The sequence below is a fragment of the Luteimonas mephitis DSM 12574 genome (assembly GCF_000422305.1).
Taxonomy (GTDB): domain Bacteria; phylum Pseudomonadota; class Gammaproteobacteria; order Xanthomonadales; family Xanthomonadaceae; genus Luteimonas; species Luteimonas mephitis.
Genome location: NZ_AULN01000014.1, coordinates 227,462 through 342,804, shown reverse-complemented (window position 1 = coordinate 342,804; position 115,343 = coordinate 227,462). Strand labels below are relative to the sequence as shown.

General features: G+C 68.5%; 97 protein-coding genes, 1 other RNA gene and 2 pseudogenes (2 of these 100 running past the window's edge). 50 read left to right on the top strand and 50 right to left on the bottom strand.

The features are described 5' to 3' along the window. The 8 genes from carB to hrcA form a co-directional block, all read right to left on the bottom strand. A protein-coding gene (carB, locus tag H570_RS0106415) for a carbamoyl-phosphate synthase large subunit (RefSeq protein ID WP_027080024.1) crosses the window boundary here: on the bottom strand, positions 1 to 122 show its 5' end (the start). It extends 3,124 nt beyond the left edge of the window; the window shows 122 of its 3,246 coding nt (coding positions 1-122); the start codon lies at positions 120 to 122; its stop codon lies off the left edge, out of view. A gap of 28 nt (positions 123 to 150) precedes the next feature. Beyond that, positions 151 to 2,052, bottom strand: a complete 1,902-nt coding sequence (locus H570_RS0106410) for an alpha/beta hydrolase family protein (protein ID WP_027080023.1) — start codon at positions 2,050 to 2,052, stop codon at positions 151 to 153. 62 nt (positions 2,053 to 2,114) lie between these two features. Further along, entirely contained in the window at positions 2,115 to 3,257 is a 1,143-nt protein-coding gene (carA, locus tag H570_RS0106405) for a glutamine-hydrolyzing carbamoyl-phosphate synthase small subunit (protein ID WP_027080022.1), read from the bottom strand. A 158-nt stretch (positions 3,258 to 3,415) separates the two neighbouring features. Continuing rightward, positions 3,416 to 4,126: a 4-hydroxy-tetrahydrodipicolinate reductase gene (gene dapB, locus H570_RS0106400; protein WP_027080021.1), complete on the bottom strand. Its 711-nt coding sequence runs from the start codon at positions 4,124 to 4,126 to the stop codon at positions 3,416 to 3,418. Between the two features lie 202 nt (positions 4,127 to 4,328). After that, complete coding sequence (dnaJ, locus tag H570_RS0106395; RefSeq protein ID WP_027080020.1) at positions 4,329 to 5,462, bottom strand: molecular chaperone DnaJ; 1,134 nt, start codon at positions 5,460 to 5,462, stop codon at positions 4,329 to 4,331. 74 nt (positions 5,463 to 5,536) lie between these two features. Next, positions 5,537 to 7,735: a molecular chaperone DnaK gene (gene dnaK / locus H570_RS0106390; RefSeq protein WP_281167556.1), complete on the bottom strand. Its 2,199-nt coding sequence runs from the start codon at positions 7,733 to 7,735 to the stop codon at positions 5,537 to 5,539. After that, a complete protein-coding gene (gene grpE, locus H570_RS0106385) occupies positions 7,629 to 8,144 on the bottom strand; it encodes a nucleotide exchange factor GrpE (RefSeq protein ID WP_027080018.1) in 516 nt (171 codons plus the stop codon). Before grpE ends, dnaK begins: the two co-directional genes overlap by 107 nt. 388 nt (positions 8,145 to 8,532) lie before the next feature. Next, the gene (hrcA, locus tag H570_RS0106380; RefSeq protein ID WP_027080017.1) at positions 8,533 to 9,591 is read right to left on the bottom strand and encodes a heat-inducible transcriptional repressor HrcA; all 1,059 of its coding nucleotides are present in this window, start codon (positions 9,589 to 9,591) and stop codon (positions 8,533 to 8,535) included. A 180-nt stretch (positions 9,592 to 9,771) separates the two neighbouring features. Between hrcA and recN the strand changes: the two genes are divergently transcribed. Then, the gene (gene recN / locus H570_RS0106375) at positions 9,772 to 11,454 is read left to right on the top strand and encodes a DNA repair protein RecN (protein ID WP_027080016.1); all 1,683 of its coding nucleotides are present in this window, start codon (positions 9,772 to 9,774) and stop codon (positions 11,452 to 11,454) included. A 175-nt stretch (positions 11,455 to 11,629) separates the two neighbouring features. Here recN and fur read toward each other — a convergent pair whose 3' ends face one another. Continuing rightward, the gene (gene fur, locus H570_RS0106370) at positions 11,630 to 12,034 is read right to left on the bottom strand and encodes a ferric iron uptake transcriptional regulator (RefSeq protein ID WP_027080015.1); all 405 of its coding nucleotides are present in this window, start codon (positions 12,032 to 12,034) and stop codon (positions 11,630 to 11,632) included. A 227-nt stretch (positions 12,035 to 12,261) separates the two neighbouring features. Between fur and H570_RS0106365 the strand changes: the two genes are divergently transcribed. Beyond that, positions 12,262 to 12,651, top strand: coding sequence for an outer membrane protein assembly factor BamE (locus H570_RS0106365; RefSeq protein ID WP_027080014.1), 390 nt, complete (start codon positions 12,262 to 12,264; stop codon positions 12,649 to 12,651). A gap of 63 nt (positions 12,652 to 12,714) precedes the next feature. On the opposite strand, the gene H570_RS0106360 is transcribed toward H570_RS0106365, so the two are convergent. Beyond that, complete coding sequence (locus H570_RS0106360) at positions 12,715 to 12,987, bottom strand: RnfH family protein (RefSeq protein ID WP_027080013.1); 273 nt, start codon at positions 12,985 to 12,987, stop codon at positions 12,715 to 12,717. After that, positions 12,987 to 13,418: a type II toxin-antitoxin system RatA family toxin gene (locus H570_RS0106355; RefSeq protein ID WP_027080012.1), complete on the bottom strand. Its 432-nt coding sequence runs from the start codon at positions 13,416 to 13,418 to the stop codon at positions 12,987 to 12,989. Before H570_RS0106355 ends, H570_RS0106360 begins: the two co-directional genes overlap by 1 nt. Before the next feature lie 83 nt (positions 13,419 to 13,501). Here H570_RS0106355 and smpB point away from each other — a divergent pair, with 83 nt between their 5' ends. Beyond that, a complete protein-coding gene (smpB, locus tag H570_RS0106350; protein ID WP_027080011.1) occupies positions 13,502 to 13,999 on the top strand; it encodes an SsrA-binding protein SmpB in 498 nt (165 codons plus the stop codon). A gap of 778 nt (positions 14,000 to 14,777) precedes the next feature. Here smpB and H570_RS18135 read toward each other — a convergent pair. Continuing rightward, a complete protein-coding gene (locus tag H570_RS18135; protein ID WP_051176176.1) occupies positions 14,778 to 16,991 on the bottom strand; it encodes a CHASE domain-containing protein in 2,214 nt (737 codons plus the stop codon). Between the two features lie 126 nt (positions 16,992 to 17,117). Between H570_RS18135 and ssrA the strand changes: the two genes are divergently transcribed. Continuing rightward, positions 17,118 to 17,471: a transfer-messenger RNA gene (ssrA, locus tag H570_RS18505) on the top strand. Positions 17,472 to 17,573: 102 nt separating this feature from the next. Here the strand turns inward: ssrA and H570_RS0106340 are convergent. The 10 genes from H570_RS0106340 to H570_RS0106300 form a co-directional block, all read right to left on the bottom strand. Then, a complete protein-coding gene (locus tag H570_RS0106340) occupies positions 17,574 to 18,251 on the bottom strand; it encodes a YiaD family glycine zipper/OmpA-like lipoprotein (protein ID WP_027080010.1) in 678 nt (225 codons plus the stop codon). Between the two features lie 111 nt (positions 18,252 to 18,362). Continuing rightward, the gene (locus H570_RS0106335) at positions 18,363 to 19,862 is read right to left on the bottom strand and encodes a WS/DGAT/MGAT family O-acyltransferase (RefSeq protein WP_027080009.1); all 1,500 of its coding nucleotides are present in this window, start codon (positions 19,860 to 19,862) and stop codon (positions 18,363 to 18,365) included. Positions 19,863 to 19,933: 71 nt separating this feature from the next. Then, complete coding sequence (locus H570_RS19085) at positions 19,934 to 20,122, bottom strand: hypothetical protein (RefSeq protein ID WP_245559551.1); 189 nt, start codon at positions 20,120 to 20,122, stop codon at positions 19,934 to 19,936. A 43-nt stretch (positions 20,123 to 20,165) separates the two neighbouring features. Next, positions 20,166 to 20,333: a hypothetical protein gene (locus H570_RS19080; RefSeq protein WP_169447735.1), complete on the bottom strand. Its 168-nt coding sequence runs from the start codon at positions 20,331 to 20,333 to the stop codon at positions 20,166 to 20,168. Positions 20,334 to 20,427: 94 nt separating this feature from the next. Continuing rightward, a complete protein-coding gene (locus H570_RS0106325; protein WP_027080008.1) occupies positions 20,428 to 21,828 on the bottom strand; it encodes a replicative DNA helicase in 1,401 nt (466 codons plus the stop codon). A 261-nt stretch (positions 21,829 to 22,089) separates the two neighbouring features. Continuing rightward, positions 22,090 to 22,542 (bottom strand): 50S ribosomal protein L9, encoded by a 453-nt coding sequence (rplI, locus tag H570_RS0106320; protein ID WP_027080007.1) that lies wholly within the window; start codon positions 22,540 to 22,542, stop codon positions 22,090 to 22,092. 266 nt (positions 22,543 to 22,808) lie between these two features. Continuing rightward, entirely contained in the window at positions 22,809 to 23,039 is a 231-nt protein-coding gene (gene rpsR, locus H570_RS0106315) for a 30S ribosomal protein S18 (RefSeq protein WP_027080006.1), read from the bottom strand. A gap of 11 nt (positions 23,040 to 23,050) precedes the next feature. After that, on the bottom strand, positions 23,051 to 23,485 hold the full coding sequence (rpsF, locus tag H570_RS0106310) for a 30S ribosomal protein S6 (RefSeq protein ID WP_027080005.1): 435 nt from the start codon (positions 23,483 to 23,485) through the stop codon (positions 23,051 to 23,053). 224 nt (positions 23,486 to 23,709) lie between these two features. Next, on the bottom strand, positions 23,710 to 25,485 hold the full coding sequence (locus H570_RS0106305; RefSeq protein WP_027080004.1) for a DUF885 domain-containing protein: 1,776 nt from the start codon (positions 25,483 to 25,485) through the stop codon (positions 23,710 to 23,712). Between the two features lie 41 nt (positions 25,486 to 25,526). After that, entirely contained in the window at positions 25,527 to 25,868 is a 342-nt protein-coding gene (locus H570_RS0106300; protein ID WP_027080003.1) for a HesB/IscA family protein, read from the bottom strand. A 75-nt stretch (positions 25,869 to 25,943) separates the two neighbouring features. Between H570_RS0106300 and asnS the strand changes: the two genes are divergently transcribed. The 17 genes from asnS to H570_RS0106210 all read left to right on the top strand — a co-directional run bounded on the left by asnS (position 25,944) and on the right by H570_RS0106210 (position 42,915). Next, on the top strand, positions 25,944 to 27,344 hold the full coding sequence (gene asnS, locus H570_RS0106295) for an asparagine--tRNA ligase (RefSeq protein WP_027080002.1): 1,401 nt from the start codon (positions 25,944 to 25,946) through the stop codon (positions 27,342 to 27,344). A gap of 4 nt (positions 27,345 to 27,348) precedes the next feature. Continuing rightward, on the top strand, positions 27,349 to 27,657 hold the full coding sequence (locus tag H570_RS0106290) for a hypothetical protein (protein WP_027080001.1): 309 nt from the start codon (positions 27,349 to 27,351) through the stop codon (positions 27,655 to 27,657). Continuing rightward, positions 27,654 to 27,974 carry a hypothetical protein gene (locus H570_RS0106285; RefSeq protein ID WP_027080000.1) on the top strand — a complete coding sequence of 107 codons (321 nt, stop codon included), beginning with the start codon at positions 27,654 to 27,656 and terminating at the stop codon, positions 27,972 to 27,974. The genes H570_RS0106290 and H570_RS0106285 overlap by 4 nt, the downstream gene beginning before the upstream one ends. 6 nt (positions 27,975 to 27,980) lie before the next feature. Then, the gene (locus tag H570_RS0106280; protein ID WP_027079999.1) at positions 27,981 to 28,601 is read left to right on the top strand and encodes an FMN-binding negative transcriptional regulator; all 621 of its coding nucleotides are present in this window, start codon (positions 27,981 to 27,983) and stop codon (positions 28,599 to 28,601) included. Positions 28,602 to 28,617: 16 nt separating this feature from the next. Then, entirely contained in the window at positions 28,618 to 29,403 is a 786-nt protein-coding gene (locus H570_RS0106275; protein WP_027079998.1) for an SDR family oxidoreductase, read from the top strand. Positions 29,404 to 29,529: 126 nt separating this feature from the next. Beyond that, positions 29,530 to 30,342, top strand: coding sequence for an endonuclease VIII (nei, locus tag H570_RS0106270; protein WP_027079997.1), 813 nt, complete (start codon positions 29,530 to 29,532; stop codon positions 30,340 to 30,342). A gap of 154 nt (positions 30,343 to 30,496) precedes the next feature. Beyond that, on the top strand, positions 30,497 to 31,924 hold the full coding sequence (locus H570_RS0106265; RefSeq protein ID WP_027079996.1) for an aldehyde dehydrogenase: 1,428 nt from the start codon (positions 30,497 to 30,499) through the stop codon (positions 31,922 to 31,924). Continuing rightward, a complete protein-coding gene (gene can, locus H570_RS0106260; protein ID WP_027079995.1) occupies positions 31,921 to 32,589 on the top strand; it encodes a carbonate dehydratase in 669 nt (222 codons plus the stop codon). The genes H570_RS0106265 and can overlap by 4 nt, the downstream gene beginning before the upstream one ends. Next, positions 32,586 to 33,011, top strand: a complete 426-nt coding sequence (locus H570_RS0106255) for a RidA family protein (RefSeq protein ID WP_027079994.1) — start codon at positions 32,586 to 32,588, stop codon at positions 33,009 to 33,011. The genes can and H570_RS0106255 overlap by 4 nt, the downstream gene beginning before the upstream one ends. Positions 33,012 to 33,014: 3 nt before the next feature. Continuing rightward, positions 33,015 to 33,545: a 3-hydroxyanthranilate 3,4-dioxygenase gene (locus H570_RS0106250; protein ID WP_027079993.1), complete on the top strand. Its 531-nt coding sequence runs from the start codon at positions 33,015 to 33,017 to the stop codon at positions 33,543 to 33,545. A 328-nt stretch (positions 33,546 to 33,873) separates the two neighbouring features. Beyond that, positions 33,874 to 35,988 carry an FUSC family protein gene (locus H570_RS0106245; RefSeq protein WP_027079992.1) on the top strand — a complete coding sequence of 705 codons (2,115 nt, stop codon included), beginning with the start codon at positions 33,874 to 33,876 and terminating at the stop codon, positions 35,986 to 35,988. A 10-nt stretch (positions 35,989 to 35,998) separates the two neighbouring features. Continuing rightward, entirely contained in the window at positions 35,999 to 37,024 is a 1,026-nt protein-coding gene (locus H570_RS0106240; protein ID WP_027079991.1) for an amidohydrolase family protein, read from the top strand. 77 nt (positions 37,025 to 37,101) lie between these two features. Then, positions 37,102 to 38,388, top strand: a complete 1,287-nt coding sequence (kynU, locus tag H570_RS0106235; RefSeq protein ID WP_027079990.1) for a kynureninase — start codon at positions 37,102 to 37,104, stop codon at positions 38,386 to 38,388. Positions 38,389 to 38,470: 82 nt separating this feature from the next. Beyond that, positions 38,471 to 39,847 (top strand): FAD-dependent oxidoreductase, encoded by a 1,377-nt coding sequence (locus H570_RS0106225; RefSeq protein WP_027079989.1) that lies wholly within the window; start codon positions 38,471 to 38,473, stop codon positions 39,845 to 39,847. 168 nt (positions 39,848 to 40,015) lie between these two features. After that, complete coding sequence (sbcB, locus tag H570_RS0106220; protein ID WP_027079988.1) at positions 40,016 to 41,458, top strand: exodeoxyribonuclease I; 1,443 nt, start codon at positions 40,016 to 40,018, stop codon at positions 41,456 to 41,458. A gap of 99 nt (positions 41,459 to 41,557) precedes the next feature. Next, positions 41,558 to 42,244 (top strand): DUF2461 domain-containing protein, encoded by a 687-nt coding sequence (locus H570_RS0106215; RefSeq protein ID WP_027079987.1) that lies wholly within the window; start codon positions 41,558 to 41,560, stop codon positions 42,242 to 42,244. Between the two features lie 131 nt (positions 42,245 to 42,375). Further along, complete coding sequence (locus tag H570_RS0106210; protein WP_027079986.1) at positions 42,376 to 42,915, top strand: DUF2939 domain-containing protein; 540 nt, start codon at positions 42,376 to 42,378, stop codon at positions 42,913 to 42,915. 65 nt (positions 42,916 to 42,980) lie between these two features. Here H570_RS0106210 and H570_RS0106205 read toward each other — a convergent pair whose 3' ends face one another. Further along, positions 42,981 to 43,901 (bottom strand): 5'-nucleotidase, encoded by a 921-nt coding sequence (locus H570_RS0106205; RefSeq protein WP_027079985.1) that lies wholly within the window; start codon positions 43,899 to 43,901, stop codon positions 42,981 to 42,983. A 235-nt stretch (positions 43,902 to 44,136) separates the two neighbouring features. On the opposite strand from H570_RS0106205, the gene H570_RS0106200 reads away from it, so the two are divergent. Together H570_RS0106200 and pilH are read left to right on the top strand one after the other, a co-directional pair. After that, entirely contained in the window at positions 44,137 to 45,150 is a 1,014-nt protein-coding gene (locus tag H570_RS0106200) for a YhdH/YhfP family quinone oxidoreductase (RefSeq protein WP_027079984.1), read from the top strand. Between the two features lie 62 nt (positions 45,151 to 45,212). Then, the gene (gene pilH, locus H570_RS0106195; protein WP_027079983.1) at positions 45,213 to 45,620 is read left to right on the top strand and encodes a twitching motility response regulator PilH; all 408 of its coding nucleotides are present in this window, start codon (positions 45,213 to 45,215) and stop codon (positions 45,618 to 45,620) included. A 163-nt stretch (positions 45,621 to 45,783) separates the two neighbouring features. Here the strand turns inward: pilH and H570_RS0106190 are convergent, their stop codons facing one another. Further along, entirely contained in the window at positions 45,784 to 46,701 is a 918-nt protein-coding gene (locus H570_RS0106190) for a DnaJ C-terminal domain-containing protein (RefSeq protein WP_027079982.1), read from the bottom strand. Between the two features lie 89 nt (positions 46,702 to 46,790). Further along, positions 46,791 to 47,198 carry an Hsp20/alpha crystallin family protein gene (locus H570_RS0106185; RefSeq protein ID WP_036135339.1) on the bottom strand — a complete coding sequence of 136 codons (408 nt, stop codon included), beginning with the start codon at positions 47,196 to 47,198 and terminating at the stop codon, positions 46,791 to 46,793. A gap of 144 nt (positions 47,199 to 47,342) precedes the next feature. On the opposite strand from H570_RS0106185, the gene H570_RS0106180 reads away from it, so the two are divergent. After that, a complete protein-coding gene (locus tag H570_RS0106180; protein ID WP_027079980.1) occupies positions 47,343 to 47,822 on the top strand; it encodes a peroxiredoxin in 480 nt (159 codons plus the stop codon). Positions 47,823 to 47,838: 16 nt separating this feature from the next. Then, positions 47,839 to 48,408, top strand: coding sequence for a ferritin-like domain-containing protein (locus H570_RS0106175; protein WP_027079979.1), 570 nt, complete (start codon positions 47,839 to 47,841; stop codon positions 48,406 to 48,408). 453 nt (positions 48,409 to 48,861) lie between these two features. On the opposite strand, the gene pbpC is transcribed toward H570_RS0106175, so the two are convergent. The 13 genes from pbpC to H570_RS0106110 form a co-directional block, all read right to left on the bottom strand. After that, complete coding sequence (pbpC, locus tag H570_RS0106170) at positions 48,862 to 51,285, bottom strand: penicillin-binding protein 1C (RefSeq protein ID WP_051176175.1); 2,424 nt, start codon at positions 51,283 to 51,285, stop codon at positions 48,862 to 48,864. A 111-nt stretch (positions 51,286 to 51,396) separates the two neighbouring features. Further along, on the bottom strand, positions 51,397 to 56,337 hold the full coding sequence (locus H570_RS0106165) for an alpha-2-macroglobulin family protein (protein WP_036135337.1): 4,941 nt from the start codon (positions 56,335 to 56,337) through the stop codon (positions 51,397 to 51,399). A gap of 223 nt (positions 56,338 to 56,560) precedes the next feature. Beyond that, positions 56,561 to 59,161, bottom strand: coding sequence for a DNA gyrase subunit A (gyrA, locus tag H570_RS0106160; protein WP_027079976.1), 2,601 nt, complete (start codon positions 59,159 to 59,161; stop codon positions 56,561 to 56,563). Between the two features lie 343 nt (positions 59,162 to 59,504). Next, positions 59,505 to 60,578: an S-methyl-5-thioribose-1-phosphate isomerase gene (gene mtnA / locus H570_RS0106155; protein WP_027079975.1), complete on the bottom strand. Its 1,074-nt coding sequence runs from the start codon at positions 60,576 to 60,578 to the stop codon at positions 59,505 to 59,507. Positions 60,579 to 60,622: 44 nt separating this feature from the next. Continuing rightward, a complete protein-coding gene (locus H570_RS16635) occupies positions 60,623 to 61,216 on the bottom strand; it encodes a DUF3011 domain-containing protein (protein ID WP_245559550.1) in 594 nt (197 codons plus the stop codon). Between the two features lie 97 nt (positions 61,217 to 61,313). Further along, positions 61,314 to 62,348 carry an EF-P lysine aminoacylase EpmA gene (gene epmA, locus H570_RS0106145; RefSeq protein WP_051176173.1) on the bottom strand — a complete coding sequence of 345 codons (1,035 nt, stop codon included), beginning with the start codon at positions 62,346 to 62,348 and terminating at the stop codon, positions 61,314 to 61,316. Between the two features lie 16 nt (positions 62,349 to 62,364). Further along, on the bottom strand, positions 62,365 to 64,713 hold the full coding sequence (gene ligA / locus H570_RS0106140; RefSeq protein WP_027079973.1) for an NAD-dependent DNA ligase LigA: 2,349 nt from the start codon (positions 64,711 to 64,713) through the stop codon (positions 62,365 to 62,367). A gap of 167 nt (positions 64,714 to 64,880) precedes the next feature. Further along, positions 64,881 to 65,627, bottom strand: a complete 747-nt coding sequence (gene zipA / locus H570_RS0106135; protein WP_027079972.1) for a cell division protein ZipA — start codon at positions 65,625 to 65,627, stop codon at positions 64,881 to 64,883. Between the two features lie 13 nt (positions 65,628 to 65,640). Continuing rightward, entirely contained in the window at positions 65,641 to 69,159 is a 3,519-nt protein-coding gene (gene smc / locus H570_RS0106130) for a chromosome segregation protein SMC (RefSeq protein ID WP_027079971.1), read from the bottom strand. A gap of 256 nt (positions 69,160 to 69,415) precedes the next feature. Continuing rightward, a complete protein-coding gene (gene otsA / locus H570_RS0106125) occupies positions 69,416 to 70,783 on the bottom strand; it encodes an alpha,alpha-trehalose-phosphate synthase (UDP-forming) (protein ID WP_027079970.1) in 1,368 nt (455 codons plus the stop codon). Further along, complete coding sequence (locus H570_RS0106120; protein WP_027079969.1) at positions 70,780 to 72,582, bottom strand: glycoside hydrolase family 15 protein; 1,803 nt, start codon at positions 72,580 to 72,582, stop codon at positions 70,780 to 70,782. Before H570_RS0106120 ends, otsA begins: the two co-directional genes overlap by 4 nt. A gap of 4 nt (positions 72,583 to 72,586) precedes the next feature. Beyond that, positions 72,587 to 73,384, bottom strand: coding sequence for a trehalose-phosphatase (otsB, locus tag H570_RS0106115; protein WP_084499861.1), 798 nt, complete (start codon positions 73,382 to 73,384; stop codon positions 72,587 to 72,589). A 157-nt stretch (positions 73,385 to 73,541) separates the two neighbouring features. Then, positions 73,542 to 74,654 (bottom strand): ABC transporter ATP-binding protein, encoded by a 1,113-nt coding sequence (locus H570_RS0106110; protein WP_027079967.1) that lies wholly within the window; start codon positions 74,652 to 74,654, stop codon positions 73,542 to 73,544. Between the two features lie 197 nt (positions 74,655 to 74,851). Between H570_RS0106110 and H570_RS0106105 the strand changes: the two genes are divergently transcribed. The 4 genes from H570_RS0106105 to pgl all read left to right on the top strand — a co-directional run bounded on the left by H570_RS0106105 (position 74,852) and on the right by pgl (position 79,609). Then, complete coding sequence (locus tag H570_RS0106105) at positions 74,852 to 76,237, top strand: GH1 family beta-glucosidase (protein ID WP_027079966.1); 1,386 nt, start codon at positions 74,852 to 74,854, stop codon at positions 76,235 to 76,237. Between the two features lie 158 nt (positions 76,238 to 76,395). Beyond that, positions 76,396 to 77,850: a glucose-6-phosphate dehydrogenase gene (zwf, locus tag H570_RS16630; protein ID WP_051176172.1), complete on the top strand. Its 1,455-nt coding sequence runs from the start codon at positions 76,396 to 76,398 to the stop codon at positions 77,848 to 77,850. After that, a complete protein-coding gene (glk, locus tag H570_RS0106095; protein WP_027079965.1) occupies positions 77,847 to 78,869 on the top strand; it encodes a glucokinase in 1,023 nt (340 codons plus the stop codon). The genes zwf and glk overlap by 4 nt, the downstream gene beginning before the upstream one ends. Next, a complete protein-coding gene (gene pgl / locus H570_RS0106090; RefSeq protein WP_417473376.1) occupies positions 78,866 to 79,609 on the top strand; it encodes a 6-phosphogluconolactonase in 744 nt (247 codons plus the stop codon). Before glk ends, pgl begins: the two co-directional genes overlap by 4 nt. 24 nt (positions 79,610 to 79,633) lie before the next feature. Here the strand turns inward: pgl and H570_RS0106085 are convergent, their stop codons facing one another. The 9 genes and pseudogenes from H570_RS0106085 to H570_RS0106045 all read right to left on the bottom strand — a co-directional run bounded on the left by H570_RS0106085 (position 79,634) and on the right by H570_RS0106045 (position 92,786). Continuing rightward, positions 79,634 to 82,798 carry a discoidin domain-containing protein gene (locus H570_RS0106085; protein WP_027079963.1) on the bottom strand — a complete coding sequence of 1,055 codons (3,165 nt, stop codon included), beginning with the start codon at positions 82,796 to 82,798 and terminating at the stop codon, positions 79,634 to 79,636. Positions 82,799 to 83,063: 265 nt separating this feature from the next. Further along, positions 83,064 to 83,885, bottom strand: a complete 822-nt coding sequence (locus tag H570_RS0106080; RefSeq protein ID WP_027079962.1) for a carbohydrate ABC transporter permease — start codon at positions 83,883 to 83,885, stop codon at positions 83,064 to 83,066. Further along, on the bottom strand, positions 83,882 to 84,808 hold the full coding sequence (locus H570_RS0106075) for a carbohydrate ABC transporter permease (protein ID WP_051176171.1): 927 nt from the start codon (positions 84,806 to 84,808) through the stop codon (positions 83,882 to 83,884). Before H570_RS0106075 ends, H570_RS0106080 begins: the two co-directional genes overlap by 4 nt. Further along, positions 84,757 to 86,049 carry a sugar ABC transporter substrate-binding protein gene (locus tag H570_RS0106070; protein WP_036135332.1) on the bottom strand — a complete coding sequence of 431 codons (1,293 nt, stop codon included), beginning with the start codon at positions 86,047 to 86,049 and terminating at the stop codon, positions 84,757 to 84,759. Before H570_RS0106070 ends, H570_RS0106075 begins: the two co-directional genes overlap by 52 nt. A gap of 216 nt (positions 86,050 to 86,265) precedes the next feature. Beyond that, positions 86,266 to 87,721 (bottom strand): annotated as a pseudogene (locus tag H570_RS16625) (glucoamylase family protein); the annotation flags it as partial. Positions 87,722 to 87,837: 116 nt separating this feature from the next. Beyond that, positions 87,838 to 90,879 carry a TonB-dependent receptor gene (locus tag H570_RS0106060; RefSeq protein ID WP_027079959.1) on the bottom strand — a complete coding sequence of 1,014 codons (3,042 nt, stop codon included), beginning with the start codon at positions 90,877 to 90,879 and terminating at the stop codon, positions 87,838 to 87,840. A gap of 98 nt (positions 90,880 to 90,977) precedes the next feature. After that, the gene (locus H570_RS16620) at positions 90,978 to 92,036 is read right to left on the bottom strand and encodes a LacI family DNA-binding transcriptional regulator (protein WP_051176170.1); all 1,059 of its coding nucleotides are present in this window, start codon (positions 92,034 to 92,036) and stop codon (positions 90,978 to 90,980) included. A gap of 160 nt (positions 92,037 to 92,196) precedes the next feature. Beyond that, positions 92,197 to 92,490: a BolA family protein gene (locus H570_RS0106050; protein ID WP_245559548.1), complete on the bottom strand. Its 294-nt coding sequence runs from the start codon at positions 92,488 to 92,490 to the stop codon at positions 92,197 to 92,199. Then, on the bottom strand, positions 92,487 to 92,786 hold the full coding sequence (locus tag H570_RS0106045) for a YciI family protein (protein ID WP_027079957.1): 300 nt from the start codon (positions 92,784 to 92,786) through the stop codon (positions 92,487 to 92,489). The genes H570_RS0106050 and H570_RS0106045 overlap by 4 nt, the downstream gene beginning before the upstream one ends. 342 nt (positions 92,787 to 93,128) lie before the next feature. On the opposite strand from H570_RS0106045, the gene H570_RS0106040 reads away from it, so the two are divergent. From H570_RS0106040 to H570_RS0106025, 4 genes and pseudogenes are all read left to right on the top strand, one after another. Further along, positions 93,129 to 94,049, top strand: coding sequence for a segregation and condensation protein A (locus H570_RS0106040; RefSeq protein WP_027079956.1), 921 nt, complete (start codon positions 93,129 to 93,131; stop codon positions 94,047 to 94,049). 198 nt (positions 94,050 to 94,247) lie between these two features. Beyond that, positions 94,248 to 95,203, top strand: a pseudogene (scpB, locus tag H570_RS16615) (SMC-Scp complex subunit ScpB); the annotation flags it as partial. Then, entirely contained in the window at positions 95,183 to 96,742 is a 1,560-nt protein-coding gene (locus tag H570_RS0106030) for a pseudouridine synthase (protein WP_027079955.1), read from the top strand. The pseudogene scpB and the gene H570_RS0106030, both read left to right, overlap by 21 nt. Before the next feature lie 14 nt (positions 96,743 to 96,756). After that, the gene (locus H570_RS0106025) at positions 96,757 to 97,158 is read left to right on the top strand and encodes a hypothetical protein (protein ID WP_245559547.1); all 402 of its coding nucleotides are present in this window, start codon (positions 96,757 to 96,759) and stop codon (positions 97,156 to 97,158) included. A 36-nt stretch (positions 97,159 to 97,194) separates the two neighbouring features. Here H570_RS0106025 and H570_RS19075 read toward each other — a convergent pair whose 3' ends face one another. Further along, positions 97,195 to 97,482, bottom strand: coding sequence for a DUF3247 family protein (locus tag H570_RS19075; RefSeq protein WP_027079953.1), 288 nt, complete (start codon positions 97,480 to 97,482; stop codon positions 97,195 to 97,197). Positions 97,483 to 97,657: 175 nt separating this feature from the next. On the opposite strand from H570_RS19075, the gene H570_RS0106015 reads away from it, so the two are divergent. Continuing rightward, entirely contained in the window at positions 97,658 to 98,764 is a 1,107-nt protein-coding gene (locus H570_RS0106015) for an NAD(P)/FAD-dependent oxidoreductase (RefSeq protein ID WP_027079952.1), read from the top strand. A gap of 91 nt (positions 98,765 to 98,855) precedes the next feature. Here H570_RS0106015 and H570_RS0106010 read toward each other — a convergent pair whose 3' ends face one another. After that, positions 98,856 to 99,665, bottom strand: a complete 810-nt coding sequence (locus H570_RS0106010; protein ID WP_027079951.1) for an amidohydrolase — start codon at positions 99,663 to 99,665, stop codon at positions 98,856 to 98,858. Between the two features lie 157 nt (positions 99,666 to 99,822). Next, on the bottom strand, positions 99,823 to 100,977 hold the full coding sequence (locus tag H570_RS0106005) for a pyridoxal phosphate-dependent aminotransferase (RefSeq protein ID WP_051176167.1): 1,155 nt from the start codon (positions 100,975 to 100,977) through the stop codon (positions 99,823 to 99,825). A gap of 75 nt (positions 100,978 to 101,052) precedes the next feature. Between H570_RS0106005 and H570_RS0106000 the strand changes: the two genes are divergently transcribed. The 16 genes from H570_RS0106000 to H570_RS0105925 all read left to right on the top strand — a co-directional run. Next, positions 101,053 to 101,550, top strand: coding sequence for a DUF3293 domain-containing protein (locus H570_RS0106000; RefSeq protein ID WP_027079949.1), 498 nt, complete (start codon positions 101,053 to 101,055; stop codon positions 101,548 to 101,550). 150 nt (positions 101,551 to 101,700) lie between these two features. Beyond that, positions 101,701 to 102,333, top strand: a complete 633-nt coding sequence (gene ccmA, locus H570_RS0105995; RefSeq protein ID WP_027079948.1) for a heme ABC exporter ATP-binding protein CcmA — start codon at positions 101,701 to 101,703, stop codon at positions 102,331 to 102,333. A 493-nt stretch (positions 102,334 to 102,826) separates the two neighbouring features. Next, complete coding sequence (gene ccmB, locus H570_RS0105990; RefSeq protein WP_027079947.1) at positions 102,827 to 103,498, top strand: heme exporter protein CcmB; 672 nt, start codon at positions 102,827 to 102,829, stop codon at positions 103,496 to 103,498. A gap of 240 nt (positions 103,499 to 103,738) precedes the next feature. Next, the gene (gene azu / locus H570_RS0105985) at positions 103,739 to 104,182 is read left to right on the top strand and encodes an azurin (RefSeq protein WP_027079946.1); all 444 of its coding nucleotides are present in this window, start codon (positions 103,739 to 103,741) and stop codon (positions 104,180 to 104,182) included. A 282-nt stretch (positions 104,183 to 104,464) separates the two neighbouring features. Continuing rightward, positions 104,465 to 105,214 carry a heme ABC transporter permease CcmC gene (ccmC, locus tag H570_RS0105980; protein WP_027079945.1) on the top strand — a complete coding sequence of 250 codons (750 nt, stop codon included), beginning with the start codon at positions 104,465 to 104,467 and terminating at the stop codon, positions 105,212 to 105,214. After that, on the top strand, positions 105,211 to 105,387 hold the full coding sequence (gene ccmD, locus H570_RS19585; RefSeq protein WP_027079944.1) for a heme exporter protein CcmD: 177 nt from the start codon (positions 105,211 to 105,213) through the stop codon (positions 105,385 to 105,387). The genes ccmC and ccmD overlap by 4 nt, the downstream gene beginning before the upstream one ends. Beyond that, positions 105,384 to 105,869: a cytochrome c maturation protein CcmE gene (ccmE, locus tag H570_RS0105970; protein WP_027079943.1), complete on the top strand. Its 486-nt coding sequence runs from the start codon at positions 105,384 to 105,386 to the stop codon at positions 105,867 to 105,869. The genes ccmD and ccmE overlap by 4 nt, the downstream gene beginning before the upstream one ends. A 14-nt stretch (positions 105,870 to 105,883) precedes the next feature. Beyond that, positions 105,884 to 107,845, top strand: coding sequence for a heme lyase CcmF/NrfE family subunit (locus tag H570_RS0105965; protein ID WP_027079942.1), 1,962 nt, complete (start codon positions 105,884 to 105,886; stop codon positions 107,843 to 107,845). After that, positions 107,842 to 108,414: a DsbE family thiol:disulfide interchange protein gene (locus H570_RS0105960; RefSeq protein WP_027079941.1), complete on the top strand. Its 573-nt coding sequence runs from the start codon at positions 107,842 to 107,844 to the stop codon at positions 108,412 to 108,414. Before H570_RS0105965 ends, H570_RS0105960 begins: the two co-directional genes overlap by 4 nt. A gap of 56 nt (positions 108,415 to 108,470) precedes the next feature. After that, on the top strand, positions 108,471 to 108,878 hold the full coding sequence (locus H570_RS0105955) for a cytochrome c-type biogenesis protein (RefSeq protein ID WP_027079940.1): 408 nt from the start codon (positions 108,471 to 108,473) through the stop codon (positions 108,876 to 108,878). Continuing rightward, positions 108,878 to 109,891: a tetratricopeptide repeat protein gene (locus tag H570_RS0105950; RefSeq protein ID WP_027079939.1), complete on the top strand. Its 1,014-nt coding sequence runs from the start codon at positions 108,878 to 108,880 to the stop codon at positions 109,889 to 109,891. The genes H570_RS0105955 and H570_RS0105950 overlap by 1 nt, the downstream gene beginning before the upstream one ends. 154 nt (positions 109,892 to 110,045) lie before the next feature. Then, on the top strand, positions 110,046 to 111,161 hold the full coding sequence (gene metX, locus H570_RS0105945; protein ID WP_027079938.1) for a homoserine O-acetyltransferase MetX: 1,116 nt from the start codon (positions 110,046 to 110,048) through the stop codon (positions 111,159 to 111,161). Positions 111,162 to 111,308: 147 nt separating this feature from the next. Further along, positions 111,309 to 111,905 carry a cysteine dioxygenase family protein gene (locus H570_RS16610; RefSeq protein WP_036135329.1) on the top strand — a complete coding sequence of 199 codons (597 nt, stop codon included), beginning with the start codon at positions 111,309 to 111,311 and terminating at the stop codon, positions 111,903 to 111,905. Positions 111,906 to 112,029: 124 nt separating this feature from the next. Beyond that, complete coding sequence (locus H570_RS16605) at positions 112,030 to 112,689, top strand: TetR/AcrR family transcriptional regulator (protein ID WP_051176166.1); 660 nt, start codon at positions 112,030 to 112,032, stop codon at positions 112,687 to 112,689. A 128-nt stretch (positions 112,690 to 112,817) separates the two neighbouring features. Beyond that, positions 112,818 to 113,873, top strand: coding sequence for a DmsE family decaheme c-type cytochrome (locus tag H570_RS0105930; RefSeq protein ID WP_036135327.1), 1,056 nt, complete (start codon positions 112,818 to 112,820; stop codon positions 113,871 to 113,873). Positions 113,874 to 113,884: 11 nt separating this feature from the next. Then, a protein-coding gene (locus H570_RS0105925) for an MtrB/PioB family outer membrane beta-barrel protein (protein ID WP_027079936.1) crosses the window boundary here: on the top strand, positions 113,885 to 115,343 show its 5' portion. Its footprint extends 1,067 nt past the window's final position; the window shows 1,459 of its 2,526 coding nt (coding positions 1-1,459); it begins with the start codon at positions 113,885 to 113,887; the stop codon falls past the right edge of the window.

The window sequence follows — 115,343 nt, the reverse complement described above, 5'->3', positions numbered from 1 at the left end:
CCCTCGTCGCGCAGCGCCTTGCAGGCCTGCGCGCCCGAATAATCGAACTCGCAGGCCTGGCCGATGACGATCGGGCCGGCGCCGATGATGAGGATGGTCTTGAGGTCGCTGCGCTTGGGCATTGCTCGGTGTTCCGGGGGAAATGGAGAATCAGGGGGTCTGTGCAGTCGCCTGCTTGCTGCCGATGTGCCTGTCGAAGAAGGCCAGCATCTGCGTGTAGAGGTTGACGTTGTTGTCGATGTCGCGGAAGCCGTGGGCCTCCTTCTTTTCGACGACGATCTGCTCCGGCTTCTTGCCCACCGCCGCCATGCGGTCGACCAGTTCGTGCATGTTCTTGATCGGCACGCGCTCGTCCTTGGCGCCGTGCACCAGCATGATCGCGGCCTTGATCCGGTCGACGCCGTAGATCGGCGACTGCGCGTGGCGTTCGGCAGCCGATTCCGGGAACACCATGTTGAGGTAGGAACGACCATACTCGGACTGCGAGGTGTCGCTGTTGTGCCGCTGTACGTCCATGTCGTAGACGCCTACGTAGCCCACGGAGCACTGGTACAGGTCGGGCTCGCGCACCACGCTCATCAGCGCCGCGTAACCGCCGTAGGAAGCACCGTAGATGCACACGCGCGACGGATCGGCAATGCCCTGCGAGACCGCCCAGCGCACCGAATCGGTGAGGTCGTCCTGCATCGTCGTGCCCCACTTGCGGTAGCCGGCGGAGACATAGGCATCGCCGTAGCCACCGGAGCCGCGGTAGTTCATCTGCAGCACTGCATAGCCACGATTGGCCAGCAGCTGGACCTCCGGGTTGAAGCCCCATTCGTCGCGCGGGCCGTGCGGGCCGCCATGCGGGTTGACGACGAGCGGGAGGTTCTTGCCATTGCTGCCGGCGGGGATCGTGAGGTAGCCGTGGATGACCATGCCGTCCCGGGTCTTCACATCGACAGGCTTCATCACCGACATCTGCTCGGGCTTGATCCACTGCATCGATGAAAGAAGGAACCGCGCCTGCCCAGCCTTGCGGTCGAACAGGTAGACCTGTCCCGGATCGCGGTCGCTGTAGACGTGCATCAGCACGCGGTTGCCGTCCTCGGAGATGCCGCTGAACGCCACCACCTTGCCCGGGAACGCCTTGACCAGCCCGGCGAACAGCGCCGTCTCGGGATGATCGGGTGCGATGAAGTCCCAATACGGGATGCCATCGTCGTAGCGCACGGCAAGCAGGGTCTTGTGGTCACTGCTCCACAGCAGGTCGCTGGGATCGACGGTACCGTTGTTGGACACTTCCTTGCCGTTGCCGGTCACCGGATCGATACGCCAGAGCGACTTGGCCGCACCGCCCGGGCTCTTGAACACGAACGCCTGCTCGTCATCGGCGGTGAAGCCGACAGGCACGATGCCGTAGCCGGCGAACGGTGCGCCCTTGTCGACGAGCGTCCAGCGCTCGCCGTCGCGGCGGTACGTCGCGCTCGACCCGTCGTCCATCTCTCCGAAGGCGTAACGCACCCTGCCCTGGTGGTCCACCTCGAAACTGCCGAAGTCCAGCGGGCTGGACGCGACCCGCGTGATCTTGCCGTTGTAGACATTGAGCTTGAACAGGAAGGCGTTCTCGATCGAGCGCGTGACCAGCACCGATTCGCGCTCACCGGGCAGCGTGTCGACCAGCCCGTAGAAGTTGCCGTGCGGGATCGCAATCCGGCGGGTGCCGTCGATGTTGGAGGCATACATGTCGCGCAGGCCGACCTGGAAATCGAAGCGTCCGGTCTTGAAGCTCGTCGCGTACAGGAGGCGTTCGCTGTTGGCCCAGGTGACTCGCTGGAAATAGTAGTCCTTGCCGTAGTCCCAGCTGCCGACGACGCTCTTGTCGTCGACCTTGAGCACCACCATCACGCTGCGATCGCTGCGCGGCATCACCACCGCGATGTGCTCGCCGTCGGGCGAAAGCAGGACGCTTTCGAACTCGGCATCCTTGAAGAAGTCCTTGATCGGCACGTCGGCCGCGACCGCGATTCCCGGCAGGGTCATCAGCAGCAGTATTGCAAGCAGGTGTCGCATTGCTTCTCTCCCCCTCATGGTGGTGCGTGAATTCCGTTTACGGGCTTTTTACAGGCGTGGCGTCAGCGCGAAGCCGTTTGCATCGACTCGATGAAGCGGTCGAACAGCAACGCGATGTCGTGCGGCCCGGAGCTAGCTTCCGGATGCCCCTGGAAACTGAACGCCGGCGCATCGGTCAACTCGATGCCCTGGTTGCTGCCGTCGAACAGCGAGCGGTGGGTGACGCGTGCATTGGACGGCAGCGTGGCCTCGTCGACCGCAAAACCGTGGTTCTGCGAGGTGATCATCACCCGGCCGCCGCCCCCATCCGCGCCGCCGAGGTCGATCACCGGGTGGTTGGCACCGTGGTGGCCGAACTTCATCTTCAGCGTGGTCGCACCGATGGCCAGGCCGAGCAACTGGTGGCCAAGACAGATGCCGTACAGCGGGATCTTCTTCGCCAGGAACTCGCGGATCGCGGCGATGGCGTAATCGCAGGGCTGCGGATCGCCGGGACCGTTGGACAGGAAGATGCCGTCGGGCTTGAACGCCAGCGCTTCGGCGGCGCTGGTCTGCGCCGGCACGACTGTCACATCGCAGCCGCGTTCGGCCAGCATGCGCAGGATGTTGCGCTTCACGCCGAAGTCGTAGGCGACCACGCGATATTTCGGCTCGGCGCGCGCAAAAGTGCCGCTGTCGAGGTCTAGCTGGCCGTCGCGCCACGGATACGCGGTGCGCGTGCTGACTTCCCTCGCCAGGTCCATTCCCTCCAGCCCCGGGAACTTGCGCGCCGCCTCGAGCGCCTTGTCGACGTCGATCTCGCCCGCCATCAGCGCGCCGTTCTGGGCGCCGCGGTCGCGCAGCAGGCGGGTCAGCTTGCGGGTGTCGATGTCGGCGATGGCGACGATGCCACGCGTGCGCAGCCATTCGGGCAACGAGCCTTCGCTGCGCCAGCTGCTTGGCCGCCGCGGCACGTCGCGCACCACCAGACCCGCTGCCCAGGCCTGTGCGGACTCGTCGTCGAGCGTGGTGCAGCCGGTGTTGCCGATGTGCGGGTAAGTCAGGGTGACGATCTGCCGCGCATAGGACGGATCGGTGAGGATTTCCTGGTAGCCGGTCATGGCGGTGTTGAACACCACTTCGCCGACCGAAAGTCCGGGAGCGCCCACGGAAATGCCCTCGAACACGGTGCCGTCTTCGAGCGCGAGGATTGCGGATTCTGTCACGGGGTTTCGCCTACGTCGGGTTGCAGAAAACCGCCGACACGGTGCGCAACCGGCCGGAGGCGAGAGGAATCAGGCGAGCGGGAATGATACCGGGGCGGGCCGGGCTGCGCCAGAGTTCCGGTGATGTGCCGGCCATCCGCGGATGGGGAATCCGGCGCTTACAGCAGGTCCCGCAGGCGCCGGAGGCCCGCCGGGCGCCCGGCGAGCGCCAGCGCGGCATGCAGGGCACCGCGGGCGAAGATGTCGCGGCTGCCGGCGTGGTGGACCAGTTCGATGCGCTCGCCCGCGGTGGCGAACTGGACCGTGTGCTCGCCGACGATGTCGCCGGCGCGGATGCTGGCATAGCGCGGCTGCGCGCCGGCCTTCTGCACGGCGGCGCCGAGTGCAAGCGCGGTGCCGGACGGTGCGTCGAGCTTGCGGGTGTGGTGCATCTCGACGATGTCGCAGTCCCACCCGGGCAGCGCGCTGGCGGCGCGTTCGACCAGCTCTTCCAGCAGCGCCACGCCGAGGCTGAAGTTGGCCGACCACACCACGCCGATGCGCGCTCCGGCCTCGTTCAGGGCCGCGTGCTGCGCCTCGGACAGGCCGGTGGTGCCCGACAAGAGGCCGGCACCGCGCGCCAGGCAGGCGGCAAGGATCGCGTCGAAGCCCGCGGGCAGGCTGAAATCGATGGCAACGTCGAAATCAGGCGCGCCCGCAAGCTCGGCAGCGGCGAAGTACGGCACGCCGTCGATCACCCGCTGCGCCGGCGCGCGCGCCGATACCGCCGCGACTACGCGGCAATCCTCGCGGTGCGCGCACAGCCGCAGCAGGGCCTGGCCCATGCGGCCGCCGGCGCCGTGGATCAACAGTCGGGTGGGTGCGTCCATGCGGGCAGGCTAATCGCGCGCGGGTAGCGCGACAAGCCCGGTGCCGCGGGCCGCGTCATGCCTCGCATGCTCGCAGCCGCGTTCATGGAACGGCTGCAGTCGCGCGTTTTCTGCGCGCGACCCCGGGTCCAGGCGCCAGGAAAAGAAGGGGCTCGCGGCCGCGGTCGCTCCCGCGCAATCGCCCGTCCGCGGAACCGGCGGCCTACGAGACCATCCGGTCCCAGAAACCCTTCACGCCGTCGAAGAACGTGCTCGATTTCGGCGAATGCCGGCGCGCGCCGTCACCGACGAACGTGGCTTCGAATTTCTCCAGCAACTCGCGCTGCTCGGTGGTCAGGTTGACCGGGGTCTCCACGACCGCCTTGCAGTACAGGTCGCCTGGGCTGCGGCTGCGCACGGACTTGACGCCCTTGTCGCGCAGGCGGAACACCTTGCCGGTCTGGGTTTCGGCGGGGATGCGGATCTCGGCTTCGCCGTTGAGCGTGGGCACGCGGACCGTGTCGCCAAGCGCTGCCTGCGAGATTCGGATCGGCACCTCGCAATGGAGATCGTCACCGTCGCGCACGAAGATCTCGTGCGGGCGCACGCGCACCTCGACGTACAGGTCGCCCGGGGGCGAACCCGGCGGACCGGCCTCGCCTTCGCCAGACAGGCGGATGCGGTCGCCGTTGTCGACGCCCGGCGGGATCTTCACCGACAGGACCTTTTCTTCCTCGACGCGGCCGGCGCCGCGGCAGTCCGGGCACGGGTTCTGGAACGTCTGGCCGCGACCATGGCACTGCGGGCACGGCTGCTGCATCGAGAAGATGCCGCGCTGGAAACGCACCTGGCCGCGGCCGTGGCAGGTATCGCAGGTGTGCAGCTTGCCGTCCTCGGAGCCAGTGCCCTTGCACGGCTCGCATTCGGCCAGGGTAGGGATCTCGATCCTGCGTTCGATGCCGGCAACGGCTTCTTCGAGGTCGAGCTCCATCACGTAGCCTACGTCGGCGCCGCGCCGCGGCCCGCGCGAACCGCCGCCACCGAAGATGTTGCCGAAGATGTCGCCGAAGATGTCGCCCATGTCGGCGCCGCCGAATCCCCCAGGGCCTGCGTTGCCGCCGCCCATGCCGTGTTCGAACGCGGCGTGGCCGTGCTGGTCGTACATGCGGCGCTTGCCGCTGTCCGACAGCACTTCGTAGGCCTCCTTGCACTCCTTGAACGATTCGATCGCGCTGGCGTCGCCCGGGTTGCGGTCCGGGTGGTACTTCATCGCACAGCGGCGGTACGCCTTCTTCAGCTCGTCATCGCCGGCATCACGGGCCACGCCCAGGATTTCGTAGTAATCGCGCTTGCTCATGGACGCTGCTTTCCTTCCCCATTACGACAACGGGCAGGCACATTGCCCGCCCGTCGCCGGTGCCTTTCGGCCGATCAGGCCTGCTTGTTGTCGTCGTCCTTGACCTCGGTGAACTCGGCGTCGACCACGTCGTCGCCCTTCGGCGCCTCGCCGGCCGCGCCCGGACCACCTTCGCCGGCCGGCTGCTGGGCAGCGGCGACCGCCGCGAACAGCGCCTGCGCCGCTTCCTCCAGGCCCTTCGACTTGGCCTCGATCTGCGCCTTGTCGTCGCCCTTCATCGCGGTCTCGACTTCGGCGATCGCACCCTCGACGCGGCCGATCAGGTCGCCCGGCACCTTGTCGCCGTTGTCCTTGATGGCGCTGCGTGCGCCGTGGATCAGCGCGTCGGCCTGGTTGCGGGCAGTGACGAGGTCGTGGAACTTCTGGTCTTCCTCGCGATGCGCCTCGGCATCGCTGACCATCCGCTGGATCTCCTCGTCCGACAGGCCGGAACCTGCCTTGATCTCGACCTTCTGCTCCTTGCCGGTCTTCTTGTCCTTGGCGGTCACGTGGACGATGCCGTTGGCGTCGATGTCGAACGACACCTCCACCTGCGGCATGCCGCGCGGCGCGGCGTCGATGCCGGTGAGGTCGAACTTGGCCAGCGACTTGTTGTAACGGGCCTGCTCGCGCTCGCCCTGCAGCACATGCACCGTCACCGCGGACTGGTTGTCCTCGGCCGTGGAGAAGGTCTGCGAGGCCTTGGTCGGCACCGTGGTGTTCTTCTCGATGATCTTGGTGAACACCCCGCCCAGGGTCTCGATGCCGAGGCTCAGCGGGGTCACGTCGAGCAGCAGCACGTCCTTGACGTCACCGGCCAGCACGCCGCCCTGCACCGCCGCGCCGATCGCCACTGCCTCGTCGGGGTTGACGTCCTTGCGTGGTTCCTTGCCGAAGAACTCGGCCACCGCCTGCTGCACCTTGGGCATGCGGGTCTGGCCGCCGACCAGGATCACCTCGTTGATGTCGCTGGCACGCAGGCCGGCGTCATTCAGTGCGGTGCGGCACGGTTCGATGGTCTTCTTGACCAGGTCCTCCACCAGCGCTTCGAGCTTGGCCCGGGTCAGCTTGATGTTGAGGTGCTTCGGGCCCGAGGCGTCGGCCGTCACGTACGGCAGGTTGACTTCGGTCTGCTGCGCGCTGGACAGCTCGATCTTGGCGCGCTCGGCCGCGTCCTTCAGGCGCTGCAGGGCCAGCGGATCCTTGCGCAGGTCCAGCCCGGAATCCTTCTGGAACTCCTCGACCAGGTAGTCGATGACGCGCTTGTCGAAGTCCTCGCCGCCGAGGAAGGTGTCGCCGTTGGTCGACAGCACCTCGAACTGCTTCTCGCCGTCGACGTTGGCGATCTCGATGATCGACATGTCGAAGGTGCCGCCACCCAGGTCGTACACGGCGATCTTGCGGTCGCCGCCTTCCTTGTCCAGCCCGTAGGCCAGCGCGGCCGCGGTCGGCTCGTTGATGATGCGCTTGACGTCGAGACCGGCGATCCGGCCGGCGTCCTTGGTCGCCTGGCGCTGCGAATCGTTGAAGTACGCGGGCACCGTGATCACGGCTTCGGTGACCTTCTCGCCCAGGTAATCCTCGGCGGTCTTCTTCATCTTTTCGAGGATGCGCGCGGAGACTTCCTGCGCGGACAGCTTCTTGCCGTCGCTGGTCGCGACCCAGGCATCACCGTTGTCGTGCTCGATGACCGAGTACGGCACCAGGCCCAGGTCCTTCTGGACCTCGGCGTCCTTGAACTTGCGGCCGATCAGTCGCTTGACCGCGTAGAAGGTGTTCTTCGCATTGGTGACGGCCTGGCGCTTGGCGGATGCGCCGACGAGTACTTCCCCATCCTTGGTGTAGGCCACGATCGACGGCGTGGTGCGATCGCCCTCGCTGTTCTCGATGACCTTGGCCTTGCCGCCGTCCATGATCGCCACGCACGAGTTGGTCGTGCCGAGGTCGATGCCGATGATCTTTGCCATTGTGTGGTTCCTCTCGGAATTGCCTGGTTGCTTGTTCGGAGTGTCTGGGGGCGGCCGGACCGCCCATGGACGCTTATCTGGGGTCGCGCGCAGGCGGTTCAAGCGTTCTTCTTGAATCCCGGCGAACGCCGGGGGACGCCCGTGCCCGTGCAGCCGCGCGTCAGTCGTCGCCCTTGGCCACGGCCACCAGCGCCGGGCGCAGCAGCTGCTCGTGGAGCATGAAGCCCTTCTGGAAGACCTGGGCGACCGCGTGCGGCTCGATGCCATGGGCCTCGACCACGCTCATCGCCTGGTGGTGCGCCGGGTCGAAGGCATCGCCGGCCACGGGCGCGATCTCGACCAGGCCATTGTTCCCGGCCACCCGCGACAGTTCGCGCAGGATCAGGACCACGCCGTCACGCAGCGGATCGGCGTCCGGGGCACTGGCCAGCGCGGCTTCGAGGCTGTCGAACACCGGCAGCAGGTCGCCCAGCAGCTGCTTGTTGGCAAAGCGGCAGGCGTTGCGGACATCGCGTTCCATGCGCTTGCGCTGGTTCTCGAGGTCCGCGCGCTCGACCAGGGACTGGGCGCGGAGCTGTTCGAGCTCGGCCTGGAGCTGTTCGATCTGCTCGTCCTGCGCGAGGGCGGCGTCGTTGCCGGTGTCCGGCGTGGTGATGTCGTCGTGTTCTGGTTGCATGGTCATCGGGTCGGAGGAAAGTCTCGGGAATGTCTCGGGAATATCTCAAAACGGGAGTGGCCTGCGCCCTTCCACCAGCATGGTCGACGGGCCGGTTCGACGTGCGTGCTGATCTGTGGGCCTCGCCGCGGGAATCCAAGCCCCCGGGGGCTCCTTGAGCCAGCCGTGCGCGATGGACGCGGTTGTGGAATCTCCCCGCGCGGGCGGACCCACGGGTCCATCCGTGGCGCAACCCGCGGGCTTCGGGTCGCCCCGCCCCGCCAGTCCGGCCCTGCGCACCGCGCAGTGCGTTCAGTCAAGGCGCCAAGCAATGCCTCGCAAGCGCCTTCCCTTCACCCATGCCGAACGTTCACCGAGGCGCGCGGCAGTGCCGCGCAAGCCCCCCGGCTCACCCGACGCGTTCGGCCATCGTCCGCGACAGCGCCTGGGCGGTGGCCTGGACGGTGGTGATGACGCGGTCGTAGTCCATCCGGGTCGGGCCGATGACGCCGAGCACGCCCAGCACCCGGCCGCCGCTCGCGTAGGGCGCGGCGATCAGGGTGCACTGCTCCATCGACGTGACCCCGGACTCTTCGCCGATGAACAGGCGCACGCCATCGGCGCGCAGGCAGCCTTCCAGCACCTGCAGCAGCTCGCTCTTGCGCTGGAACGCCTCGAACAGTTCCCGCAGCCGCTCGACGTCGGCCAGCCCCTGCGCGCCGCCCATCAGCTTGGTCTGGCCGCTGACCAGCATGTCCTCGTCGTCGGCCGGCTGCAGCGTGGCCTGGGCCAGCGCGACGGTGGCGGCCATGCGGCGGTCGACCTCGCGGCGCTCTCCGTCGAGTTCGGCCACCAGCCGCTCGCGAATCTCGGCCAGGCCCAGGCCGGCATAGTTCTGGTTGAGGTAGTTGGCAATCCACTCCAGCTCGCCGGCCGACAGCGGCCGCGGCACTTCCACGGCCCGGTTCTGGACCTCGCCGTCGGTGAATACCAGGATCGCCAGCACCCGGCGCTCGTCCAGGCGCACGAAATCGATGTGGCGGAAGGCGAAGCGGTCGCGCCGGGGCACGGTGACCAAGCCGACGAAGTGGGAAATGTCGGAGAGGCGCGAAGACGCCTCGCGCAGGACTTCCTGGGTGGACGCCTGCGCGGCCAGACCCTCGTGGATCAGCTGGATCTGGCGCTCGCCTGGGGGACGCCACTCGATCAGGCTGTCGACGAACACGCGCAGCCCGCGCGCGGTCGGAATGCGCCCGGCCGAGGTATGCGGCGCGGCCAGCAGCCCGATCTCCTCGAGGTCGGCGAGGATGTTGCGGATGGTCGCCGGGCTGACATCGAGCCCGGCATGGCGCGCCAGGGTCTGTGAGCCCACCGGTTCGCCGTCGCGGATGTAGCGGCCAATCAACGCGCGCAGCAACTGCCGCGTGCGTGGGTCGAGGGCGTCCTGGCTGGCGATCTTGCGGCTCATGCCTCCGGATATAAGCCCGGCAAGGGGCTGGCGCAAGCGCCCGCGCCTGACGAGCCCCACCGTTGGCGCTGTCGGCGGCCCGCAAGCCGCGCGTCTCACCCCGTGCAACGCAGGCACCGTATCCAGCCTCCGTCGCACGCCCCTTGGTCATTCCCTCGCCCACCTGCACAATTCGCACGCATGCTCACCCATCTCGCCATCCGTGATTTCGCCGTGGTCACGGCGGCCGAACTCGAATTCGGTGCCGGGTTGACCGTCATTTCCGGTGAAACCGGCGCCGGCAAGTCGCTGCTGGTGGACGCGCTGGGCTTCCTGTCCGGGCAGCGCGCCGACAGCGGCATGGTCCGCCACGGCGCCGACCGCGCGGAGCTGCACGCCGAATTCGACCTGGCCGCCGCCGCCGACGCCCGCCGGTGGCTGCGCGAGGAGGAATTCGACGATGGCGAGGCCTGCCAGCTGCGCCGCACCCTGCGCGCGGACGGCGGCTCGCGCGCCTGGATCAACGGTCGTCCGGCCACCCTCTCGCAGCTCGCTGCGCTGGCGGAGCGGCTGGTCGAGATCCACGGGCAGCACGAGCACCAGGCGCTGTTGTCCAGGCCCAGCCAGCTGGCGCTGCTCGACGCCTGCGGCGGCCATGGCGCACTGCAGGCTGCCGTCGCCGCCGCCGCCCACCGCTGGAGCACCCTGCTGCGCGAGCGCGAAACCCTTTCCCGGGCCCGCGAAGGCCGGCCCGGCGATGTCGCCGAGCGCGACGAGTGGCTGCAGCACCAGCTTTCCGAACTCGACCGCGAACCCATCGATCCGGCCTCGATTGCCGAACTCGACGCCGCGCATCGCCGCCAGGCCCATTCGACCGGCTTGATCACGGCCTGCGACGCCGCCCTCGCCCACCTCGACGGCGATGGCGCGACCGCGCTGCCGCGACAGCTGCAACAGCTGCGCGGCGAGCTGGCGCGCGTGCAGGAGCACGAGCCACGACTGGCCGACGTGGACGCGATGCTTGACGCCGCCGCGATCCAGGTCGACGAGGCCGGGCTGCTGCTGGAACGCATCCGCGCCGACCTCGACGTCGACCCGGCGCAGTTCGACGAACTCGAACGCCGGCTCACCCGCCTGCACGAGCTGTCACGCAAGCATCGCGTCGCCCCCGATGGGCTGGCGGCGCAGCGCGACGCGCTGGCGGCCGAACTCGACGCGCTGCGCAACGCCGCCGTGCGCCTGGAGGTGCTCGATGGCGAGATCGCGTCCGCCGCTGCCGACTGGGGCAAGGCCGCCGACGCGCTCGGCAAGGCGCGTGCCAAGGCCGGCAAAGCGCTGTCGAAAGCCACCACCGCGCTGATCGCCGAGCTCGGCATGGGCGGCGGGCGTTTCGAAGTCGCGCTGGAACCCGTCGAAGGCGAGCGTCCCGATCCACAGGGCGGCGAACGCGTGGAATTCCTCGTCTCGGCCAACGCCGGGCAGCCGCCGCGGCCGCTGCGCAAGGTGGCTTCGGGCGGCGAGCTGTCGCGCATCTCGCTGGCGATCGAGGTCGCCGCGCTCGGCCACGACGCGGTCCCGACGATGGTGTTCGACGAGGTCGACTCCGGCATCGGCGGTGCCACCGCGGAAATCGTCGGCCAGAAGCTGCGCGCGCTCGGCGGCACGCGCCAGGTGCTGTGCGTCACCCACCTGCCGCAAGTCGCCGCGCAGGGACACCGGCACTACCGCGTCAGCAAGGCCGAGAGCGCAGGCGTGACCCAGAGCGCGGTGCGGTTGCTCGACGCCGGCCAGCGCCAGGAAGAGCTGGCGCGCATGCTCGGTGGGGTGGAAGTCAGCACCGAAGCCCGCGCCGCCGCCAAACGGCTGCTGCGCAACGCATCGTAGGTCGGGGTTACGCCACCGATGCTCTTCGCCCAGCATGGGCGATGCCAGCGCCGCGGACTTCCGGCGAACCACATCGTGTGTCGAGGAACTCGCCCCGGCCTGCGCCGCTCCCCCGCATGATGGGCGGAGGCTCGGCGTCGGGGCGCAACCCCGACCTGTGGTCGATGGCGCCCGATCAGCGTTTCTTGCGCACGTACAGCACCAGCGAGTGTTCCTCGAGGTGGTAGCCGTACTTTTCGGCGATCTCGTGCTGCAGCTTTTCGATCTCGGGGCTCTCGAACTCGATGATCTTTCCGCTGTCCACGTCCACCATGTGGTCGTGGTGGCCGCCGCGGTCGATTTCGTAAACCGCGGTCCCGCCTTCGAAGTTGTGCTTCAGCACCAATCCGGCCGCCTCGAACTGGGTCAGCACGCGATATACGGTGGCCAGCCCGATCTCGTCACCGTTGTCGAGCAGGTGGCGGTAGATGTCTTCGGCCGACATGTGGTGCTGCGTGCTTTTCTGTTCCAGCAGCTCGAGGATGCGTATCCGCGGATGCGTCACCTTCAGCCCGGCCCTGCGCAGCTCTTGGGATTCCATGGCGCCTCCATTCACTGGCGGTTTATGGCGTGGTCGTTCCGTGCACCGCGCCCTGCCAGGGCGACAGCGTCCGGTCGAAGCGGCACCCGGTATGCCGGATGCACGCCAGAATGCCTCGAATCCCCTCGTTCGCTTGCGCCGCGGGTGACGCCTGGACAGCCGCCAGCGGGCGCCGCGACGGGGAGCGGGAGTGTATCATCGGCGCGGTCTCCAGCCTGCGGTTCCCCATGCGCAAACTCCTGATCCTCGTCGTCGCGGCCCTCATGGTTTCCGGGTGCGGCATCGTCTACCGGCAACCGATCTACCAGGGCAACCTGCTCGAGAAATCGGCGATCGACCAGCTGCAGCCCGGCATGAGCAAGCAGCAGGTCCTCGGGTTGCTGGGCTCGCCGTCCATCGCGGACCCGTTCCACAACCAGCGCTGGGATTACACCAGCACGCAGCGCACCGGGCGTACCGGCCACGTCGAGCGCAAGAACCTGGTGCTGCATTTCGAGAACGACACGCTCGTCCGCTGGGACGGCGACTACTTCCCCGAGCAGGACGAGCAGCTGTCGAAGGACCTGCGCAAGTCGTTCGGCCCGAACCTGGCCAAGGACAAGAGAAAGGGTCGCTGAGGCCGCGCGCCCTGGCGTTTTCTTTCTCCACCCGCGCGCCGTGGCGGCGAGTTGCGCCGCGACTCAGCGCGGCTTGCCGGCGGCAGCCCGTCGCCGCCGCGCCTCTTTCGGATCCACCTGCAGTGGCCGCAGCAGTTCGACGCGGTCGCCGTCGCGCAGCGGCGTCGCGCCGGTCGCGCGCTCGCCGTGGATCGCGTAGCCGCTGATTCCTTCGGTTCCGAAACCGCTCGCGCCAATCGCATCTTCCACGGTGGCGCCAGCGGGCAGCCCGAGCGTCACAGCCTCGGCGCGTCGCGGCCAGCCACGAATGACCTGGACATGCAGCGGCGCCGACATCATTCCGTCCCGCGGTCGGCCACGCGCACGAAGTCGTCCACCATGCGGTCGGCCAGGCCCTGGAAGCCCAGCGTCATCGCCGGCGCCAACAGACGGCTCTGCGGCTCGAAATCCAGCGTCAGCGTCACCTTGCAGGCGCATTCATCCAGCGCATGGAACTCCCAGCGCCCGTCCAGGCGCTTGAACGGGCCGGCGCGCAGTGCCATCGCGATGTGGTGCGGCGGCGACAGCGTGTTTTCGGTGGTGAACCAGGTGCGTAGCGCGCCAAAGCCCAGGTCGAGTCGCGCGACCACGTGGGCGTCGTCGGCCTCCAGCACCTGCGCCGACTCGCACCAGTCGAAGCGGCGCGGATAGGCCGCGATGTCATTGACCAGGGCGAACATGCGCGCTGCGGAGTGTTCGACGAGGGCGCTGCGCTGGATGGTCGGCATTCGGGTCTGGAACCGGATTCGGGCGTCGGGATCGTGGCGGGCCGGCCGCGCAAAATCTCGCGGCAAACTGCGACAATGCCGGCATGGGCAAGAAGAAAGGCGACAAGGATAAGGCAAACGGCGGCGGCACCGTGGCGCTGAACAAGCGCGCGCGCCACGACTACCACCTCGAGCAACGCTTCGAGGCCGGGCTGGCGCTGCAGGGCTGGGAGTTAAAGTCGATCCGGGCAGGTCGCGCCAACATCACCGAGAGCTACGCGGTGATCCGCGGCGGCGAGCTGTTCCTGTTCGGCGCGCAGATCTCGCCGCTGATCCAGGCCTCCACCCACGTCGTTGCGGACGAACGCCGCACCCGCAAGCTGCTCCTGCACCGGCGCGAGATCGACGAACTGGTCGGCCGCGTCGAGCGCGAGGGCTACACCCTCGTGCCCACCGCGCTGTACTGGAAGGGCAACAAGGTCAAGGCGGAGCTTGCCTTGGCCAAGGGCAAGCAGTCGCATGACAAGCGCGAGGCGAGCAAGGAACGGGATTGGGCCCGCGAAAAACAGCGCGTGATGCGGCGACACAATCGCGACGCGTAGAACGTCGTTCCAGCGGCAGGATCGTCGCGCGCTGCGGCGCGTTCCATGCCGCGGCGCCTCATCTGGATCGGGGCGCGGGCCCGCGAGAAACAGCGCGTGATGCGGCGACACAACCGCGACGCCTAGAACGTCGTTCCAGCGACAGGATCGTCGCGCGCTTCGGCGCATACTGCGCCAGCACGACAAGAACGCTTGACCCGCGCGTCCAGTAACCGCATGCAAAGCCATGCCCGCCAATGCACTAGCCCCCACTCTGCCCCTGCTTTGCTTTTGCTTTCGCGCTTGCCCCTGCCTTTGCGGTGCCTTTGCCCTGCCGGGCCCCTCCGAAGCGGCGGAGACGGCGGGTAAAACCCGCAGGGCGCCGCACATGGATGTGCGGCGTTTTCGGCTGGGGCAGGATGCCGCATCCGAAAATTCCCGCCGGCTCCGCGAACCCGGTGCGCAGCACCGGGCGCGCAGGCGGGGGTGTGTTTCTTTGGGTCACGTTTCTTTGCACAGGCAAAGAAAGGTGACTCGCGCCGTCACGGCGCGAAACGCTTTTGAACTTCGAAGCAAAGGCAGTTCACAGCCCTTGCGCCCTCATCCGGCACCTCGCGTCACGCCCCCGCAAGTGGGAGAAGGGTTTGATCCGGCCACGCCCGGGAAACCTCTGAACAACCTCGTTGTGTCATCCCGGGCGCGGCGACGAATCCTGGGAACCCGACAGCAGGGATTGGCCAGCTCCGCTGTTGCGAAGCGTCTTTCGCCAAGCACGAAACGACAGTTGTTCAGAGGTTCCCTAGCCCGCCGCCGCCACCTCCCGCGGCAACGTGAAGCGGAACGTCGCTCCCTCTCCGGGCCTGCCCTCCGCACCGACGGTCCCGCCGTGGCGCTCGACGATCCGCTTGACCGACGCCAGGCCGATGCCGTGTCCCTCGAACTGCTCCGGGTTGTGCAGTCGCTGGAACGGACGGAACAGCTTGCCGGCGTACTCCGGCGAGAAGCCGGCGCCGTTGTCGGTGACATGGAACGCCGCCTGCTCGCCGGGCGCGTCCTCGCCACCCACGACGATGCGGGCGTTGTCTGCGCCGGCAGTGAACTTCCAGGCGTTGCCGATCAGGTTCTGCAGCAGGTTGTGCACCAGCGCCGCATCGCCAACCGCGCGCAGCCCCGGTTCGACCTCGACCTCGACGTGCCGCTGCGGCTGCGCGATGCGCAGCTCGGCAACCACCTCGCGGGCGATCCGGCTGATGTCCAGCGGCGCCAGCGTCAGGGGGCTGCGGCTGACCCGTGACATCTTCAGCAATGCGTCGATCAGGTCGTCCATGCGGCCGGCGGCCTTGCGTACCCGCGCCAGGTAGTCGCGCCCGACTTCGTCGATCTTGTCCGCGTAGCGCTCGCCGAGCAGGCGGCTGAAACCCTCAATCGTCCGCAGCGGCGCACGCAGGTCGTGCGAGACGCTGTAGGCGAACGACTCCAGCTCGTGGTTGGCGTGGGTCAGTTCGCGCGTGCGCAGCGCGACCCGGGCCTCCAAGGTCCGGTGCAGCGCCTGTTCGCGCGCATGCGCCAGCACGCGTTCGGTGATGTCCTCGACCTGCACAAGGCTCGCCACGTCCTGCCCGATCTCGCCCGGCACCGGCGCGTAGGTCAGTTGGGCGTGGCGCAGTTCGCCGCCCGCCGTCCGCCATTGCCGGGTCGTGCGGAACACGCCTTCTGCCACCGCCGCGAACTCGCGACTGCGCCGGGCCTCGTCCCCGGCGTCGCTGAAATGGGCACCGAACATCGAACCAACCAGTGCATCGGTGCTTGTATCGAAGATCGCCGCAAGCGCCGGGTTGGCATCCACGATCGCACCCCTGCGATCCAGCAGCGCCTTGCCGATCGCCGAGAACCGCATCGCATTGCGGAAGCGCAGTTCGCTGCGCTGGTAGGATTCGGCAAGCAGCGCCGCCTTGCGTTCGGCCAGCGATTCGGTGCGCGCCAGCACCAGCGCGACGCCGAAAAGCAGCAGCGAGGCGATGATGCCCGCGCCCAGCGTCATCCGCAGCTCCGGCGTTCGCGCCGCCAGCGCCGTCCCGGCGTCGGCACTGAAATCCAGTTCCCAGCGGCGGCCGTAAAGTTCCAGCGGCACGGTCCGCCGGAAGTCACTTTCACTGCCCCGCCCCGCCAGCTCGGCATGATCGGCGTACAGCACCGTGCCCTCGCCCTGCCCCGAACCGCCGTCGCGGACGCTCAGCGCCGCATGGCGACGCGTACTGTGCAGGGCGGAGGCGACGAACTCGGACATGTCCAGTGGCGCGTAGATCCAGCCCTGCAGGGCCGCACGCCGCGCCGACAGCGTCGCCGGGGTGCCAAACCGGTAAACCGGAGCGAACATCACCACGCCGGTGACCGGGCGGCCGGAGTCCTCGCCCAGTTGGAGTGGCGCAGTGATGCGCACGGCGTCGTCGTCGCGCGCGCTGGCCATCGCGGCATGCCGCAACGGATCGGCGAACAGGTCGTTGCCGATCACCGCGCGATTGGCCTCGGTGCGAGGCTCGAAATACAGGACCGGGCCATAGTTGGCGCGCACACCGCTGGGCCGGACAACGTAGAACCCCTGCCCCGCGTCGCGCATGTCCAGCTGCAGCGCCTGCAGTTCGGAACGATCCAGGTATGGCGCGTACCCCAGCCCGAGCATGTCCGGATAGCTGGCCGCGATGTTGAGCGCGTCGACGTAGCCCTGCCACTGTCCCGCGCTCGGGCGGTCCACCGATGCGAACAGGGACACGCCCCCGCGCGCCACCAGTTCGTAACTGGCGAGCCTTTGTCGCAGGAGCTCGGCGATGGCATCGGTTTCCGCGGCGAACTCCGCTTGCACCGCATTGAGTTCACGCTGCCGTGCGTTGCTCCAGTACAGCCACACCAGCAGCAGCGATGCCACCAGCGCAAGCAACGAGAGCGTATACCCGTGCAGCGGCGCCCGGAGCCGCGCGCCAATGGAGTCCAGGTCGATGCCGCGCAGGAGTCTCATCGGGTTCAGGATAGCCCGGACGTGCGCCGTTGCGCGCGTGAACGGCTCCCACTTGCGACGGGCGCCGCATGCTTGCGTCGGTCCCCGCCGCCCCTATACTGGCCCGGTCAGCGTGATCGACATCCCGGGGGTGCACTGGCTTCGACGGGGGTCGCGAAATCGCCTGGCGCATGCCGAGGGGGTAGCTTTCCTCGTAAATCCAGCTGCAAAACTCTAGTTGCCAACGACGACAACTACGCTCTCGCCGCTTAAGGCGTAAGCCCCGAACCCACTTGTGTCCGTGCTCGTGGATGTAGGGTCATCATCACGGAACCGGCTGTGATGGCTGCCTGTCAGTCACGGCTCAACCCAAACAGGCTGGTGTCCCGATGCGCTTTGCGCGCCGTGCTGTCGGGGGACGAGACCTAACGGAGCGCTAAGCATGTAGTGCCGGGGATGGAGTGCCTTCGGACGCGGGTTCGATTCCCGCCACCTCCACCATTCAAACCCCTGATTTTTCAGGGGTTTTTCTTTCCATAGGATCAAGCAAAAGGGCCATCCTCGCGAATGGCCCTTCTGTTGCCTGCAACTCGCGGGTCCGCGTTACGAACGCACCGGCACTAGGGTGATCTCGACCCGGCGGTTCTGGGCACGGCCTGCGTCGGTGTCGTTGCTGGCGACCGGGCGGGTCTCGCCGGCGCCGACGGTGATCATGCGGTCGCGCATGATGCCGCGCGAGCCGAGGTAGTTGGCCACCGCTTCCGCGCGCTTCTGCGACAGCTGCTGGTTGTAGGCGTCGCTGCCGACGCTGTCGGTATGGCCGGCCACCTCGATGATGGTCTGGTTGTACTGCTGCAGCGTGCTGGCGACGTTGTCGAGCACGGGGTAGAACTGCGGCTGCACTTCGGCCTTGTCGAAGGCGAACGTCACGCCACCGGGCATGCTGAGGGTGATGTTGTCGCCGTTGCGCACCACGTCGACGCCGGTGCCCTGCATCTGGCTGCGCAGCTGCGCTTCCTGGCGATCCTGGTAGGCGCCGATGGCACCGCCAGCGAGGCCGCCGACGCCCGCCCCGACCAGTGCGCGCTGGCGTCGTTCGGTGGCGTCACCGCCGCTGAGCAGGCCGGCGACCACGCCGATGCCGGCGCCGATCAACGCGTTGTTGCGGGTGCGGTTGGGATCATCCGGCGCGCTGGTCTGGCCGGTATACGTGGCGCAGCTGCCCAGCAGCAGACTGCCGGCAAGTGCGGTGACGATGGCGGCGGTGGCAGACGGTCGCATGGAGTTCTCCTGGTCGTTCGGATGAACGTGAATGGGGGACCCAAGCTAACCACGCAACCGTCGCCGCAGGGTGATGGCAGGCGTCGGTGCGCCGCTGGTGATCAGGTGCGGTTAACGATGCCCGCTCCCCGACACTTGCAGCAGCGCCTCGGCGTTGGTCGCGTCCAGCGCCTGGTCCCAGCTGCCCATCAGCGCAAGGTAGAGGAGCTTGTCGAACTCGGCGCCGAACCGTCGGGCCACGGCATCGGGGTCGGGAATCAGCTTGGCATCTGCGATCAGGCCGAAATGGACGCGTCCGTTGTAGCTCAGGATCGACACGCCGACGCCGATCGATCCGGTCTGCGGCACCCAGAACATCATCTCGCTCAGCCGGCACCCGGCCAGGTACAGCGGCTGTTGCGGCCCCGGGACATTGGTGGCCACCGAGGTGGCCTTGCGGCTGAACAGTTCCAGCGCCAGTTCCTGCAGCGGCTGCGGTGCCATGCCAAGAGCGGCAAGAAGTCCATACGCAACAATGGCTTGTCGTGAATTCTTCAACTGATTCATGCAGCTGGCCACGCGCATCAGCCGGCGCACCGGGTTGGCCTCGCCCACCGGAAGGTCGAGGAATACCAGGCCGAAATGGTTGCCCAGCTTCTTCGCGTGCTCCAGCGGCCGCAGGTTCACCGGCACGGTCGCGCGCAGGGTCACGCCGTCGACGTCGTCGCCGCGCTCGATCATGTAGTCGCGCAGTGCACCGGCGGCGGCGGCCATCAGCACATCGTTGACGGTGCAGTCGCAGGCGCGACCCACCGCCTTCACTTCTTCCAGGTCGATCGGCTCGGCCCAGGCGACGCGCTTGCTGACGCCCAGGCGACCGCGCAGCATCGAAGGCGGATCGTCGGGCAGCGCGAGCGCGTGCACCAGTTCGCGCGCGATCTCGCCGCCCTCCTTCGCCAGCATCGCGGCCAGGGTCGGGTCCTGCATCATCTCCATGCCCTTGCCGAACATCCTGCCGCCGAGCCTGGCGTAACGCTCCATCGCGCCGACCCGCCGCGCGACGTCCGCGCCGTCCTGCTTGAGCCAGGCCTTTGCCAGGCCCTTGTCCTTGCCGGCGTTGCGCTCGGTGTCGGTCAGCGACAGCAACACCTGCACCAGCGCGATCCCGTCGGCATAACTGTGGTGCAGGCGCGCGACCAGCGCCGAGCCACCAGCGTAGCGTTCGACCAGGTGGAACTGCCAGAGCGGCCGGTGCTTGTCGAGCGGGCTGGACGCGAGCTGGCTGACGAAGCGTTCGAGCGCGCGCTTCTCCGCGCCATCCCGTGCCGGCCGGCGACCATCGCCACGTCCCGGCAGCGCGGCGAGCTGCACGTGCCAGTCGAGATCGAAGTTCGCATCCTCCTGCCACGCCGCACCCGACGGGGTGTCGACCGCCTTCTGGCGGAAACGCGCGTAGGCGAGGAAGCGTTTGGCAATGACGCGTTTGAGGCGCTCGAGCGACATCGGTTCGGCGAACATCAGCACGCCGGTGATCATCATCGGGTTGGTCGGCCGCTCCATGCGCAGCCAGGCGGTGTCGACCCGCGACATCGGTTCGCGGCGCAGCGCCTTGCGCGGCTTTTTGGTGGCCATCCGTATCTCCCGGCAATTGCAGCGAGTGAATCACGCGGCCATCGGCAGCGTCAATTTCGTGTTCGCATCCGTCATCGCACCGCATTCGGGCGCGAAGACCAGGCTTCGACGAAGCGCATGCACCGGGTGATCGAGCAGGTCTGTTCGCACGCGATAGCGCCCGACGCATCGGCGACTGTTTCGATAGGCCACCCTTTGTCCCGCAGCACAACGGGACTGCCGGCGCGCGCATCCGGATGGCCCCGCAGGTAGATCGCCATCAGGTCCATCGACACGCGTCCGCCGACCTGCGCCGGCGCGCCTTTACACCGGTACCGGTGTAAAGGCGGGTGCAAGCCGCGCGCAGCCATCGCCGCAGCATTCGGCCCTGACCATCGCCATGACCGGGCTCGCCGGCGCATGGGGACGGACCACGGCCAGGTCGCGGCGCATGGAGTCGGCGTGGAGGATGGCGGTGATCGGTCGCGACATCCGGCGTATTCCGTGGCCCGCCGGGCGCCGGGCATCTCCGTTCCGTTCAATGCGACGGGCCCGGCCGGGCCCGCGCCAACTCCAGAAAGCCCGGCTACTCGAAGCTGCCCACCGAATCGTGCGCGAGATTGTCGAAGCGCGTGTACTCGCCGAAGAACTTCAGCTTGATCGCCCCGGTCGGGCCGTTTCGCTGCTTGCCGATGATGATCTCGGCCAGCCCCTTGTCCGGCGAGTTTTCCTTGTTGTAGTACTCGTCGCGGTAAATGAAGACGATCACGTCGGCGTCCTGCTCGATCGCGCCCGACTCGCGCAGGTCGGCCATCACCGGGCGCTTGTCGGTGCGGGTTTCCAGCGATCGGTTGAGCTGCGAGAGCGCGATCACCGGCACGTTGAGCTCCTTGGCCAGGCCCTTGAGCGAGCGCGAGATCTCGGAGATTTCGGTGGCGCGGTTCTCGCTGTTGCCGGGCACGGCCATCAGCTGCAGGTAGTCGATGACGATCAGCCCCAGGTCGTGCTCGCGCTTGAGCCGGCGGGACTTGGCCCGCAGCACCTCGGGCGACAGTGCCGGGGTATCGTCGATGAAGATCTTCGACTCCTTGAGCATCCGGATCGCGCTGCTGACGCGACTCCAGTCCTCGTCCTCGAGCTGGCCGGTGCGCAGGCGGGTGGCGTTGACCCGGCCGTTGGAGGAAATCAGGCGCAGCGCGAGCTGGCTGGCCGACATTTCCATTGAGAACACCGCTACCGCCTTCTTCGTCTTGATCGCGGCGTACTCGGCGATGTTGAGCGCGAAGGTGGTCTTGCCCATCGCCGGGCGCGCCGCGAGGATCAGCAGGTCGGTGGGCTGCAGGCCCGCGGTCATCTCGTCGAACTCGGTGTAGCCGGTGGGCATGCCGGTAATCCCGCCACCGTTGGCGTAGCGGGTCTGGAGGACGTCGAACGCCTCGCCCATCGCCTTGTTGATCGGCACGAAGTCGCTGCGTCCGCGCGCCCCGGCCTCGGCGATCGCGAACACCTGCTGCTCGGCGCTGGCGAGGATCTCGCTGCTGTCGCGCCCCTCGGGCTGGAAGCCGTCGTTGACGATGCCGGTGCCCACTTCGATCAGCTGCCGCAGCACCGCCTTGTCGCGCACGATCTCGGCGTAGGCGACGATGTTGGCCGCCGAAGGCGTGGTGCTGGCCAGTTCGACCAGGTAGGCGCCGCCAGCCACCTGTTCTGCCAGGCCCTGGGACTCAAACCATTCGCCGAGGGTGACCGCATCGTAGGGACGGTTCTTCTCGGCGAGCTCGCGGATCGCCCGATAGATCAGCTGGTGGTCGCGGCGGTAGAAATCGCCGTCGACCAGGTGGTCGGCGATGCGGTCGTAGGCGTCCGGTGCCAGCATCAATCCGCCGAGGACGGCCTGTTCGGCCTCCACCGACTGCGGGGGCACGCGCAGCTGCTCGATCCGGCTGTCGCTGCGTGATTCATTCCCAAACCGGGGTCGTGCGGACATCGTGTTGTCGTGCTCCTGCGAAGCGAAAGCCGTGAAGGGGAAGAAGGGGACCGGTTGTCGAGGCTGGCCAGGCATCGTAGGCGCTCGGCTTGTGGGTTCGCGACGGAACAACCTGTGGATAAGACGAGTTTCTTAGCCGGTCGTCGTCTCGCCGGTTGCGACGGCACTTGGTCGCGCCGCGCCCGCGGAGCGATCCTCAAGCAATGCTGCAACAAAAAGGGCGCCCGGAAGGCGCCCTCTTCGTCGAACCGGATGCAGCGATCAGGCCGCTTCGGGCGCCACGATCACCTTGACCGTGGTCTCGACGTCTGCGTGCAGGTGCACGACGACTTCGAACTCGCCGGTGGTGCGGAACGCACCTTCGCCCAGCACCACTTCCGACTTCTCGACCGGGGTACCGGCTTTGGTCAGCGCCTCGGCGATGTCGCGCGGCCCGACGGAGCCGTACAGCTTGCCTTCGGTGGAAGCGTTGGCGTAGACGGTGACGCTCGCGCCTTCGAGCTTGGCAAGGCGCTCGGTGGCTTCGCCGTGGACCGCGGCGGCCTTGGCTTCGTAGTCGGCGCGCTTGGCCTCGAACTCGGCCACGTTGGCGGCCGTTGCCGGCACTGCCTTGCCCTGCGGGACGAGGTAGTTGCGGCCATAACCCGGCTTGACGTTGACCTTGTCGCCCAGGTTGCCGAGGTTGGTGACTTTCTGCAGCAGGATCAGTTCCATGGTGATGCTCCGTATTCGTTAGCGGCGCGTGGCACCGCAACTTTCAGCTGTCCGAACGGACGGGATTCTTGAAGCCTTTCGCCATCAATCAGGGCAAGGCCGGGTTCTGAAGTCCTCCCCTTCAAGGGGAGGGTTGGGTGGGGATGGTTCCCCGTCAGTCGCAATGCTGTCGAGCAGCACCGCGGCGTCACGGACGCCCATCCCCATCCTTGCCCTCCCCTTGAAGGGGAGGGAAATCCGTAGCCTTCCCTGCGGGAAGGCGCTCCTTACACGTTGTGGTTGTCCGTGTACGGGATCAGGGCCAGGAAGCGCGCGCGCTTGACCGCGGTGGCGAGCTGGCGCTGGTAGCGCGACTTGGTACCGGTGATCCGGCTCGGCACGATCTTGCCGTTCTCGGTCAGGTTCTGGCGCAGGGTGTTGAGATCCTTGTAGTCGATCTCCTTGACACCCTCGGCGGTGAACTTGCAGTACTTGCGGCGGCGGAAGAACTTGGACATGTCAGGATTCCTCAGGCGGCTTCGGCGGTATCGTCGTCGGCGGATTCGGCGGACTTGCCACCGTTGTCGCCTTCGTCGTCGTCTCGGCGGCGGCGCTCGCCACGTTCGGGCTTGTCGCCCTTCTCGTCCTTGTTCTTCATGATCAGCGACTGCTCGGTGTCGGCCTCGTCGCGGCGCATCCCAAGGTGGCGCAGCACCGCATCGTTGAAGCGGAAGCCTTCGACGAGTTCGTCGAGCACGGCCTGTTCGACTTCGATGTTGAGCAGGACGTAATGGGCCTTGACCAGGTTGTCGATCGGATAGGCCAGCTGGCGGCGACCCCAGTCTTCGAGACGGTGGATCTTGCCGTTGCCGCCCTCGATCAGCGCCTTGTAGCGCTCGATCATGGCGGGCACCTGCTCGCTCTGGTCCGGATGGACCAGGAACACGACTTCATAGTGACGCATGGTGTTTCCTCGTGGATATTCGGCCGCCGCCCGGAAAGGCTGCGGCCCGGATAGCCCCCCGACGATCCGGTACGGATGCGGTGGGGCAAGGTCTCCCGGCGCGCGGGAGCCGGACATTGTCGCAGTTCGACGGGCGCCGGGCAACGGTCGTGGTGGCGAAAGCCGGGAGAGGCGCCATGCAGGCCTCTCCGCCCCGACCCGCCCCAGGTTCCCGGGTTCGGCGCCTATTGCTGCGCCGCGATCCAGGCGTCGATGTGCTTTTCCAGCACGTCCAGCGGCACCGAACCAGTTTCCAGCACCGCGTCGTTGTAGGCGCGCAGGTCGAACTTCGTTCCCAGCGTGCGCGCGGCTTTCTCACGGAGCTCCGAGATCCTCATCTGGCCGATCTTGTAGGCCAGCGCCTGCCCCGGGGTGCCGATGTAGCGGTCGATCTCGTTGACTACGTCCTGGCGGGTCTTGGGCGAGTTGTCCATGAAGTACTCGATCGCCCTGTCGCGGCTCCAGCCCTGGCTGTGCATGCCGGTGTCGACCACCAGCCGCACCGCGCGCCACATGTCGTAGGCCAGCTGGCCCATGCGATCGAATGGGTCGTCGTACAGGCCCATGTCGTAGCCCAGCCGCTCGGCGTACAGGCCCCAGCCTTCCCCGTAGGCAACGAAGTAGGCGGTGCGGCGGAACATCGGCGCACCCGGCAGCTCGAGTGCGCGGGCGAACTGGAAATGGTGGCCCGGCACCGCTTCGTGCAGGCTCAGCGGGATCATTTCCCAGGTCGGCCGGGTCTCCGGCTTGTACAGGTTGACGTAGTAGTAGCCGGGCCGGGAACCGTCCGTGGCGCCGGGCATGTAGTAAGCGGTGGTCGTGTCCGGCGCGATGTTGTCCGGGATCGGGCGCACGCCGTACGGCAGCCGCGGGATGGTATGGAAGACCTTCACCAGCTCCGGATCGATGCGCTTGGCGACCGACCGGTAGCGCTCGAGCAGCGCTTCGGGGGTCTTCACGAAGAACTTCGGGTCCGTGCGCAGGTAGGCGAAGAACTCGGCCAGCGTGCCCTTGAAGCCGGTTTCGGCCTTGACCTTCTCCATTTCCGCGCGGATGCGGGCGACCTCCTTCAGCCCGATCTCGTGGATCTGTCGGGGCTTGAGGTCGGTGGTGGTGTAGTAGCCGGCAAGATAGGCGTAGTAGTCGGCGCCGTCCGGCTGGTCGGTGACCGCGATGCCTTCGCGGGTCCGGGGCAGGTACTCGTCGTTGAAGTACGCCTGCAGCGTGCGATAGGCGGGCACGATCCTTTCGCGGATCGTGCGCCGGGCTTCCGCGGCCAGCGCCGTGCGATCGGATGGCGGCACGGCATCCGGAAACTTCGTGAACGGCCGGTAGAACGGGCTCTTCGTCGGGTCATCGACGATCTGCGCGGCGATCTGCGCCGGCACGCGCTCCATCAGCACCTTCGGCGGCACGTTGCCCGTCTTCACGCCTTCGCCCATCAACGCGATGGCTTGGTCGACCTGCTCCGGCATCGCTGCCATGCGCGCCAGCCAGTCGCGGTAGTCCCGGGTCGAAGCGAACGGCAGGAGCTCGGCAATGCCGTCCGCGGTCTGGATGCCGCCCTGGTGGCTGATCGGCTGCAGGTAGCCGCGGAAGCGCTGGGCGGCGATGGCGTGTTCGATCTGCCACTCGAAGGTGTCGTAGTCGAGGCGTTCGGCGGCCGCCAGCTTGTCGCGATCGATCGCGTGCAGTTCCTGCAGCGCGGCGCGGTCCTCGGCTTCGCGCTTCGCGATCGCGGCCAGGCTGTTGTCGCTCCAGCGGTCGTTGAAGCGCTTGTCACCGTTGTAGGTGGCGTTCTCGGGGCTCTCGCGAAGGCCGCGCTCCCACTGCGCAGCGAAGAATGCTTCCAGGGCCTGTTTGGTGGCGCTGTCGGACACGGCCGGCGGGGTTTCCGCGGCGCGCAGGGTCGAAACCGGAACGGCCGCGAGCAACCCGGCCAGCAACAGATGCTTGAACATGGGGACTCCCCGGGACACGAGCCGGAGAGTCTAGCGCGTGGCTACGCGGCCTTGTCGGCGTCGGTGGTGAAGCTCTCGCCGCAGCCGCATTCGGCCGAGACGTTGGGATTCTCGAACACGAACTGTTCGTTCAGGCCCTGCTTGAGGAAGTCGATGCGGGTGCCGTCGACCAGCGCCAGGCTGTCGGCGTCGACGAGGATGCGCACGCCTTCGTGTTCGAAGGCGGTGTCGCCGTCGCGCTGCTCGCGGGCCAGTTCGATCAGGTAGCCCCAGCCCGAGCAGCCGGTGCGCCGGACGCCGAAGCGCAGGCCGATGGCCGATGCGTCGGCGGACAGGAAACCCCGGATGCGCTCCAGGGCGGCGGGTTCGAGATGGATCGACATGGCAGGCATTCTAGCCCTTGCGGCTCCGGTAAACTGTACCGCTCATATCGGCATGATCGAACAGGGATTCAAGGCATGACCACGGTGAGTGTTGCGCAGGCGCTGGCTGGCAAGGTACCCGAGGGCGGCGAAGTCACGGTTCGCGGCTGGGTGCGCACGCGGCGCGACTCCAAGGCCGGGCTGTCGTTCGTCAACGTCAGCGACGGCTCGTGCTTCGCCCCGATCCAGGTCGTGGCGCCCAGCACCCTTGCCAACTACGAAACCGAAGTGAAGCGGCTCAGCGCCGGCTGCTCGGTGATCGCCACCGGCACGCTGGTGCCGTCGCAGGGCCAGGGCCAGAGTTTCGAGATCCAGGCCGAATCGATCGAAGTGGCCGGCTGGGTCGACGACCCGGAAACCTACCCGATCCAGCCCAAGGCGCACTCGCTGGAATTCCTGCGCGAGGTCGCGCACCTGCGCCCGCGGACCAACCTGTTCGGTGCGGTGACCCGCATTCGCGACTGCCTGGCCAAGGCCGTGCACCGCTACTTCCACGAGAACGGCTACTACTGGATCAGCACCCCGATCATCACCACCTCCGACGCCGAGGGCGCCGGGCAGATGTTCCGTGTCTCGACCCTGGACACCGCCAACCTGCCGCGCAATGCCAAGGGCGAGGTGGATTTCTCGCGCGACTTCTTCGGCAAGGAGACCTTCCTCACGGTGTCCGGCCAGCTCAACGTCGAGGCCTACTGCCTGGCGCTGAGCAAGGTCTACACCTTCGGCCCGACCTTCCGCGCCGAGAACAGCAACACCACCCGCCACCTGGCCGAATTCTGGATGGTCGAGCCGGAGATCGCCTTCGCCGACCTGGCCGAGGACGCGCGCGTGGCCGAGGAGTTCCTCAAGTATCTGTTCCGCGCCGTGCTGCACGAGCGCGGCGACGACATGGCGTTCATCGCCGAGCGCGTGCAGAAGGATGCGATCACGCGGCTCGAAGGGTTCGTCAACGCGCCGTTCGAGCGCATCGACTACGGCGACGCGGTGGCGCTGCTGCAGAAGTCGGGGCAGAAGTTCGACTTCCCGGTCGAATGGGGCCTGGACCTGCAGACCGAACACGAGCGCTGGCTGACCGAAGTCCACGTCGGCCGCCCGGTGGTGGTGACCAACTATCCGGAGCACATCAAGGCGTTCTACATGCGCCTGAACGACGACGGCAAGACGGTGGCGGCGATGGACGTGCTGGCGCCGGGCATCGGCGAGATCATCGGCGGTTCGCAGCGCGAGGAGCGGCTGGACGTGCTGGACGCGCGCATGGCGCAGTTCGGCCTGGACCAGTCGCACTACGGCTGGTACCGCGATTTCCGCCGCTACGGCACGGTGCCGCACGCGGGCTTCGGCCTGGGCTTCGAGCGGCTGGTGGTGTACGTCTGCGGGCTGTCCAACATCCGCGACGCCATCCCCTACCCGCGCGCGCCCGGCAGCGCGGAGTTCTGAAATGGTGATCATGTTCTTCGCGCTGCTGTTCGTCGCCGCCGCCATCGCCGGTGCCACCGCGTTCGTGATCTTCTGGCCGCTGGCGCTGGTCCACCTGCGCGACCGCCATCCCGAGGTCAAAGCGCAGCTCGGCGAGGGCGCGTTCATCAAGCCCGAGGCGCTGTGGTGGCTGTTCAGCGGCCGCTACCGGCAGATCCGCGATCCGCAGTTCACCGGCCTGGCCACGCCGGCGCGCGTGGCGCTCATCGTGATCGCGTCCTCGCTGGTCCTGGCCGGCCTGTTGTGGCTGATCTCGAAGGCGACATCGCCGTGAGTGGCGACGCCGTACAGCACGTGTCCGAACAGTGGTGGCTGGCCACCCTTGGCCGCACCGTTGTCTGGGCTCGCCTGCGCGTGCGCGAGGCCGGCACCGCCGAGGTGTTCGACAGCGACGGCAACACACTGGTCTACGACAGCGAGGACACCGCCCGGTCGATGCTGATGGACGCCGAGTTCGTCTCGTTCGACGGCCTCGACGAAGCCGACGCGCTGCAGCGCGGCTTCTCGCTGGAGGAACTCTCGCCACCATCGGGCGACGGCGAAGACGCCCTGCACGCACGGATGGTGCACAAGCTTGGTGGCCGCGCCTAGGTCGCGATGTACACGCCGCGCGCCTTCGTCGACACCAACCTCGCACAGCTCGATGCACTGGTCGCGGGCGATCCGCTCGTCACGCTGCTGACGGTGTCCGGCGACGGCATTCCGCAGGTCACGCACCTGCCCGTGCTGTATCACCGCGACGGTGACAAGGTGCTGGTCGAAGGCCACTGGGCCAGGCCCAATCCGCAGGCCCGGCATGACGGCGCGGCGCTGGTGATCGTGCACGGCCCGCACGCCTATGTCTCCCCTGCCTGGTATCCCGACAAGGAAGAACAGGCGCGCGTGCCGACGTGGAACTACGTCGTCGCCCACCTGCATGGCGTGCTTGAACGCTACGAGGACGAAGCGTCCCTCGCCGACCTCGTCATGCGGATGAGCGACCGCTTCGAGAACGCGATCGGCAGCGACTGGACATTCGAGCCGGGTCGCGAAGACCACCGGGTCCAGCTGCGCGGCATTACCGGCTTCCGCTTCGCCCCCCGGCGGATCGAGATCAAGTCCAAGCTGAGCCAGAACCACCCCGAAGCCAATCGGCGCGCGGTCGCGGACGCCCTGCATGCGCAGGACGATTCGCGCGCCAACGCGATCGCCGCACTGATGCGGGCGCGTGAAACCTGACCACACCGGAGTTCCCATGGACCTGAATCTCAACGGCAAGCACGCCCTCGTCTGCGGCGCCTCCGAAGGCATCGGCCGCGCCACCGCGCACGAACTGGCCCTGCTGGGCGCCAGCGTCACCGTGCTCGCGCGCCGGCCCGAGGCGCTGCGGGAAGTGGCCGCCGCCCTGCCCCGCGCCGGAGGGCAGGTGCACGACTGGATCGCCGCCGATGTCTCGCAGACCGATGCGCTGCGCGATCGCGTCGCGACGCTCGCTGCGTCGGCACCGGTCCACATCCTGGTCAACAACACCGGTGGCCCGCCGGGCGGTCCGGCGCACGACGCAACGATTGACGCCTTCCTGGACGCCTTCAACAAGCACCTGGTCGCCAACCAGACTCTGCTGCAGGCGGTGCTGCCGGGGATGCGGCAGGCGCGCTGGGGCCGGATCGTCAACGTGATCTCCACGTCGGTGAAGGAACCGATCCCGGGCCTGGGCGTTTCCAACACCATCCGCGGCGCGGTCGCGTCGTGGGCAAAAACGCTGTCGCGCGAACTCGCCGCCGACGGCATCACCGTCAACAACGTGCTGCCGGGCTTCACCGAGACCGGGCGGATCGAACAGATCGTGCGCGGCAAGGTCGCGGCCGAGGGCAAGTCCGAAGACGACGTGCGCGCGGCCATGCGCGCCGGCGTGCCGGCCGGACGCTTCGCCACGCCGGAAGAAACCGGCGGGGTGATCGCATTCCTGTGCTCGCCGGCGGCGGCATACGTCAACGGCGTGAGCCTGGCGGTGGACGGCGGGCGGATGAATTCGATCTAGGCTGCAGGTAAACCATGAATCCCTCGCAGGAGCGGCGCAAGCCGCGGGCTTCTTTCGCCCCGCCGCGAAAGCTCGCGGCTCGCGTCGTTCCCACGGGAACCGAAAATTCCCGATCCCCGAAACCCCATGCCTGAAGGCCCGGAAATCCGTCGCGCTGCCGACCGCCTCGCCGAGGCGGTGGTCGGCGAGCGGCTGGTGTCGGCGTGGTTCGCGTTCCCCGGACTCAAGCGCTTCGGGAAGCGCCTGGCCGGCTGCGTCGTCGAATCGATCGCCCCGCACGGCAAGGCCCTGCTGACCCGCTTCGACAACGGCTGGACGCTCTACAGCCACAACCAGCTGTACGGCGTGTGGCGGATCACCGATGCGGGCCAGCGCTCCGATACCGGCCGTTCGCTGCGCGTGGCGCTTGAAACCGAGCGCAAGGCGATCTTGCTGTACTCGGCGTCGGACGTGGCGATGTGGCGCACGGACGAACTGCACGCGCATCCGTTCCTGTCGCGGCTGGGTCCCGACGTGCTCGACTCCACGCTGGACGAAGCCGCGGTCGCGGCGCGCCTGCTCGATCCGCGTTTCGCCGGGCGTTCCCTTGGCGGCCTGCTGCTCGACCAGAGATTCCTCGCCGGCATGGGCAACTACCTGCGCTCGGAAGTGCTGTTTGCCGCACGCCTGCTGCCGCAGCGACGCCCGCGCGACCTGCAGGCCAGCGAACTGGCCGCGCTCGCCCGCGAACTCCTCTCCGTGCCACGCCACAGCTACGCCACGCGCGGCATCGAACATGCCGGCGGCATGCGCGCCGACTACCTGACCGACACGCCCGACGCGTTCCGCTTCCTCGTCTTCGACCGGGAGGGGGAACCCTGCCCGGCCTGCGGGACGCAGATCCAGCGACAGCAGAACGGCTCGCGGCGGCTGTACCTGTGCCCCCGCTGCCAGCGCTGACGGTGCTAGACAGCGGCATTGCGCGGACGGGCCGCGCATCGTGATCCACGGCGCGATTGCAACCCGCCTGCGCACCGATTCCCGCGCATGCATACGTTGCCGAATGGCGCCCGGCGCGCTGACCGGACGCGCGCGCAGCGGTTAAGCTACGCGGATGCAGCAGTTCGCCCACTGGATCGACGGCCAAGCCCGTGAGGCGTCCACGCGGCGCTGGCTGGACGTGTTCGATCCGGCCACGGGCACGCCCTTCGCACAGGTTGCCGACGGCAGCGCCGAGGACGTCGAAGCCGCGGTCACTGCCGCGGCCGGCGCATTCCCGGCCTGGTCGTCCGTGCCCAACGACGAACGGGCGCGCTGGCTGGAAAAGCTGGCCGAGGCGCTGGAAGCACGGTTGGACGATTTCGCCCACGCCGAGTCGCGCGATGGCGGCAAGCCGTTCGCCCTCGCCCGCGACGTCGAGATCCCGCGCGCGATCTCGAACCTGCGCTTCTTCGCGCACGCCGCCACCCAGTTCGCCAGTGAATCGCACCACGGCCAAGCCGGGCTGAACTACACCCTGCGGCAGCCGCTGGGCGTGGTCGCCACGATCTCGCCGTGGAACCTGCCGCTGTACCTGTTCACCTGGAAGATCGCGCCGGCGCTGGCCGCCGGCAACACCGTGGTCGCCAAGCCCTCGGAGGTCACGCCGATGACCGCGACGATGCTTGGCGAACTCGCCGCGGGCATCGGATTCCCGTCGGGCGTGCTCAACATCGTGCACGGCCTCGGCCCCAGCGTCGGCGAGGCGATGGTGGCGCATCCGCAGGTCAAGGCGGTGTCGTTCACCGGCAGTACTGCGGTCGGCCGCCGCATCGCCGGCGTCGCGGCACCGATGCTGAAGAAAGTGTCGCTCGAGCTGGGCGGCAAGAATCCCACACTGGTGTTCGCCGACAGCGACTGGCGTGCGCAACTCGACACCATCGTGCGCTCGGCGTTCCAGAATTCCGGCCAGATCTGCCTGTGCGGCTCGCGCATCCTGGTCGAACGCAGCATCTACGCCGAGTTCCGCGACGCGCTGGTCGAACGCGCGTTGGCGCTGCGCATCGGCGACCCGATGGACCCGGACGCGCGGATGGGCCCGTTGGTGTCGCAGGCGCATTTCGACAAGGTCGTCGCCGGGATCGCCCGCGCCCGCGAGGAAGGCGGCCGCGTGCTGTGCGGCGGCAACGCGCTCGACCGCCCCGGCTGGTTCGTGGCACCCACGTTGATCGAAGGCCTCGGCCCGGACTGCGCGACCAATCGCGAGGAAATCTTCGGCCCGGTCGCCACGTTGCAGCCCTTCGACGACGACGCCCACGCACTCGCGCTCGCCAACGCCGGCGACTACGGCCTGGCCGCGTCGATCTGGACCCGTGACCTCAACCGCGCCCATCGCCTCGCCGCCAGCATCCGGGCCGGCATCGTCTGGATCAACTGCTGGCTGGTACGCGACCTGCGCACGCCCTTCGGCGGCATGGGCCAGTCCGGGCTCGGCCGCGAGGGCGGGCTGGAAGCGATGCGCTTTTTCACCGAACCACGCAACATCGGCATCTCACTGACATGAAACAAGCACTGGCAAAACTGCTCCACAACAACCGCACATGGGCCGATCACGTCCGCGAGGAAGACCCGGAGTTCTTCGAGCGGCTCGAACAGCTGCAGGCGCCCAAGTACCTGTGGATCGGCTGCTCCGATTCACGCGTGCCGGCCAACCAGATCATGGGCCTGGCGCCGGGCGAGGTGTTCGTCCACCGCAACATCGCCAACGTGATGGTGCACACCGACCTGAACTGCATGTCGGTGATCCAGTTCGCGGTCGACGTGCTCAAGGTCGAACACATCCTGGTCGTCGGCCACTACGGCTGCGGCGGCGTCAACGCCGCGCTCAACGGCCTGCGCATCGGCCTGTCCGACAACTGGATCCGCCACGTCGGCGACGTCGCGCAGAAGCATGCCGCGCTGCTGGAGGGATTTCCCGCCGAGCAACGCCCCAACCGCCTGTGCGAGCTCAATGCCATCGAACAGGCCGAGAACGTCTGCCTGACGACCGTGGTCCAGGACGCATGGGCGCGCGGACAGAAGCTCTCGGTGCACGGGTGGGTGTACAGCCTGCACGACGGCCGCGTGCGCGAGCTGGGCATGGACGTGGATTCCGCCGCCGCGCTGATGCCGGCGTACACGCGCGCGCTTTCGCTGCTGTGCGAGCGCCGGGTCGAGGAGGCCCCGTGAGCGGATCGATCGACGCCGGTGGCGCACCGAAGCCGGTCGGCGCGTACCCGCATGCGCGCCGCGTCGGCAACCTGCTGCTGATGTCGGGCATCGGTCCGCGCGACCCGGCAACCAACGCCGTGCCCGGCAACGAACACGATGCCGAAGGGCACCTCGTCTCCCACGACATCGTGGCGCAGACGCGCGCGGTGTTCGCCAACGTGCGCGCGGTGCTGGAAGCCAGCGGTTCGCGCTGGGAGGACCTGGTCGACGTGACCGTCTTCCTCACCGACATGGCGCGTGATTTCAAGGCCTACAACGCGGTCTGGGCCGAACATTTCCCCGACCCGGCCAGCGCGCCCTGCCGCACCACCCTCGGCATCGACGCGCTGCCCACGCCGATCGCGATCGAACTCAAGTGCATCGCTGCATTCAAGGAGTAAGCCATGCTGCCCGCCCCGCTCAACCTGCAGGCCTGGATCGAGGAACACCGCCACCTGCTCAAGCCCCCGGTCGGCAACAAGGTGATCTACGCCGGTGACTTCATCGTGATGGTGGTCGGCGGCCCGAATGCGCGCACCGACTACCACTGGGACGAAGGCCCCGAGTGGTTCTACCAACTCGAAGGCGAGATGGTGCTGCGCATCCAGGAGGACGACAAGCCGCGCGACATCCCGATCAAGGCCGGCGAGATCTTCCTGCTGCCGCCACGGGTGCCGCATTCGCCGCAGCGCATGCCCGACTCGATCGGGCTGGTGATCGAGCGCAAGCGCCTGCCGCACGAGGACGACGGCCTGCTGTGGTTCTGCGAAAAGTGCAACCACAAGCTGTACGAGGAATATTTCTTCCTGCACGACATCGAGAAGGACTTCCCGCCGGTGTTCGAACGCTTCTACGCCTCGCGCGAGCACCGCACCTGCAAGCAGTGCGGGCACCTGAACCCGGCACCCTCGAAGTACGAATTCCCGGATACCTGATCGCCGTGCCCGCGGGATCGCGTGTGCCGGCGCGAGCCACGGCGTTGCAACTCCCAGGCGCCGGGTGCGAGTGCCCCTGGATGCGAATGTCCTCCGGCGTCGACGACCGGCAGACGCCTCCTCCCTGATTTCGCATTCAGGCGCATGCGCACCGGGGCCCGCCAGGTCGCGACGACGCGCGCCATCAGACAACGAACGCAAGCTCGTCCGTAAGAATCAGTCGAAGACCCGGCATTCACCAGCACGTCGCGCAACCGGAACCACTCCGACCTCAGCACCAGCGGGACGGATCGCGGAGAATGCACGGAAACCTGCCGGGAATCGCCCCTTGCTGCGCTCGCTGATCGACATCAAGCCCCGCGACGTCCCGTTCCGGGTCGCGCTGCGCAACACCGTCGCGGTGGTTGCGCCGCTTGCGGTCGGGCTGGCCATCGACCAGGTTCCCGCCGGGTTGGCGATGACCACCGGTGCGATCAATACCATGTTCACCGACCAGCCCGGCCCGTACCGGCAGCGCATGCAGCACATGCTGATGTCGGCGGCCGCGGCGGGGCTGTCCGCCCTGCTCGGCATCCTGGTCGGCGGGCACACCTGGCTGTTCGTGCTGGCCGCTGCGCTGGCCGGCCTGCTCGGCGGCCTGCTGGTGGCGCTCGGGCCGGTCATCGCGCGCGTGGGCATGACCAGCATGATCGTGCTGATCATCACCGCCGACATGCAGGTGCCCACCGCGCACGCACCGGGCGTGGCGGCGCTGATCTTCGCCGGCGGCGTGCTGCAGATGCTGATGGCGGTCGCAGCCTGGCCGCTGCAGCGCTACCGGCCCGAGCGCTTCGCGCTGGCCACCGTGCTGCGGCAGCTGGCCGAAGTCGCACGCTCCCGCCCGGACGCCTCGCAGCCGCCGCCGGTTTCGATCGCCGCCATGGACGCGCTCGAGACCCTGCACGGCGAATACCGCTCGCGCGGCCGGGCGATGCAGTCCTTCCGCATCATCGCAGAACTGTGCGAACGCGTGCGCATCGACCTGCTGTCGCTGGGCGACCTGTTCGTCCGCGTCGAAGACCCCGGCGCCGTCGCCCGCATCGGCGACGTCCTGGCCAATGCGGAAGCAATCCTCGGCCACCTCTCCGATGCGATGCGGGCGGCGGAGAAGCCGCTGCGCGCCGAGCAGGAGGTGGCCACGCTCGGCAGCCGCGTCGACGCGCTGGTGCAGGCGGTCGACACCGTGCCCGGCACCCGCGACCGTCGCCTGCTGCGGATCGCCGCGATGCGCGCGCAGGGACTGGCCGGCCAGCTGCGCGCGCTGGTGCGCAACAGCGACTGGGCCAGCAGCCGCGGCGAGATCCGCGCCGAACTCGCCGATGCGAAGCTGCCGGCGGCGCTGCGCCCCGGCAATCCGCTGCAGACCCTGCGCGCCAACCTCGACCTGTCCTCGGTGGCACTGCGCCATGCGATCCGCTGCGCGGCGTGCCTGGGCGTCGCGGTTGCCTGCGAGCGCCTGCTGGAAATCCCGCACGGCGCCTGGATCCCGATGACCGCCGCGATCGTGCTGCGGCCCGACTTCGGCGGCACCCTGCGCTTCGGCCTGCTGCGCGTGGCAGGCACGTTCGGCGGCCTGCTCCTGACTTCGCTGCTGGTGCACCTGGTGGTGGACGACGTGCTGCCGTCGTTGCTGCTGATGACGCTGCTGTGTTTCGGGTTCCGGATGCTCGCGACGGTCAACTACGGCATCGGCGTGGCCATGCTCACCGGCATGCTGGTACTGCTGCTGGCCTTCGACGGAATCCCCCCCGGCGAGGCCATCCACATGCGCGTGCTGGGCACCACGCTGGGCAGCGCACTGGCGCTGGTCGCCTACCTGCTGTGGCCGACCTGGGAAGGCCAGCGCGCCAACATCGCGCTGGCCCGGCTGGTCGACGGCTACCGCGCGCACATCCGCGCGGTGCTCGGCAACGACATCGAGGCCCTGCGCGAAACCCGCACCGCGGCGCGCGCCGCGCGCACCCGCGTGCTGGCGTCGTTCGACCGCCTGCGCGCCGAACCCGGCCGCACCCGCGCCGACAAACTGGCCACGTCCGAATCCTTCCTCGCCAACGCCCACCGCCTGATCCGCACCTCGCTGTCGCTGGAGGCGGCGCTGCGCGACGAAGGTTCATTGCCCCGACTGCCCGAACTGGCCACGTTCGCCAGCCAGGTCGATGATGCGCTCGCGGCGATCGCCGATGCCCTGCGCAGCCGTACCCCACCGCGGGTCCGTTCGCCGCGCCAGGCGGAGCGCCAGCTGGCCAAGGCGCTGGCCCGCGACGAAACGCTGGCCGCCAGCCCGGCAGGCATGGCCCTGGCCGATACCTGCGACCGCATCACCGACAGCATCGACACGCTCGCCCACCTGCTGCGCCAGGCCCGCAAGCGCGATGCCGAAGCGGTCCCCGGGCCGGCCGGGTAAACTGCACGGCATGCTCAAGATCGACATCCACGCCCACTACCTGCCGCGTGACTGGCCGGACCTGGCGAAGAAGTACGGCGACGACCGCTTCCCGGTCATCCACCACACCGACGACGGCCGCCATCGCATCTACAAGGACGGCAGGTTCTTCCGCGAGATCTGGTCGAATACCTGGGACGCGCAGGAGCGCATCGACGAGTACGCGCGCTTCGGCGTCCAGGTGCAGGTGATCAGCACCGTGCCGGTGATGTTCAGCTACTGGGCCAGGCCGCACCACGCGCTGGAACTGCACGCTGCGCTCAACGACCACATGGCCGAGACCCTGCGCGCGCATCCGCGCCATTACGCCGGCATCGGCACCGTGCCGCTGCAGTCGCCGCGGCTGGCGGTGCAGGAGCTTGAGCGCTGCATCGACGAACTCGGCCTGCAGGGCGTGCAGATCGGTTCGCACATCCAGCTTGCCGATGGCGTGCACTGGAACCTCGATGCGCCGGAGCTGTTCCCGTTCTTCGAGGCCGCCGCCGACCTTGGCGCCGCGATCCTCGTGCATCCCTGGGACATGATGGGCACCGAGTCGATGCCCAAGTACTGGCTGCCGTGGCTGGTCGGGATGCCGGCCGAGCAGTCGCGCGCGGCCTGCTGCCTGGTGTTCGGCGGCGTGCTGGAGCGGTTGCCGAAGCTCAAGGTCTGCCTCGCCCACGGCGGCGGCAGTTTCCCCTACACCATCGGCCGAATCGAGCACGGGTTCAACATGCGCCCGGACCTGGTCGCCACCGACAACCCGCGCAATCCGCGCGAGTACCTCGAACGCCTGTACTTCGACTCGTGGGTCGCCGATTCGCGCGCGCTGCAGTACCTGCTCGACACCTGCGGCACGGACCGGGTGATGCTCGGCACCGACTACCCGTTCCCGCTCGGCGAGCAGACCCCGGGCGCCGGCATCGACGCGATGGATCTCGACGAGGCCGGCAAGGCCCGCCTGTTCCACGGCACCGCGCTCGAATGGCTGGGGCTGCCGAAATCGCGGTTCGCCTGACCGTGCGTGGGAACATCGCCGCGCGCAAACCCCTGCAACTTCCCGCCGCGCGGCATGACGCGCCACCCGGAGACCCAATGACCGAACTGTTCTCCGACGACCACGCGAAGGCGCAGGATGCCGCCGACCCGCTGCGCGACCTGCGCGATGAATTCCTGATTCCGCAGCACGACGGCAGCGACCAGGCCTACTTCTGCGGCAACTCCCTGGGCCTGCAGCCGAAGGCGGCGCGCGCGCACGTCGAGGAAGTGCTGGACAAGTGGGCGAACGAAGCGGTCGAAGGCCACTTCACCGGGCAGGCGCAGTGGATGCCGTACCACGAACTCGTCCGCGACGGCCTGGCGCGCGTGGTCGGCGCGCTGCCGTCGGAAGTGGTGGCGATGAACTCGCTCACCGCCAACCTGCACCTGATGATGGTGAGCTTCTACCGGCCCACCCGCGAGCGGCCGGCGATCCTGATGGAAGCCGGCGCATTTCCTTCTGATCGCTACGCGCTCGAATCGCAGGTGCGCTTCCACGGCTTCGATCCGGCCACGGACCTGATCGAACTGCAACCCGACGAAGCCGACGGCACGTTCTCGATGCAGGCGATCGAACGCGCCATCGCGCGGCACGGCCCGCGTTTGGCATTGATCGTGTGGCCCGGCGTGCAGTACCGCAGCGGCCAGGCCTTCGACCTGCGCGAGATCGCGCGCCTGGGCCACGCCGCCGGCGCGGTGGTCGGCTTCGACTGCGCCCACGCCGCCGGCAACCTGCCGCTGCAGCTGCACGACAGCAATGCCGACTTCGCGGTGTGGTGCCACTACAAGTACATGAACGCAGGGCCCGGCGCGGTCGCCGGCTGTTTCGTGCACGAGCGCCACGCGCGCACCGACCGGCCGCGCTTCGCCGGCTGGTGGGGGCATGAGCAGGCCTCGCGCTTCCGCATGGGCGCCGACTTCGTGCCCACGCCCGGCGCCGATGGCTGGCAGCTGAGCAACCCGCCAATCCTGGGACTCGCGCCGCTGCGCGGTTCGCTGGAACTGTTTGACCGCGCCGGCATGGCCGCGCTTCGCGCCAAGTCCGAGCGCCTGACCGGTTATCTCGAAGCGCTGATCCGCGAGCGCCTGTCCGCGACGCTGCAGATCGCCACCCCGCGCGAACCCGAACGCCGCGGCGCCCAGCTGTCGCTGCGCGTCGTGGAAGGACGCGGCCTCAACGGGCGAGACGCCGGTCGCTCGCTGTTCGACTTCCTCGCCACGCAGGGCGTGCTCGGCGACTGGCGCGAGCCGGACGTGATCCGCATCTCGCCGATGCCGATGTACAACACCCACGCCGACGTGCTGCGGTTCGTGCGCGCGGTGGAGGCATGGCGGCGGGCATGACGCCCTTCCGCGCATGCGTCATGGCCGTCACTCCCGTTTTCGCGGAGATGGCGATTTCGGATGACTGATTCGGATGAGCGACGTGACAGGCACTGATCCAAGATCCCTCACCATCGTCGGCGCCGGCCTCGCTGGCGCCCTGCTGGCCACCCTGCTCGCGCAGCGCGGCTGGCGGGTTGATGTATTCGAGCGGCGCGGCGACCCGCGCCTGCACGGCTACGCCGGTGGGCGTTCGATCAATCTCGCCCTGGCCGAACGCGGCCTGCACGCGCTGCGTGCCGCAGACGCCGCCGATGCGGTGTTGAAGCAGGCGGTGATGATGCGCGGACGCATGGTGCATCCGCTGCACGGGCAGCCGCAGCTTCAGCGCTACGGCCGCGACGACAGCGAGGTCATCTGGTCGGTTGCCCGTGGCGAACTCAACATCACCCTGATCGACGCCGCCGAAGCGGCCGGCGCCACGCTGCACTTCGACCGGGGCCTCGAGTCCGTCGATTTCGATGGGCGCACCGCCAGCTACCGCGGCGACCGGAAACTGCACACGCATCCGTTCAACGCCCTGCTCGGCTGCGACGGCGCCGGCTCCACGCTGCGCGCGCAGATGGCGGCGCGCCGCGACCTCGGCGAACGCACCGAATGGCTCGGCCACGGCTACAAGGAACTCGAGATCCCCCCCGCGCGCGACGGCGGCTTCCGCATCGAGCCCAACGCGCTGCACATCTGGCCGCGCGGCCGCTACATGTGCATCGCACTGCCCAACGACGAACGCAATTTCACCGTCACCCTGTTCATGGCGCTGCACGGAGACGGCAGCAACGATGATCCGGATTTCGATTCGGTCGCCACCGCCGCTGACGCGCGCGCGCTGTTCGAACGCGATTTCGCCGACGCCCTGCCGCTGATCCCGGAGCTGGAACGCGACTTCGAAGCCAACCCGATCGGCAGCCTCGCCACCCTGCGCCTCGACCGCTGGCACCTGGGCGGCGACGCGGTGCTGCTGGGCGACGCCGCGCACGCGATGGTGCCGTTCCACGGCCAGGGCATGAATTGCGCGTTCGAGGATTGCGTCGCGCTGGCGGACTGCATCAAGTCCCACGCCGGCCTGGCCGAAGCCTTTGCCGCCTTCGAGGCCGCGCGCAAGCCCGATGCCAGCGCGATCCAGGACATGGCGCTGGAGAACTACATCGAGATGCGCGACCTGGTCGACGATCCCGACTTCCTGCTCCAGCAATCGCTTGAACGCAAGCTGCAGGAGCGCCACCCGGGCCGTTTCATACCGCACTACTCGATGGTGACGTTCATGCGGATTCCCTACTCGGTGGCGCTCGAGCGCAGCAACGTCCAACGTGCAATCCTCGTGGCGGCCACGCGCGGGCTGGATTCGCTCGACGGCGTGGACTGGGCCGCGGTGGACGCGCAGGTCGAGAGACAGTTGACGCCGCTGGCCGACGATGCCTGACAGGAGCCTGTCGCGACGCCTGCGACGGGCTTGCGGCAAGATGGCCGCAACTCGCCCTTGTAGGAGCGGCTTCAGCCGCGAGCTCTTGCCTTTGTCATCGTTGCAAGAAGCTCGCGGCTGAAGCCGCTCCTAGAAGGACCGCAGGAACTTCCCCGCAGATCCGAGCCCATGCCCGCCAGCTTCCTCTTCTACGACCTCGAAACCTTCGGCACCGACCCGCGCCGCAGCCGCATCGCGCAGTTCGCGGCGATCCGCACCGATGCGCAGCTGAACGAGGTGGAGGCGCCGGTCGAGTTCTTCGTCAAGCCGGCCGACGACCTGCTGCCATCGCCGATGGCCACGCTGGTCACCGGCATCACGCCGCAGGATGCGCTGCGCGACGGCGTGGCCGAAACCGAGGCGTTCGCCCGCATCTTCGAGGAAATGGCGCGCCCGGACACCTGCACCCTGGGCTACAACTCGCTGCGCTTCGACGACGAGTTCGTCCGCTACGGCCTGTTCCGCAACTTCCGCGATCCCTACGAACGCGAGTGGCGCGGCGGCAACTCGCGCTGGGACCTGCTCGACGTGATGCGCCTGGCCCACGCGCTGCGGCCCGACGGCATCGCGTGGCCGAAGCGCGACGATGGCGCGACTTCCTTTCGCCTCGAACACCTCGCCGCCGCAAACGACGTGCGCATCGGCGACGCGCACGAGGCGCTGTCGGACGTGCGCGCGCTGATCGGCATGGCACGCCTGCTGCGGCAGGCGCAGCCGCGACTGTGGGAACACGTCGCACGGCTGCGCGACAAGCGCTACGCCGCAACCCTGCTCGACACCATCGCGATGACGCCGGTGCTGCACGTCTCGCAGCGCTATCCGGCCTCGCGCCTGTGCGCCGCCGCGGTGCTGCCGCTGGCGCGCCACCCGCGCATCGACAGCCGGGTGATCGTGTTCGACCTCGACAGCGAGCCCGACGCGCTGCTGGACCTCGATGCCGACGCCATCGCGGACCGCCTGTACGTGCGCGCCGCCGACCTGCCCGAGGGCGAGTCGCGAATCCCGCTGAAGGAAGTCCACCTCAACCGCTGCCCGGCGCTGATCCAGTGGGCGCACCTGCGCGACCCCGACTTCCAGCGCCTGGGCATCGATCCGGCCGTGGTGGAAGCCCGCGCCGCGCGGCTGCGGACGGCGGCGCCGGCGCTGGCCGAAAAAGTCCGCCGCGTCTTCGCCGGCGCGGCCGAGCGCGAGCCGGCCGACGCGGATGCATCGCTCTACGACGGCTTCATCGGCGACGGCGACAAGCGCCGCTGCGCCGATGTCCGCGCGACGCCGCCGGAGGCGCTGGGCAGCCGCGATTTCGGCTTCCAGGATGCGCGGCTGGTGGAGCTGCTGTTCCGCTACCGGGCGCGCAACTGGCCGGAAACGCTGTCCGCCGACGAGCGCGGGCGCTGGGACGCGTACCGCCGCCATCGCCTCATCGACGATTCCGGCCTGTCCGAGGTGACGTTCACGCAGTTCGATGCGCAGATCGCGGAGCTGCGCGCCGTCCATGCCGGTGACGGCGCGAAACAGGTGCTGCTCGACAGGCTGCAGGACTGGGGTGGACAGTTGCGCGCATCATTGCCTTGACCTTCGCTGGAACGCCCGTCCGGCGGGCAAGGCCCTTCGCGTCCACGAAGCGCTCCTGCGGGAATTAACGCAACTTCAGCACCCGATGATCCTCCTGCCATGACCACCTACTTCACCGACAAGAGCTTCCGGTTCCTGCGCGCGCTGGCCCGCAACAACGAGCGTGCGTGGTTCCAGGCGCACAAGGCCGATTACGAAGCGCACGTGCGCGCGCCATTCCAGGCGCTGCTGGCGGACCTGCAGCCGGACCTGCGCACGGTGAGCGAACACTTCCGCGCCGAGCCCAAGACCGTCGGCGGCTCGCTGTTCCGCATCCAGCGCGACACGCGCTTCGCCAACGACAAGACGCCGTACAAGTCGTGGCAGGGCGCGCGCCTGTTCCACGAACGCTCGCGCCAGGTGCCGGCGCCTTCGTTCTACCTGCACCTGCAGCCGGGCAGCTGCTTCGTCGGCGCCGGGCTGTGGCATCCCGAGACGGCGACGCAGCGACGGGTGCGGCAGTTCATCTTCGACAACCCCGGCAGCTGGCAGCGGGCCGCGCACGCGCCGGCCTTTCGCCGCCGGTTCGAGCTCGAAACCGACGAGATGCTGGTGCGTCCGCCGCGCGGATTCCCGCCGGATTTCGCCTTCATCGACGACATGCGCCACAAGAACTTCGTCGCCTCGCGCGCGGTCGAGGACGCGGTGATGACCGGTCCACGCCTGCGGCAGGCGCTGGCGAAGGACCTGCAGGCGCTGGGGCCGTTCGTCGACTACCTGTGCGCGGCGCTGGACCTGGAGTTCTGAAAGACCCGCGGGAGCGGCCCGCCGGCGTGATCGGGCATTCCCTGCACATCCGATCGCGCCCGCGGGGCGCTCCTGCGAGGGCAGCGGGATCGTCCTAGAATCGCGGCACGATTCCCTCGAGCATCGACGCGATGAAGAAATGGCTCTGGCTCGCCGCCGCGGTCCTGGTTGTCCTGTTTGCCTGGACGGCCATCGGCCCCTACCGGACCTTCGACGCCATCCGCGACGCCGCCCGGGCGCGCGACGCGGCAGCGATGGCGAAACAGGTCGACTTCCCGGCCCTGCGCAGCAGCCTGAAGGCGCAGCTTGGAGGCCACCTGCTGGGCGAGGTCGGTGCGCCGGCGCCGGACAATCCCTTCGCGGTGTTCGGGCTCGGCATCGCCAACGGACTGGTCGGCGGGCTGGTGGACACGATGGTCACGCCCGCGGGGCTCGGCGCGATGATGGAGGGCCGCAAGGTCTGGGACCGCGCCAGCGGCCTGCCGCCGCCATCGAGTGACGAGCCACGCGATGCGTCCGAGCCGCGCCCGCTGCAGGACGCGCAGTACCGCTACGAATCGCTGTCGCGCTTCACCGCCACGGTCCACGACGACCAGGGCCGGCCGGTGGTGTTCGTGATGACGCGGCACGGCATGGACTGGAAGCTGTCGGACATCCGGTTGCCGCTGTAGGTCGGGGCTACGCCCCCGACGCGTGTCGCCTGGACAATCGTCGGCGTCGGGGGCGTAGTCCCGACCTACGGATTCGACACGCCATGCGGCACGTGCCCGGTGGCCACGTGCTGGCGCGCCGAATCGATGTTGTGCAGCGAATCGTCGAAGAAGATGTCGGCGCCGAACACGTCGAGGAACGGGCCCTTGGCGCGCCCGCCGAGGAACAGCGCCTCGTCCAGCCGCACGCCCCATTCGCGCAGGGTGCGGATGACGCGTTCGTGCGCCGGCGCCGATCGCGCGGTGACCAGTGCAGTGCGGATCGGCGAATCTTCGCCCGGCGGATAGGCGGCCTGCAGCCGGTGCAGCGCGTCGAGGAAGCCGCGGAACGGCCCGCCCGGCAGCGGTTCGTGCGCGCGTTCGCGCTCGTGGCGGTGGAACGCCTCGATCCCGCCTTCCTGCGACACGCGCTCGCCTTCGTCGTCGAAGATCACCGCATCGCCATCGAAGGCGATGCGCAGCTGGTCGTGGCGGTGCGCCGGCACGGCTTTCGCCATGGAGGCCGCGGGCAGGATCGTCGCCGCCGCCACGCCGTTCTCCAGCGCACCGCGCACCGATTCCGCATTGGCCGACAGGAACAGCTGCGCGCCGAACGGCTTGATGTACGGCCAGGTCGGCGCGCCGGAGGTGAAGGTGGCGCGCGAGATCGCAAGGCCGTGGTGCTGGATCGAATTGAACACGCGCAGCCCGGTATCGGAAGAATTGCGCGAGAGCAGGATCACCTCGACCCGCGGCGAATCGGCCGGCGCGCCCTCGTTGAGCGCGAGCAGCTTGCGCACCAGCGGGAAGGCGATGCCCGGTTCGAGCACGTCGTCCTCGCGGCTGCGCTGGTGCGCGGCGTAGGCGTCGATGCCCTGCGCCTCGAACAGGCTGTTGCTTTCCTCGAGGTCGAACAATGCGCGCGAGGAAATCGCGACGGTCAGGAGGTCGGCAGGCGCATCGGACATGGCGGCATTGTGCCGCGAATCGGTCGCAACGGCTGCGACGGCCGCGCGCCTTGCGCGAGCAGCCACGGTCGCGATGCCCGTGCCGGAGCAGCCGGCCAGGGGCATTCGTCGCAGCCTGGCCGGCGGCTGGGGCCTGGAGACGAGGCCGGCATCGCGGCCCACGCAGCCTGCAAAGTGGAAGGGCGCGAAGTTCGCGGGCATCATCCAGGCTCCCCCTCCACCACGCCGCTCCGTCATGATCCCCGACACCTTCAAGGCCTTCCGCATCCACAACGATGCTGCCGGGTACCACGCCGGCATCGAACGGGTGTCGCTCGACGACCTGGCGCCCGGCGAAATCGTCGTCAAGGTCGCGCATTCCTCGGTCAACTTCAAGGACGCACTGGCGGGCACCGGCAAGGGCAAGATCCTGCGCCGCTTTCCGCTGGTGGGCGGCATCGACGTGGCCGGCCACGTGGTGGCGTCGACCGATGCGACGTTCCGCGAGGGGGACGCGGTGCTGGTCACCGGTTCGGGCCTGGGCGAAACCCGGGACGGCGGCTATGCGCAGTACGCGCGGATTGAATCCCGCTGGGCGGTTGCGCTGCCCTCCGGGCTGAGCTTGCGCGAAAGCATGATCCTCGGCACCGCCGGGTTCACCGCCGCGCTGGCGCTGCTGCGGATGGAGGAAAACCGGCAGGCGCCGGCGCTCGGACCGCTGGCGGTCACCGGTGCCACCGGCGGCGTCGGCTCGCTGGCGGTCGACATCTTCAGCCGCGCCGGTTACGAGGTGCACGCGATCAGCGGCAAGCCCGAGCACGCCGGATACCTGAAGGCCATCGGCGCCAGCGAGATCCTCGGTCGCGATGCGCTGGCCACCGCCAGGCCGCTGGATTCCACGCGTTTCGGCGGCGGCCTGGACAACGTCGGCGGGCCGATGCTCGCCAGCCTGCTGGCGCAGACCGCGGCCTACGGCAACGTCGCCAGCGCCGGCCTGGCCGCCACCCATGACCTGCCCGCCACGGTGATGCCCTTCATTATCCGCGGCGTGTCGCTGCTGGGCGTGGCCTCGGCCGGCACCGCGCGCGACATCCGCGACGAAGTCTGGCGCCGGCTGGCCGGCGACTGGAAGCCGCGCCACCTCGACCGCATCTGCACGCGCGAAGCGACGCTGGAACAGCTGCCCGGCGTGTTCGACACCATGCTGGCCGGCGGTTCGATGGGGCGAACGCTGGTCAACCTTCGCGAAGCCGTCGCAGCAGGCGCGTGACCGGCCGGCTTGCGGCCACCACGGCCCCGGCTACAATCTCCACGCATCCAACGGGGAACATCATGGCGCGCATTCTGATCGTGGACGATTCGCCCTCGCAGCTGATGGGGATCAGGCGCATCGTCGAGAAGCTGGGCCACGAAGCGCTGACGGCCGAAGACGGCGCCGCCGGCGTCGAGGTCGCCAGGCGCGAACTGCCCGACCTGATCCTGATGGACGTGGTGATGCCGAACCTCAACGGCTTTCAGGCCACCCGCTCGATCACCCGCGACCCGAGCACGAAGCACATCCCGGTGGTGCTGGTGACCACCAAGGACCAGGACACCGATCGGGTCTGGGGCATGCGCCAGGGTGCGAAGGCCTACCTGACCAAGCCGTTCTCGGAATCGGAACTGGCGGAGACCATCATTGGCACGATCGGTGCCGGCTCGCCCGACAGTCCGCCCGAACCGCCGCTCACCGCCGCCTGACAAATCCTGGCGCGCGCGATGCGCCGGATACGGCGCCGCGCGGCTCTCCGATGCCCGCCCGGCCCCGGGCCTGCCGCGGGCCACTCGATGGGTCCCCACGGCTGCAGAACGCGTCCCCCTGCTTGCTGTCACAGGCGCCGGTTTTGCCACCGGCCGTGACCCCCTACTCCCTGCGCCAGTCGCCGGCGAAGGCATCCCGCAGGTTCTCGTAGGCCGCGCGCTGGGCGTCGCCATGGGGCGTCGGTGCCTGCACTTCCAGCTCGACGATCTGGTCGCCGGCCGCGGCGCCGGCGGCGCCGTTGGGCAACCCGCGGCCGCGCAGGCGCAGCTTGCGGCCGGCTTCGGAGTTGGCCGGGATCTTCAGTTCAACCTTGCCGCCCAGCGTCGGCACGCTGATCGTCGCACCGAGCGCCGCTTCCCACGGCGCGACCGGCAGCGTGTAGATGATGTTGCGGCCGTCGACCTCGAACTGCGGATGCGCGGCGTACTCGACCTCCAGCAACAGGTTGCCGCCACCGGTGCCCTGCCCGGCCAGCCGGATCGCCTGTCCCGGCTTGATGCCCTTGGGCACGCGTACCTCGAACGTCTTGCCGTTGAGCCCGACGCGGACGCTGTCGCCGCGATACACCGTCTCCAGCGACACCGCCAGGCGCGCGCGCAGGTCGGCGGGTCCCGGCCGGCCGCGCGCCTGCTGCTGTTGCGAATATCCACCGCCGGCCTGGCGCCGGAACAGGCTCTCGAAAAAGTCGCTGAAGCCGCCGCCCGCGCCGCCACCGGCAAAGACTTCGTCGAAGTCGAAATCCCCGCCTCCGCCGCCGTGCCCGTAACCGCCGGCCGGCGGCTGCACTTCGTCGCCGGGGCGATAGCCGCGCGCGCGCAGCTGGTCGTAGGCGGCGCGCTTCTGCGGATCGCGCAGCGCCTCGTAGGCTTCGTTGACCGCCTTGAAGTTCTCTTCGGCTCCGGATTCCTTGCTGACGTCGGGATGGTACTTGCGCGCCAGCCGCCGATACGCAGTCTTGATCTCGGCGTCGCCCGCACTCGGCTCCACCCCGAGGATGTCGTAATAGTCCTTGAACTGCATCGTGTTGGTATCCCCTGCGGAAGCGGCCCGCGACGTTGCCGCCGCGAGCCGGGATTATCCGCCTTCCGCCCACAACCGCGGTGAAAGGCCTATTGCATGGTCTCGGTGCCGACGCGGATCCGGCGCGGCGTGGTTTCCGGCTTCTTCGGGATGCTGACCTCGAGCACGCCGTTGCGGCCGCTGGCCACGATGCCGTCGGCGTCGGCGCTGTCGGGAAGCGCAAAGCGGCGGTGGAAGGTTCCGCTGCGACGCTCGACGAGCGTGTAATGAACGCCCTCTGCGGCGATGTCGGCCTTGCGCTCGCCCTGGATGGACAGGATGCCCTTGTCCATCTGCACTTCGATGTCCTGCGGGTCGATGCCCGGCAGGTCGGCCCGGATCACGAAACGGTCCGCTTCCTCGCGGATGTCGACCTGCGGTTGCCAAGGGGTGGCGGCATCGGCAATGGCGTTGCCCGGGCGCCTGGCGGGCCACTGGCGGTAATGGACGATGTTCATGCTGCGATTCCTCTGCATTGCTGGGGCGGCACCAGTCGCCGCGATGTCCACGACGTAGGTGCGCGCCGGCGGATTTCAAGCCCGCCTTGACGCCGTCTTTCCTCCCCGCGGCTAGACTGCGTTCACTTCAACAGGATCCCTCCCATGCCCATCCAGCCCGGCGACCCGATTCCAGAAGCAAGGCTCCAGCGCATCGACGAAGGCGTCGAGATCATCGATACCCCCACCCTGTTCGAAGGCAAGAAGGTGGTGCTGTTTGCCGTCCCCGGCGCGTTCACGCCCACCTGCTCGGAGAAACACCTGCCCGGCTTCATCCAGAACTTCGACGAGTTCCGCAAGCGCGGCATCGAAGTGCTGTGCATGTCGGTCAACGACCCGTTCGTGATGCAGGCCTGGGGGCAAAGCCAGCACGCGCCGGAAGGCCTGCTGATGCTGGCCGACGGCAACGGCGAATTCGCCCGTGCACTCGGGCTGGAGATGGACGCAAGCGCCTACGGCATGGGCATGCGCGCGAAGCGGTTCTCCCTGTACGCCGAGGACGGCGTCGTCCGCATCGTCAACGTCGAGGCACCGGGCGAGTTCCGCGTGTCGTCGGCCGAATACCTGCTCAACCAGATTTCCTGACCCGAGGAGCCATTCCATGGCCAAGCAAGCCGCCGACAAGACCGCCGCCAGCCCGGCCTCGCCGATCACCGCCACCGCCACCCTGCGCGCGCGGGCGCGCGAGAACATCGAAGACGGTGCGATCACCGACAGCTATGCCGCCGACCGCAAGATGGTGATCCGCCTGCTCAACGACGCGCTCGCCACCGAGTATGTCTGCGTGCTGCGCTACTACCGCCACTACTTCATGGCCAAGGGCATGCTGGCCGACTCGGTCAAGGCCGAGTTCCTCGAACATGCCCAGCAGGAGCAGGCGCATGCCGGCAAGCTGGCTGAACGCATCGTGCAGCTCGGCGGCGAACCCGACCTCAATCCCGACACGCTGACCGCGCGCTCCCACGCCGAATACAAGGAAGGCAAGGACTTGCGCGACATGGTCAAGGAGAACCTGATCGCCGAGCGCATCGCAATCGACAGCTACCGCGAGATGATCAACTACGTCGGCGACCGCGACACCACGACCAAGCGCATCCTCGAGGAAATCCTGACGCAGGAAGAGGAACATGCGGACGAGTTCTCCGACCTGCTCGACGGATGGGTGGGGTGAGCCAAGGCGACTGCGCGGCACTGCCGCGCGCCTTGGCGAACGCCCGGCCATGGATGGCCGGGCCGGACGATCCGAAGCCCGGATGTTTCGCCATGGACGGCCGCGATGTCTGATCGAGGAAACGGGCACTGCCGCGCGCCTTGGTGATCGCCCGGCCATGGACGGCCGGGCCGGGCGACCCGAAGCCCGGATGTTTCGCCACGGATGGCCGCAGTCAAATCAATCGAAACAACGAGATGCCCTGTCGGCGTCGGTTGCACGCGCAGTTGCCCGCCGCGCGCGCGCGGCCGCCTGCAAAGTCGGAGATCGCACGCTTTTCTTTTCGTAGGAGCGGCTTCAGCCGCGAGCTCTTCGCGCCATCGCCGAAAAGCCATCCGCTGCAGCGCGCCCACCTTCCCCGGTTCGAAAGCTCGCAGCTGAAGCCGCTCTTGCAAGGGCTTCTGCCGACGGTTTCTAGGGAGGAAGCACGCGGAACTGCAGGCTGGCCCACGCCCCGCTTTCCGCGAGCGCGGTCAACGTGTGCTCGCCGGCGTCGCCGAAATCATGCGCGAACGGCCGGGCGCCCTCGGACTCGCCGATCCGGCGCCCGTCCAGCAGCCACTGCACGCGCGAACCTGTCCCCAGCGCACGCAGCGACAGCCGCACCGCGTGCTGGCTGCCCGGCGCGCGCGCCAGCGTCGCGCGGTCGTTGATGCCCTCGATGCGCAGCTCCTCGGCCGCGCCACGCCCGTCCTGCATGCAGTCGGCGGCCAGCGGCGGCAGCCGTGACGCTCGCCGTTCCGCCGCCGACAGCCACGGCGACGCCAGCGCGGGCCAGCGCGCGATCTCGATGCTCCGTGTTTCGTGTGGCAACGAACAAGCCGCCGACACCCGCTCGCCGGTCTGCACGTCGACATCGAAGCGTTCGCGCCCGGCATTCCACAACCGCGCACCGCGCTCGGCGAAAGTCGTGGGCACGACGCCGTCCAGCGTCCACGCCTTCATCCGTCGCTGGCACAGCGCGGGCGGCTGCGCATCGGCCGCGATCCCGAGCGGCCAGCAGACCTCGGTTTCGGCGACGCTCGGCGGCGGCGGTCGCGACGCATTGTCGCCACGCGTGCGCGGAAGGCTGTCGATGACCTCGAACATCAGCGGCAGCGCCGTGACCGCGCCGTACTGTCCCGGCAGCGGCGTGCCGTCGGGCCGCCCCACCCAGACACCGACCGTATGGCGGCGCGTGCCGCCGATCGCCCATGCATCGCGGAAGCCGTAGCTGGTGCCGGTTTTCCAGGCAACCCGCGGCCGGCCGCGTCGATCGAACGTGTCCGCGCGCTCGCCGGGGCGCGGATTGGCTTCCAGCATCGTGCGCACGATCCACGCCGCGCCCGGCGACATCACGCGCCGGTCGATGCGTGGGTCGGAAGGCGTGTAGCGCACGCGCCCGGCAATGCCGTCGCGATTGAGCGCTGCGTAGGCGCCCACCAGGTCCTCCAGCCTTGCACCGGTTCCGCCGAGGATGATCGACAGGTTGGGCCTGGCCCCGCGCGGATACCTGAGCGAGATCCCGGCGTTGTCCAGGCGCGCGGAGAAGCGCGCAGGCCCGACGCGATCCAGCAGGTCGACCGCGGGGATGTTGAGCGACAGCCGCAGCGCCTCGGCCACGCCGACCGGTCCGTTGAATGCCGCGTCGAAGTTGCCCGGCCGGTAGCCGTCGAACGACTGCGGCGCGTCGACCAGCAGGCTTTCGGAATGGACCAGGCCGTCGTCCAGCGCCATGCCGTACAGGAACGGCTTGAGCGTGGAGCCGGGAGAACGCCATGCCTGCACCATGTCAACGTCGCCGAGCCTGTCCTTGTCGGCGAACGCAACCGAACCGACGTACGCACGCGCTTCCAGGGTGGCGTTGTCGACGACCAGCAGCGCCGCCGAGGTGCGCGGCGGAAGGTCGGAGAAGTAGGCCGTGACGCGCTCTTCAAGGGTGCGCTGCAGCGCGGCGTCGAGGGTCGAGCGGATGCGCGCCGATGCGGGGGTCTCGTTGCGCAATCGCTGCGCCAGCAGCGCCGCCGAGAGCGGCACCTGCAGGCTGCGCGAGACCACCGCCTCGATCTTCGCGTCACGGACCTGCGCCGGCGTCCAGACGCCGAGCTCGGCCATGCGGTCGAGCACCTTGTCGCGGGCCACGCGCGCGTCATCCGGATGCCGGTCCGGGCGCCAGCGGCTCGGCGCCTGCGGCAGCACCGTCAGTAACGCCGCCTCGGCGTGCGACAGGCGCGAGGCCGGTTTGCCGAGGTAGGCGCGGCTCGCGGTTTCCACGCCCTCGATGGTGCCGCCGAACGGCGCGCGTTCCAGGTACAGGGTCAGGATCTCGTCCTTGGACAGGTGCGCTTCAAGCTGCACGGCGCGCAGGATCTGCCTGAGCTTGACCCAGGGCGTGCGCGGGTGCCGGCCGTTGGCGGGCCGGTCGAGAATGCGCGCGACCTGCATGGTCAACGTCGACCCGCCTGACACGATGTGTCCGCGCAGCAGCCACTGCCGGGCGGCGCGCAGCAGCGACACCGGATTGACGCCGGGATGGCGCCAGAACCAGCGGTCCTCGTAGTTCAGCAGCACCTGCAGGTACAGCGGCGAGACCTGCTCCGGCGTGACCGGGTAGCGCCACACGCCGTCGGCATCGGCGAACGCGCGCAGCGGCGTGCCATCGCGCGCGACGACCAGCGTGCTGGTGTCGCGTTTTTCGGGCAGCGGCAGCGGGAAGGCGAAATCGAGGACCAGCAGCGACAGCAGCACCGCCACCGTGCCCCAGCGCAGCCACGGCAGGCAACGACGCCAGCCTTTGCTTCTCGCATCGGGAGAAGCTGGCGCGAAGCGTCGAGCGAGGGAAAGGACTTTCAGGGCCATGGAAGCTCTTCGATCCGCGAAGCCCCCGCCCTCATTCGCCCCCGGGCAAGGTGCAGCCCGGGGACGGTCGCTTCGGGCACCGTCTTCCGGGGGCAGGAGGAATCACGGACGTCACGGCTGCACCACCGTGATGTCCGCCGGCACCGACTTGCCCACCCCGCGCAGCTCGGGGCGATACATGTCCTCGACCAGCGGCGGCGGCACGGTGTACGTGCCCGGCGTGACCGCGCGCACGAGATAGAACACGCGCGCGGTGTTGCCCGCATCCAGTTTCAAGGCGGCCACGTAGCGGTCCTCGCGATATTCCTCGTGCACCACGTTCGCGGCACTGGCACGGTCGGTGATCTCGATGCCGTCGACCACCACGTCGGCCCACTGTTTCGCATCGCCGAGGTTGAAGTTCTCCACTTCGAGGCCCGCCGGCAGCAGGTCGGTGAGCAGCGCATCGGCCATGTCACGGTCTGCGGTCATGCTGACCGCGACGATCAGCGCTTCGCCCTCCTTCAGCGGGCCGGGCTTCCACGCCTTGCCGTCGGTGCCGTACCACTTGCGCTCGACCTTGATCTGGCTGAAGTCGGGCGCCGGCGCGGTGCGCGGCACGCCGGCGACTTCCAGGCTCGCATACAGCGGCGGCGTGCCCTCGGGATCGAAGCGCACGCCACGGGCCAGGGTGTCGTAATCGAACATGCGGCCGACGATCTTCGCAGCGCCCGCCGCGTCTTCCGTCTCGCCCACGTGCCAGGTGCCGGACACGCGCTTGTCCTGCCCGGCCATCAGCGACTTGCCCAGCCGCGCCAGCGCCACCTGCTCCTGGGTGCTCAGGTACAGCCAGCGGCTGTTGCGCCGCGCGTCCAGCTCGCGGCCCAGGTCGACCGCACGCGCGTCGTACGCCGGCTTGGCGTAACCGCGCTCATGGGTCAGCGCGATCATCAGCGCGATGTCGCGCAGCGGGCTGCCGTAATCGCCCAGGTAGCCGGGGCGGTCGCCCTTGAACGCGAAGCCCTCGGCAATCGCCTTCTCGCCGCGGGTCTTGTCGCCCTGCATCGCCAGCGCAAGCCCGAGGTGGACCAGCGGCAGCCCGGTCAGCGTCTTCTTGCGGTCGTTGTCGTACAGGGCGCGCAGCGTGCCGAGCGGTGCGCGGTTGACCCGCGCCAGCACGTAGCCGGCGTGCGCCTGGTAGGCGAACTTCAGGTGCGAGCGGTGGTCGCGGCCATAGAACTCGTTGCCGCCGGCCAGCAGGTCCTCGTTGAGCCGCTGCAGCGCCTTCTGCAGCACGTTGTCCGGCACCTGGAAGCCGCCTTCGCGGGCATCGAGCAGGAACTCGACGATGTACGGCGTCAGGTTGGGGCTGACGTAGCTGTCGTCACCCCACATCGAGAAATGCCCGGAGCTGACCTGCATCGAGGCCAGGCGGCCGAGCGCACCCTCCATCCGCGCACGGCGCTTCCCGGCGTCCAGTCCGGTGGCACCCAGCATCTTCGCCGTCTCCGGATCGAGCTCCAGTGCGGCGTAGCCCTTGCTGGCGGTCTGTTCGGCGCATCCATAGGGATAGTTCAATGCACCCTGCAGCGCGCTGGCGAACGGGATCGGCGGGATCGCGCTGACCGTCATCCGCGCGTTGACCGAACCGGGCATCAGGCCGCTGGCGAAGTCGGTGTCGAGCGACACCGCGGCCAGCTGGTCCAGCACCTGGGTCCGCGCGCGCAGCACGCTCGGCCAGGCCGGGCGCACCGGCAGGTCGTAGCGCCGGTCGACCTTGAAGCCGTTGCCCTCGACCCGCACGCGCACGTTGGCGGTGCTGTAGCCCTCCTTCGCGGTCAACGGGAAGCTCAGCGTCGACTTGCCCTCCACCGCGATCTTCGCGTCGCGCGCGTTGTCGCCGATCGATACCGGGCCGATGCCGTCCACGCGCACCTTGAAGTCGCCCGCCTTGCCGGTGAAGTTGGTCAGGTCGAGGGTGATCGTGCTGCTGTCGCCGGGCGCAAGCACGCGCGGCAGGCTGGCCTCGGCGACGATTGGCGCGCGCACCACGGTTTCGACGTCGCGGTTTCCGTAGCGGTCGGCCGAGAACACCAGCGCCGAGACCCGCAGGGTGCCGTTGAAGTCCGGCACCGGCAGGTCGATGCGCGCGTTGCCCCTGGCATCGAGCTTCACCGGGCCGGCGAACAGGTCCACCGTCTGCACGCGTGCCGTCGGCCGCCGCGCCTGCGGCAGTGCCGCCAGCGCCATGTCGCCGCCGAAGCGCAGCTTCGCCATTCCACCCTCGAAGCTCTCGATCACGCGGCCGTACAGGTCATAGGCGTCAACGCCCAGGCGCCGCTGCGCGAAGAAGTGCTTGTTGGCGTCGGGCACCGGGAAGCGGGTGATGTTGAGGATGCCGACGTCGACGGCGGACACCGTCGCGTAGGCCTGCTGCCCGGCGAGTTCGGGCACGCTCACGATCACCCGCATCGGCTGCTCCGGCCGCATCCGTTCCGGCGCCTTCAGCCCGACCGCGACGCGGCGCGCCTTGCGGTCCATCGGCACCCAGGCCACGCCGACCGCGCGCGCCGGCGTGATCTTGCTGGGCACGCTGCCGCCGCGGAACACCAGCGCGGTGACATAGACATCGTGCCGCTCCCAGTCCTTGGTCACCGGGATCGCGAACGTGCCGCCGCCGCCCTTGATGTCGCCGGCCTTGACTTCGATGTCCTGCACGTACAGCAGCTTGTCGCTTTCGACCAGCAGCACGCCCTTGCCGGCATGCGGCGGCGTGATCGTGACCTTGAGCGTGTCGCCGGCCTTGTAACCGGTCTTGTCCAGCGACAGCTTGACCTTGTCGGGGCGCGCGTCCAGCCCGCGGTTGTCGTCGTTCCAGCTCCAGCCGGCGCGGAACGGGTAGCGCATGGTCAGGCCGGTCGCAGGGTCAAGCACGTCGACGCGGTACTCGCCCCACTCCACCGGGAAGTCCAGGCGCACGGCGGTTGCCGCGGAATCGATCGTCTTGGTTTCGACGTTCTCGAAGCGGCGGGTGAAGTCATAGTCCCAGCCGTCGTCCTCGTCGTAGTTCCAGTGGTAGTCGCGGTGCTCGCGCACCAGCGTGACCTTCAGGCCCTTGCCCGGGCGCGGCTTGCCGTCGCTGCCCACGCGCACCAGTTCGAAGCCGGCATTGCCGTTGCTGTCGGCGCCGTCCTCGTCATTGAACAGCGGGCGCACGCCGACCAATGCCTCGGCCGGCCACATCACCCGCTTGAGCGAACGATTGACGCTGCGGCCGCCGGTTTCGTACAGGCTGCCCGAGACCACCACCGCCACCGGCGTGACCGGCTTGACCTCGTCGGGCAGCGGGATGTCCTGCGCGAGCCTGCCCCTGGCATCGAGCTTGGCGTCGATGACGTCCTTCGCTTCCCTCGGCAATTCGACCGTCGGGTCGCCGAAGAAGTAGCCGGGCAGCTGCTCGAGCGGGTGCTGCTCCACCGCCACCGCAAGCCTGGCGCTGAAGCGGTTGTCCGCGGCCGGCGCACCGTACAGGTAGGCGCCGGTGGCTTCCAGCCGGAACGGCTGGCCCGGCTTGAGGGCGGCGTCGGCGGTGGCCAGGTCGAGCTTCATCCGTTCGGGCAGGAATTCCTCGATCCGCAGCGTCATGCCCTCGACCGCTTCCGCGCTCGCGGGATCGGTGCGGAATTCCACCCGCCAGCGCCCGGTCGGCGCGTCCACCGGGATGGTTTTCTCGAACTTGAAGTAGCCCAGCTCGCCGGCCTCGATGCGGCTGTCGAGGAAGGTCTTTCCGTCAGGCTGCTTGAGCCGGACGAACAGGGGTTGCGCAGCCTTGCCCTTCGCCGCGACCGGCTTGCCGTCGTTGTCGCGGAACAGCGCCGACACGCGCACCGTCTCGCCGGGCCGGTACAGGTCGCGGCCGGACCAGGCGAACACGTCGAACCACGCGGACTCGCGGCCGGCGACCGCGAACTCGGAAAGGTCCAGCGCCGGCTGGTTGAACGGCAGCAGCGAGATGTCGCTGCCGCGCCGCGCGACCAGCACGTGGCCGGACTGCAGCTTGTAGTTCAGCAGCGCGTTGCCGTTGCCGTCGGTCTCGCCCTTGAGGAACGTATCGCCCTGCGGGTCGAGGATGCGCAGCTCGACGCCGCCGACCGAGCCGCCATCGCGCAGCGACGCGGTATGCACGTACAGCTTGTCCTTGTAGGCGCGCGCATGCAGGCCGATGTCGCTGACGGTGAAGAACGCGGTCTCGAACTGGTCCTGGAACTGGCCCGATCGCTTCATCACCGCGAAGTACAGGCCCGGCTCCTGTAGCTCCGGGATGTTCTGCACCGGCAGGTAGGTCAGCGCGCGTTCGTTGCGCTTGCCGCCGAGCACGAAGCGGTTCACGTAGACCGACCTGGCCAACTTCGACAGCGGCACGTGCCCGTTGTAGTCGCGCTCCAGTTCCCAGCTGCCGCGGCGCCCGCCGCGCTGGTATTCGCTGAAGAACTGCGCCAGCGACTTCTCTTCCACGCGGAGGAACTCGACGTCGACCTCGTCGACGTTGACCGACACCACCGGCAGCCCGCGCGACTCCTTCGCCGGCAGCACGCTGCCCTGCGAGGCGAAGCCCACGGCGGGATCGAGTTCGCCGGTGAACACCTTCTGCTCGATGTCCTTGCCGAGCTTGCTGCCGTCCGCGGCAGTGAGTGCGCCCGAGATGCGCAGCGTGTAGTTCTTGTTGGCCTCGACGAACGGGAACCGCAGGGTCTTGCCGTCGTCGGCGAGCGACCAGCTGCTCTTGTCGCCCACCGGCTCGGCGAACGTCAGCAGCTTGTCGAAATCCTGGGTGCCGACCAGCGGCTGCGAGAACTCCAGTGCGATGGCCAGCGAGTCGCGGCCCTGGTCCGGGTAGGCGCGCAGCAGCACGAAGCCCTCGACCTTGGCGCGCTCGGCCTTGACCGGCTCGCCGCTGACTTCCGGCAGCTGCCCGTGCGGGCTGCGCTTGCAGGCCACCAGCCCGATCGCAAGCATCAGCACGAAAATCCATTTTGCTACGGCCGCGGCCACCACCAAGTCGCGCTTGTGCATGTCAGGTCCATCTCCCGGGTTGTCCCGAGTATATGACGGACATTGCAGGTTTTTGGGGTCGCCACGCATGGTCGGCAGCCTTGGTAGGAGCGGCCCATGGCCGCGAGCTTTTCGTCAGGGCATCCACCGCAATACGAAAGCTCGCGGCCATGGGCCGCTCCTACGTGCTGTTCAATGAAAAGGCCCGGCGAACCGGGCTTTCCATTGCGTCGTGCGGGAGGGCTCAGCCCGCGGGTGGGGGCGTCTCCGTCTCCGGGGCGGCGACGTCCTCGATGACATCCGCGCCGTTCTCGTCGTCCAGCGAAGCATCGACGCGCTCGATCGCCTGCAGGCTTTCGTCGGCGGCCAGCCGGATCAGGGTCACGCCCTGGGTGTTGCGGCCGACCTGCGAGATTTCCGAGGCGCGGGTGCGCACCAGGGTGCCGCCGTCGGAAATCAGCAGCACTTCGTGGCTGTCCGACAGCTGGATCGCCCCGACCAGCTTGCCGTTGCGGGCTGTGGTCTGCAGCGCGATCACGCCCTGGGTGCCGCGGCCCTTGCGCGGGTACTCGGCCACGGGCGTGCGCTTGCCGTAGCCGCGTTCGCTGGCGGTGAGGATGTCGCCATCGCCGTCGACCACGATCAGGCTGCGCACTTCCTCGCCTTCGGCCAGCTTCATGCCGCGCACGCCGGTGGCGGTACGGCCCATCGGACGCACGGTGCTGCCGGCGAAGCGCACCGCCTTGCCGTTGCTGGCGAACAGCATGATGTCGCGATGGCCGTCCGACAGCTCGGCGTTGACCAGTGCGTCGCCGTCGGCGAGGTTGATCGCGATCTTGCCGCGCTGCAGGCGATAGGCGTACTCGGTCAGCGGTGTTTTCTTGACCGTGCCGCTGCGGGTGGCGAAGAACACGAACAGGTCCTCGCGGTATTCGCGCACCGGCAGCACTGCCTGCACCTGCTCGTCGGCCTCCAGCGGGATCCAGTTGATGATCGGGCGGCCGCGCGCGTGCGAACCGGCCTCCGGCAGCTGGTGCACCGGCAGCCAGAAGACGCGACCGGCGCTGGTGAACGTCAGCAGGGTGTCGTGGGTGTTGACCAGCCACAGCTGGTCGATGAAATCCTCTTCCTTGGTCGCCGCCGCGTTGCGGCCGCGGCCGCCGCGCTTTTGCGCGCGGTAGGCGCTGACCGGCTGGCGCTTCGCGTAGCCGGCGTGCGAAAGCGTGACCACCACGTCCTCGGGCGCAATCAGGTCGAGGATGTCGAGGTCTTCCTCGCTGGCGCGGATCTCGCTGCGGCGCGCGTCGCCGAACTCTTCCTTGACGTTGCGCAGCTCGGTGCGGATCACTTCCAGCAGCACGTCCGGATCCTCGAGGATCTCGATCAGGCCGCGGATGGTCTCCAGCAGCAGCCGGTATTCCTCGGTGAGCTTTTCCTGCTCCAGCCCGGTCAGGCGGTGCAGGCGCATCTCCAGGATCTGCTGGGCCTGGGTCTCGGTCAGCTGGTAGCCCGCGTCGAGCAGGCCCACGCCGGCGGGCAGGTCCTCGGGCCGCGACGCATCGCTGCCGGTGGCGGCAAGCAGCGCGCCCACCAGTCCTGGTTCCCAGGTGCGCGCCAGCATGCGTTCGCGCGCCTCGTTGGGATTGGCCGAGGTCTTGATCAGCTCGATCATCTCGTCGATGTTGGCCAGCGCGACGGTCAGGCCTTCGAGCACGTGGGCACGGGCGCGGGCCTTGCGCAGCTCGAAGATCGTCCGCCGGGTGACCACCGCGCGGCGATGGCGCACGAAGGCTTCGAGGATCTGCTTGAGGTCCAGCAACTGGGGGCGGCCGTCGACCAGCGCCACCATGTTGATGCCGAACACCGACTCCATCTGGGTCTGCTGGTAGAGGTTGTTGAGCACCACGTCGGCCGATTCGCCGCGCTTGACCTCGATGTAGATGCGCATGCCGTCCTTGTCGGACTCGTCGCGCAGCTCGCTGATGCCCTCGAGCTTCTTTTCCTTGACCAACTCGGCGATCTTCTCGATCAGCTTCGCCTTGTTGACCTGGTACGGGATCTCGGTGACCGCGATCGCCTCGCGGCCGTTGTCGGCGACCTCGATCTCCGCGCGCGCGCGCATGCGCACGCGGCCGCGGCCGGTGCGGTAGGCCAGGTGGATGCCGCCGACGCCGTTGATGATGCCGCCGGTGGGGAAATCCGGACCGGGGATGTATTCCATCAGCCCGTCGATGTCGATCGATGGATCGTTGATCAGCGCGATCAGCGCGTCGATCACCTCGGACATGTTGTGCGGCGGAATGTTGGTCGCCATGCCCACCGCGATGCCGGCCGAGCCGTTGACCAGCAGGTTCGGGAACCGTGTCGGCATGACCGTCGGCTCCAGCTCCTTCTCGTCGTAGTTGGGCTGGAAATCGACGGTTTCCTTGTCGATGTCGGCCATCAGCTCGTGCGTGAGCCGCGACATGCGCGCCTCGGTGTAGCGCATCGCAGCGGCCGAGTCGCCGTCCACCGAACCGAAGTTGCCCTGCCCGTCCACCAGCATGTAGCGCAGCGAGAACGGCTGTGCCATGCGCACCAGGGTGTCGTACACCGACTGGTCGCCGTGCGGGTGGTACTTGCCGATCACGTCACCGACGATGCGCGCCGACTTGTAGTACGGCTTGTTGCTGTGCGCGCCGAGTTCGTTCATGGCGTACAGCACGCGGCGATGGACTGGTTTCAGGCCGTCCCGGACGTCGGGGAGCGCTCGCCCCACGATCACGCTCATGGCGTAATCGAGGTAACTGCGGCGCATCTCGTCTTCGAGATTGACGGGGATGATTTCCTTGGCGAGCTCGGCCATTGCAACTCTTTTCGATGTGGATCGGGAGCGTGCCGTGCACCGCGCAAAACTGCTTCGCGCGAGCTTCAGCACAAGGGCGGAATTGTATCACGAAAGCGTCTTCCGATGGCAGCGGATTCCACGCGGAAACAAGCACTTGCGCGTACTTTCTGGGTTGGTCTGCGCCGGCGTGACATGGCGTCTCCCGCCGATGTGCCCGAACGCGTCCGGAGGCCAGACACGGCGTCCGCAGGAGCGCCCCATGGGCGCGATTGCGCGCCCGCGAGAGCGATCGCGCCCATGGAGCGCCCCTGCAGCGGCATGCAGGTCGGGAACTGCCCGGCGCGACGGGCAACGGCTGCGATCAGGCGTCCGCGAACAGCGCCCGCATCGACGCCTCGTCCGGATGCTCGACGATGCCCTTCTCGGTGACGATGGCGTCGATCAGCGCAGCCGGGGTGACGTCGAACACCGGGTTCCACGCGCTGATGCCTTCGGCGACGATGCGCTTGCCACCGACACCGAGCAGTTCGCCCGGGTCGCGCTCCTCGATCTCGATCAGGTCGCCGGAAGCGGTGTCCATGTCCACCGTCGACGACGGTGCCACCACCATGAACTTGCGGCCGTGGAAACGCGCGGCGATGGCGAGCTGGTAGGTGCCGATCTTGTTGGCGACGTCGCCGTTGGCGCAGATGCGGTCGGCGCCGACCACTACCCAGTCGACCTGCCCGCCCTGCATCAGGTGCGAGGCAGCCGCGTCCGCGATCAGGGTGGCGTCGATGCCGTCCTGCTGCAACTCCCACACCGTCAACCGCGAGCCCTGCATCCATGGCCGGGTCTCGCCGGCGAACACCTTGCCGATGCGGCCCTGCGCGACGCCGGCGCGGATCACGCCCAGCGCGGTGCCGAACCCCGCGGTGGCCAGCGAGCCGGTGTTGCAGTGGGTGAGTACGCCGCTGCCCGGCGCCATCAGGCTGGCGCCCAGTTCGCCCATGCGGCGGTTGGCCGCCAGGTCTTCGGCCTCGATCGCACGCGCCTCGCGTTCGAGCACGCCGCGCCAGTCGCTGCCGGCACCTGCGAGTGCGCGCCGCATCCGCGCCAGCGCCCAGGCCAGGTTCACCGCCGTCGGGCGCGCCGCGTTGAGGCGCTGCAATGCAGGCTCGATCAATGCCAAGGCCGAGCTGCCGTCTGCGGCATCGATGGCGCGCGCCGCGAGCACCGTGCCCCACGCCGCGGCGATGCCGATCGCGGGCGCGCCGCGCACGGCCAGCGCGTGGATGGCGGCTGCCACGTCGTTGCTGGTCGTGCATGCCACGTAGCCGACCGCGGCAGGCAGGCCCCTCTGGTCGAGCAGTTCGAGCGTCTCGCCCGTCCAGCGGATCGGGCGGATGCGGTCGTAGCGCGCGTAGTCGATGGGGGAAGCCGGGGTCTCGTGCATCGGGTCATTTTACCCGGCGCCGCGTCACCCGCGCCGCGCAGGAGTCAGCGCACGCGGAATTCCGCGCGGCAACCGCCGTCGACCCAGATGCCGCCACGGTCCCAGCCCCAGTTCTGGCGCTGCACGCAGCGCGTCTTCGACAGCTGGCGAACGATGTCCACGCCGCGGCGCACGGCCACGTTGCAGCGCTGCTGCCGCCCCTTCTGCGACTCGCACCGCACGAGCTGGCCGTACTGGTTGCCGGGGCGATCACCCGGGCCATAGCCACCACCCGCGCCGACGATGAACTCCGCGCGGCAGCCCTCGGACACCCAGATGCCGCGACGATCGTAGCCCCAGCTCCGCCCCTGCACGCAGGGGGCCTTCGAGAGCTGGCGACCGAGCCGCACGCCGCCGCGCGTGTCGGCGTCGCAATGGCGCGTGCGCCGGTCCTGGGATTCGCAGCGGATGTTGCTGCTGTAGCCGTCGCCCGGATAGGAGTTGCCCGGATAGCCGTTGCCCGGATACCCGTAATCCGGATAGCCGGAAGGGTTGCCGGGCGGATATCCGCCGTAACCGTCGCCCGGATATCCGTAGCCGACGCAGCCGGCAAGGCAGGCAGCTGCCAGGGCGATGACGAACCGAATGGCCATGTGCATGGACAAGCCCCCTCGTGGCGGATGGAGATGAATCTACAACCTTTGCGTGAACGGAAACGCAAAACCGCGGGCTGCGATGACAACGCCGGTTTTACGTTCAGGCACGCGTAAAGTCGAACGCGAGCACGTCGGCGATCGACGTCGTGCGCAACATGGCCATCAGCAGCCGGTCCACGCCCAAGGCAACGCCCGCGCACGCCGGCAGGCCATGCGCGAGCGCGGCGAGCAGGCGCGCATCGACCGCCGGCGCCGGGACGCCGCGGCTCCGGCGGACGGCGACATCGCGTTCGAAGCGCGAGCGTTGCTCGCTGGCGTCGAGCAATTCGTGGTAACCGTTGGCCAGCTCGAGCGGACCGAGGTAAAGCTCGAAGCGCTCGGCAACCGGCCAGTCGTCCCCGGCCTGCGCGGCAGCGGGCTCTCGGATGCGCGCGAGCGCGCACTGCGACGCCGGATAGTCGCGCACGACCAGAATCGCGTCGGCCGACAATGCGGGCTGGATGCGATGGGTCATCAGCAGGTCGAGCCAGTCGTCGCGCACCAGGCCGTCGGGATCGATGGCGATGTCGCCGAGCGCGCCGCACAGCGCGTCGCCGGGCGCGGTCATCGGATCGATGCCGAGTTCGCGCAGGTAAAGTTCGCGATAGGTCACGGACTCGACGCTCGCATCGCGCCCCACCAGCGCCAGTGCCATGCGTACGAGCTCCACGGTTTCGGCCGCGAGTTGCACGTGGTCGATGCCGAGCCGGTACCACTCGAGCATGGTGAACTCGGGGTTGTGGCGTCCGCCGGCTTCGCCGTCGCGGAACACGCGGCCCAGTTCGTAGCAGTCACCAGCGCCTGCGCAGAGCAGGCGCTTGAGCGGGTGCTCGGGCGAGGTCCGCAGCCAGCGCGTGCGCGGCGCGCCGTCCGTGCGGCCGGAGAACTCCAGCGAAAACGAGGCGATGTTGGGCTCGGTGTTGCCGGCCCGCGACAGGATCGGCGTCTCGACCTCGAGCACGCCGCGCTGCGCGAAGAAATCGCGGACCGCGGCGTTGAGTCGCGCGCGCAGGTGCAGGGCGTCGAAGGATGCCGAAGGCCGCCAGGTACTCACGAGGTGGGCCCGGAGCCGCGGCGGAACCGGCCTTCCCGGCATCGACCACTAGGCGCGCTCATCCGTGCTCCGCGAGGAACGCCAGCAGCCGGGCCTCGTCCCAGACTTCGATGCCGAGTTCTTCGGCCTTGGCGAGCTTGGATCCGGCCGATTCGCCGGCGACGACGAACGAGGTCTTCTTCGAAACGCTGCCCGCGGCCTTCGCGCCCAGCGCTTCGAGCTTCTCCTTGGCCTCGTCGCGTCCCATCGAGGCCAGGGTTCCGGTGAGGACCACGGTCTTGCCTTCCAGCGGACCGGCTGCTGCGGCGTCGTGCGATGGCAGCAGCGCACGCAGCTGCGCCTGCGCCCGCGCGCTGCGCAGCAGCAGGCCGGCGTTGGCGGCATCGCTGCGCCATTGCACGAATGCATCGACGGTATCGCCCGGCAGGCCGGCGATGACAAGGTTGTGCGCAGGCGCATCCAGCAGTGCCTGTGCATCGGCGAAAGCGGTGGCCAGCTGTGCCGCGCGCACCGGCGTGACCTTCGGGATCTCGAGGTCCACCAGCAGCGTGCCCAGGTCCAGCGACTCGCCCAGCTTCGGGCTCGGCGCGTGCCCGTCGCCGATGCGCACGCCGCGTTCGAGCAACTGGTCGATCACCTGCTGGTTGCCGGGCTGGTCGAGGAAATGGCCCAGCGCACGCGCCACTTCGCCGCCAATGTCCGGCACCCGCTTGAACAGCGGCCACGGCAAGTGGCGGATGAGGTCGAGATCGCCGAACCACTGCGCCAGCGTCTTGGCCGTGCTCTCGCCGACGTGCTCGATGCCCAGCGCGTAGAGGAAGCGCGCCAGGGTGGTGTCGCGGCTGCGGTCGATCGCCTCGATCAGGTTCTCGGCCCACCGGGTTGCCACCTTGCCGGTTTTCACGGTTTCAGGGGTGGTGCCGTCGCGCTCGTCGGCGCGCCGCTTCATCTCCAGCAGGTCGTCGAGCTGCAGCCGGTAGAGGCCGGCGACCGAATCGAGGTAGCCGAATTCGCCCAGCGCCTCGATGTAACGCTCACCGAGCCCATCCACGTCCATCGCACGGCGGCTGGCGAAGTGGAAGACCGACTGCGTGCGCTGCGCCGCGCATGACAGTTCACCGGTGCAGCGCGAAACCGACTCGCCCTCTTCGCGCACGATCTCGGAGCCGCAGATCGGGCAATGCGCGGGCATCTCCCAAGGCTGCGTGCCCTCGGGCCGCAGTTCGGGAACCACCCGCACGACTTCCGGGATCACATCGCCGGCGCGGCGGACGATCACGGTGTCGCCGACGCGCACGTCCAGGCGCGCGACCTGGTCGGCGTTGTGCAGCGTGGCATTGGTGACGGTGACGCCGCCGACGAATACCGGTGCCAGCTTCGCAGCAGGCGTGGCCGCGCCGGTCCGGCCGATGTTGATGATGATGTCCTCGACGGTGGTCGTCTGTTCCTGCGCCGGGAACTTGTGCGCGATCGCCCAGCGCGGCGTGCGGCCGACGAAGCCCAGTTCGCGCTGCGCGGACAGATCGTCGACCTTGTAGACCACGCCGTCGATGTCGAACGGCAATGCATCGCGCTGCGCGCCGATCCTGGCGTAGTAGGCAAGGCAGCCCTCCGCGCCGTGCGCGGTCGCGACCAGGGAACTGACCGGGAATCCCCACTCCCGCAGCCTTGCCAGCACCTCCGAATGCCGGCCGGGCATCGCCGCGCCTTCGACCACGCCAAGCGCATAGGCGTAGAACGCCAGCGGCCGCTGCGCGCTGATGCGCGGATCGAGCTGGCGCAGGCTGCCGGCGGCGGCGTTGCGCGGGTTGACCAGCGGCTTGACCTTGCCCTCCGAAGCACGCGCCTTCTCGTTGTATGCCTCGAAACCCGCGCGCGGCATGTAGACCTCGCCGCGCACTTCCAGCACCCGCGGCCAGCCCTTGCCGCGCAGCTTCAGCGGGATGGCGCGAATGGTGCGCAGGTTGGCGGTGACGTCTTCGCCGGTTTCGCCGTCGCCGCGGGTCGCGCCCTGCACGAAGACGCCCTGCTCGTAGCGCAGGCTGATCGCCAGTCCGTCGAACTTCGGTTCCACCGAGAACACCGGGTCAACGATGTCCAGGCGCTGCTCGATCCTGCGCTCGAAGTCCGCGACCTCCGCGTCGCTGAAGGCGTTGGCCAGCGACAGCATGCGTTCGGCGTGCCGCACCGGCGCGAACGCGCCCGAGGGCGTCGCACCAACGCGCTGCGTGGGCGAATCGGGCGCCACCAGTTCCGGGTGCGCTGCCTCGAGCGCTTCGAGTTCGCGCATCAGGCGGTCGTACTCGACATCGGCGATGTCGGGATCGTCGAGCACGTGGTACCGATAGTTGGCGTCATCGATCAGGCGACGCAGTTCGGCGGCACGGGTGGCGGCTTTGGCGTGCATCACGGAATTCTATGGCACCTGTGCCCGACACCCGTAGGAGCGGCTTCAGCCGCGAGTTTTCCTGCCAGCCCATGAAGGCTCAGGAACCCCAATCTTCGCGGGGGGTGACGCGCGGGCTGCGGGGGCGACGGAAGCCGCTCCTGCGAGTCCAGCGGGGGTTGCGCGCGTTACCAGCGTGGGCTGCGCGTGATCGGCGGCGCTTCGTGCTGGCGGTCGTAGGTGCGCAGCTCCTCGCGCAGGTGGGAGATGCGCTGGCGGCCCAGGGCATTGCGCGATTCGTCCAGCACCACGCCGTCGAGCAGCTCGGCCATGCGCCGGGCGGTGGGTTCCATCGCCTCCCAGGCGTCGAGCGCGTTGACCGGCGCGGGCAGGGTCAGGAAGAAGGCGATCGCCGGGGTTTCCAGCGACTGGATGTGGGCCATGTCAAAGCTGCCCGGCTTCATGATGTTGGCCACGCTGAAGATCGGGCCGCGCTCGGGATGCGTTTCGACAAGGCGGTGGAACACGTTCATGTGGCCGTAGGTCAGGCCGGCCTTTTCGGCGGCGACCACGATGTCCGGACCGCGCAGCACGTTGCCGGCCTTGGCGGCGATGTACAGGGTCACGATCTTGTCGAAGTCGTCGTTCTCGCGCTTGCCGACCTCGCTGGCGGCCATCGCCGCGGTGCTGCCCACGGCGCGGTCGAGCAGTTCCATCTCCGCCTGCACCACGGCGTCGCTGCCGGTCTCCGGCGCTTCGGCCAGTTCGCTTTCGATCTGTGCGCCGAGCGTGGGCTCGGTGCGGCCACCGCGTTCTTCCGGCTTGAGCCGGCGGCCCTGGTCCTTGCGGCGCGGACGCCCGAAGAAGTAGATCGCGGCGATCAGGACCACGCCGGCGACGAGGATCCCGGTACGCAGCAGCCAGGCGTCGGACATTGTGCGGTTCTCCTTAGGCAGCGCCGGCCAGGCGTGCGGCTTCGGCGAGGTCGACGGATACCAGGCGGCTGACGCCCGGCTCGCGCATGGTAACGCCGGACAGCTGCTGCGCGGCCTCCATCGTCGCCTTGTTGTGGGTGACGAACAGGAACTGCACGTGCTCGCTCATCTCCGACACCATCGCAGTGAAACGGCCGACGTTGGCTTCGTCGAGCGGCGCGTCCACCTCGTCGAGCAGGCAGAACGGCGCCGGGTTGAGGCGGAAGATCGCGAACACCAGCGCCACCGCGGTCATCGCCTTCTCGCCGCCGGACAGCAGGGTGATGTTGGACACGCGCTTGCCGGGCGGGCGCGCCATGATCGCCACGCCGGTATCGAGCAGGTCCTCGCCGGTGAGCTCGAGGTAGGCATGGCCGCCGCCGAACAGCCGCGGATACAGCTCCTGCACGCCGGAGTTGACCCGGTCGAACGTGTCCTTGAAGCGACCGCGGGTCTCGCGGTCGATCTTGCGGATCGCGTCTTCCAGCGTTTCCAGCGCGGTGGTGAGGTCGGTGTCCTGCGCGTCGAGGTACTCCTTGCGCTGCGCGGCCTCCGCGTGTTCGGCGATCGCGGCAAGGTTGACCGGCTCCAGCCGCCGCAGCCTGGCGTCGAAATCGGTGACCATCTTTTCCCAGGCCGACGCTTCGGCCTCGGCGGCCAGGCCGGCGACCACGTCGTCGAGCACGAAGCCCGCTTCGGCCACCGCCGACGACAGCTGCTCGGCATGGATCACCAGCGCCTGCTGGTCGAGCTTGCGCTGCGAGATCGCCTCGCGCTGGGCCAGCGACTGTTCGTCGCGCTGGTGGCGGGTCTGTTCGAATTCGCGCAGCTCGTTGTCGATGCCTTCGAGCGCGGCGCGCGCCGAGGCCAGCGCCCTTTCGGCGGTGACACGCTGTTCGAGGACCACCTGGCGCTGGCGTTCCAGCGCCTCGGCCGGGTCTTCCTCGCCAGATGCCAGCTGCGTGGCCAGTTCGCCCAGCCGGTTGTCGAGCTGGCCGCGCTGGCTGCCCATGCGCGCGAGCGACTGCGTCAGCGCGTTGACCTGGGTGCGCTGCGATTCCAGCGTCAGCGCCAGCGCATGCGCGGTTTCGCGCGATTCACGGGCGACGGCGCGCGCCTGGTCGCGGGCATCGACGAGGCTGCGGCGTTCGGATTCCAGCGCCTGACGCGCGCCTTCCAGCTCGGCCATGCGCGACACCGCGTCCTCGAGCCGGGTGCGCGCCTCGCGCGACTGCTCGCGGCTGGTGTCGAGCGTCTCGACCAGCTGCTCGACCTCGGCGTCGATCCGGGCGATGCGGTTGCGCGCGGATTCGAGCCGGCCCTGCTGGCTCTGCAGCTGGCCGGCGAGTTCGGACACGCTGCGGTGGGCCATGTACAGCCCGCGCTGCGCGTCCTCGCGCTGTTGTTCGGCAGCCAGCAGGCGGTCGCGCCAGGCAGCGATGCCGCGTTCGAGCTCGTGCTCGCGCTCCTGCAGCGTTTCGATCTCGACCCGCAGCGACTGGATCTCGCGTTCGCGCAGCAGCGCGCCCTGCTTCGCCGCGCCCGAGCGCAGCACCCGCACCCAGCCGGCGCCGAGGCGCTCGCCGTGGCGGGTGATGACGGAATGATCGGCATGTCCGCCCTCGCCCAGCCGCGCCTGCAGCGTGCGCGCCTCATCCAGCGTCTCGGCCACGTGCAGGCGCGCCAGCAGTTGGCGGATCGCCAGCGGACCCTGCACCTTCGCGGCCAGCGAGGTCGATGCGAAATCGGCATTGCCGCCTGCCGACGACACCAGCGCCAGCCGGCCTTCGCCGAGGTCGCCCAGCGCCTCGACCAGCGCCTCGGGGCTGTCGACCAGCACGCCTTCGATCAGTTGCCCGAGCGCGCCTTCGACTGCGTTCTCCCAGCCCGCTTCCACCTGCAGGCGCTCGCCCACGCGCGCGGCGGAGTCCAGGCCGTGCTGGCGCAGCCATTCGACCGCGGCGCCCTGCTCCTGGCCCAGCGCGGCGTGCTGCAGGGTTTCCAGCGACGACAGCCGGCCGCGCTTTTCCTGCGCCTGCTTGCGCACCTCGGCCAGCTCGGTCTGCGCGGTGCGCTGCTGGTCCTGCAGTTCGGTGACCGCCTGCTTGCGCTGTTCCAGTTCGCTGCCGAGGGTGTCAAGCGAGGCCTTCTGTTCCTCGTGCTGCGCCTCGATGCCGGCGAAGGCTTCGGCCAGCGCGGCCAAGTCGAGCGCGGCGCGCTCGCTGGCCATCTGTTCGCGGCGGCGATCGGCTTCGAACGCCTGCCGGTCGAGGTAATCGACGCGGGTGCGCTCGACGTCGCCGGCGCGCGCGGCCTCGGCCTGCTCGCGGGCGTGGGCGTCGTGGCGCTGCTGCCAGTCGGCCAGCGCGGTCTCGGCGTCGCGCAGGGCGTCCTGGCGCACGCTGTCCTCCTCGCGCAGCTGCTCGAGCTGCGGCTGCGCATCGGCGATCGCTTCCTGCAGCACCTGCAGCCGCGATTCGTCGCCCTGGATGTGCTCGCCGATCTCGGCCAGCGCGGCCTGCGCTTCGTCTCGGGCACGCTGCAGGCGCTGGGCCATTTCGCGCTGGTGCGCGATCTGCTGTTCGATCCGGGCCAGGTTGCCACCCACTTCGTAGCCCTCGGCCTGCGCCTTGTTCAGCGCCTCCATGGCTTCCTCGCGGCGCACGCGGCCGGTCTCGATCTCGCGCTCGGCCTCGCGCTGTTCGGCGATCAGCTGCTGCAACCGCGTTTCTTCCTGTGACAGCCCCTCACGCAGCGCGGCAAGCTGCGCATCGAGGCCGCGGTACTCGAGCGCCTTCCATTCGGCATCGCGGATCTTCCGCTCGGCCTGGATCTGCGTGTACTGCTCGGCCTGTTTCGCCTGCCGGGCCAGGTGCTGCAACTGCTTGCCGACCTCGTCGCGCAGGTCGGTCAGGCGCTCGAGGTTCTCGCGGGTGTGGCGGATGCGGGTCTCGGTTTCCTTGCGACGCTCCTTGTACTTGGAGATGCCGGCGGCCTCTTCCAGATATACGCGCAGGTCTTCGGGCCGGGCCTCGATGATCTGGCTGATCATGCCCTGCTCGATGATCGAGTAGCTGCGCGGGCCAAGGCCGGTGCCGAGGAACAGGTCGGTGATGTCGCGGCGACGGCACTTGCCGCCGTTGAGGTAGTAGTTGCTCTGCCCGTCGCGCGAGACCGAGCGCTTGACCGATATCTCGTTGAACGCCCCGTACTCGCCGCCGATGGCGTGGTCTGAGTTGTCGAAGATCAGCTCCACCGTGGCCTGCGACACCGGTTTGCGCGCGGCGGAGCCGGAAAAGATCACGTCGGTCAGCGAATCGCCGCGCAGGCGGCTGGCCGAGCTTTCGCCCATCACCCAGCGCACCGCGTCGATGATGTTGGACTTGCCGCAGCCGTTCGGTCCGACCACGCCGGTCATGTTGGTCGGCAGGTGCAGCGTGGTGGGATCGACGAAGGATTTGAAGCCGGACAGCTTGATCGTGGACAGGCGCATGCGGCGTTTGCTTGCCTCGGCGGCTCCGGGCAGGCCCGATGCCGCATTCTAGGTGAGAGACGGGATGTAGTTGTGCCGCCAACTCATTGATTGAACTGGCAACATTGCGATCCGTAGACTGCAATCACAGGTGAGTATAACGGCCGGGACGCATGCCCACGACTCGACCTCGCCCCCCTGTCGCAGATGTCGGCGAGCCTCACGCCGGTGGGTACAGCGCATGTGTCACTGGGGACGGCTGCGGCCACCCGTGGACTCACGCTGCGCGCAGCGCGGCGAGGTAGCGCTGCCGCCACGCGTCGATGTCGTTCTCGCGCAGGTGGTCCATCATCGCCTGCCAGCGTTCGATGCGCTGCGGCCGTGGCATGTGCGCGGCGGTGGCGATGGCGTCGGCGACGCCTTCGAAGTCGTACGGGTTGACCAGTAGTGCCTGGCGCAGTTCGTACGCGGCGCCGGCCAGCTGTGACAGCACCAGCACGCCCGGGTCGTCCGGATCCTGGGCGGCGATGAATTCCTTGGCCACCAGGTTCATTCCATCACGCAGCGGGGTGACCAGGCCGATCCGCGCCACCCGGTAGAAGCCGGTCAGGGTGGCGTGCGCGAAGTTGCGGTTGACGTAGCGCAGCGGCGTCCAGTCCGGCGCCGCATGCTGGCCGTTGATGTGGCCGGCGATCTGTTCGAGTTCGTTGCGTAGCAGCTGGTACTCGGCGACTTCGCCGCGCGAGATCGGCGCGATCTGCAGGTAGGTCAGCCCGCCCTTCTGGTCGGCGTGCCGCTGCAGGTAGCGCTCGAAGCCGCGGAAACGCTCCGGCAGGCCCTTGGAGTAGTCGAGGCGGTCAACGCCAATGACCAGCTGGCGCGGCTTCACGCTTTCGCGCAGCGAACGCACGGTGGGTTTGGACATCGCCTGCCGGGCCTGCGCGGCGATGTGCGCGGTGTCGATGCCGATGGGGAATGCAGCAGCGCGGAAACGGTGACCGTCAGGCGCCTCCAGCACGCCGTCCTCGAGCACCCGGCCGCCGCCGAACAGGCGCACGTAGTCCTGGAAGCGTTCGACGTCGCGGCCGGTCTGGAAGCCCACCAGGTCGTAGGCGTACAGCGTGGAGAACAGGCGGGCGTGGTCGGGCAGCGCCGCGGCCATGTCCGCCGACGGCATCGGCACGTGCAGGAAGAAGCCCATCCGGCAGCCAATGCCGCGTTCGCGCAGCAGGCTGGCGAGCGGGATCAGGTGGTAGTCGTGGATCCACACGATGTCGTCCTCGCGCAGCAGCGGCGCGAGCCTGTCGGCGAACAGCTGGTTGACCCGGCCGTAGCCGACCCGGGTCTCGCGGTCGTAGTCGACCAGGTCGAGCCGGAAGTGCAGCAGCGGCCACAGGGTGCGGTTGGAGAAACCGCTGTAGTAGGCATCGAGGTCGGCGCGCGACAGGTCCAGGGTGACGTAGCGGATATCGCCTTCCCGCGCTTCGTGCAGGGCACCGCTGGCATCGCGCACGGCCTTGCCGCTCCATCCGAACCAGAGCCCGCCGCGCTCGCGCAGCGCTGCCTGCAGCGCCACCGCGAGCCCTCCGGCCCGGTTCTCGCCCGGCGCGGCAACGCGGTTGGAGACGATGACCAGGCGACTCACGAGAAATCCTGCCACGGCCGCGACAGGCGCATCGCGGCCATCACCAGGCCGACGTGCGAATACGTCTGCGGGAAATTGCCCCAGGCTTCGCCGGTTTCGAACGACAGGTCTTCCGACAGCAGCCCGAGGTGGTTGCGGCGCGCCAGCACGCGCTCGAACAGCTCACGCGCCTCGTCCCTGCGGCCGATGGCGGCGAGCGCATCGATGTACCAGAACGTGCAGATGGTGAAACTGGTTTCCGGAGTGCCGAAGTCGTCCTCGGCCAAATAGCGATACAGGCCGTCGCCGCGCTTGAGGGTGCGGCCGATCGCCTCGACGGTGGCGATGAAGCGCGGATCGTCCGCCTTCACGAAGCCCAGGTCCGCGAGCAGCAGCAGCGAGGCATCCAGGCGCTCGCCGTCGAACACGTCGACGAAGTGCCCGAGCGTTGCGTTCCACCCGCGCTCGAGAACCAGGGCGCGAATGGTGTCGGCGCGCCCGCGCCACATCCGGCTGCGTTCGTCGAGCCGCAGCGCATCGGCGATCATCGCCAGCCGGTCGCAGGCGGCCCAGCACATCACGCTGGAATAGGTGTGCACGTCGGCGCGGCCGCGGAATTCCCACAGGCCCGCGTCGGGCTTGTCGTGCAGCGCCCAGGCGCGTTCGCCCAGCGGCTCGAGGCGGCGGAAGGCGGCTTCGTCGCCGGGGTTGTCCAGCCGCCGGTCGAAGAACATCTGCGCCGAGGCCAGCATCACGCTGCCATAGGTGTCGTGCTGCTTCTGCAGCCACGCCAGGTTGCCGCGGCGCACCGGCCCCATGCCGCGGTAGCCGCGCAGCGCCGGCATTTCCTCTTCGGCCAGTTCGCCTTCGTAGGCAATGCCGTACACCGGCTGCATGTCTCCGTCCTCGCCGGTGGCGAGGTTGAAGATGTAGTGGATGTACTCCTCCATCGACCGGGTCGCGCCGAGCCGGTTGAGCACGCGCACCACGAACCCGGCGTCGCGCAGCCAGCAGTAACGGTAATCCCAGTTGCGTTGCGTGCCGGGCGCCTCCGGGATGGACGTGGTCAGCGCGGCGATGATGCCGCCGCTGTCCTCGTACTGGCAGAGCTTGAGCGTGATCGCGCTGCGGATCACCGCATCCTGCCACTCGGCCGGGATCGACAGATAGCGCACCCATTCGTGCCAGTAGCCGCGGGTGCGCAGTTCGGCTTCTCGCACGAACTCGTCGACCGGCCGCGTGAGCGTCTCGTCCGGGCCGAGCACGAAGTGCAGGTCGCGGTCGAGCACGATGGACAGCTCGTCGCGCAGCGCGCGCAATGGCATGTCGGTGGTCACGCGCAGCACCATGCCTGGCAGCACGAAGCGCATGTGGTTGCTACCCCAGGTGTGTTCGGGCACGCGCGCGCCCCAGTCGGCCAGCGGCCGCAGGCGCACGCGCACCCGCGGGCTGCCTGACAGCACGCGCACGCGGCGCGCCAGCATCACCGGGCGGTAGAAGCGCCCGTGCTGGTGCCAGCGCGGCGCGAAGTCGATGATCTCGATCACGCCATCGGTACCGTCGCGCAGGACCGTGCGGAGGATGGCGGTGTTCTTGTCGTAGGACTGCTCGGACGACGCCATGCCTTCCAGTTCGAGGTCCCAGGAGCCGCCATCCAAACGCGGCTGCAGCAGCGAACAGAACGCCGGGTCCCCGTCGAATGCGGGCAGGCAGCACCACACCAGTCGCGCATGCGCGTCGAACAAAGCGCCAAAACTGCCGTTGCCGACCAGGCCGAGCGCGAGGTCCTGTGGTCGTGGGGGTTGCAGCGACTCCGTCATCGGATCACTCCGCTCCATGCGCGACTCCCAGCCATCCGCGGACCGCCGCCGGATCGCGCAGGCGATGGCGCGCGGCGCTCGGTGCGCGATCGCCCACCAGCACGCTCACGCCATCGCGCGCGTTCACCACTTCGAAGCCGCTCTCGTCGGTGAGGTCGTCGCCGGCGAACACCGGCAGCCGCCCCCGGAACGGCGGGCTGTCGAGCAGGCCGGCGATGGCCCCTCCCTTGTCGATCGGGTGGTCGCCGTTGCCGCCGGGGTACAACTCGACGACCTGCTTGCCGTGCTGCAGCCGGTAGCCGGGCAACTGTTCGAGCGAGTGTGCGGCGAACGCCAGCAGCGCCGGCTCCGCATCAGGCGCGCGGCGCCAGTGCAGCGCCAGGGCTCGCCCCTTGTCCTCGACCACGGTGCCGTCATAGACCGCGGCCAGGCGCGTGGCGGCCTTGCGCACATCGTCCAGTTCGGGCGCGTGCTCCGTCGGAGACTCGACGCCGCCGCGGCGCTGCTCGACGCCATGCAGCCCCACCGCATTGAAGCGCGACGGCGCGAACAGCGAGTCGAGCGTCGCAATGGTGCGCCCGCTCACCAGCGCCAGCGCTCCGTCCAGGCGCAGCTGCAATGCCTCCAACTGCTCGCGCAGCCCGTCGGGAACGACGACCCCATCGGGGGTGCCGGCCAAGTCGAGCAGAGAGCCGTCGACATCGAGGAACAGCGCCCAATCGTCCGCGGGCGGTGGCGGCGCATCTTGCGGCGCCGCAATAGGACTGGAGACTGCGTCTTGTTTCTGATCTTGGTTGTGCATTCGTTCCATCATGGAACGCGGAGCCGTAAATTCAGCGTGAATCGTCGCACGTGCATCGATGCGCGGGGCAAGCTCGGCGCCTGCGGCCCGGGTCTCGATGCACCCGCGACAAATGCCTGCCGCATCGCCGATCGCCGCTGATGCAGTGCGTGAACCCTCAGCCGATTCGCGCGCCAGTGTCGCTGTCGAAAAAGTGCGCACGTCCCGGCGCGTACGCAAGATGCACGACGTCGCCCGGCGTCGGCAGGTCGTTGGGAGGCTGGCGCAGGATGATCTCGCTGTCGCCGCAGCGCAGGTTGACGAAGGCTTCGTTGCCGACAGGCTCCACCGCTTCGACCCGCGCCGGCAATTGCGCGCGGTCGCTGCCGTCGACGATCCGCATGTCTTCCGGCCGCAGGCCCATGTCCAGTCGCTGTCCAAGCCGTGACCGCAACGCATCACGCATGAAATCCTCCGGCGACAGCGGCAGCTCGATATCGCCGGCGATGCGCAGCCACAACCCGCGATCGCGCTCACTCCCGCCTTCGACGAGCTCGCCCTGCAGCAGGTTCATCTTCGGGCTGCCCAGGAAAGTCGCGACGAAGACGTTCGCCGGCTTCTCGTACAGCGCCATCGGCGTGTCGATCTGCTGGATCAGCCCCTTGTCGAGCACCACGATCCGCTGGCCGAGGGTCATTGCCTCGATCTGGTCGTGGGTGACGTAGACCATGGTCGCGCCGAGCTGGCGGTGCAGGCGCGCGATTTCCACCCGCATCGACATGCGCAGCTTGGCGTCGAGATTGGACAGCGGTTCGTCGAGCAGGAACACCTGCGGCTTGCGCACCAGTGCGCGGCCGAGCGCGACGCGCTGGCGCTGGCCGCCGGACAGCGCTCCGGGCTTGCGGTCGAGCAACTCGTCCAGCTCCAGCGTCTTCGCGGCTTCCGCCACGCGCCCGGCGATCGCGGCCCTGTCGTGGCCGCGCAGCTTCAGCCCGAACGCGAGGTTCTCGGCCACCGTCATGTGCGGGTACAGGGCGTAACTCTGGAACACCATCGCGATGTCGCGGTCCTTCGGCGAGACGTCATTGACCACGCGGTCGCCGATCTTCAACGTGCCCGACGTGATCGTTTCCAGCCCCGCGATCATGCGCAACAAGGTCGACTTGCCGCAGCCAGAAGGCCCGACCAGCACCAGCAGTTCGCCGTCGGCGACCTGGAAGCTGGCGTCGGCCACGCCGACGTAGCCGTTGGGGTAGACCTTGCGCAGGTTGTCGAGCTTGACGCTGGCCATGCGTTCTCCGGTTCGCGGGTCGGCGCCCCGCATTGTCGTCGGCCGTCACGGTTCCGGCGAAGGCCGGGCGAACCCCTGCCGAAGCGCCGGTTCTCGCGCTTCCCGACATTACACTCGCCCGATTCGATACGGTATTCTGGCATGTAATCGTTTTCATGAAGACCGGGCAGCCCGGACCACCCGAGGAAGCATTACCGATGGCGCAAACGCAGCAAAAGGACTTTTCCTTTCCAAAGGGATTCCTGTGGGGAGCGGCCACTGCCGCCCACCAGATCGAGGGTTCACCGCTGGCCGACGGCGCCGGGCCGAGCATCTGGACCCGCTTCGCCCACACCCCGGGCATGACCGTCAACGGCGACACCGGCGACGTGGCCTGCGACCACTACCGGCGCTGGAAGGACGACGTGCGCCTGATGCGCAAACTCGGCCTGCAGGCCTATCGGTTCAGCGTGTCGTGGTCGCGGATCCTGCCCGAGGGCACCGGCCGGGTGAACCAGGCCGGCGTGGACTTCTACTCGCGGCTGGTCGACGAACTGCTGGCCAACGGCATCGAGCCCCTGCTCACGCTGTACCACTGGGACCTGCCGGCAGCGCTCGACGACCGCGGCGGCTGGCTCAACCGCGACTGCGCGGACTGGTTCGCCGAGTACGGCGACGTGCTGTACCGCGCGCTCGACGGCCGGGTGAAGAAGTGGGTCACGCTCAACGAGCCGTGGGTGATCACCGACGGCGGCTACCTGCACGGTGCGCTGGCCCCCGGCCACCGCAGCAAGTACGAAGCGCCCATCGCCAGCCACAACCTGATGCGCGCGCATGGCGCCGCGGTGCAGGCGTATCGCGCGACCGGCAAGCACGAGATCGGGCTGGTGGTGAACATCGAACCCAAGTACGCGGCCAGCGATTCGGCCGACGACGCGGCGGCGGTGAAGCGCGCGCACGCTTACATGAACGAGCAGTACCTGCACCCCGCCCTGCTCGGCCGCTATCCGCCGGAACTGCAGGAAATCTTCGGCGATGCGTGGCCTCGGTTCCCGGCCGAGGACTTCAAGCTGATCGCCCAGCCGCTGGACTTCATCGGCATCAACTACTACACCCGCAGCGTGACCGAGGCGACCGACAGCTACCCGCTGGATGCCTGCGCCGTGAAACAGCCGCTGGGTACCTACACCGAAACCGGCTGGGAAGTCTTTCCCCAGGGCCTGACCGACCTGCTGCTGTGGTTCAAGCAGACCTACGGCGACATCCCGCTGTACATCACCGAGAACGGCGCCGCGTTCTTCGACCCGCCGGTGGCCGGCGTGGACGCTTCGGGCGCGCGCCGCGTGCGCGATCCGCTGCGCACCGACTACCTGCAAAAGCACCTGTCGGCGATCCATGACGCGATCGAAGCGGGCGTCGACATCCGCGGCTACATGGCGTGGTCGCTGATGGACAACCTCGAATGGTCGCTGGGCTACGGCAAGCGCTTCGGCATCGTGCACGTGAACTACGGCACCCAGGAGCGCACGATCAAGGACTCCGGCCGCTGGTATTCTCGAGTGATCGCGAGCCACGGTGGCGTTTTGGCGGAGCCGTTGCCCTAGAAGCACAGGATTGGGGATTGGGGATTGGGGATTCGGTAGGGCAGCATCCTCGCCGCGATCCGGATCCCGTCTTTTACTGCCCAATCCCCAATCCCCAATCCCCAATCCCGAATCCCCAATCCCCAATCCCGAATCCCCAATCCCCAATCCCGGCTCCCATGCACGACACCCTGCTGCTGTTCGGCGCGACCGGTGACCTGGCCCAGCGCTACCTGTTCCCGTCACTGCTGCATCTGCTGCGCGACCGGCTGCTGCCGCCGACGTTCCGGGTGGTGGCCGTGGGGCGTACCGGGCTTGACGATGCCGATTTCGGGCAATGGCTGCGCGAGCGGCTCGACGACGGCGACGGCCGCGACGCCGACGTGCTCGACGACCTGCTCGCGCGCACCCGCTACCTGTCGCTGGACCTCAACGATCCCGAGGCGATGCGCACCGCCCTGTCGCAGTACGCGGACCGGCCCAGCGTCAGCTACCTGTCGACGCCACCCGATCTGTTCGTACCCGCCTGCCGCGGGCTGAAGGCCGCCGGGCTGCTCGAAGGGCAGTCGCGGCTGGTGCTGGAAAAGCCGATCGGCCGCGACCTGGCCAGCGCCTGCGCGATCAACGCCACGCTGGGCTCGGCGCTCGACGAATCCCGGATCTTCCGCATCGACCATTACCTGGGCAAGGCGCCGGTGCAGAACCTGCTGGCGCTGCGCTTCGGCAACACGCTGATGGAAGCGGTGTGGCAGCACCGCTGGATCGCCTCGGTGGACATCCTGGTCGCCGAGACCGCCGGCGTCGACGGACGCGAGGGCTACTACGCCAACTACGGCGCGCTGCGCGACATGGTGCAGAACCACATGCTGCAGCTGCTGGCGCTGGTCGCCATGGAGCCGCCGTCGGAGCTGAGCGCCAACACCGTCCGCGACGAGAAGACCAAGGTCCTGCGCGCGCTGCGGCCGATGACGGCAAGGGACGTGGCCATCGACAGCGTGCGCGGGCGCTACGACACCGGCGTGGTCGAGGGCGAGGCGGTCAACGGCTTCACCCACGACAGCGACGTCGAGACGTTCGTCGCCCTGCGCGCGTACATCGACAACTGGCGCTGGGCCGGCGTGCCGTTCCGCCTGGTCACCGGCAAGCGCATGCCCTCGCGCACCACCGAGGTGGTGGTGTCGTTCAAGCCGGTCTCGCACTGGGTATTCGAACGCCCCGACCGCGAACGCGCGCGGCCCAACCGCCTGCGCATGCGCCTGCAGCCGGAGGAGACGATCGAACTCGGACTGATGGGCAGCCTGGCGGCGCCGGAATGGGGTGCGACCGAGCTGCAGCCGATGTCGCTGGACCTGTCGATGTCGCCGACGCCCGCTCGTCGCATCGCCCACGAGCGACTGCTGGTAGACGCACTCAAGGGCGACCAGACGCTGTTCGTGCGCGACGATGAAGTCGAGGCGGCGTGGGGCTGGATCGACAGCGTCAGCAGCGCGTGGCAGGAGGCCGCGACGCCGGTGCACAATTACCCCGCCGGCTCCTGGGGACCGGCCGCGGCCTCGGACTTCCTGCCGGTGACCCTTTCAACCAGGGGGCAGCGGAAGCAGGGCGGGAAACAGACCGGGAAACCGGCCGCGTGAGCGACATCGGCCAGCACGTGCTGCTCGCCGACATCGGCGGCACGAACGCGCGATTCGCGCTGGCCGATACTGCGGCGCGGATGCCGCTGCGCGAAGACAGCGTGATCGAGTACGCCGTCGCCGACTTCCCCTCGCTGGGCGATGCCGCACAGCGCTACCTCGCCGATGGCGGCAGCGCGATGGCCGGCGGCGAACCGGTCCGCGGCGGCGTGTTCGCCGTGGCCGGGCGCGTCGAGGGCGGGCACGCCCGCATCACCAACCACCCGTGGGTGATTTCCGCGCCGCGCATCCGCGAGATGCTTGGTTTCTCCGCCCTGCGCCTGGTCAATGATTTCGCCGCGCAATCGATGGCGATCCCGGCGCTGCGCGAAGGCGAAGTGGTCGCCGTTGGCGGCGCGACCTGGAGTCCGGACACCACGCCGGTTGATCGCATCTACGCCGTCATGGGCCCCGGTACGGGCCTGGGCGTCGGCATCCTGGTGGTGCGCGATGGCCGTTGCTGGCCGCTCGAAACCGAAGGCGGCCACGTCAGCTTCCCGCCCGGGACACCTGAGGAGATCGCCATCCTCGAGCGACTGTCTGCGCAGTTCGGGCGGGTTTCCAACGAGCGCCTCGTCTGCGGGCCCGGGCTGGTCAACATCCATCGCGCCCTGAGCGAAATCGCCGGCGTCGACCCGGGCCCCATGCAGCCGGCGGACATCACCGCCGGCGCGGAATCAGGCGACGTCCGCTGCATGCGCGCGGTCGACGTTTTCTGCGCGGTATTCGGCGCCATCGCCGGCGACCTGGTCTTGACCACCGGCGCCTGGGACGGCGTGTTCCTGGCCGGCGGCGTGGTCCCGAAGATGCTGCATGCACTGCAGCACTCCGGCTTCCGCCAGCGATTCGAGCACAAGGGACGGTTCTCGCCGAACATGGCTCGGGTACCATCGATGGCAGTGTTGCATCCGCACGCCGGCCTGCTCGGCTGTGCGGTCATTGCACGGCAATCGGGCGCGACGACTATGACCACGACATGATCGAGCACGACGACCACCGGCCGGACATGGAAATCAAGGGCTCGCGCGTGCATTTCCTGTCCTACCAGAGCGCGGAGCAGTGGGCCTGGGCCAGCGCCGTCATCCTGGCCGGCGAACTGCGGCGCGCACTGGAACAGCGTCCGCGCGCACGGTTGCTGCTGTCGGGCGGCTCGACGCCAGGCCCGGTTTACGAAGCGCTGGCGCGCGCGCCGCTGGACTGGCAGCGGATCGACGTCGCCCTCGTCGACGAACGCTGGCTGCGGCCGGACGACCCCGACAGCAATTCCCACCTCGTGCGCAGCACGCTGCTGCACGACAAGGCGGCCAACGCGCGCTTCGAGACGTTGACGCGCCCCGGCCGCAGCATCGAGGAAGCCGTGGCCACGGCCAACCTGCACGCCAACCAGGCCGCCGACGCGGTGGTGCTCGGCATGGGCGACGATGGCCACACCGCATCGCTGTTCCCCGGCCTGCGCGGGCTGGACCAGCTGCTCGCCAGCGCCAAGGCCTACGTCTCCGTCGATGCCACAGGCTGTCCCGGCGCCGGCCCCTGGCCTCGCCGCATCAGCCTGACGCCGGCCGGGCTCGCGCCTTCGCGCATGCGGCTGCTGTTGATCCGCGGCGAGCACAAGCGCCGCGTGTTCGAACGCGCGATGGACGGCACCGACCCGCTGGAACTCCCGATCCGCCTCGCCTTCACCACGCCGGGCGCGCGGCTGCGGGTGCACTGGTGTCCGTGATTGGGGGAGCGGGTTCAGTTACGTTTACTCGACCTGGATGGTGAGCTTCGCGGGCACGGCATGGATGCGCAGCGCGGGAGTGAATCCCGACTCCTGGCCCTGCCAGCGCACGGGCTCGCCATTCACTGTCGCCTTGCCCGGCTTGCCGGAGTAAGGCCACGAAAACACGAGCCCGCCGGTCGGCAGCCCGGTATCCGCATCGATATCCAGCCGCAGCTGGTTGCCGTCGCGTCGCAGCGAGTATCCCAGCGTGCCTTGCGACGTGCGCAGTCCGTGGATCGCCACGCCCTTGCCCTGGAACCAGTCGATCGGAATTCCCGCCGCCAGTTCGATGCTGTCGTCGAACTCGCGCGCGTAGGCGAACATGTCCAGCGCCGAGCGCACGAAATCCGATGCCACCCAGGCATGCGGCAGGTCGCCGACGAAGAACGGCTTGCGCGGCGTGCTCGAGACCACTTCGGCCCACTGGTTCCAAGCCTGCGGCGCGCGATCCTTGAAGAAGAACTGCGTCGCGTCCCATGCCCGCTCGCGCCAGCCCAGGCGCACGAAGGCCGAGACGTTGCGCCACTCGTACGGTGTGTAGTCCTTCCATTCGCGCTGGCCGGTTTCGCGCTGGCGGAACTCGCGCCAGTAGCGCTCGAAGGTGCCGTGCAGCAGCCCGGCATAGTGCAGCCAGTCGCCAGGCGCTCCCACGGGCCCCAAGTCGAGCGCCAACGCCATCGTGGTGGAAGTCGGGTCGAAATCGCCCAGTTCGGCAGCGCCCGGCAGGTAGTCGATGTCGTGCTGCGCCACCGCCGCGAACAGGGAGGCCTGGAGGTCGGCGTGGAACTGGTCGCGCGAAGCCGCCATCCGCCGCGCTTCGTCGTCCTTGCCAAGCGCCTGCGCGATCTCCACCGCATCCTTGTAGCCACGCAGCGCCCAGAAGTCGTCCCAGTACGAATGCATCGGCTTGGCCGAATAGCCCTCGTGGCTGATCGACACCGGCATCAGTCCGTAGAACGCCGGGTTCCTGACGCGGTTGGCTTCGGTGCGCTCGCTCAGGCGCAGCTTTTCCATGTACTCGAACGCGGCGAGCACGTGCGGCCACATCTTTCCCAGGAACGCCTTGTCGCCGTCGTAGCGGTACAGCTCGGCGATGTTGAAGATCAGTTCGCCGTGGCTGTCGTTTTCCGGTACCGGATCGCTGCCGCGGTCGTCGACGCAGCACGGCACCATGCCGTCCCTGAACTGGTACGGCGCATACCAGTCCACGTACTCGCGTACCGCGTCGGTGCGCCCCATCCGCAGCAGGCCTTCGGAGATCATCGCGCCGTCGCGGATCCAGCTGCGCGCGTATGAGCGGGTACCCGGCTGCAGTCTCGGGCCGACGCGCGAGATCAGCATGTGCGCGGTGGCGGTGCGCAGGGTGTCGGCCAGCCCCTGGCCCGCCTGCGGCACCTGGATGCGGACCAGGTCGAGCTTCTGCCGCCATTCGCGCGCCGTCTCGTCCTGCCACGCCGCCGCGTGCCAGTCGTCGCTCGATGGTGGCGCCCCACCGATCAGCGGTGCCAGCAGGTCCACTTCGCGCGACTCCCCCGGCTCGAGCCTGGCTTCGTAAAGCAGCGCGCCGGAGGCGAGGCCTTCGGGATCATTCGCAACGGTTGCGCCCGGCCGGGTACCGGCATCCAGCAGGCTGGCGGCCATGCCGCCGTCGAAGCTGCTTGCGAAGCGTGCGTCCGGCGGCTGCCGCGCGAACAGCCGCGGCCGGCCGTTGACTTCGATGACGCGGGGGCCGATCGAAAGACTGTCGATGCGACTGACGCCGCCGACCGTGCTCAGGAACTGGCTTGGCGGATTGACCTGCAGCGGTCGCACCGCAAGCGCCAGCGTGTACGCCTGCGGCCGGTCGGTGGTGTTCTCCAGCCGGTAACGCGCAACCAGTTGCGCCCGGCCTGCGTTGCCGTGGGCGAACGCGGTGACGTGCAGTGCGAAGCCCGGATGCGTCCACGCCACGCTCGGAATCGGCAGGTAGCCGTCCTGCAGGGACTGGGACGCTTCCACGTCAGCCCAACCGACCAGCCTGTCTCCCAGCAGCACGAACGGCTCGATGCGGAAGCCTCCACGCGAGACCTCGACGGCACCATCCTCGCCGATCAGCCCCTGGTCGCTGCCGCCGTCAACGCCGACGATCGTCCAGTACGGCTGTTCGCCGCTGAAGCCGCGCGGAAACAGCCCCCGCGGCGACTGGGCGGCCACGGAGCGGATGAAGTCGTTGGGCGTGGCCGCGTACGACAGCGGCTCGACCCTGGCCTCCTGCAGTCGACGCGCCTGCCCCGGCCCGCCCTGCACCACGATGCCGACGTAGCGCGCCTCCGACTCCGGCAGCGCGATCCAGTCCGTGCCGCCGTTGCCCTGCGTCACCTGGCGCACGTCGCGGAAGGTCTTGCCGTCCGCGGACAACTGCACCGCGTAGCGCGACGCCTGCGCGCCCTCGCCCCAATGCAGGGTCAGTCCGCCGAACTCGCGCACGCTGCCCAGGTCCAGCACCAGGCGCCCACCATCGCGCGTTTCCCACGCCGTCCGCGGATCGCCATCGACGGCCGCCGATGCATTGCCTGCCGGGGCAGTCGAAGTCGCGTCCAACGGGCTGTCGTCGGCCGCTGCCAGCTGCTCCATCCGCAATGCGTCGAAGCAGACCGAGCCCTTCCCGCCGACCCGGTTGGCGACCACGAACTCCAGCTTCGCGCTGTGGCGCAGCACCCGGTCCGGACTCGGCCCCCAGGCCTTGTCGATGTGGCGCTTCTTGTAACGCACCGGCGTCCATTGCGCGGGGAACCGATAGGCATCCCGCTTCACCCGCCAGACGTTGTCGCCGCTGGCATCGACGAACTTCATCTCCAGGTCGTTGTGGGGCGAGTCGCCGCGCATCTCGAACGCGAACGCGTAGTTGTCCGGGTAGTCGATCGGCAGGTCGCGCTGGATGCCGGCGTAGCCGGAGACGCCATTGAAATCGTAATCCAGGCACAGCGCCCTGCCCTGCGTGCCGTCGACCACGCGCAGCTTGCCGCTGACCTGGTTGGAGGTGACCACGCGCCAGGGAGTGGCGTCTTCGAAACCGTCGAGCAGCCGCGGCTCGCCCAGGACCTCCTGGGCGTTTGCGGGGGCAAACACGAGCGTGCAAAGAATCAGAATGACCTTCCCAATCGTCATCCCCGCGCAGGCGGGGATCCAGGGACGTTGCTGTTCTCGAACAGATGCCGTCAAAGCAAGGTCCGTGGATGGCAAGACATTCGCCGGTTGAAAACTCCGCCTGCGCGGAAATGACGGCGTGGGGATGCTGGGCATTGATTGGATCTCGCTCAATTGGTATCGGTTTGGCCATCCATGGCGCGACCTCGCAGGCTCCGGAACGCCCGGCCCGGCCATGGCGGTGCGTTCGCCATCGCGCGAACCGATGTTTCGCAAGCGCGATGGCTCACCCCTTCACGCTCCCGAGCAGCAAACCCTGGATGTAGTGCCGCTGCAGCGCCAGGAACAGCAGCAGCACCGGCACGATGGTCACCACCGAGCCGGCCATCATCAGTTCGTTGTCCTGCACGTGCTCGCGCGACAGCGAGGCCAGCGCCACCGGCAGGGTCTGCAGGCCCTGGTCGCTGAGCACGATCAGCGGCCACATGAAGTCGTTCCACGCCGCCATGAAGCTGAAGATCGCCAGGGTGACGATGATCGGTTTGAGCGCCGGCAGCACGATCTGGAAGAAGATCCGCATCTCGCCGGCGCCGTCGATGCGCGCGGCTTCGAGCAGCTCGTCGGGGATCGAACGCGCATACTGCCGCACCAGGAAGATGCCGAAGATCGTCGCCATGCCCGGCACGATCGCGCCCATGTAGGTGTTCACCAGCCCCATCTGCTTGAGCAACAGGAACAGCGGCATCATCGCCACCTGCGCCGGGATCACCAGCGCCGCCAGCAGCAGCCGGAACACCCGCTCGCGTCCGCGGAACTTCAGCTTCGCGAACGCGTAGCCGGCCATGGTGTTGAACAGCAGCGCCAGCAGCGTCACGCAGGCCGAGACCAGGAAGCTGTTGAACAGGTAACGGCCCATGCCCGCCTTGGCGAACAGCTCGTGGTAGTTGCCCAGCGTGGGCGCGGCGGGCAGCAGCGGCGGCGGGAAATGCGCCGCTTCGCCGGTCTGCATGAACGAGACCGACAGCATCCACAGCAGCGGCGCCAGGCTGATCACGGCCAGCGCGATCAGGAGTCCGTTGACCACGGCGGTCGCAAGGGGACGCTTCATTCCACGCCCTTCCTGCGCGCGAACCACAGCAGCCCGCTGGTCACCGCAACCATCAGCACGAACAGCAGGAACGCCACCGCCGACGCGTTGCCCAGGTTCCACCACTTGAAGCCCTCGTCGTACATCAGGTACAGCACGCTCTTGGTGCTTTCCAGCGGCCCGCCCTGGGTCATCACGTAGGGCTCGGCGAACAGCTGGAAGTAGCCGGACATGGTCAGGATGCCGACCAGCAGCAGCACCGGCCCCAGCATCGGCAGGGTGACGTGGCGGAACTGCCGCCATACACCGGCACCGTCGATGCGCGCGGCTTCGTATAGATCTTCCGGGATCGACTGCAGCCCGGCGAGGAAGATGATCATGTTGTAGCCGAAGTTCTTCCACACCGCGAACAGGATGATCGTCGGCATTGCCCAGCGTGGGTCGCCGAGCCAGTCGACCGGTTCGATGCCGATCGACGACAGGCCCCAGTTCACCAGCCCGTAGCGGGTATGGAACAGGTAGCGCCAGATCACCGCCACCGCCACCACGGTGGTCACCACCGGGGCGAAGAACGCGGTGCGATAGAAGCCCTTGAAGCGTCCGAGCTTCGAATGCAGCAGCAGCGCGGCGCCCAGCGACACCACGATCGACAGCGGCACGCCGACGATCACGAAGTACAGCGTGTTGCCCAGCGTCTTCCAGAACAGCGGGTTGTGCAGCAGGCCGATGTAGTTGTCGAGAGCGACGAAGCGCAGGTTGTCGATATCGGCCAGCGCGTAGATGTCGAAGTCGGTGACGCTCAGCGCGAGCGCGGCGAGCACCGGCAGGAAGAAGAACACCACGATCACCAGCAGCGCCGGCGCGGCGAAGGTCCAGCCTGCGAGCGAACGCGTCACGGCATCGCTCCGGTCACCGCGTGGCCGTTGCCCTGGTCGAGCATCCATCGCCGCTTTTCCAGGATCGCATCGGTGCGGCGGTCCAGCTCCACGGCCGCTTCGTCGACGCTCATGCGGTCGTTGGCGACCAGTTCACCCACCAGCTTCAGTTCCGTCGCGATGCGCTCCCATTCCGGCACCTTGGGTGTCGAGACCGCGCGTTCGAGCTGGTCGCGGAACGCGCGCGCATACGGGTCGTTCGCAAGCGCCGGATTCTTCCATGGCGAGCGCCTCGGCGGCAGGTTCCCGGTCATGCCGTGGAACTTCACCTGCACCGCCGGATCGGACAGGTACGCAACCAGCTTCCACGCGGCTTCCTTGTGCGCCGACTTGCGGAACACCACGAAACTGGTGCCGCCGGCCACCGACGCGCCCGGCCCGTCGGGCCCCGGCAGCGGCATCGTCATCCAGGTGCCGGCCAGCTCGGGCGGCAGGCGTTTCCTGAACTCGGCGATGTTCCAGGGACCGTTGATGTAGAACGTGTAGTAGCCCTTGCCGAACTCGTCCCAGACATTGGAGATCGCGGTATTGCCGACCCTCGGCGCCCAGTCCTTGTCGAAGATTTCCTTGTAGAACGCCAGCGTGCGCCTGAACCCCGCGCTGCGGAAATTGCCGTAGCGGCCGCCGTCGCGCAGCAGCGGATCGTGGATGGCGAGGTTGAGCAGCGGCTCGAACTCGTTGAGCGGAAGCAGGATCGCGTAGCGCTTCGGCCCGACCTCGCGCTTGACCGCGGCCATCGCCGTGCGCCATTCGTCCCAGTCGGTCGGAGGCCCGTCGATCCCGGCTTCGTGCAACAGGTCGACGCGGTAGAACGGCAAGCGTGTTTCCACGTACCAAGGCACGGCATAGGTGACGCCATCGATGACGCCGCTGTCCCAGGCACCCGCGTAATAGTCGGCGACGTCGAACCCGGGCGTGGCGGCGATCCGGTCGTCGAGCGGCGCCAGCGCGCCAAGCAGCGCGAATTCAGGGATCCAGGTGTTGCCCAGCGGAGTGACGTCCGGCAACGAATCGCCGGCGAACGCGGTCAGCAGCTTCTCGTGCGCCGACAGCACCGGCATCTGCTGCAGTTCGACACGGATGCCGGGATTACGCCGCTCGAACTCCGGCAGCAGTCGCGCGACCTGCTCGCCCTCGAAGCCCATGACCCAGAACGTGATGGTCTCGCGCGCCGGCGCCTGCTGCCGTGCGCAGGCCGACAGCAGCACGATGGCCAGCAGGCATCCGAGCGCGCGCCAGCCGGCCAGCATCCGCGGCGCATGAGGGATGCAGCGTCGTGGCGATGGCTTGGCTTGGCGCATGTTGGCAGTGTATCCGCAGCGATTGCAGGTTCGGTTGCGGCGCGGGCGGCGCCTTGAGCGGCGGCCTCACCGGCGCCGGCGCGTGGCTGCCGGGTTTGCCGCCGACATCCTGCGCGGGCGTCCTTGCGCCCGGCTCCGCTTCCGCCTGCGTCCCGTCCTTGCCCGCCTCCAGCCAGCCTCCGGTGAAACCCGCGCGTTCCAGGCCGAGGCGGACGTAGGGGTCGCGCTTGATGACGTTCCACACGAACTCGTTGCGATAGTTGGCGATCATGGCCAGGATCGGGCCCTGGTCGATGCCGATGTAATCGCTCGCCACCCAGCCCTTGCCCGGCACCAGGCGGCCAGTCTTGAGCGGGATGTCGTAGTCGAAACTGGGGTTGAAGGAGTCGAGGAAGCCGTAGCTCGAGTACAGGAAGTCGCCGTATCGCTCGTGCATCTCCACCGCCGCCGGAATCACCACCTCCGGCGCGAACACCAGCGAACCGAGCGCCGCGGTCGGCGCGATGGTGCCGTCGTCATAGGCATCGCGCAGGCCCGCGCCGCGGGCGCTGTAGTGGCGGAACTCGCGCTCCTCGCCGTTGTACAGCTGCGTCGTGCGCTGCGGCCCGTCCGAAGCGGTCAGCCCCCAGACGTTCTCGTCGTAGCCCTTCCACTTCATCGGGTTCTCGATGGCGTAGGTGCGCTGCGCCAGCGTCGCGCGGCGGCTGTTCTCGAAGTAGTCGATGCCGCGCGCGCGCATGTACTCGTCCTGGATGCCGCGGAAGTCGATCCACACCTCGCTGTACTGGTGGCCGAACTGCGGCGCGAAGCTCAGGTACTCCTGGCCTTCGAACTGGCCCCAGCCGCGGTCGTAGGTGCTGGTCCACGCGGCCCAGGCGTCCGGCTCGATCGGGTGCGTGGGCGAACCCAGCGCCAGGATGTAGACCAGCATGGCCTCGTTGTAGCCTTCCCAGTCGTGCTCGATGAATCCGGTTTCCGGATACCAGCCCATCGAGATCAGCGGCGAGCGCACCTGCAGCCAGGGCCAGTCGACGCGCCGGTACAACTCGTCGGCGATCTTCCGGATTTCCGCCTCGCGCGGGTCGTCATGGTCGTAGTAGCCGCGCGTGAACAGCACGCCCATCATCATCAGCGCCGTATCCACGCTCGACAGCTCCACCCACGGCTCGTAGCGCTGGCCCTTCTGCATGTCGAGGAAGTGGTAGTAGAAACCGCGGTGGCCCGAGGTGCCTTCCTTCTGCGGCCCCATCTTCGCGTCACGCAGGAATTCCAGCGTGGTCAAGGTGCGGTCGACCGCCTGGCGCCGGCTCACCCACCCGTTCTCGATGCCGATCGGATACGCGGTCAGCGCGAACCCGATCGCCGCGATGGACGCGAACGGCCGCGACGGGAAGCGGTCCGGCGTCATCCCGTTGACTTCGTTGGTGGTGTCCCAGAAGAACTGGAACGTGCGCTTCTCGATGTCCTTGAACAGCGGCGGCAGCGCGGGCTGGCCGGCGGTTTCCGGCTCCGGCGCCGGCCGGTCGGCCACGGGCACCGCGGGTTCCGATGCGGGTGATTGCTGTGGCGGCGGTGACCGCTCGGGCTCTTCGATCTTCTTGCATGCCGACAGGACCAGCAACAGGCAAACGGGCAGGTAGAAGATTGCGGAGAAACTGCGGCGGAACATCGGGGGCCAGTACCTCGATCAGGTCGGATGAAGGCCGGCCACGCATGCGTGCGTGGCCGGCGATGGGTTTACCAGTGGAGGCCGAACGACAACTTGAACATCCGCGGCGGCCAGACCGTGCCAACGCCGTTCCGGTTCCCGAAGTTCGGGTTCGCGTTGCCGGGTACGCCACGCCAGGTGTCGTAGTCGGTGTAGTTCTTCCAGTTGAACACGTTGAACACGTCGCCGCGGACATAGAACTCCAGGTCGGTACCCGTGTTCCAGGTCTTCTGGAGCGCAACATCGAGCTGCTTGAATCCGATCGTCCCGTCCGGGATGAAGGAGTCGAAGTAGCAATTATCGGTGCTCGTCGTGTTGTAGCAGTTCGTTGAATCCTTCGGGTTGGGACTGGCAAGCGTGAGCTTGCTCGAGAACGTCATCCCCCAGAAGTCGCCGAATCCGGTCGCGACCAGGCGGTGCTTCGGGATTCCGACCGAAGTGATGAACGGCAGTCCATCGAGGTTGGGATAGTCGAAGTTGTAGTGCTCGTCGCTGTTCGCCGCGTTGAGGCGGTTCTCCTCGGCATCACTGTAGGTGTAGGCGATCGTCACGCCCCAGGGCGAAGAGTTGGTATACGGCTTCTCGATCGACAGCAGGAACTGGTTGAGCCTGGTTTCGATCCCGTTCTCGGCGAGGATCAGCGTGCCGTATCCGGGGATCGGGAAGCCCCACGGCTGGCTGCCCCAGGTCGCACCCGGCTTGGCCGGATCCCGGAAGCTGCCATCCGGCCAGCGATTCCCCAGCGAGAACACGATGCCGTCGTAACTCCTGACATGCGCAATCGCCGCCGAAGTATTCCAGTCGTGTTCCCACACGGTGAAGGTGTTGCGCATGCCCAGGCTGAACTGGTCCGAGTACGGCGTCTCCAGGTCGTTCTTGATCATGTTGACCTCGGAACCGAGGTTGGGATTGGCCGCCACCAGCGAATACAGGTTCGCCACGTCATAGTAGGCCGGATCCCACGCCACGCAGTTCGCGGCGCCCGCGGCGCAGGGGTGGTCGGTGGTGCCGAAGAAGTACGTGTAGCGCGGGAACGTGCTCTTCGATTGCTCGAGCGCCAGGTAGTCGAACAGGTTGCGGTCGTAGGAACGGCCGGCACCGCCGAAGATCACGTGGCGCTGGTCGCCGAACAGGTCGTACGAGAAACCCAGCCGCGGTGCCCAATTGTTCTTGTCGGCGTCGCGGTTGCTGCCATTGCTGATGTAGTCCTCGATGTCGTAGTCCACGTTCGGTCCGTGGATGTTGCTCCAGTTCCGCAACGCAGCGACCAGCGTCGGATCGGTCACGTAGTTCTCGAAACCGGGCGTCTTCTCGAAGTCGTAGCGGACGCCCAGGTTCAGCATCAGCTTTTCGGTGACGGCCCAGTCGTCCTGGATGTAGATCCCGTACTGCTTGTTGCGCGATTCGACATCGCGATCACCGACGCCCGGCAGCGGCGCGCCGAATTCCACCCGCCACGGGAGGAAGTCCGCGATGGCCGTCCGTCCGTCGTCGATGTTCTCGGCGAGGTCATAGCGGAACAACGGGTTGTATGGCTGCTGCTCGAATGCGTTGATCTTGACCGACTTGTACTTGATGCCGGCCTTGATCGTGTGGCTGTCGAACCCGGTGAAGGTGAAGTCGTCCTGCAGGGATTGGCCCTTCTGGCCCTTGTCCTGGTAATCGGGCCCGCCGCCGATATTCAGCAGCGTATCGCCGTCGTTGAAGTTGCTCAGCGTGGAGCGGATCGACTTGCCCGGGCCGATGGTGATCGGACGCGGGCTCCAGAAGTCATCTTCCGACGTCAGGTGCAGGTCGTTGAGCCAAGTGTCACCACTCCACTGCCAGCGCAGGTCGACGCGAGTGCTGTCGTTGGCCTTCCTCGTTCCGTACGAGGGCACGTTGGGGCCGTCGCCCACGTTGGTGACTTCATTCTCTTCGCGCCTCTTGGCCGACAGCTCGATCAGGTGATCGTCGCTGGCCTGCCACGTCAGCTTGCCGAAGTAGTTGTCCTGCTCGAAGGCGGCGTTGGCCGAGCCAAGGTAGGACAGGATTTCCGGCGTGATGTAGGCCGGGTCGAAGTTGCTCGTTCCCAACCGGATCTCACGCGGGCGATTGATCTCCTTGCGCTCGTAGGTCGCAAAGAAGAACAGGCGGTCGGGGATGATCGGCCCGCCGAGTGCCGCGCCGTACTGTTCTTCACTCGAGGGCACCTTGCTGCCGCGCATTTCCTCCGAGAAAGTCGGGTCTCGCCACCCATCGCTGGTGCGGTCCCAGAAGAAGTCCCCGGAAAACTCATTGGTACCCGACTTCGTCACCGCCGTGACCGCCGCGCTGCTGATCTGGTCGTATTCGGCCTTGTAGTTGGACGTGATGACCTTGTACTCGCCGATCGCGAGCTGTGGGAACGGACTGCCGCTGGAAGAGTCCTGGCCGCTCACGCCGCCCTTGAGTACATAGTTCTTCTGGCCGACGCCATCGATGAAGACGTTGATGCCATTCGAGTTCTGCGCGCCGCTGCGCAGCTTGCTGGATCCGTTCGCAGCGGTCTCGAAGATCATGCCGGGCACGGTGTCGGCGAAGGCCAGGAAGTTGCGCGAGGCCTGCGGCAGCGCCTCGATCTGCTTCTGCGACACGTAAGTCGCGACTTCGGAGGTCTTGGTCTCCACCGCCAGCGGCGCCGTGACGTGCACCGCTTCCAGCGTGGTCGCCTCGCCCGCCGGCGCGGTTTCGGCAACGCCGCCGACGCCGAGATTCAAGGTCGCGGTCTGGCCGACCTGCAGGGTGATGTTCTGCGTGTTCGTCTGGCCGTTGGCCGTGACATCCAGCCGGTAAGTGCCCGGTGGCAAGCCGCCGAGCGAGTAGCTGCCGCTGCCCGAGCTCTGCACGCTGCGCGTCAGGCCCGTGGCCAGGTTGGTTGCCTTCACGGTGGCGCCGCCCGCGGGGGTCGAGTCGGCGGACACCTGGCCGCGGATCGTGGCCGAGGTGGATTGCGCCAGGACCTGCGGCGCGGCCAGCAGCATGCAGCTGGCCAGCGCGCAGGCCAGCAGCGTGCGGTTGTGTCTGCGTGTGGAACGATGCGTGGACTTCATGACGTCTCCCCTCCCAGGGCCGGTCAATGTGGGACATCTGCCAACGATGATCTTTTTGTAGTTGCCGTGATTTCTGCGTCCAGATGCCGCCTGCCGTTTCAGGCCTCGGCGGCAGCGGCGGACGCGCGCGCCATGCTTCCTCCTGCTCCGGCGACGCTGGAGTCACGCACCATCAATCCCGGAACCAGTGGTTCCCCCTGCTCCATGCCATCGCCCGGCTCCGCCCGTGTCCCGGCAATGCTGTCGAGCAGCATGTGCAGCGCACGGCCGCCGAGCGCGGCGATGTCCACGCGCATCGTGGTCAGCGACGGGTGCACGTAGCGTGCAAGGGGGATATCGTCGAAACCGGCAATCGCGATGTCGCGCGGCACCTGGACGCCGGCGTGGTTGAGCGCAAACAGGCAGCCCAGCGCCATCATGTCGTTGGCAGCAAACACCGCGTCCGGCCGCTCGGGACCGACCAGCAGTTCGCCGCCGGCACGATGGCCGGAGGCCTCGTGGAAGTCGCCTTCGAGGATCCACGGCCGCGCATCGGGCAGGCTCGCGGCGAGCTCGTCGCGGTAGCCGCGCAGGCGCTCGGAGGCGTCGAAATTGTTGTCCGGGCCGGCGATGAAGGCGATCCGGCGATGGCCCGCGGCCACCAGGTGCCGCACCATTTCGCGTGCGCCCCCGTAGTTGTCGATGCTGACCGCCCGCAGGCCGGTTTCGGCGACGCTGCTGTTCATCAGCACCGCCGGCATCCCGGGACTGAGGTTGTCGCGCACCATTCCGGTGTCGCCCACGAACGGCGACATGACAAGCAGGCCGTCGACTCGCCCGCGCATGGCGCGCAAGGCCGCACCCTGTTCGGCCGGGTTGCCGTGGTAGCTGGAGACCAGCAGGTGCAGGCCGCGCTCGCGGGCGCCCTGGTCGATCCCGCGCATCAGCTCCGAGAAGAACTCCCCGTACAGGTCCGGCAGCACCACGCCTATGGTGTGGGTGCGGCGGCTGCTGAGGCTGCGCGCAGCGTGGTGCGGGCTGTAGCGCAGCTCGTTGGCGACGCTGAGCACGCGCTCGCGCACGGCCTCGGCCACGTTCTCATGGCCGTTGAGGGCCCGCGAGACCGTCGCCACGGATACGTTCGCCTGCTTCGCGACGTCTTTGATCGTGACGCTCACCCGCCCTCCCGCGCCGGTTCACTGCGGCGGACTGTAATCGTTTCCATCGATCAATGTAAAGCCGATGTAACGGCAGCGTGCCTTGGTTCCGCCGGGTCGCGATACGCCGCAAAAACAGGCTTTTCGGATGCTGCAACGCAGCAGTCACCGCTGCCGTGAGTCAATCGCCTGCCGGCGTTCGCGCGCGGATGGACAAGGCGTGGATGTCGGTGACCATCAGGTCACCGAGCGCGTCATAGACCGCACGGTGCCGGGCCAGGGGCGACAGGCCGGCAAACGCCTCGCTGGCGATCTCCACGTCGAAGTGCCCGCGTCCGTCCTGGGCACCGGCATGGCCGGCGTGGCGATGGCTGTCGTCGCGTACTTCAAGCGCGGTCGGCGCGAACGCCGCCTGCAGGGCTGCGCGGATGGCGGCGACGCGCCGGTCGCGCGGCAGCGGCCCCGCGGCCGTCACGGCAGCACCGCGTTGAAGGGGCGCACGTCGACCCGGGCGTAGACGCCGGCGGCGACGTAGGGATCGGCGTCGGCCCAGGCACGCGCCTGTTCCAGCGATCCGAATTCGGCGATCACGATGCTGCCGCTGAAACCGGCCGGCCCCGGATCCAGCGCATCGATGGCCGGGCACGGACCGGCCACCAGCAGGCGGCCGGCGTCGCGCAGGGCGGCCAGCCGCGCCAGGTGCTCGGGGCGGGCCTGCTTGCGCCGCGCCAGCACGTCGCTGCCGTCATGGCCTTCGATCGCGTACCACATGCGGTGCGTTTCCCTTGGGCTGGAGGAGGCTTCGAATTGTAGCTGCCTGCATTCAGCCACGCGCTGGACACGATCTGTGCGAGACCGTACTCTGGCTTCCGGTTTCATGACCGGGATCCTGCAGCGGCCCGTCCCCGGACGCCCGACCCGCTGTTCCCACCGGTCCAGTCCGACGACCTTCCACCGTCCCACGCCGCGACACCGCGCGGCGCGAGCCGCACATTGGCGTCCGGCTGCCATCCGCTTCGAACTGGCGACTCCCATCGCCGCAATGCTGCAAACCGGCCGCGGCCCCGCCGCGCGCCAACGCCCATCATGTGGCCCAAGGGGGCTGCGAACCGCATGACCGAAGACACCGCGTCCGCCGTGCCTGTGCAACACCAGGCGGCCTTGCACCCGCAGCAGCAGGAAATGCCGCTGGCGGTGGTGCATGGCCAGGCCGTGCTGCAGATCCCGCAGGACCTGTACATCCCGCCGGACGCGCTGGAAGTCATCCTCGATGCGTTCGAGGGTCCGCTGGACCTGCTGCTGTACCTGATCCGGCGCCAGAACCTGGACATCCTCGATATCCCGGTCGCGGAGATCACCCGGCAGTACGTCGACTACATCGGGGTGATGCAGGACCTGCGCTTCGAACTGGCTGCCGAGTACCTGGTCATGGCCGCGATCCTGGCCGAGATCAAGTCGCGGATGCTGCTGCCGCGCTCGACCGAGGACGAAGCGCTGGAGGACGACCCGCGCGCCGACCTGGTCCGGCGCCTGCAGGAGTACGAACGCTTCAAGCAGGCCGCCGAAGACCTCGACGCCCTGCCCCGCCAGGACCGCGACACCACGCCGGCCGCCGCGTTTGTGCCCGACCGCGCCAGCGTCAGGCTGCCGCCGCCGGTCGACCTGCGCGAGATGCTGCTGGCACTGCACGACGTGCTCAAGCGCGCCGAGCTCTTCACCGGCCACGCGATCAAGCGCGACGCGCTCAGCGTGCGCCAGCGCATGGGCGAGCTGCTGACCCGGCTTGAGGACGGCAGCTTCCACCGCTTCGAGTCGCTGTTCGAGGCCCGCGAAGGCCGGCTCGGCGTGGTGGTCACCTTCCTGTCGATCCTGGAACTGGCCAAGGAACGCCTGCTCGAGATCGTGCAGGAAGTCGCGCTCGGCCCGATCTACCTCAAGTCGCTGGCCACCCGCGACGGCGACATCGCCGCGCTGGAGCTGTCGAGCGAGTTCGACGAGGACGACGGCGCGGCCAACGACGATGCGGAGCGATAGGACGCTCTGCGTTTCGCCTGTCATGGCCGAGAAGGCGGGAACCCGCCGGGATTACAGCCCATGCCGGCAACACGCCCGGTTCTCACGGGTTCCTGGAATAACGACGAGCACTTCCACGCACCACTGGCAAAAAAGCGCCCCGGTTCCCGCATTCGCGGCAACGGCCGCGAAAACCACACCGCTGACGAACAAGACTTCATGGATCAACAACTCATCAAACGCATCGTCGAGGCGGCCCTGCTCGCCGCCAACCAGCCGCTGACCGTGGTGCAGCTGCAGGCACTGTTCCCGCTGGACGAACCCGCGCCCGACGGCAGCATCCCCCAGGCGCTGGAATCGCTGCAGGCCGAATGCGCCCAACGTGGCGTGGAACTGGTCGAACTGGCTTCCGGCTGGCGCTACCAGGTCAAGGCCGACGTGCACGCATGGGTGGCGCGTCTGTGGACCGAACGCCAGACCAAGTACACCCGCGCCACGCTGGAGACCCTGGCCCTGATCGCCTACCGCCAGCCGATCACCCGCGGCGAGATCGAGCAGGTGCGCGGCGTGGCGGTCAACAGCAATATCATCAAGGCGCTGGAAGAACGCGAGTGGATCCGCGTCGTCGGCCACCGCGACATCCCGGGCCGCCCGGAACTGCTCGGCACCACGCGCGGCTTCCTCGACTACTTCGGCCTCAAGCGCCTGGACGAACTGCCGCCGCTGTCGGAGCTCAAGGATTTCGGCGAGCTCGACCCGCAGCTGCAGTTCGACGGCAAGCCCGACGCGGCCATGCCGGTCGGCGACATCAGTGCCGACGGCGCGGAAGCCGCGTCCGCCGAAGGTGACGATGCGAGGCACGACGTTAACGGCAGCGCCATCGATGACGCCGGCGATGCGTCTACCGACATGGACGGGCCGGCAAGCGAAGCCCACCTTGGAACCGATGAACCCGGCGCGGGCGACGAGGAAGCCACCGCAGCGGACGCCGATGCCCGAACCGACGCGCACCCGGTCACCGACGCCCGGAACGATACCGATACCGACACCAGTCCCGACGCCGACAACGTCGAACAATCCAACCCCGACCCGTCGCAAGACGACACGAACGCAGATGCCCTCGCCGATGAAGGCGACAGCACCCGGAGCAAGACATGAGTGATTCAAACGGCAGCGGCCGCAAGCTTTCCCTGAAGCGCGGCACCGACAACAGCAGCGACAGCCCGCGGCTGGAAGAGCGCCTGCACAAGGTCCTGGCGCAGGCCGGGCTCGGTTCGCGCCGCGCGCTGGAACAGCGCATTGCCGACGGACTGGTCAAGGTCAACGGCGAAGTCGCCCAGACCGGCATGAGCATCAAGGGCGGCGACCGCGTCGACATCGACGGCAAGACCTTCGTCGCCAGCGCGTTGACCGACCCAAGCCGCGTGCTGGTCTACAACAAGCCCGAGGGCGAGGTCACCACCCGCGAAGACCCCGAAGGCCGCCCGACCATTTTCGAAGCCCTGCCTGCGCTCAAGGGCGCGCGCTGGATCGCGGTGGGCCGCCTCGACATCAACACCACAGGCCTGCTGCTACTCACCACCGACGGCGAGCTGGCCAACGCGATGATGCATCCCTCGTTCGAGGTCGAACGCGAATACGTCTGCCGCGTGCGCGCGCCCGAAGGCGAGGAAACCGTGTCGGAGAAGATCGTCGATCGCCTGCGCCGCGGCGTGGCGCTGGACGACGGCCCGGCGAAGTTCGACGAGATCAAGCGCATCGGCGGCACCGATTCGAACGAATGGTTCCAGGTGACGGTGAAGGAAGGCCGCAACCGCGAGGTGCGCCGGCTGTGGGAGTCGCAGGGTTGCCAGGTCTCGCGCCTCAAGCGCATCCGCTACGGTTCGATCGAACTGCCGCAGCCGCTGCTGCGCGGGCATTCACAGGAACTGGCGGACGACAAGGTCGAGGCCCTGCGCCGCGAACTCAAGCTCGAGGAAGGCCCGCCACCGGCGCTGACGCTGCAGCCGGTGATCGGCCAGCGCAAGGCCAGCAAGTCGACCGTGCAGGTCGACAGCCAGCGGCGTTCGCCGGGCTACGTCGGCGGCCACAACACCGCCGACGAGGGCCGCGAACTGCGCCGTTTCGACCATGTGCGCGAGGATCGCGGCCGTGGCAGGAAGCCGCACGGCGGCCTCACGGTCAGCGGCGAGGCCGCGGCCAAGCAGTCGCAGAAGCCCTTCAAGCAGCGCAAGCAGAAGGGCGCCAACCCGCTGCCGGACGGCAACCCCGCGGCATTCCGCACCTGGTACGTGCCCGATGGCGTCAGCACCGGCCCCAGCGGCCATCGCAATGCCGACGGCCGCGGCCCCAGGAAGCCCTACGGCAAGAAGCCCGGCGGTGGCCAGGGCCGCCCCGGCGCAGGTGGCAACCGGCCGTTCGGCAACGAAGGCGGTCCACGCCGGGGACCCGGCCGCAGCGCCGGCGGACCCGGCGGTGAACAGCGCGGCCCCGGCCAGAACCAGAACCGCCCCGCCCGTCCCTACGGCCATCCGGGCAACGCACCGGTGTTCCCGTCCGACCACGCGAACCCGGGTGCCAGCCCCTACGCCCGTCCACGCGCGCCGCGTCCGGCGGGCAACCGTCCGAACAACGGCCCGCGCGGCCCGCGCCCGGGCGGCCCCCGACCCGGCGGCAACCGTGGTCCGGGCGGCCGTCGCGGCGGCGACCGCTGAGCTGCGCCATGCAGGTGGAACATGCCCTCCGCGCGCTGATCCTCGGCTGCCTCGTGGCGATGCCGGCGGCCTACGCCGCGGGCGCGGACACACCAATGGATTTCACCGCTGCAAAGGCCGCCGCCGACGCGGACGAGGCGTCGCAGGGCGACACCGCGCGCGCCACCGCACTCCAGCAGCAGGGCGCCTTCCTCGACGCCGCTGTCGAGGCCTGCGCCGATGCGCGCAGCACGGCGCAACTGGAAGCCTTCGTGGTGGTGGTCGAACTGGACGCGACCGGGCACGTCGTGCGCACGTGGCGCCGCGGGGATTCCCCGCTGGCGCTGTGCATCGAACGCCAGTCGCGCGGCAAGCTCATGTTCGTGCCGCCGCGGGCGCCGTTCCATGCATCGCTGGAAGTGAGCTTCACGCCCTGACCCGTGCGGCAAGGGCGAAAGCCCGGGAGCTTGCCGTCAGGCAGTCCCGGTGCGCCGGATGTCCATGATGCGGTCCAGCCACAGGTAGTGGGCGTGCTCCGGATTGGCGGCGTCGTCAATCCGCACCATCGCGTTTACGCCTTCGCGGCCGCTGCCGTCGCGGAACACCTGGATCGTCGGCCGCGCGGTCACGAAACCTTCCACCCGCGCTCCGTCGGCGAGCCGGATCTCCACCTTGGTCTCGTCGTCGAGCTGCTCGATCCAGGATTCGATGCGCGCGATGTCGCGCTGTTCGGTATAGACGTGTTCGGCCAGCTGGCTCATGGCGGCGGACTTCCGCGAATGGCGTGGCCGCCATGCTGAGGCAGGCAGGGTAAGCAGCGGTGAGGGCGGCGTTAAGCGCGCGCCGACACGGCTGAACACGCCTGTCCCGGGCGACTTCGCGCAGGCTTCACCTTCACCCCATGCCTCGCACGCAGCGCGCGCGCAGCCTGTCGGCATGCATGATGAATCGAGCCGTGGATGCCAGTGGGACGTCGTGATCGTGGGTGCAAGCTTCGCCGGCGCCGCGTGCGCGCTGGCGGCACGGCGTGCCGGACTGCGCGTGTGCGTACTGGAACGCAAGCGCGATCCGGGCATGCGCCTCCACACCACCGGGATCATCGTGCGCGAGGCCGCCGAGGGCACGCACCTGGGGCGGATGCCGCCCGCGCTGTGGCGACGGGTGGAACACGTGCGCCTGTACGCGCCGAACCTGCGCAGCCTCGCGCTGCATTCGCCGGGCGACTATTTCCTGACCACCGACACGCCCAACGTGATGCGCTGGCTGGCCGACGAGATGCGCACGGCCGGCGTCGGGCTACGACTGATGCAGTCGTTCACCGATGCCCGGCGTGAACGCGGCGGCTGGCAGGTCGAAGGCCTCGGGCGCACGCGCTGGCTGGTCGGCGCCGACGGTGCCAAGTCGCGGGTGGCCGCGCGCGCCGGGCTCGGCCGCGTTCGCGATTTCCTTTACGGCGTGGAGCACGAGTACGCCGGGATGCAGCTGGACCAATCCGGCGCCCTGCACTGCTTCCTGAGCCGTCGGCTCGCCCCGGGCTATATCGGCTGGGCGGCGCAGAGCCCCGTCGGCGTGCAGGTCGGACTGGCTTTCCGCCACCGCGCCGCGCGCACCGGCACGCCGGATATCGAGGGCCTGCTGCGCAGGGTCGGCGACAGGCTCGGCCTGCCACGTCGCCTGCCACCCACGTCGGTCCGCGCAGGCCTGATTCCCTGCGGCGGCCCGGTCGCGCAGATCGCGGGCAACGGCGTGATCCTGACCGGCGATGCCGCCGGCATCGTCTCGCCGGTGACAGCGGGCGGCATCCACTCGGCCTGGTGCCACGGCGAAGCCGTCGGCAACGCAATCGCCGCGCATATCCTGCAGGGCGGCCCGTGCCCGATGCAGGCGGCCATCGCGGCCGCGCCGCGCTTCCGCGCCAAGCGCGCGCTGCGCTGGCTGTTCGACCACGCGCAGATGGACTGGCCGTTCAACCTGCTGATCAACACTCCGCCGCTGCGCTGGGCGGCGCGACAGGTGTATTTCCGCAGGCGCAGCACCTGGTAGGAGCGGCGGGAGCCGCGAGCTTTTGGCTTCGCAGGAGGCAAGCCATAAGTTCGCGGCTTCCGCCGCTCCTACGTCGGCAAACGATTACCTCTTATGCAATCGTGAACCGATCGCCGTCCAGCATCGCCGGGAAATGCTCGCGATGCGCCTGCAGCTGCGCCGCCGACAGCGTCGTGGTGACCACCACTTCCACATCGCTGCATTCGCTCAGCGGATGGCCGAGGAAGTCGATCACCGCGCTGTCGCCCGAGTAATGCAGGCCATTGCCGTCGGTGCCGACGCGGTTCAGGCCGGCGACGAAGCACAGGTTCTCGATCGCCCGCGCGCGCAGCAGCGTCTTCCACGCATATGCGCGCGCCGACGGCCAGTTGGCGACGTAAAGCTGCAGGTCGAAATCGGGTGCGCCTGCACGTTCGACGTCGAACCGGTTGCGCGCGAACACCGGGAACCGCAGGTCGTAGCAGACCAGCGGATTGATCCGCCAGCCCTTCCACTCCACCACCAGTCGTTCGCGGCCCGCCGAATAGCGCTCGTGCTCGCGCGCGTAGCGGAACAGATGACGCTTGTCGTAGTGCCGCACCTCGCCGTCCGGCGTGACCCAGAGCATGCGGTTGAACACGCCCGGCCCGCCCGCGGCATCGACGCGCAGCTGCAGGCTGCCGGTGACCACGGCGTCGAGCGCCGCTGCCTGCCCGCGCATCCATTCGAGCGTGGGGCCGTCCATGGTCTCGGCCTGGCCGATCGCGTCGTTGCTGAAACCGCTGGTGAAGGTTTCCGGCAGCATCACCAGGTCGGTAGTGCCGCGCAGCGGTGCGACCAGGTCGCCGTAGTAATCGCGATTGCCGGCCGGGTCGTGCCAGCGGGTGGCGCCCTGGACGAGGGAGATTCGGAGGTCCTGCATGGTCGATGCCCCGGGAATTCCTGTAGGAGCGGCTCCAGCCGCGAGGTCTTCACCGGATTATCCGCGATCCACGGGGAAAAGCCCGCCGTTGGTGCCGCTCGTGCAAATGCATCGCGCCCGCCGCCGAACCGGCGAACGCCTGCAGGCGCGGCGTGGCTCAGAGCTTCTGCAGGCGCTCGATTGCCGCGTCCAGGGTCGCGTCGTTCTTGGCAAAGCAAAGCCGCACCAGGCGCTGGCCCGGCGGCGGGGTTTCGTAGAACGGCGACAGCGGGATCGCGGTCACGCCCTTCTCGATCGTCAGCCAGCGGCAGAACTCGAGGTCGTCCAGGTCGCTGACCGCGGAATAGTCCGCCAGCTGGAAGTATCCGCCCGGCACCGGCAACGGCTTGAGTTTCGTGCCCAGCAGCTGCGCGCGGAAGTGATCGCGCTTGGCCTGGTAGAACGCGCCGAGCTGCTCGTAGTGCTCCGGCTCCGCATCGAGCATCTGCGCAAAGGCGTACTGCGCTGGAGCAAAGGTGCAGAACACGTTGTACTGGTGGACCTTGCGGAACTCGGCCGACAGCGCCGGCGGCGCGACGCAGTAGCCGATCTTCCAGCCGGTGCAGTGGTAGGTCTTGCCGAAACTCGAGATCACGAACGCGCGTTCGCGCAGTTCCGGATAGCGCAGCGCCGACTCGTGGCGCGCGCCGTCGAAGACGATGTGCTCGTAGACCTCGTCCGAGAGCAGGAAGATGCCGGTGCCGCGCAGCAGCCCGGCGACGATGTCCATGTCGGCGGCCGACAGCATCGCGCCGGACGGGTTGTGCGGGCTGTTGATCATCAGCATCCGCGTCTTCGGCGAAATTGCATCCTTCACACGCTGCCAGTCCGGCGCGAACGTCACCGGGTCCAGCGGCACGTGCACGGCGCGCGCCCCGGCCAGGTCGATGGCCGGCTCGTAGCAGTCGTAGGCCGGGTCGAGCACGATCACTTCATCGCCGGCCCGGACCACGGCGTGGATGGCATTGAAGATGGCCTCGGTGGCACCGCTGGTCACGGTGATCTCGGCGTCGACGTCCGGTTGGCAGCCGTAAACGCGTTTTGTCTTCGACGCGATCGCCTGGCGCAGCGCCGGTACGCCCGTCATCGGCGCGTACTGATTGTGGCCGTCGCGCATGGCGCGGTCGAGCGCGCCGACCAGGCGCTCGGGCACGGAGAAGTCGGGAAAGCCCTGCCCCAGGTTGACCGCGCCGTGTTCGGCCGCCAGCTGCGACATGGTGGTGAAGATCGTGGTGCCCACTTTCGGCAGCTTGGTATCGATATGCGGGATCATTAGGGTTGTTCCGGAAAAATGCAGATCTTGCACGAACGAGTTTACGGGCCGGCGGGTTTGGGTTAAACAATGACGATGTCGTCCCCCAACTTCGGCGCCGCGCCGATCGCCGACCTCGTGCGCGCCTACCTGGCCGCGGAGTACCGCTGGCAACACAACAGTGACTGGCACGACCTGCACATCGGCCTGCAGGCGCCTGCGCTGGAACTGCTGTTCCCCGACGCCGGGACCTTTGGCCTGCTCTCGGCCTGGAATCCGCATTCGATCGAATGCGCCGAGCTCGACAATCGCGAAGCCGACCGTGCGCTGCACCAGGACCTGGTCGCGACCGGCGCGCCCTTCCTCGCCGCCTTCGCCTCCGCGCCCAACCGCAGCTGGCGCGAACCGAGTTGGGTGGTGATGGGCCTGCCCGTCGAGCGCTTCGACGCGCTGTCGCGCAAGTACGGACAGCTCGGCACGCTGTGGTGGACCACGGGCCGGCCCGGACGCCTGCGCATCGACGCGGCGCGTCCGGACGGGTTCGACGATGACGAACACGTCGACTGGCTGCGGATGGCGATCGACGCGGCATGACCTCGGCGCGTGGGGTCGAAGCTCGTGCGCGATACCGCCTCGAAACGTGTCGCCGGGACTCGTGCGGCTTGGAGCCGGCAGCGCCGACCCGGTAGCATGCCCGTCTGACCCGGCTCCCGGACGGGCAAGCCGACGCCCAGCCCCGACGACATGCCGCACCCTGCCCCCCTGCTCCGCGCCCGAGACCTGCGGTTCACCCGCAACGAGATGCCGGTCTTCGGCCCGCTCGATTTCGATGTCGACGCGGGCGAGGCCCTGCTGGTGCAAGGCGACAACGGCGCCGGCAAGACCACCCTGCTGCGGGTGCTGGCCGGATTGCTTGCCGCCGACGCGGGCGCGATCTCGATCCAGGGCCGGCTCACGTCGCCGGCGTCGCGTGCGGCCACGCTTGCCTACCTGGGCCACCTGCCGGCGCTGAAGGCCGACCTGAGCGCGCTGGAAAACCTCGAATTCCTCTGCGGCCTGCACGGCCGGCGCCCAACCCAGACGCTGGAAGGCGCGATGGCGGTGGTCGGCCTGTCGGGGTTCGAGGATTCGCCGGCACGCCAGTTGTCCGCGGGGCAGAAAAAGCGCCTGTCGCTGGCCCGCCTGTGGCTGTCGCCGGCGCCGCTGTGGCTGCTCGACGAACCCTACGCCAACCTCGACCTGGCCGGCATCGAACTGGTCAACCGCATGGTGCAGGCGCACCTGCGCGAAGGCGGTGCGGCGCTGGTCACCACCCACGGTGCTTACGCCGCCCCGCCGGTGCGCACGCGGCTGCTGACGCTGGAGAAGCGGGCATGAACCGCACCCTCCGAGCCGACCTTCGCGCAGATGCCAACACTGCTTTTGCTTCTGCTTCTGCTCTCGCGTTTGACCTTGCCTTTGCCCTGGCCCCACCGAGGCCCCTCCGAAGCGGCGGCGGCGGCGGACAAGACCTGCAGGGCGCCGCACACGGATGTGCGGCGTTTTCCGCGGGGGCAGGATCCCCCCTCGGAAAATCCCGCCGGCTCGGCGAACCCGGTGCAAAGCGCCGGGCACGCAGGCGGGGTGTGCTTTCCTTGCGCCAGGTTTCCTTGCACAAGCAAAGAAAGGTGGCTCGCGCCGTCACGGCGCGAAACGCTTTTGATGTTGCCTTGATTCCGGGAGCAGGAAAGCAGCTCGCTGCGATCGCCCCCTCATCCGCCCTTCGGGCACCTTCTGCCGCAAGCGGGAGAAGGGCCGAATTGCGCATCCCCGTACCAGAACTGTTCCCTGTTCCCGCAATACCGACGCGTCGCCGTGGGAGCGATCACCGATGATCTGGTCCGCGGCCAGGGCCCTGATCATCCGCGACCTGCACCTGCTCTGGCGCCGTCGCGGCGACGCCCTGCAACCGGCGCTGTTCGCGCTGCTGGTGATCGTGCTGTTCGCGCTCGCGCTGGGCAGCGAAGCGCAGACGCTGGCGAAGGTGGCACCCGGCGTGCTGTGGGTGGCGGTGCTGCTGTCCGGGCTGCTGTCGCTGGACACCCTGTTCCGCGGCGACGCCGAGGACGGCTCGCTGGAACAGTGGATGCTGGCGCCGGTCCCGCTGGCCTGGCTGGTACTGGTGCGCACGCTGACCCACTGGGCGACCACCGCGCTGCCGCTGATCGTGTTCGCACCGCTGCTGGCCGAACTGCTGCATCTGCCGCACGCGCAGTTGCCGGTGCTCTTGACTTCCCTGCTGCTGGGCACGCCGCTGCTGAGCCTGCTGGGCGCGGTGGTCGCGGCGCTCACCGTGGGCATGCGTCGGTCCGGCATCCTGGTCGCGCTGCTGGCGCTGCCGCTGTACGTACCGGTGCTGGTGTTCGCGGCCGGCAGCGTCGCGGCCGGCGCGCAGGGGCTTGACCCGACCGGCGGCCTGCTCTTCCTCGCGGCCGGGCTGGTGCTGGCGCTGGTGCTGGCACCGCTGGCAACCGCTGCGGCGCTGCGCATCGCCCACGCTTGAGCCAGATCAGCGCGTCGGCGTTCTCGCTGGCTGTCCCCGGGCAGCCGGGCGAAGGCGTCGCAACCCGCGGTTTCATCGGTCCGCTCGGGGGCGTACGCGAGCCGTTGCCCGGGCCCTGGAGCCTCCCGCCGCCAGGCAGCGCGGCACCGGCCCGATTGGATATGAAGCGTAATAGATATTATCTTAGCGTCCGGAGCGCTCTACTCCACGTCGTTCCCCACCCCACGAGAGGTCCTCCCCATGATCCGCAACTTCCTGGCGGCCGCCGCACTGCTCGCGCTGGCACCCTCCGCATTCGCGGCCACCTGCTCGGCAACCATCGAGGGCAGTGATGCGATGAAGTACAACGTTTCCAACATCGACATCAGCAAGAGCTGCAAGACGTTCACCATCACCCTCAAGCACAGCGGCAAGATGGCCAAGAACGTGATGGGCCACAACGTCGTCATTGCCAAGGCCGCCGACATGAAGGGCATCGATGCCGACGGCATGAAGGCCGGGCTGGCCAGCGATTACGTCAAGGCCGGCGATGCGCGCGTGGTCGCCCACAGCAAGGTGGTCGGCGGCGGCGAAAGCACCTCGTTCACCGTGCCGGTGGCCAAGCTGGGCAGCGGATACTCGTTTTTCTGCAGCTTCCCGGGGCATTCGGCGCTGATGAAGGGCACGATCACGCTCGTTCCCTGAGCGGTGCCCGCTGGCCGGCCCGCGGGCGTGGCCGCCGCGCGCTGCGCGCCGCCTGCAAGCTCTGCGTTCCGCCGCAGTCCGGCTTGCCCATCGGGCAAGCTGGACCAGTCGAACGCCTTGGAGGGCGACGGTACTGGTATCCTCGCCTGTCGCAGTTGCGATCCGATGCGCACGGGAGCCTGGGCACGCACGCCGCGCCGCCGGCTGCCCCGCGCGACATCCGAACGCCACCGCGGCCCGCAACCCGTTTCGACCTGATCGACCCTCGATGAACCCCCTCGCATGAATCGGTTGTTCCGCTGGTTCCACCAACTCGGTTCGCCGCCGTACTTCGACCGCTTTGCCGCGCGCTGGACGCCCTGGGCCTACGGCGTCGGGCTGCTGGTGATGGCATGGGGCATCTGGCAGGGCCTGTTCGTGGTGCCGGCCGATTATCAGCAGGGCGACAGCTTCCGCATCCTCTACGTCCACGTGCCCAGCGCCTGGATGAGCCTGGCGGTGTTCGCGCTGATGGCGGTGTACGCCGCGATCGCGCTGGTCTGGCGGATCAAGCTGTGCGAGATCCTGGCCATGGCCTGCGCGCCGATCGGCGCCGGCTTCACCTTCATCACCCTGGCCACCGGTTCGATCTGGGGCAAGCCGATGTGGGGCACATGGTGGGACTGGGACCCGCGCCTGACCACCGAGCTGGTGCTGCTGTTCCTGTACCTGGGGATCATCGGCCTGTACCACGCGATCGACGACCGCCGCGCCGCGGCGCGCGCCGCCGGCCTGCTGGCCGTCGTCGGCGTGGTGCTGCTGCCGGTGATCCGCTATTCGGTCGACTGGTGGAATTCACTGCACCAGGGCCAGACGATCAGCCTGCTGGGCGAGTCGAAGATGGACCCGAGCATGCTGCCGCCGCTGCTGGCGATGGTGATCGGCACGCACATCTGGTTCGTCGGCTCGCTGCTGGCGCGTGCACGCGCCGACAACCTGTGGCGCGAGTCCGGCAAGGACTGGGTGCGCAAGCTGGGCGAGGCACCGCGATGAGCTACCAGAACTACGTGATCGCCGCCTACCTGGTCTTCGCCGCGGTGCTGCTGTGGGACTACGTCGCCCCGCGCATCCGCGTCCGGCAGCTGCTGCGATCCGCGCGCCTGCTGGCCGCGCGCCGTGCCGCCGCTTCTTCTTCCGATACTCCTGCAGGCGACCTGCCCCGATGAACCCGATCCGCAAGCGCCGTCTCTGGATGATCCTCGCCCTGGTGGTCGCCGCCGCAATCGCGGCCACGCTGGTCGCACTGGCCCTGCAGCGCAACGTCGCCTACCTGTACACGCCGGCCGAAGTGCTGGGCGGCACGGCCGGCGAAAGCGTCGCCTCGGGCGAAGCCAAGTTCCGCCTCGGCGGCATGGTCGCCGAGCATTCGCTCAAGCGCGCCGACGGCTCGCTGCAGGTGCATTTCAGCGTCACCGACGGCGATGCGCAGATGCCGGTGGTCTACACCGGCATCCTCCCCGACCTGTTCCGCGAGAACCAGGCGGTGATCGCCACCGGCCGCATGCAGGGCGACACCTTCGTCGCCGAGCAGGTGCTGGCCAAGCACGACGAAACCTACGTGCCCAAGGAAGTCGCCGACAAGATGGGCCTGGCCCACCAGAAGCACGGCGTGCAGACGCCTGCCGACACGCCGCCGGAAACGCGCTGATGGCGCCCATGCAGATGCTTCCCGAACTGGGACAGGTCGCGCTGGCCCTGGCGCTGCTGGTCGCGCTGCTGCAGGCGGCGCTGCCACTGGCCGGCGCGCAGCGCGGCAAGGCGTCGTGGATGGCGGTCGCGCGCCCCGCGGCGTTCGCGCAGGCGCTGCTGGTGCTGTGCGCGTTCGTGGTGCTGACCGTTGCGTTCGTGATGCAGGACTTCTCGGTGCGCTACGTGGCCGAGAACTCCAATTCGCTGCTGCCGGTGATCTATCGCTACACCGCCGTGTGGGGGTCGCACGAGGGCTCGCTGCTGCTGTGGGCGCTGATCCTCGCCGCCTGGACCGCGGTGGTGGCAGAGTTCTCGCGCAAGCTTCCCGATGAAGTGGTGGCGCGCGTGCTCGGAATCATGGGGCTGGTCAGCGTCGGCTTCCTGTCGTTCCTGATCTTCACCTCCAATCCGTTCTTGCGCCTGCTGCCGGCGGCGGTGGAAGGTCGCGACCTCAACCCGCTGCTGCAGGACCCGGGGATGATCATCCATCCGCCGATGCTGTACCTGGGCTACGTCGGCTTCGTGGTGCCGTTCGCCTTCGCGGTCGCGGCGCTGATCGACGGCCGCATGGACGCGCGCTGGCTGCGCTGGACGCGGCCGTGGACCAACATCGCCTGGGGCTTCCTCACGCTCGGCATCGCGCTGGGGTCGTGGTGGGCGTACTACGAGCTGGGCTGGGGCGGCTGGTGGTTCTGGGATCCGGTCGAGAACGCCAGCTTCATGCCGTGGCTGGTCGGCGCGGCGCTGCTGCATTCTCAGGCGGTCACCGAGAAGCGCGGCAGCTTCCGCGGCTGGACGGTGCTGCTGGCGATCGCCGCGTTCTCGCTGTCGCTGCTGGGTACGTTCCTGGTGCGTTCGGGCGTGCTGACCAGCGTGCACGCCTTCGCTGCGGATCCCGCGCGCGGGCTGTTCATCCTGATCTTCCTGTCCATCGTGATCGGCGGCTCGCTGCTGCTGTACGCGCTGCGTGCGCCGCGTTTCGAACAAGGCGCTCCGTTCGCCGCGAGTTCACGCGAAACCCTGCTGCTGGCCAACAACCTGCTGCTGGTCAGTGCCTGCGGCATGGTGCTGCTGGGCACGCTGTATCCGCTGCTGGCGGACGCGCTGGACCTGGGCAAGATCTCGGTCGGCCCGCCCTACTTCGGCTTCCTGTTCGTGCTGCTGATGACGCCGCTGGTGCTGCTGCTGCCATTCGGGCCGCTGACACGCTGGCAGCGCGAGCAGCCGTCGAAGCCGCTGGCCATGCTGGCGCCGTGGGCGATCCTTGCGCTGGTGCTGGGCGTGGTGGCGTTCTTCGTTGCCCCGCAGGGGCCGTGGAAGACCGCTGCCGGCGTTGCCGGTTCGGCGTGGATCCTGTTGGGCACCGGGCGTTTCGCCTGGACACGCCTGCGTGGCAACGGCCGCTTCACGCCCGAGATGATGGGCATGACCCTGGCGCATACCGGCATCGCGGTGTTCCTCGCCGGCGCACTGCTGGTCGAGGCGCAGAACGTGCAGAGCGAACTGGCGATGAAGCCGGGGCAGACCGTTGAGCTGGCCGGCTACGCGTTCCGCTTCGAGGGCGTGGAGGAAACGCAGGGGCCGAACTACATTTCCGACCTCGGCCGCGTGCAACTGCTGCGTGACGGCAAGCCGCTCGCGCTGCTGCACCCGGAGAAGCGCGCCTATGCCAGCGGCGGCCAGGTAATGACCGAGGCCGGCATCCACGCCGGCCTGTTCGGGGACGTCTACGTCGCGCTGGGCGAACCGCTGGGCGCCGCCGATGATCCGGACCGCGCCGCCGGCGACTGGGCCGTGCGCCTGCACATCAAGCCATTCGTGCGCTGGATCTGGCTGGGCGCGGCGCTGATGGCGCTGGGCGCCTTCGTCACCGCCGTCGACCGGCGCTTCCGGGCAAAACCCGCGGCAACCGACACCACGCGGAGGCATGCATGAACGCCCCCGCCGGCCGCCGCGGCCCGGGCCTCGCCGTCATCATCGGCGCGCTGTGCTTCCTGGGTTTCCTCGCGCTGCTGTTCTACGGCGTGAACCAGTCCGGCCGCGGCGACCGCGAGGCCCTGCCCTCGCCGCTGATCGGCAAGCCGGCGCCGGAGTTCGCGCTGCCGCTGCTGCACGAGCCGGGCCGGCTGGTGACGTCGAAGGAACTGCTCGACGCGCCCTACCTGCTCAACGTCTGGGGCAGTTGGTGCCCGGAATGCCGGGTCGAGCACCCGGTGATGACGCGCTTCGCGCTGACCAAGCGCGTGCGCGTGCTCGGCTACAACCTCAAGGATGAACCAGAGGATGCGCTGCGCTGGCTGGAGCAGTTCGGCAATCCCTACATGCTGGTGCTGACCGACCGCGACGGCCGCGCGGCGATCGACTGGGGCATCTACGGCGCACCGGAAACCTTCCTCGTCGACGCCAAGGGCATCGTGCGCTGGAAGCACGTGGGCGCGCTGGACGACACGATCATCGATGGCGAGCTGCTTCCCCTGCTCGAACAGCTGGAGGCCGGCAAGTGAGCCGCGCCGCGCACTGGGCGCTGGCATGCGCACTGGCGTTCGGGCCGGTACTTGCGCTGGCACCGGCAGGCACCGCGACCGCACAGGCATCGACGAATGTCGCGCCGCTGCAGTTCCGCGATGCCGCCGAGGAAACCCGCTTCCACCACCTGACCAGCGAACTGCGCTGCGTGATGTGCCAGAACCAGTCGCTGGCCGATTCCAACGCGCAGATCGCGCACGACCTGAGGCGCGAAGTCCTGGACCTGATGCACCAGGGCAAGAGCGACGACGAGGTGGTCGCGTTCCTGGTCGCGCGCTACGGCGAGTTCGTGCGCTACAAGCCGGCGGTGGAACCGGCAACGTGGCTGCTGTGGTTCGGGCCGGCCCTGCTGCTGCTCGGCGGCGGAATCGCGGTGGCGCGCGTCGTGCGCGCGCGCTCGCGGCGCGAAGTCCCCGCGCCCAGTGAAGACCAGGAGTGGTGATGGCAGTCTTCGTCGCAATCGCGGTGCTGCTGACGGTGGCGGTGTTCGCGGCCGTGCTCTGGCCGCTGTGGCGCGAGTCGCGCGGCGTCGCGCTCGGCGCGGTGCTCGTTTTCAGCCTCGCGGCACTGGGCATCTACGAACTGGTCGGCACGCCGGCGGCGATCAACGCACCCGCGCCCGCCGCGATGCCGCGTTCGATGGAAGAGGCGGTCGTGCAGCTCAAGGCCGAGCTCGAGCGCCATCCCGAGCGCGCCGACGGCTGGCAGCTGCTGGCCCGCTCGTACGAGATGCTCGACCGCCGTCCCGAGGCGCGCGAAGCCTACGCGCGCGCGCTCAAGCTGACGCCGGACGACCCCGACCTGCTGGTGCAGGCCGCGCAGGCGCGACTGTTCGCCGATCCGGGCAAGAAGATCGACGCCGAGGCTGTCGCGATGCTGCGGCGCGCGCTCGAACTGCAGCCGCAGCAGCAGCGCGCGCAATGGTTCCTCGGGGTCTGGCAGCGCCAGGAAGGGCGGCCTGCGGAAGCGGCGCAGACCTGGGAGCCGCTGCTGGCGCAGGTGGACGCGGCCACCGCCAAGACCCTGCGCGTTCAGATCGACGCCGCGCGCAAGGATGCCGGCCAGCCGCCGCTGCCCGCCGCCGAAGCGCCGGCTGCGGTTGCAGGCGCCAACGCGCTGGCCGTGAAGGTTTCGCTCGATCCCGACTTCGCCGCGCGCGTGCGCCTGCGAGGCGACGCCAGCGTGTTCGTCATCGCACGCGTGCCCGACGGCCCGCCGATGCCGGTCGCCGCGGAGAAGCATTCGCTGCAGGATTTGCCGCTGACGGTCACGCTCGACGATGCAGACAGTCCGATGCCGACGCAGAAGCTGTCGTCGCTGAAGGAAGTCGAGGTGTTCGCGCGCCTGTCCAGCAGCGGCGAGGCGACGCGCCAGGATGGCGACATCGATTCGAAGCCGGTGCGCGTGAAGCTGCCGGCGACCGCCCCCGTCGAACTGGTGATCGGCGCGAAATAGCAGCGCTTGCCGCAGGAGCGGCTCCAGCCGCGAGCTTTTGATCCTCAGCGCCGACCGAAAAGCTCGCGGCTTCCGCCGCTCCTACACCGCTCCTGCGCCACTCCTGCAAGCGCCGGCGACGCCTGGGAATCGTTGCCCGGCTACACTTGCGCGCATGACCGAATTCATTCCGCCCGGCACACGCTGGGTCGACCTGCCCTCGCCGTTCCCGATGAAACGCGGCGGCGAGCTGCATGGCGCACGCATCGCCTACGAGACCTGGGGCGCGCCCGACGCCGCGGGCGACAACACGCTGCTGATCCTCACCGGACTGTCGCCCGATGCCCACGCGGCGGCCAATGAGGGCAATCCCGCGCCCGGCTGGTGGGAGGCGATGCTCGGTCCGGGCAAGCCGATCGACACGAACCGCTGGCACGTGGTCTGCGTCAACGCGCTGGGCAGTTGCAAGGGTTCGACCGGGCCGGCGTCGGTCAACCCGGGAACGGGGCAGCCCTATCGGCTCGCATTCCCGGAGCTGTCCATCGAGGATGGCGCCGACGCCGCGCATGCGGTGCTCCACGCGCTGGGCATCGAGCGGCTTGCCTGCGTGATCGGCAACTCGATGGGCGGCATGAACGCGCTGGCCTTCCTCGCCCGCCACCCGGGCATCGCCCGCAGCCACGTCAACATCTCCGGCGCCGCGCGCGCGCTTCCGTTCTCGATCGCGATCCGCTCGCTGCAGCGCGAGGCGATCCGCCTCGACCCGAAGTGGAACGAAGGCAACTACGACGAAGCCAGCTACCCGGAAAGCGGGATGCGCATGGCACGCAAGCTTGGCGTGATCACCTACCGCTCGGCGCTGGAATGGGACGGCCGCTTCGGCAGGGTGCGGCTGGATTCCGACCGCCGCGACGGCGAGGATCCGTTCGGGCTGGAGTTCGAAGTCGAAAGCTACCTCGAAGGCCACGCCCGGCGTTTCGTGCACAACTTCGACCCCAACTGCTACCTGTACCTGAGCCGTTCGATGGACTGGTACGACATCGGCGAATCATGCGGCGGCACCGTCGACGAGGGCCTGGCCCGGATCCGGGTGGAGAAAGCGCTGGCCATCGGCGTGCACACCGACATCCTGTTCCCCCTGCAGCAGCAGCAGCAGATCGCCGACGGCCTGCGCGCGGGCGGCGCGCAATCGCACTTCCTGCCGCTGGAATCGCCGCAGGGCCACGACGCCTTCCTGGTCGATTTCGACCGCTTCGGCCCCGCGGTGTCCGGCTTCCTCGATTCGCTATAGGCCGGAGCTGCGCACCCGACGCGCCCTTGGCAATCGCTGCTCCCGCATCCGGCGTTTCCCGGGTTTCCGGGGCACGGGGAGCAGCCCCGGCCTGTGCCGGCGAAGACCGGGGAAATGCATTCTTCCGGCGCGCTAGAATGGCCGGCAATGAACGCCAATGCCTCGACCGACCTTGCCTTCCCCGGCCGCGACAAGCTGATCGCCGCCGTCGACACCGCCCTGGCCGGACACGACGAACATGCGGTCACCTCCGCGCTGCGCAACAGCATGTGCACGCTGATCCGCGATCGCGACGTGCACCTGCCCGATTGTGTCTTCGACCCGATCGACGACCACTACGCGCGGCGCGAACTGTATCGAAGCGCGGAACACGGCTACAGCGTGGTGGCGATGACCTGGGCGCCCGGACAGGGCACGCCGATCCACGACCACTGCGGCCTGTGGTGCGTCGAAGGCGTCTGGAATGGCGAACTGGAGATCACCCAGTACGAACTGCTCGAGCGCGACGGCGATCGCTTCCGCTTCCGCGCCGCCGGCGGCATGCATGCGGGCCCCGGCAGCGCCGGCAGCCTGATCCCGCCGCACGAATACCACACCATCACCAACGCCAGCGACGACAAGGTGGCGATCTCGCTGCATATCTACAAGGCGCCGATGGAGAACTGCTCGAAGTTCGAGCCGCAGACGGACGAATGGTTCCTGCGCGTCGACAGCACGCTGCAGACCGACAACGCGCCCGCCTGACCGATCGATCGTTCCAGGGGCATGCCCGCCGGCAGGCGGGCGGATGCCACCAACGTGGCCACTTCCGGCCCATGCAACCACCGCTAACCCGATACCTTCCATGCCCAATCCGACAGCTTCGTCCATGCATCCGACCGAGCGGGAGCAGGCGCCGTTCCGGTCGCGCCCGGAGGTGGAATTGTGCCGGCGCGGCGAACTGCGCAGCGAGCGCTTCCTCGACGCGGCTACCGATGCCTTCATCGAGAAAGGCTACCGTCGCGCGTCGCTCAGCGAGATCGTCGGGCGCGCAGGCGGCTCGATGTCCACCCTCTATCGCGCCTTCGGCGACAAGCAGGGCCTGGCGCACGCGATCATCGAGCGCCACATGTCGATCGTCACCGAGCGCCTGCAGGACCTGAGCCTGTCCGGGCTGCCGCCCGAGACTGCGCTGCTGCAGGTCGGCGAAAGCATTCTTGACGCCAGCATCAGCCGCGAATCGCTGCTCGTGCATCGCATCGTGATCGGCGAAGGCCGCGATTTCCCGGATCTGCGCGACTGGTTCTTCAACAACGCGGTGCTGCCGGCGCAGGCGATCCTGACCGACTACCTGGAACAGGAGATCGCTGCCGGCCGCCTTGCGCTGCGCGCGCCGGCGGTCGCCTCCAGCCAGTTCTTCATGATGATCTTCGGGGAAATGATAATTCGCGTGGCCAGCGGCAACCAGGCCAACCCGGACCCGGTGATCGCGCGCGAGGAAGCCCGCGCGGCCGTCGACCTGTTCCTGCACGGCGCGCTGCCCCGCTGACCCTCGGCCCGGTGCCCGCGGCCCGGGCTTGACGCCCGCGGCCCGAGCCTGCACTCTCGGCGTAACGAAGATTACGCCCCTCGGCACGCCAGCAGTCCGGCCAGCCAGGCGCATTGGGGAAGGGAACGATGCGGGTCTTCATAGCCATTGGCTTGGCCACAGCGGGCGTCTTTGCGATCGCAGCATCGCTGGCGCCGATTGCCGCACAGGAAAGCGCATCCGCGGCCGCCCCCTATCAACTCCCGCCCACCCACTTCGGCAGCGAGAATCCGCAGGCAGTCCACGGCTTCGACGCCGCACCGGGCTTCGCCGACGCGCCCGTGCCCAAGAACCCGCTTGCGCCTGATGCCAAGGTCGTCGGCCAGCAGACCTGCACCGCCTGCCACAGCAAGGAAAGCCAGACCTTCGCCCACACCACGCATGCGCTGGGCATGCAGGTCGCCTTCACCGCCAATCCCGATACCGCCACCTGCGAGGCTTGCCACGGCCCGGGCTCGACCCATGCGCAGAACCCCGCGCAAGCCGGCGCGATCATTGCCTTCACCAAGGACGGCGGCACCCCGGTCAAGACGCAGGCCGAAAGCTGCCTCGGCTGCCACGCCGGCGGCCCGCGCGACCACTGGCTGGGCTCGATCCACCAGCGCAACCAGCTGTCGTGCAGCGACTGCCACAACCCGATGGCGCAGTTCTCCGGCGAGGGCCTGCAAGCCAGGCAGTCGATCAACGAAACCTGCGCCACCTGCCACAAGGACATCCGCCAGCAGTTCAACCGCCGATCGCACATGCCCCTGCCCGAAGGCCAGATGGCCTGCGTGGATTGCCACAACCCGCACGGCACCATCAATGTCGCGTTGCTGAAGACCGATACGGTCAACGAGACCTGCTACCAGTGCCACGCCGAGAAGCGCGGCCCGTTCCTGTTCGAACACGCACCGGTGCGCGAGAACTGCCTCAACTGCCACACGCCGCACGGTTCCAACCAGCACGCGCTGCTGGTGGCACCGGTGCCGATGCTGTGCCAGCAATGCCATTCGCACACGCGCCACCCCAACGACATGTTCAACGAACAGATGCTCGGCAATGCGATGGCGCCGGACGAGCGCCTGATGGGTCGTGGCTGCCTGACGTGCCACTCCCAGATCCACGGTTCCAACAACCCGGCGGGCCCGCGGTTCCACAAGTAGGGAGCACGGCGATGCGCAAACGCGAACGCAAGACCGTCCTGCAGCTTTCGCTGCTCGCATCGGCACTTTGGCTGGCGGCGCCCGCGGCCCTTGCGCAGGACTCGGGCCTGGGCACCGACCTGCAGTTCGGCAATGCGCTCGACCCCAGCGGCGGCACCGCGCTGCTGGGCTGCGATCCGGATGGCGCCACCTGGCTTACCGCCCAGCGCAAGCGCACGCCCACGGGCTTCCTCTACCCCTGCCCGCCCGCGTGGCCGGCGTTCTCCGGCGACGGCGCGTGGCGCCATCGTGGCTCGATCGCACTGGGCTACCTCGGTGTGTGGGGCGACGATAACAACACCGACTGGCGGCGCTTTTCCAACTGGGACGACGATGTCTACGTGGGTGCCGACCTGCGCTTCGAAAAGGCCGTGGACGGCAGCTACTTCGACCTGCGCGCCAGCCACCTCAACGAGGACAGCCAGTATGTGCGCGCGGTGTTCGGCCGTGCAGGCAAGTACAGGGTGCAAGCGTTCGCGCGCAGCCAGGCCAATGTCACCAGCGCCAACGCCCGCTCGATCTGGGATGGCGTGGGCAGCAACCATCTCACCCTCACCGGCGGACTGGTCCCGGCCGGCAGCACCAGCGCGCAGGTCGCGGCCGTCTCCGCGGCGCTGCCCGAGCGCATCCTCAAGGTGGTCCGCGAAAAACAGGGCGTGGGCATCAGCTACATGGTCAACCGGCGCTGGACTGCCTACGCCAACGCCAGCCACGAGAGCCGCGAAGGCGCGCGCCCGTTCGGCGGGCCATTTTTCTTCAACTATCCCTTTGCCAACAACGGCGGCATCTACGAGATCCCGCGGCCGGTCGAGGACAGCACGGTGAACTTCAACGGCGGCGCGCGCTTCGTCGGCAACGCCTGGCGCATGGATTTCAGCTATTCGGGATCGTTCTTCCGCCACGCCAACGCGGCATTCGACTACGAGGTGCCGTTCGGGCTGTCGCCGGTGGTGCCCGGCCTCGTGTCGCCAGCGCTCACCACCGGCCAGTTCTCCTACGAGCCCGACAACGACTACCACCACCTGCGTGCCAGCGTCAGCCGCAAGATCGCGTGGAACGGCGATTTTTCGCTGACCGCCACCGGTGGCCGCATGCGCCAGAACGACCGCATCGTCGCGCCGATGACGTGCCAGGGGCAGTTCGGCATACCGGTCATCCCCGGCGCGCTGCACGACTGCAGCAACTGGAACACCACCGACGCACTTTCGCGCAAGCGCGCGGACCTGGGCATCGACACCCAGATGGTCGATGCGCGCGTGGTGCTGCAGCCGACCGACACCGCGACCTGGCGCGCGAACGCCAAGTTCCAGCGCGAGGACTACGACGGCACTTACTGGATGTACAACCCGCTTACCGGGAAGTGGGGCTATCCGGCCGAAAACGGCTCCCAGGGCAGCGTCGTTCCCGGTGAAGCCGGCATCTGGGATCCGG

Coding starts and splice junctions, on each gene's coding strand:
- H570_RS0106410 (WP_027080023.1), bottom strand. CDS start 2,052: ATGCGACACCTGCTTGCAATACTGCTGCTGATGACCCTGCCGGGAATC.
- H570_RS19075 (WP_027079953.1), bottom strand. CDS start 97,482: ATGAGCCAGCTGGCCGAACACGTCTATACCGAACAGCGCGACATCGCG.
- gyrA (WP_027079976.1), bottom strand. CDS start 59,161: ATGGCCGAGCTCGCCAAGGAAATCATCCCCGTCAATCTCGAAGACGAG.
- kynU (WP_027079990.1), top strand. CDS start 37,102: ATGACCGAACTGTTCTCCGACGACCACGCGAAGGCGCAGGATGCCGCC.
- H570_RS0106110 (WP_027079967.1), bottom strand. CDS start 74,654: ATGGCCAGCGTCAAGCTCGACAACCTGCGCAAGGTCTACCCCAACGGC.
- nei (WP_027079997.1), top strand. CDS start 29,530: ATGCCTGAAGGCCCGGAAATCCGTCGCGCTGCCGACCGCCTCGCCGAG.
- H570_RS0106165 (WP_036135337.1), bottom strand. CDS start 56,337: ATGCACAAGCGCGACTTGGTGGTGGCCGCGGCCGTAGCAAAATGGATT.
- pbpC (WP_051176175.1), bottom strand. CDS start 51,285: ATGGCCCTGAAAGTCCTTTCCCTCGCTCGACGCTTCGCGCCAGCTTCT.
- H570_RS16610 (WP_036135329.1), top strand. CDS start 111,309: ATGAACGCCAATGCCTCGACCGACCTTGCCTTCCCCGGCCGCGACAAG.
- H570_RS0106210 (WP_027079986.1), top strand. CDS start 42,376: ATGAAGAAATGGCTCTGGCTCGCCGCCGCGGTCCTGGTTGTCCTGTTT.
- H570_RS0106340 (WP_027080010.1), bottom strand. CDS start 18,251: ATGCGACCGTCTGCCACCGCCGCCATCGTCACCGCACTTGCCGGCAGT.
- dnaJ (WP_027080020.1), bottom strand. CDS start 5,462: ATGAGCAAGCGCGATTACTACGAAATCCTGGGCGTGGCCCGTGATGCC.
- sbcB (WP_027079988.1), top strand. CDS start 40,016: ATGCCCGCCAGCTTCCTCTTCTACGACCTCGAAACCTTCGGCACCGAC.
- H570_RS19080 (WP_169447735.1), bottom strand. CDS start 20,333: ATGTCGCGACCGATCACCGCCATCCTCCACGCCGACTCCATGCGCCGC.
- grpE (WP_027080018.1), bottom strand. CDS start 8,144: ATGCAACCAGAACACGACGACATCACCACGCCGGACACCGGCAACGAC.
- azu (WP_027079946.1), top strand. CDS start 103,739: ATGATCCGCAACTTCCTGGCGGCCGCCGCACTGCTCGCGCTGGCACCC.
- rplI (WP_027080007.1), bottom strand. CDS start 22,542: ATGGAACTGATCCTGCTGCAGAAAGTCACCAACCTCGGCAACCTGGGC.
- H570_RS0106060 (WP_027079959.1), bottom strand. CDS start 90,879: ATGAAGTCCACGCATCGTTCCACACGCAGACACAACCGCACGCTGCTG.
- H570_RS0106000 (WP_027079949.1), top strand. CDS start 101,053: ATGTCGTCCCCCAACTTCGGCGCCGCGCCGATCGCCGACCTCGTGCGC.
- asnS (WP_027080002.1), top strand. CDS start 25,944: ATGACCACGGTGAGTGTTGCGCAGGCGCTGGCTGGCAAGGTACCCGAG.
- recN (WP_027080016.1), top strand. CDS start 9,772: ATGCTCACCCATCTCGCCATCCGTGATTTCGCCGTGGTCACGGCGGCC.
- H570_RS18135 (WP_051176176.1), bottom strand. CDS start 16,991: ATGAGACTCCTGCGCGGCATCGACCTGGACTCCATTGGCGCGCGGCTC.
- ccmD (WP_027079944.1), top strand. CDS start 105,211: ATGAGCTACCAGAACTACGTGATCGCCGCCTACCTGGTCTTCGCCGCG.
- H570_RS0105960 (WP_027079941.1), top strand. CDS start 107,842: ATGAACGCCCCCGCCGGCCGCCGCGGCCCGGGCCTCGCCGTCATCATC.
- fur (WP_027080015.1), bottom strand. CDS start 12,034: ATGGAATCCCAAGAGCTGCGCAGGGCCGGGCTGAAGGTGACGCATCCG.
- H570_RS0106175 (WP_027079979.1), top strand. CDS start 47,839: ATGGCCAAGCAAGCCGCCGACAAGACCGCCGCCAGCCCGGCCTCGCCG.
- ccmC (WP_027079945.1), top strand. CDS start 104,465: ATGAATCGGTTGTTCCGCTGGTTCCACCAACTCGGTTCGCCGCCGTAC.
- H570_RS0106040 (WP_027079956.1), top strand. CDS start 93,129: ATGACCGAAGACACCGCGTCCGCCGTGCCTGTGCAACACCAGGCGGCC.
- H570_RS0106240 (WP_027079991.1), top strand. CDS start 35,999: ATGCTCAAGATCGACATCCACGCCCACTACCTGCCGCGTGACTGGCCG.
- zipA (WP_027079972.1), bottom strand. CDS start 65,627: ATGTCCGACGCCTGGCTGCTGCGTACCGGGATCCTCGTCGCCGGCGTG.
- H570_RS0106010 (WP_027079951.1), bottom strand. CDS start 99,665: ATGCAGGACCTCCGAATCTCCCTCGTCCAGGGCGCCACCCGCTGGCAC.
- H570_RS0106305 (WP_027080004.1), bottom strand. CDS start 25,485: ATGTTCAAGCATCTGTTGCTGGCCGGGTTGCTCGCGGCCGTTCCGGTT.
- dnaK (WP_281167556.1), bottom strand. CDS start 7,735: ATGGCATCGAGCCGCACGCGGTCGCCCAGGTCTTCCAGAAGGGCTTCA.
- H570_RS0106280 (WP_027079999.1), top strand. CDS start 27,981: ATGTACACGCCGCGCGCCTTCGTCGACACCAACCTCGCACAGCTCGAT.
- H570_RS0106105 (WP_027079966.1), top strand. CDS start 74,852: ATGGCGCAAACGCAGCAAAAGGACTTTTCCTTTCCAAAGGGATTCCTG.
- epmA (WP_051176173.1), bottom strand. CDS start 62,348: ATGCCGGGAAGGCCGGTTCCGCCGCGGCTCCGGGCCCACCTCGTGAGT.
- ligA (WP_027079973.1), bottom strand. CDS start 64,713: ATGCACGCCAAAGCCGCCACCCGTGCCGCCGAACTGCGTCGCCTGATC.
- H570_RS16605 (WP_051176166.1), top strand. CDS start 112,030: ATGCATCCGACCGAGCGGGAGCAGGCGCCGTTCCGGTCGCGCCCGGAG.
- smpB (WP_027080011.1), top strand. CDS start 13,502: ATGGGCAAGAAGAAAGGCGACAAGGATAAGGCAAACGGCGGCGGCACC.
- H570_RS0106200 (WP_027079984.1), top strand. CDS start 44,137: ATGATCCCCGACACCTTCAAGGCCTTCCGCATCCACAACGATGCTGCC.
- H570_RS0106355 (WP_027080012.1), bottom strand. CDS start 13,418: ATGCCGACCATCCAGCGCAGCGCCCTCGTCGAACACTCCGCAGCGCGC.
- H570_RS0106205 (WP_027079985.1), bottom strand. CDS start 43,901: ATGTCCGATGCGCCTGCCGACCTCCTGACCGTCGCGATTTCCTCGCGC.
- H570_RS0106030 (WP_027079955.1), top strand. CDS start 95,183: ATGAGTGATTCAAACGGCAGCGGCCGCAAGCTTTCCCTGAAGCGCGGC.
- H570_RS0106300 (WP_027080003.1), bottom strand. CDS start 25,868: ATGTCGATCCATCTCGAACCCGCCGCCCTGGAGCGCATCCGGGGTTTC.
- H570_RS0105950 (WP_027079939.1), top strand. CDS start 108,878: ATGGCAGTCTTCGTCGCAATCGCGGTGCTGCTGACGGTGGCGGTGTTC.
- can (WP_027079995.1), top strand. CDS start 31,921: ATGAAACAAGCACTGGCAAAACTGCTCCACAACAACCGCACATGGGCC.
- pilH (WP_027079983.1), top strand. CDS start 45,213: ATGGCGCGCATTCTGATCGTGGACGATTCGCCCTCGCAGCTGATGGGG.
- metX (WP_027079938.1), top strand. CDS start 110,046: ATGACCGAATTCATTCCGCCCGGCACACGCTGGGTCGACCTGCCCTCG.
- mtnA (WP_027079975.1), bottom strand. CDS start 60,578: ATGCACGAGACCCCGGCTTCCCCCATCGACTACGCGCGCTACGACCGC.
- H570_RS0106120 (WP_027079969.1), bottom strand. CDS start 72,582: ATGACGGAGTCGCTGCAACCCCCACGACCACAGGACCTCGCGCTCGGC.
- H570_RS0105965 (WP_027079942.1), top strand. CDS start 105,884: ATGCTTCCCGAACTGGGACAGGTCGCGCTGGCCCTGGCGCTGCTGGTC.
- H570_RS0106180 (WP_027079980.1), top strand. CDS start 47,343: ATGCCCATCCAGCCCGGCGACCCGATTCCAGAAGCAAGGCTCCAGCGC.
- rpsF (WP_027080005.1), bottom strand. CDS start 23,485: ATGCGTCACTATGAAGTCGTGTTCCTGGTCCATCCGGACCAGAGCGAG.
- H570_RS19085 (WP_245559551.1), bottom strand. CDS start 20,122: ATGGCGATCTACCTGCGGGGCCATCCGGATGCGCGCGCCGGCAGTCCC.
- H570_RS0106085 (WP_027079963.1), bottom strand. CDS start 82,798: ATGACGATTGGGAAGGTCATTCTGATTCTTTGCACGCTCGTGTTTGCC.
- H570_RS0106250 (WP_027079993.1), top strand. CDS start 33,015: ATGCTGCCCGCCCCGCTCAACCTGCAGGCCTGGATCGAGGAACACCGC.
- H570_RS0106325 (WP_027080008.1), bottom strand. CDS start 21,828: ATGTCCGCACGACCCCGGTTTGGGAATGAATCACGCAGCGACAGCCGG.
- ccmB (WP_027079947.1), top strand. CDS start 102,827: ATGATCTGGTCCGCGGCCAGGGCCCTGATCATCCGCGACCTGCACCTG.
- ccmE (WP_027079943.1), top strand. CDS start 105,384: ATGAACCCGATCCGCAAGCGCCGTCTCTGGATGATCCTCGCCCTGGTG.
- rpsR (WP_027080006.1), bottom strand. CDS start 23,039: ATGTCCAAGTTCTTCCGCCGCCGCAAGTACTGCAAGTTCACCGCCGAG.
- H570_RS0106265 (WP_027079996.1), top strand. CDS start 30,497: ATGCAGCAGTTCGCCCACTGGATCGACGGCCAAGCCCGTGAGGCGTCC.
- H570_RS0106190 (WP_027079982.1), bottom strand. CDS start 46,701: ATGCAGTTCAAGGACTATTACGACATCCTCGGGGTGGAGCCGAGTGCG.
- H570_RS16635 (WP_245559550.1), bottom strand. CDS start 61,216: ATGCACATGGCCATTCGGTTCGTCATCGCCCTGGCAGCTGCCTGCCTT.
- H570_RS0105930 (WP_036135327.1), top strand. CDS start 112,818: ATGCGGGTCTTCATAGCCATTGGCTTGGCCACAGCGGGCGTCTTTGCG.
- H570_RS0106015 (WP_027079952.1), top strand. CDS start 97,658: ATGCATGATGAATCGAGCCGTGGATGCCAGTGGGACGTCGTGATCGTG.
- H570_RS0106360 (WP_027080013.1), bottom strand. CDS start 12,987: ATGTCGGCGCCGCTGCATGTCCAGGTCATTCGTGGCTGGCCGCGACGC.
- pgl (WP_417473376.1), top strand. CDS start 78,866: ATGATCGAGCACGACGACCACCGGCCGGACATGGAAATCAAGGGCTCG.
- smc (WP_027079971.1), bottom strand. CDS start 69,159: ATGCGCCTGTCCACGATCAAGCTGTCCGGCTTCAAATCCTTCGTCGAT.
- zwf (WP_051176172.1), top strand. CDS start 76,396: ATGCACGACACCCTGCTGCTGTTCGGCGCGACCGGTGACCTGGCCCAG.
- H570_RS0106215 (WP_027079987.1), top strand. CDS start 41,558: ATGACCACCTACTTCACCGACAAGAGCTTCCGGTTCCTGCGCGCGCTG.
- H570_RS0106005 (WP_051176167.1), bottom strand. CDS start 100,977: ATGATCCCGCATATCGATACCAAGCTGCCGAAAGTGGGCACCACGATC.
- H570_RS0106080 (WP_027079962.1), bottom strand. CDS start 83,885: ATGAAGCGTCCCCTTGCGACCGCCGTGGTCAACGGACTCCTGATCGCG.
- dapB (WP_027080021.1), bottom strand. CDS start 4,126: ATGGACGCACCCACCCGACTGTTGATCCACGGCGCCGGCGGCCGCATG.
- H570_RS0106335 (WP_027080009.1), bottom strand. CDS start 19,862: ATGGCCACCAAAAAGCCGCGCAAGGCGCTGCGCCGCGAACCGATGTCG.
- H570_RS0106045 (WP_027079957.1), bottom strand. CDS start 92,786: ATGTGGTACGCGATCGAAGGCCATGACGGCAGCGACGTGCTGGCGCGG.
- ccmA (WP_027079948.1), top strand. CDS start 101,701: ATGCCGCACCCTGCCCCCCTGCTCCGCGCCCGAGACCTGCGGTTCACC.
- otsB (WP_084499861.1), bottom strand. CDS start 73,384: ATGCACAACCAAGATCAGAAACAAGACGCAGTCTCCAGTCCTATTGCG.
- hrcA (WP_027080017.1), bottom strand. CDS start 9,591: ATGAGCCGCAAGATCGCCAGCCAGGACGCCCTCGACCCACGCACGCGG.
- H570_RS0106075 (WP_051176171.1), bottom strand. CDS start 84,808: ATGGATGCTCGACCAGGGCAACGGCCACGCGGTGACCGGAGCGATGCC.
- H570_RS0106185 (WP_036135339.1), bottom strand. CDS start 47,198: ATGAACATCGTCCATTACCGCCAGTGGCCCGCCAGGCGCCCGGGCAAC.
- H570_RS0106275 (WP_027079998.1), top strand. CDS start 28,618: ATGGACCTGAATCTCAACGGCAAGCACGCCCTCGTCTGCGGCGCCTCC.
- H570_RS0106070 (WP_036135332.1), bottom strand. CDS start 86,049: ATGCTGGCCGGCTGGCGCGCGCTCGGATGCCTGCTGGCCATCGTGCTG.
- H570_RS0106365 (WP_027080014.1), top strand. CDS start 12,262: ATGCGCAAACTCCTGATCCTCGTCGTCGCGGCCCTCATGGTTTCCGGG.